Source organism: Amycolatopsis sp. NPDC051903 (assembly GCF_044452505.1).
Taxonomy (GTDB): Bacteria; Actinomycetota; Actinomycetes; order Mycobacteriales; family Pseudonocardiaceae; genus Amycolatopsis.
Genome location: NZ_JBITBT010000002.1, coordinates 419,580 through 508,793, shown reverse-complemented (window position 1 = coordinate 508,793; position 89,214 = coordinate 419,580). Strand labels below are relative to the sequence as shown.

Below are 89,214 nucleotides of genomic sequence, written 5' to 3'. Positions count from 1 at the left end.
CGGTCGCGGAGAAACCGTCGCTAAGGAACACCTCAGCGCCGGTCTGGAGCCCGTTGGCGTTGAGCGCAGGGCCTGAGTCGTTACACAGCGTCGCTCCAATGCACACGAGTTGACTGCCGATGTGGCCGGTGTGTAGGACTATTGCCCCGCGGTCGCCGGTGCCGGTCGCGGAGAAACCGTCGCTAAGGAACACCTCAGCGCCGGTCTGGAGCCCGTTGGCGTTGAGCGCAGGGCCTGAGTCGTTACACAGCGTCGCTTGACTGCAGGACAGCTCGCCGCCGATGTGGGCGCCGAGGAGGCGTATCGTCCCGAGTTCTCCGGCGCCGGTCGCGGAGAACCCGCCGCTAAGGAACACGCTGTCGCCTGTCTGGAGCCCGTCGGCGTTCAGGGCGGGGCCTGAGTCGTTGTGCAGCGTCGCCCCGCGGCAGAACAGCTGGCTGCCGATGTGGGCGCCGAGGAGGCGTACTAAGCCGCGGTTTCCGTTGCCGGTCGCGGAGAACCTGTCGCTAAGGAACACGCTGCCGCCTGTTTGGAGCCGGTCGGCGTCTATTGCGGGGCCTGAGTCGTTGTGCAGCGTCGCCCCGCGGCAGAACAGTTGGCCGCCGATGTGGGCGCCGAGGAGGCGTACTGAGCCGAGGTCTCCGTTGCCGGTCGCGGAGAAACCGTCGCTAAGAATCACGTCGGCGTTGGTCTGGAGCCCGGTGGCGTTGATCGCAGGGCCTGAGTTGTTGCGTAGCGTAGTCCCAACGCAGCTCACGTCACCAATTTGAGCCCTCCGCAAGTCGACGCAGCCTTGCATGCTGTCGGCATTCACAGTTGCTTGATCAAGGTCGAGGCTGGTGATAACCACTCGATCGGCCGAGAGTGGCGCGAGACTGGGATGTTCGAGCCGACAGCCAGACAAGTCGAGATCTGCCAGGTGGCTGCTATTGACGGAGCACCCTTCGTCCAGCAGACAGTCGATGAGGGCTAGAGCAACCGTGCTGGTGATGTTGTCGAGGTCCAGGCGGCCGGCGATGCGGGCACCGCGCAGACGTACTCCGTGCGGGTCTGCGGTCGGGGCGAGCTGGCCACGAACGATGCTGCGCAAGACCCACGCGCGAATCGTCTGCTCCTCTCCCCAGCTCCGCATGGCACCTTCGTCCACGCGCCCATCTCCGGCCAGGTCAAGAAGGTCTCCGCGCTCAACATGCTCCACTAGCTCGCGCTCGACCGCAGTCAGCTCGTCCTGCGCACTTTCCCCCACAGTCACGCACCGAAACGTTACCGGCACCGACCGGGGAGGGGGCACCCTCTACACGGTTACACCATCCCGCAAGGTGGACTTGCGTGCCCCGGCGCGTGTCGGTGACGTCGAGGTGGGATCGCCGCCTCGGGTTGATCTTGGTCCACAATCTGGTCCACGAACTGCTGCCCACCGGTGCCGGACACGCCCAGTTTGATGTAACTGCTGCCTGCCGCGACCAGGCGTTCCGTGTATCCCCAGGTCAGCGTTAGAACTACGGATCAGAAGGTCTCGGCAACTGGTCAGCGTTTCACGCGGGCGCGCACAGCGAGTGCGGCAAGTGCGAGCAGGATCGGCCCCGCGAATCGGGCGAACATGACCGTCCACGTGCCCGCCGTCGTCAGCTTCTGGCTGGTGTCGCGAAAGACGACTGCGCCCAGCGCGATCCGAGCAGATGTGTCAACTCGATCCCAGGTCCAGCGAGTTCCGGCGGCCGGCAACCTTGGTGGGATGTCCTCAACGAAGGTGACTGTCGCCTGACCGCCGCCTGGGGTCGGTCGAGTTGCCGTTGTGGACTGCGACCCTGGCCCGGGAGCCGCGAGGCCACAACTGACGAGCAGAACGATGACGATGGCGACCAAGCCGACGAGCGCAGCGACGGCGCGTGATGCTCGCTGCCCGTAGCCGGAGACTAGCCAGTAGACGAGCAGCACGCCCCGTTCTACGGGGGATGTGCGTATGGCGCGTCGGCGTGCCTCTTGCTCGCCGAAGTAGAAATCGCCCGCTCCTGCCTCATTTTTGCCGTCTTCGAGCGCCTTTCGCAACGAGCGGTACAACGCCGCCAGACGGTCCGGCCCAACCTGTTCGATGCGGTCTTCGGGCCTGTCGTAGGGTGTGGAGCCCAGCCACCCGGACCTCGGCGTACGGCGGGCCCGCCAGATGTGCTCCTCGAACAGCCCCTGCCGCGCGGAACGCCACCAGGCCTGGGGCGGGCGCGGGAACGGACTATCACCTTCGATGCGTAGTTTGTCCAGGTGATGTGCTCCGGCGAATCGACACCAGCGCAAGTCAACATCGGTCAGCGCAAGTTCCGAGACGTCGGTGCCGCGCAGAGATACCAATACTGGACGATGATCAACGGCGCCGTTCTTTGCTTGCCAGCTTTTGACTTGTTCTCTGGTGGCATGTGCCGGGGCGGGTTCGAGGGTGGTTGCTCGGCGCCCGGTGTTCTGCGCCACTGACGGCGCGAGTGACGAGGCCGCACCCAGGTGGGCGTCAGCGAGATCGACACGGCCATGCCGAACGCGCAGTTCCACCCCACCGGAGAACCGCGTCCATCGGCACGACACCTCGCCGGTTTCGGCTTGAACAACGACGGCGGCTCCAAACTGTGCCCCTCGAAGATCCAGCCAATCAGCTGTCAGGGGTCCCAGAAGCTTGCTACTGGTGAAGACCGTCTCACGGAAGCAGGCATTTCGGACGAAGACCGTGTTGCGGAAGCTGGCGGCGCTGGTGAAGGTTGCGCCGCCGAAGTCAGCGTCCCCGGTAAAGGTCGTCGTGCGGGCGAGGATTTTGGAAGCGAAATCAGCGTCCCCCGTGAAGGTCGCGCCGCTGAAGCTGCCGGACCCCATGAAGGTCGTGCCGCTGTAGTCAGCGCGCCGACTGAAGGTCACCCTGGAGAAGTCGGCGCGCTGGCTGAAGGTCGCCTCCGTGAACACGGCGTCCCTCGTGAAGGATGTGCGGACGAACGTTGCGTACCCGGCGAACGTTGCGTCGGTGAAACCGGCGCCGCCGGTGAAGGTCGCGCGGCGGAAGCTGGCGGTGCCGGCGAAGGTTGTACGTTTGAAGTTAGCGGCCCCGGCCCAGGTGAAGGTTGTGAATCTGAAGTTGGCGAGCTGGCTGAAGGTCGCGCCGGAGAAGCTGCCGTACCCCATGAAGGTCGTACGGTCGAAGTCGGCGTCCCCGGCGAAGGTCGTGCCGGAGAAGTCGGCCTTCTCCCCGGTGAAGATCGCGCCGGTGAAGCGTGCACGACCTACCCGTGTAGGCGCTCCCACTACATCTGACGGCGTGAGCGCGTCCTTGAGTTGGCTAAGTAGCTCTGAACCAAGGGTCGTTCCACGAACATCGAGGTCCGCGCCTGGCGAAAGATGTAGAAGGAAGCTATTGAGCTCGGTTGAGTCGAGGTGAGCCAAGCAGCGGTCGAAGCCGCTGACCTGCACACCCGAGCACTGATCGTCAGGTTGTCCGAGGACGATCACGCAGCGGGGCCAAAGGTGGCTCCCTCCAGCAGCTGTGAGGCTCACGGGCTCATTTTCGGGGGATGAGGGCACACGCGAAAACCCGCCCCCGCCGCTGGCTCGATATCGTCCCGTACTACGGCAGTCACGCTGGGAGAGCTCGCGTCGCTTCGTTACAAGTTCCACCGCGATGACTTGCTACCGAAGTTGATCAATGACAGACATGATGACTGCGAACGCCCGTCGCGCAGGGGCATCACAGCCAACCCAGCCAACGTTCGGATCAGAGTGACCGGCGCTAGACACACCTGAAGGGACGAGCCCCCACTTTTGCAAGGCGAGGGTTGTGGGTTGACCCCCGCAGCAAGGTGCGGCCGAAACCGAACTTGAGCGCCGCTAAGCCGTTCACAGTCCGCCGAATGCGGGCGGATTGGCTGTCGTCCAAGCCTGACCCTGATGTGGTACACCGGGTTGAGTGCTGGAAGAACCGCACCGGCAAAGGATGTTCTTCCGAGGGGGCGCAGGTGGGCAAGAAGAAGGAGCGCAAGTCCTGGACTGCGGCGGGAGCGGCCCGCGCAGCAAGGGATGCGCAGGTGGCCACGGCGAAGTACCTGCGCAGCACCGATCTGGCGATGCGAGTCGAGGCGAGCAGCCTGTCGAGGCAGTTCCAGATCAACCTGCGTACTTACGCGGGCAATCGCGATGCGGCTCGGCTGGCGTACTTCGGCGCACTGGGCTACACCGACCGGCAGATACCGTCGAACCTGACGAGCGCAGCCCGGATGGTACTCGACGATGACGCCCGCAATCTCGCCGAAGCCCAGCTGTACGTGGTGAGCCCGCAGATGTGCGACGTCGTCCTCGCCGCGGCCCAGACGCTCACGCGCGACGACCTCGCTCTGGTCGGTCCGGAGGACCTGCCCAGCCCAACCGGGCTGATCATGCTCCCGCACGCCGTGATCAGCCGTGCTGTGGACGGAGACCTCACCGACACGCGCGCGATCACATGGACCACACCGGCTACCGCGTTCTTCCGGTCGCCGAAGCACCGCAAGGTCATGGAATACCCCGCCGCCCGCGTCGCGGCCTACTACGGCACCCACGGCCCGGTTCGCCCAGACAACTGGACCGAATTCCTGGACTATGCCCGCTCGGTGGACGTCGTCCTCCCGCCGCTCATACCGGACGCCAGGCGCCCCTTCGTGTTCCACCATGACCCGAGCGAGGACGATCCCGACGTGATGCGCCGCATGACGCACGCGGCCCGCGACATCGCCCGCCGCCAGACCGACGCCGCCGGTGACGGAGGTGAACAGACAGACCAAGTGGTCGGCGAGTACGTGCCCGGCAGCGAAATCGACGACAGCGACCACACCTTCGTCCTGCGCTTCCTCTACGCCTTCTGGCGGCTCTGCGACCAGCGTATCGGCGTGCAAGACCAGGCACCGCCCACGCACAGCGCCCGCGTCGCCGCCGAACGGCTCGGAGCACCTGCCGAGATACGCGTCGTGCAGGTCCGTCGACCGGAACAATCCGCCGAGCAGCCTGCCGAGGATGCTGCGGCGCCGGCCCGGGACTGGCAGCACCGGTGGGTAGTTCGGATGCACAAGGTCCGCCAGTGGTACCCGTCCGAGCAAACCCACAAGGTCATCTACCGGGGTCCCTACATCAAGGGGCCTGCCGACAAACCCCTCTTGGGCGGCGACGTAGTGCGCGCGGTCACTCGCTGACCCCGGCCCTGATCGCTCTACGCGGCCGCCAGCAGCCTCAAAACCGGTGATCTTGGTCCACCACCTGGCCCACGAACTGCTGCGCACGGATGCTGGACACGCCCAGTGTCGCGAAACTGCTACCTCCCGCGACCAGGCGTTCCGAGCATTCCCAGGTCGGCGTCAGAACTAACGGGCAGAAGGTTGCGGCCGGCGGGCGCACCGAGGCCGCGTTGCCACTCTCCGCAGTCCAGCGGGTGCCCGGACGCCAGCAGTTGACAGTCAAGCGAGTGGCTTCTTTGCAACACGAGCAAATGTAGAGAGATCTCAGAATTGAGCAGAATTGGCGACAATTGCAGGGAGCAGTTTCGCTTGTCGTCGGGCGTCAATTGAGTTACGGTCATTTGGTCGAGGTCAAGGTGTGTTAACGACGGAGGACCAGGGAAATCACGTCGTGGAACTTGACTCTTACAACTTCACTCCAGGCCTCATTGGAATGCCCCGGATTGGCTGTCGCCATTCCGAAATGAATCCCGCAACGAAAGGCGCGGCCGAGACAAAGGGGACACATGACTCAGGCGAAGAAGCGGTACACAGTGCCACCCATGGGCGTCTCGCTCGCCACTGACATCGAGTACCGAGGAGGACGGCCTAAGCCGTACCGCGCGCGGGTGCGATGGAGCGATCCCGCCACCGACGACTACCCGTCGATCTCGCGTTCGCACGTGACCGAGGACGAGGCGAAGGCGTGGATCGAAAGCATGGAACGGGCAGCTGCCAGTGGCGTCGACCCCGCCGCAGGCATGATGCCGCTCGGCGAGTACGGCGATCACAACCTGTCCATTGCCCTTCGCGGACTGGCGGCAAAAACCACTGACCCCTACCTGGCAGGGTGGAAAAAACGCGTCAAGCCGACGCTCGGGCACCTACCCGTCCAGATGGTCACGTACGGCGCGGTCGACCGCGCCGCGATGAGTTGGATTGCCGACGGTTGCAGCAAGTCGACTATCAAAAACAGTCTGGCGATGCTCGTTCGGGTGATGGAGCAGGCGTACCGCGACGAACTTATCGCGCGCAACCCGGCGCGGATCACGGGCTGGCAGCGCGAATTTCAGCTGGCTGAGGACGAACTTGACGACCCCCGTTCGCTGGCCCTTCCGGACTGGGAGACGCTTGAGCGCCTCGCCGACGCCCTGGTCGAAACGTCGGCCGGCCAGTTCCCTGGATGGGGGAACATCGTCAAGTTCAAGGCGTCTACCGCTGCGCGAATCGGAGAGGTGTCAGGTGTTCGAGTGTGCGACATCGACCGGAGCGCGTGGCTGTGGACCGTACGTCGGCAGACAACCACGGCGCCAGGTGGGCTGATTGACAAGGCCACGAAGGGTAAACGAGCCCGGGAAGTGCCGCTGATCGAGGAGATCCGTCCGCTTGTGGCGAGTCGCCTCGACGCGGTTGGGTCGAACCCAATGGCTCGGCTGTTCACAGGACCGCGTGGTGGACGAATCACGACGGCCATCCTCCGCGACGCGACCCACTGGGACGACGTCGTCACGTCGCTCGGCTTCGAACACCTCCGCCGTCACGATCTGCGCCACACCGGCCTTACATGGATGGCGGACGCCGGCGTGCCGGTTCACGTGCTGCGCAAGATCGCTGGCCACGGCTCCCTGTCGACGACTCAGCGGTACCTTCACCCTGATCGCCAGTCGATCACCGACGCGGGAGACATGCTGACCAGGCACCTGTCCGCGCCGAAGCGCCCGAGGCTGCGGGCCGTGTGAACCACCAGTGAGAGTTCGCGCCTGTCCCCAACCTGTCCCCAAGACGGAAGCCTCAAGATCAACTGAAGCCTCGAGGTGTGATCTACAAAAAGGGCCCCTGAGCAGCGAATTTACCGCTCAGGGGCCCTGCGTTTTGTCCGGTCGGGCTGACAGGATTTGAACCTGCGACCCCTTGACCCCCAGTCAAGTGCGCTACCAAACTGCGCCACAGCCCGGACCCGTGCTCCGCGGAGTGCTCCGTGAAGCGCGATGGGAATACTGTAGCGGGTCGCGATCAGGGGGTTGCAAGGAGGTCCGCATTGGGGGCCCCACCTGCGGAAACCGCGGCCACAGAGCGTGAGCCCGGGACCCGCGAGCAGGGCGGGTCCCGGGCGAGCCGCGGGGGTCAGTTCGGGTTGCCGGCGTGGGTGAGGGTTTGCCAGGCGACGAAAAGGTTGTTGGTGCCGGCCGGGCGTTGGCGTTCGGTGAGGGTCTGGGTGTTGGTCATGGCGATGCCGAGGCGGCCGTGGAGGGCGTTGAAGCCCACTTCGGTCACGGGGCCCAGGCCGAGGTTCAGGTGGCCGCCGCAGAGGTTGGTGGGGACGGCGGCGCCGAGTTGGTACTTGGATTGGAAGCCGAGGGCTTGGCGGAGGCGTTCGCCGACGTCGGTGGAATACAGGTCCTGGCCCTGGATGCGCGCGGTTTCGGCCACGTCGGCGATGGAGGCGATGCCGTAGCCCGTGTGGACGAAGTCGCGGCAGGTTTCCTGGGTGAGGCCGGTCATGAAGGTGGACTGTTTCTGCCAGTAGTTCACGATCTGGTCGCGGGTCGAGAGCCCGCTGCCGGGGACGGTCTTGGGGAGGGCGCCGTCGGTGGAGAGGTAGACGTAGGCGGCCACGCGGTTGCGGTAGCGCGTCATGGCCTGGTCGTAGCTGGACTTGTCGTCGAGGAAGACGGAGATGCCGACGGCCGCCTCCATCATCACGAGTTCCCAGTTGCCGTTGCTGTTGCTGCCGACGAGCAGCTTCGGCAGGTACACGGTGCGCAGCATCGTCGCGAAGCGGCCGGCGTTGGGCCAGCTCGAGTAGGTCGACTTGATGAGCTCGGCGGCGCGCGACCACGACGCACCCGCCCAGCCCGTCTGCAGCGGCGCGTTGCTGTTGGTGTGGTCCGTGATCGTGCCCGACCACGCGTCCATCAGGGCGATGGCCTTTTGCGCGTAGCGGGCGTCCTGGGTGAAGTACCAGGCGAGGGCGTCGGTGTACGCGGCGATGGCGTCTTCGCGTTCGTCGGTGCAGCCGTTGTTCGGGTTCGAGTACGAGCCGCACTCGACGACCGAACGCGGTTTCGGGGTGCGCGACAGCGACGCGTACGTGCTGCCCATCATCTGGTCGTAGGCGCTCTTCCACGGCTGCGCGCCCGCGTTCACCTTGTCCCGCACGAAATCCAGCTGCGATTTGCTCACGAGCACACCCGGATGCGTGAACGCGGCGGGCGCGGCCGACGCCGGCACCGGCGCGGTCAGGAGCCCCAGGCTGACGGGGATCAACGCGGCGAGGGACCAGAACTTCCTCGATCGGCGTGTGGACATGGCTCTCCTCGGTGGGGGGAAGGGAGGTCGTCGTCGATCTCGATCACCGGTGAGCGCTGCGTTCAGTGTGGTGGTCCAGACCACCTGCGTCAAGCACAAACGTGGACATTGTTCGCGTTGGAAAACCACGTTCAGCGGGCTGAATGCGCCGAGGTGGGGTCGTGTTCACGCCGAAAGTTTGCCAGTCCGGCAACAAGTTTTGCCGATCCGCCGGACGGGTCGGCAAGATCGAAGGGAGCCGAGGAGGACGACTGATGCCCGAGTTCGACAAGCAGTACTGGGAGCGGCACTGGAGCGGAAGCACCGGAGTAGCCCCGCCCAACCCGTACCTCGCGCGGGAAACGAGTGAGCTGAAGCCGGGCACGGCACTGGACGCAGGGTGCGGCGCCGGCGCCGAAGCGCGCTGGCTGGCCGGACGCGGGTGGCAGGTGACCGCCGCCGACATCTCGTCCGAAGCGCTCGCGCGCGCCGCCGGCGCCGAGCGCGTCCGCTGGGTGGAAGCCGACCTGACCACCTGGGACCCGGGCACGCGGTTCGACCTGGTCACCACCCACTACGCCCACCCGGCGATGCCACAGCCGGCCTTCTACGACCGCCTCGCCCGCTGGGTCGCGCCCGGCGGCACCTTGCTGATCGTCGGCCACGTGCACACCGGTCACGGCCACCACCCGCCCGCCGAGGCGTCGGCCACCGCCGCGGCCGTCACGGCCCGCCTCGACCAGACGGAGTGGGAGATCGTCACCGCCGAGGAACCGCAGCGGATGCTCCACGGCGTGCCCCTCCACGACGTCGTCGTCCGCGCCACCCGGCGCGGCTGACCGCGGGACACAGCGACGTTCAGCGCCCGGTAAAAGTGGCCTTGCCCGGGCCGTCCGTGAGGAACGACTTCACCGCGCCCCGGAGGTCCTCGGTGTCGAAGAGTTCCGCGGCGATGGCCGTGACGCGGGCGTTGGCCTCCGGCACCCCGCCGTGTTCGAAGTGGGCCAGCACGCGTTTGGTGGCGGCGTGGGCGCGCGTCGGGCCGGCGGCGAGTGCGGCGGTGAAGGCGCGGGCGGCGGAGTCGAAGTCCTCGTCCGGCAGCACGCGGTTGACGACGTTCCACTGCGCCAGGGCCGTGGCGGAGTATGTCTCGCCCGTGTAGACGAACTCCTTGGCCCGCACGACGCCGGCCCGCGCGGCCAGGCGCTGGGTGCCGCCCATGGCCGGGGTCAGGCCGACGACCTTCTCGACCAAGCCGAACTTCGCCCGCGGGGCCGCGAGGAGCAGGTCGCAGGCGAGAGCGACCTCGAAGGCCCACGTGAGGCACAAGCCGTGGGCGGCGAAGACCGTGGGGAACGGCAGGGCGGCGAGGCGGTCGGGCACCGTCATCAGCGAATCGAGGAAGACACGGGCCTCGGCCGCCGAGCGCTGGGCGTCGAACAGGGCGACGTCGACGCCGCCGCTCACGACGCGGCCTTCGGCGCGGATGAGCAGCGCCCGGGCCGGCGTGGTCTCGAGCGACGAAAGGGCGTCCAGGAGCGAAGACTGCAGGGAGGTCGTGTACAGGTTCAGCGGCGGTTCGTCGATCGTCAGGACCGCCAGGTCGCCCTCGCGGTCCAGGTGCGTCACGCCTTGTCCTCGGTGTCCACCAGCTTGTCCCAGTACTCCTGCGCTTCGGGGCGCCACTCGACGTGCTTGCAGTGGAACAGCTCGCTCGCCTTGCGGCCGCTCCACTCGGCGGGCAGCAGCTCGGCCGGCAGGCTCGGGTCGAGGAACGGGAAGCGGCGCCATTCGTGCACGAGTTCGGTCTGCGCGCGCAGCACGGCCGGGCCGCCGGCCGGGCGCAGACCGGTGAAGCGGTCGATGAAGTCCTCGTAGCGGTCGGTCAGCTCGGACAGGTCCCAGGACCGCTCGACCATGCTGTCCTGCTCGCCGACCTCGCCGTACTGCGCGGTGAACGACATCGCCTGGGCGTCGAGCTGGAGTTCGGCGACGATCTGCTGCGCTTCGTGCTGGCGGCTCGGGTCGGGGCTCACCCACACGCCCGCGACGGGCGAGCCGAAGCCGGCCCAGGTCAGGCGGGTGCGGAGGCGGTGGCGGAGGTCGCGTTTGGCCTCGGGCACCGACACGATGAGCATGAGCCAGCGGCCCTCCCACGCGATGGCCTCGCGGCCGAACGCGTAGATCCGCTCGGCGCCTTCGGTGAGCAGCCGCCGGCCGGGCGGCGTGAGGGACCAGCGGACGCGGCGCCCGACGCGTTCGGACACCAGCCAGCCCTCGGCGGCCGACCGCGCGAGCGCCTGGCGCGCCGACTTCTCCTCCACGTCCAGCATGCCCAGCGCCTCGACGAGCGTCGACGTCCACACAGGACGGTCGCGCGGCAGCACGTACTCGCCGAGCACCGTCATCAACAGCGATCGCGCGCTCGCGTGACTGACCTCGCGGCGCCTGCTGACCGTGGGCCGGGGCGGGGCCGAGCCGGGCTCCCGCTGCTTCGCCCTCTGGCCGAGTGCGACCGTGCCGGCGGGTTCCGCCATCGTCTTCACCGACCTCACTGCTCGCTGGATTCGCAACCCGCCCAGGGTACCGACGATGAGTGACCGGGACGACACTCGACACACTGGGAGCGCGTCGGCCGATCGGGGGCGCCCCCGTAGACTCGGCCGGGAAATGAGCGCAACACTCGTCGCGAAGGGCCTGGCCGCGGGCCACGGCGACCGCATCCTGTTCTCCGGCCTCGACCTGGTCGTGGCCCCCGGCGACGTCGTCGGGCTCGTCGGCGTCAACGGTGCCGGCAAGTCCACGCTGCTGCGGACGCTGGCCGGCCTGCAGCCCCCGGAGGCGGGGGAGATCCGCCTGAACCCGCCGACGGCCACCGTCGGTCACCTGCCGCAGGAGCCCGAACGGCGGGCGGGGGAGTCGGTGCGGCAGTTCCTCGCGCGCCGCACCGGGGTCGCCGACGCGCAGCGCGACCTCGACGCCGCCACCGAAGCGCTCACGGCCGGGGCCGCCGGAGCGGATGACGCGTACGGCGCCGCGCTGGACCGCTGGCTCGCGCTCGGCGGCGCCGACCTGGACGACCGCGCCGGTGAGGTCGCGGCGGAGCTCGGGCTGGCCGTGGACCTGGACCAGCCGATGGTGTCGCTGTCCGGCGGCCAGGCCGCGCGCGCCGGGCTCGCGTCGCTGCTGCTGAGCCGCTACGACGTGTTCCTGCTCGACGAGCCCACCAACGACCTCGACCTCGACGGACTCACGCGGCTGGAGCGGTTCGTCACCGGCCTGCGCGCCGGGACCGTGCTGGTCAGCCACGACCGCGAGTTCCTCGCGCGCACCGTCGACCGCGTCGTGGAGCTGGATCTGGCGCAGCAGCAGGTGAACTCCTACGGCGGCGGGTACGAGTCCTATTTGGAGGAACGCGCCGTCGCCCGGCGGCACGCGCGCGAGGAGTACGAGGAGTTCGCCACCACGAAGGCGTCGCTGGAGGCCCGCGGGCAGATGCAGCGCGCGTGGATGGAGAAGGGCGTGAAGAACGCGCGGCGCAAGTCGACCGACAACGACAAGGTGGGCCGCAAGTTCCGCAGTGAGTCCACGGAGAAGCAGGCGGCGAAGGCGCGCCAGACCGAGCGCATGATCGAACGGCTCGAGGTCGTGGAGGAACCGCGCAAGGAGTGGGAACTGCGGATGGAGATCGCCGCGGCCCCGCGCGCGGGTGCGGTGGCCGCGACGCTGCGCGGCGCCGTGGTGCGGCGGGGTTCGTTCACGCTCGGCCCGGTCGACCTGCAGGTGGACTGGGCGGACAAGGTGGCCATCACCGGCGCGAACGGCGCGGGCAAGTCGATGCTGCTGGCCGCGTTGCTCGGCCGGCTGCCGCTGGATGAAGGCAGCGCGGCGCTCGGTCCCGGTGTTGTCGTGGGTGAGGTCGACCAGGCGCGGCGGCTGTTCCTGGGCGACGTCCCGCTGGCCGAGGCGTTCGGGCTGGAGGTGCCGGCGCTGCCCGACGCCGACGTCCGCACGCTGCTCGCCAAGTTCGGCCTCAAGGCCGCGCACGTGCTGCGCCCCGCCGCGACGCTCTCGCCCGGCGAACGCACGCGGGCCGCACTGGCGCTGCTACAAGCGCGCGGGGTGAACCTGCTCGTGCTCGACGAGCCGACCAACCACCTGGACCTGCCCGCGATCGAGCAGCTCGAGTCCGCTTTGGACCGTTACCCCGGCACGCTGCTGCTGGTGACGCACGACCGCCGCATGCTGGAAGCCGTCGCGGTGACCCGCCGCTTCGAAGTCGTCGACGGCAAGGTCACCGAGAGCTGAGCGCTCAGCCGGCCACGGCGTCGATGCCGACGGTGTGCGCGGGGTGGAGCACCACGAGCACCTTGCCCGGCGCGGTCGCGTAACCGACGAACCCGTCCACGGCCTCGGCCGGCAGGTAGCGCCGCGCGATCAGCTCCGACCCGGCCCGCACCCGCGCCGGGTCGGTGACGATCTCCGCCGAGCCGTCCACGGTGACGAAGGTGTAGGGCGGCGCGTCCTCCTGCACCGTCAGCGCGGCCTGACCGGACGCCGCGATCGCGCGGCCCTTCACGCTGTCCTGGCTGACGTTGATCACCAGATCGGCGCCGTCCGGCGCGTACCACACGGGCACGGCGTGCGGCCGGCCGTCGGGGCGGACCGTGGCGAGCACCCCGCTGCGGTTGCCCTCGGTGAGGAATTCGCGGGCGCGTTCGGCGGACATCGGTGTGGGCATGACGGGTCCCTCCCCAGGGTCGTGGCACCCGGCGCCCCCGCCGGGAAACGGTTGCGGTCACCGTACCCCGTCCCACCGGCGATTCCGGCGATTCGACCGCTCAGGGCCGATCGGTGAGGTACCCGCCCATCGTCGTGAAGTAGTCGGCCGCCGCGAGGTCCGCGCCGTCGGCCGTGCGGACGCGCTCGACCAGCAGGCCGGGGGAGTGTCCGCGCCGGGCGTCCGGGCCGGCGACGATCACCACGCCGTCGCCTTCCCTGATGAAGATGCGCCCCGGTGTGCCGCCGTAGTGGCCCGCCGACACCGAGGCGCGGACGATCCGCAGTTCGGCGCCGCGGTGGTAGGTGAACGCGTTCGGGTACGGATCCGACTGCGCGCGAACCAGGCGCTCGATGTCCGCGGCCGGCCACGTCCAGTCGATGAGGCTGTCGCGCGGGGCGCGCTTGTGGAAAAAGCTCGCCTTCGAGCGGTCCTGGGGGAGCGGCACCACGGTGCCCGTCCCGATGAGCGAGAGCGCCTCGGTGACGATCGGCTCGATGAGGTCCACGGTCCGGTGGAACAGGTCCGTCGTGGTGTCCTCCGGGCCGACCGGGACGGCGCGCTGGACCACGATGTCACCCGCGTCGAGCTCGGCGTTCATCAGGTGTGCGGTCACCCCGACCTCGGGCTCACCGTTGATGAGGGCCCAGATCAGCGGCGAGAAGCCGGCGTACGCGGGCAGCAGCGAGTCGTGGACGTTGAGCGTGCCGAACTCGGGCAGGGTGAAGATCTCCGGCGGCAGCCACGTGCGCCAGTTGTTCGCCACGATCAGCTCCGGCTCCGCGGCCTTGAGCTCGGCCAGCAGCTCCGGATCGTCCGGCCGGTTCCGCAGCAGCGCGGGGATGCCGTTCGCCGCGGCCAGCTCCGCCACCGAATCGTCCCAGATCTTCTCGTAGGCGTGGTCGCTCTTGGGGTGCGTGACCACGAGGACGACCTCGTGACCTGCGTCGATCAGCGCTCGCAGGGTGCGGTGCCCCCAGGTCTGGTAGCCGAACATGGCCACGCGCATCGGCGATTCCCTTTCGAAGTCGAGCGGTCGGCGGGACGAACATCACCCACAAGGTACTAGCTGAGCCTCTCCTAAGTTAGGTTAGGGTTTCCTGAGCTTTTTCGCTGTGGAGAGCCGAGCCGAGAACCGAGATGCGGCAGTGCCGCGCTAGGGGACTTTCATGTCACGAGCAGTGGTCGAGGGCCAGGTGCCGGTGTACGACGTGGTGGGGGTGGGCTTCGGGCCTTCGAACCTCGCTCTCGCGATCGCCCTGACCGAGCACAACGCCGCGCCCGGGTCGAGCGGCACGGTCACCGCGCACTTCCTGGAGCGCCAGCCCCGGTTCGGCTGGCACCGCGGCATGCTGATCGACAACGCGACGATGCAGGTCTCGTTCCTCAAGGACCTCGCGACCATGCGCAACCCGACGAGCGAGTTCAGCTTCCTGAACTACCTGCACGCCAAGGGCAGGCTGGTCGACTTCATCAACCACAAGAACCTGTTCCCGCTGCGGATCGAGTTCCACGACTACTTCGAGTGGGCGGCGGCGAAGGTCGACGACCTCGTCTCCTACGGCACGGAAGTGCTCTCCGTCGAGCCGGTCCGCGACGGCGGCGAGGTGGTGTTCTTCGACGTGCGCGCACGGTGCGGCGGTGAGGCCGGTGAAGTTGTCGAGCTGCGCGCCCGCAACCTCGTGCTGAGCACCGGGTTGCGGCCCAACCTGCCCGACGGGATCACCGCGGGTGAGCGGATCTGGCACAACAGCGAGCTGCTGCCGCGCGTCGAGGGGCTGCGCGGCAGCGACGCGCGCCGGTTCGTGGTGGTCGGTGCCGGGCAGAGCGCGGCGGAGGTCGCGGCGCTGCTGCACGACGAGTTCCCGCGGGCCGAGGTGTGCGCGGTGTTCGCGCGCTACGGCTACAGCCCGGCCGACGACAGCTCGTTCGCCAACCGCATCTTCGACCCCGAGGCCGTGGACCACTTCTACGCCGCGAGCGAGCCCGTCAAGGACCGGCTCATGCGCTACCACGGCGCCACCAACTACTCCGCCGTGGACCTCGATCTCATCGACGAGCTCTACCGGCGCACGTACCAGGAGAAGGTGCGCGGCGTCGAACGGCTGCGGCTGTTCAACGTGTCCCGCCCCGTCGACGTCACCGACCACGGCACCCACGTGAGCGCCACTGTCGAAACCCTGACCACCGGCGAACGCACGGTGCTCGACGCCGACGCACTGGTCTACGCCACCGGCTACCTCCCCGCGGATCCCACGCCGCTGCTCGGTGACCTGGCCACGGCGTGCCGGCGCGATGCCGAGGGCCGGCTGCGCGTGGAGCGCGACTACCGCATCACCACGGAGCCGGCCGTGCGCGGCGGGCTCTACCTCCAGGGCGGGACCGAGCACACGCACGGCATCACGTCGTCGCTGCTGTCGAACACCGCGGTCCGCGTCGGCGAGATCCTGAAGTCCATTGTGGACCGGCGCGCGGTCGCGCCGGAGGTGTCGGAGTACGCGGTGAGCGCCACGCGCTGACCGGCGCACAGCTCGCAGGCAGATCAGCTTTCAGTCAACGGTGGAGGCTCCCAGATGACCGGCGTCGTGCCCGGTTCCCCCTTGACCGCGGCGCAGGCCGGGGTCTTCTTCGCTCAGTCGCTCGCCCCGGCGGACCCGGCGTACCGCATCGGCTGGTACGCCGACGTGCGCGGCCGCGTCGACCTCACCCGGCTCGCCGGCGCGGTGCGCCGCGCGGTGGGTGAGGCCGAGGGTCTGCACGTCACGGCGAAGGCCGACGACTCCGGCGTGCCGCGGCAGTACCCCGCCGCCGTCGCGGACGACGTGCCGGTGACGGACCTGTCGAGCGAGGCCGATCCGGCGACGGCGGCGCACGCGTGGGTGCGCGCGGCGCTCGCCGAGCCGGTGGACCTCGCCCGCGGGCCGTTGACCGCGCACGCCCTGCTCGTGCTGGGGCCGGACCGGGTGTGGTGGGTACAGACCTACCATCACCTGGTGCTCGACGCGCACGGCCAGGCGGCGCTCACCCGCCGCGCCGCCGCGCACTACGCCGGCGCCGAGTCCACTGTGGAGTGGACGGTCGCCCCCCTGCTCGAGGCCGCGGACACGTACCGGAACTCCGCCGCGTACGAGACGGATCGGGCGTTCTGGCGGGAAAAGCTCGCCGGGCGGCCCGATCCGGTGCGCCTGGCCGGCGGGGACGGTGCGGTCGTGCGCCGCTGCGTCACCCTGCCGCCCGCACGTGCCGACGCGCTGCGCAAGTTCGCGGGCGATCACGGCACCCGGCTGTCGCGCGTGACGCTCGCGGCGCTGGCCGCCTACGCCCACTGCGTGACCGGGGCCGAGGACCTGGTGCTCGGCCTGCCCGTCGCCGCCCGCGCCGACGCCGTGCTGCGCGAGCGGCCCGGCATGCTGTCGAACCTGCTGCCGCTGCGGGTGTCCGCTCGGCCGGCGACGACGCCGGCCGAACTGGTCGCCGATATCACCCGCGAAGTCGCGGACCTGCTCGACCACGGCCGCTACCGCGGCGAAGACCTCGCCCGCGACCTGAGCCTCACCGGCGGGATGCACGAGCTGACCGGGCTGAGCCTCAACTTCCTGCCGGAGGTCTCGGTCGCGTTCGGCGAGGCCGCCGCCACCGTCCACAGCGTCGCGCTCGGGCCCGTCACCGACCTGGCCGTGACCGCGCACGACGCCGGCGCGGCCGGTGGCCTGCGGATCGAATTCGCCGCCGCGGCGGACGCCGATGAGCTGGCCGGCCACGAACGCCGGTTCCTCGCCGTGCTCGACGCGATGACGAACCAGCCGGACCGCCCGATCGCCGCCATCGACCTGCTCACGGCGCGCGAACGGCAGCTCGTGCTGACCGACTTCGCCACCTCACCGTTCGACTCTCCCGAGGTGACCTGGCCCGAGGCCTTCGCGAGGGTCGTCGTTAGGCAGCCCGACGCCGTCGCCGTGGTGTGCGAGGGCGACGAGCTCACCTACGCGCAGCTCGACGACGCCGCCAACCGGCTCGCCCGGTTGCTCGCGGCCCGCGGGGTCGGTGCCGAGGACGTGGTCGGCGTGGCGCTGCCGCGCTCGATCGACCTGGTCGTGGGCCTGCTGGGTGTGCTCAAGTCCGGCGCCGCGTACCTGCCGCTGGACCTCGACCACCCCGAGGACCGCCTGGCCTACCTGCTCACCGACTCCGGCGCGTCAGCCGTGCTGACCGTCGCGGAGTCCGCGGGTCAGCTGCCGGACCTCGACGGCGTCGGCCGGATCGAGCTCGACGATCCCGCCGTGCGCCGTGATCTCGACGCGCACGAGGGCGGCCCGGTCGACCTCGGTGACCTGCGGCTCGACCGCGCTGCCTACGTCATCTACACCTCCGGCTCCACCGGCCGGCCGAAGGGCGTGACCCTGACGCACGACGGCATCGGCAGCCTGATCACCACGGCCACCGAGCGCATCGGGATCACGCCGGAGAGCCGGGTCGTGCAGTTCGCGTCGGCCGGGTTCGACGTGACGGTGTGGGACCTCGTGATGTCGCTGTGCGTGGGCGGGCGCGTGATCGTCGTGCCGGCGCACCGGCGGGTCGCGGGTGTCGAACTCACCGGCTACATCGCGGACCACGCGGCGACGCACATGATCCTGCCGCCTTCGCTGGTGGCGGCGCTGCCGCCGGAGTGCGAGCTGCCGAAGGGCGCCGTGCTCATCGTCGGCACCGAGACTGTGCCGCCGGAGCTGATCGCCCGCTGGGCGAAGGACCTGCGCGTCGTCGCCGCGTACGGGCTCACCGAAGCGACGGTGAACTCCACGCTCTGGCCCGCCGAAGCGGACTGGACCGGGCCGATCCCCATCGGCCGCCCCGACCCCAACACGCGGTGCTACGTGCTCGACACCGCGCTCAACCCCGTGCCGCCGGGAGTGGAGGGCGAGCTGTACGTCGGCGGCCGGGGTCTCGCGCGCGGTTACGTCGGGCGCGCCGGGCTCACGGCCGAGCGGTTCGTCGCCGACCCGTTCGCCGGGCCGGGCGAGCGCATGTACCGCACCGGCGACCGCGTCCGCTGGCGCGCCGACGGCCACCTCGACTTCCTCGGCCGCGCCGATCACCAGGTGAAGATCCGCGGGTTCCGTGTTGAGCCCGGCGAGATCGAGTCCGTGCTCGCGGCGCACGACGGCGTCGCGCGCGTGGCCGTCGTGCCACGTGAGGTGAAGCCGGGCGACCGGCGGCTGATCGCGTACGTCGTGCCGGAGAGCGCGCCGGGCGCCGGGCGGGACGCCGCTCGCGAGGCCGCGCAGGTCGGCCGGTGGAAGGACGTGCACGAGCTGCTGTACTCGGTGGCCGACCGAGATCCGTTCGACGAGGGCTTCACCGGCTGGAACTCCAGCTACGACGGCGAACCGCTGCCGCTGGCCGACATGCGGGCGTGGCGGGAATCCACTGTGGACTCGATCCGGCGCCTGCGGCCGCGACGGGTGCTGGAGATCGGCGTCGGCAGCGGGCTCCTGCTGTCGAAGCTGGCGCCAGGCACCGACGAGTACTGGGCGCTGGACCTGTCGGAGGAGGTCGTGCGGCTGCTGGAGACGCGGGTCGCCGCGCGGCCGGAGCTGGCGGGCAAGGTGCACCTGCGGGTGCGGCCCGCCCACGAGCTCGGTGACCTGCCGGCGGGGCACTTCGACACGATCGTGCTCAACTCCGTCGTCCAGTACTTCCCGAGCGCCGGGTACCTCGTGGACGTGCTGAGCCAGGCCACGGGCCTGCTCGCCCCGGGCGGTTCGGTGTTCGTGGGCGACGTGCGCAACCTGAGCCTGCAGCGCGTGCTGCGGGCCGGCATCGCGGCGGCGCAGGGCGACCCGGCCTTGGCGGATGTCGACTCGGCGGTCGCGCGCGAAGACGAGCTGGTGCTCGACCCCGGGTTCTTCGCCGGGCTGCCGCAGCGGAGCGGCGCGTTCGCGACGGCCGACATCCGCTTGAAGCGCACGACGTACGAGAACGAGCTCAGCCGGTACCGCTACGACGTCGTGCTGCGCACCGAATCGGTGCGCGCAGAAGAAATCCCGGTGGTGCCATGGGCCACCCTGGGGTCGTCCGGCGCGCTCTCCGCGCACCTCGCCGAGCACGGCCCGGCGGCGGTGCGCGTCGCGGCGATCCCGAACGAACGGCTCATCCCGGACCTCACGGCGCTGCGCGCGCTCGGTGGCGAACTGCCGGCCGTGGCCGGCGCGGCGATGGATCCGGACGTCCTGGCCGAGCTGGCCGGCGCGGCCGGCTACCGCGCCGTGGCGACGTGGTCGGCCGAGGCGCCGACCGCGTTCGACCTGGTGCTCTCGCGCGAAGAACCGGTCGCGGCCTACCTGGGCGCGACCGAAGGGACGCTCGCCAACGTGCCGGTGGTCTACCGCGACCCGGCCACGTTGATGAAGGATCTGCGCGCGAGCGTCGAAGAGGCGCTGCCGCATTACCTGGTGCCCGCGGCGTTCGTGCCGCTGGACCGGCTGCCGATCATGACCAACGGCAAGCTCGACCGGGCCGCGCTGCCGCTGCCCGATTTCGCCGCGCTCGTGCAGGGCCGGGCCCCGCGCACCCCGCGGGAAACCGCGTTGTGCCGGGTGATGGCCGACGTCCTCGGCCTTTCTTCGGCCGGTGCGGACGACGACTTCTTCGCGCTCGGCGGCGACAGCATCTCCTCGATCCGGCTCGTGCTCGGCGCGGCCGGCCACGGCCTGGCCATCACCCCGCGCCAGGTGTTCCAGCACCGCACCGCCGAGGCCCTCGCCCGGTGTGCGGGCGAGGTGACCACTGTGGACGATTCGGCGGAACCGCTGCTCGAACTGTCCGAACAGGACCTCGCGGCGCTCGGCCCGCACGCCGAGGTGCTGCCGGTGACGCCGTTGCAGCAGGGGTTCTTCTTCCACGCCGCGTTCGAGGACGACGACGTGTACACCGTCCAGGAGATCTTCGACCTGGCCGGCGCGGTGGACCCGGCGACGCTGCGGCGTGCCGTTCAGGACCTGCTCGACCGGCACTCGTCACTGCGCTCGGGGTTCCGCCAGCTCGACGACGGCCGGGTGGTCCAGGTCGTGGCCGCCCACGCCGAGCTGCCGTGGCGGGAAGTGCCGGCCGACGCCGCGGCCGGCGCGCTGGCCGCCGACCGCGAACGTCGCTTCGCGCTGGACCGGCCGCCGCTGCTGCGCGCGACGCTGGCCGGCGGGGACCGGCTCGCGCTGACGTTCCACCACATCGTGGCCGACGGCTGGTCCGTCGCCGTGCTGGTCCGCGACCTCCTGGCCCGCTACGGAGCGACCGGACCCCTCGCGCCTGAACCGGCGTCGCGCCCCGCGCACCTGCGCCGGCTCGCTGCCCGGGACCACGACGCGGCGCGAAAGGCCTGGCGGACGGCGCTCGCGGGCATCGAGGAACCGACCCGCCTCGTCGGCCGGCCGGCCGGCGCCGAGCCACGACAGCCCTCGCGGGTGCACTTCAGCGTCGACGCGGCGACGACCGCGCGCGTGACTGCGTTCGCCCGCGAGCACGGCCTCACGCTCGGCACCGTGCTGCACGGCGCGTGGGGCCTGCTGCTCGGCCGCCTCACCGGCCGCGGTGACCTGGTCTTCGGCAGTACCGTGTCCGGCCGTGACCCCGGCGTCGCGGGCATCGAAGACGCCGTCGGGCTCTACCTCAACACGCTGCCCGTGCGTGTCCGCTGGAACGGTGGCGACACCGTCGCGGGGCTGCTGCGGCGGCTGCAGGACGAGCAGGCGGCACTGCTGGACCACCAGCACCTCGGCCTCGCCGAGCTGCAGCGGATCGCCGGCGTCGGACAGGAGGAGCTGTTCGACACCCTCGTGGTGGTCGAGAACTACCCGCGGGAATACGACACCGCGGGGGTGCTGCGCGTGACCGGGGTCGAGGTCGTCGACGCGGTGCACTACCCGGTCGCGCTCATCGCGACCCCCGGCGACACGCTCGAGTTCGGCCTCAAGTTCGACGGGGCGCGCCTCGGCGCGCGGGCGGCCGAGCGGCTCGCGGAGCGGTTCGTGCGGGTGCTGGAATCCTTCGCCGCGGCGCCGGATGCGCCGGTCGCGCACGTGGACCTCGTGTCGGCCGCGGAGCTGGAACGGCTGGGTGAGCTCAACGCCACGGCCGTCGCCGTCCCGGACCAGACGCTGCTGGCCGCGTTCGAACGGCACGTGGCGGACACGCCGGACGCCATCGCCGTGGTGGCCGAAGCCGAACGACTGTCCTATGCGGACCTCGACGCACGCGCCGCCGTGCTGGCCCGCCGGCTTCGCGCGCGGGGCGCCGGGCCCGGTTCGGTCGTCGGCGTGGCCGTGCCGCGGTCGGCCGGGCTGATGGTGGCGCTGCTGGGCGTGCTCAAGGCCGGTGCGGCGTACCTGCCCCTCGATCTCGACTACCCGGCGGACCGCCTCGAGTACATGCTCACCGACTCCGGCGCGCGGCTCGTCGTCACCGAACCCGCCACCGCCGCCCGGGTGCCGGCCGGGCCGGAGCTGGTGCCGGTCGACGGCCCGGTCGTCGCCGAGACCCCCGGCCCGGTCGCCGGGCCGGACGACGCCGCCTACCTGATCTACACGTCCGGGTCGACGGGGCGGCCCAAGGGCGTGCTGGTCACGCACCGCGCGATCGTCAACCGGCTCGCGTGGATGCAGCACGAGTACCGGCTGACGGCCGACGACCGGGTGCTGCAGAAGACGCCGTCGAGCTTCGACGTGTCCGTGTGGGAGTTCTTCTGGGCGCTGCGCGAAGGCGCCGCTGTCGTGTTCGCCCGCCCCGACGGGCACCGCGACCCGGCTTACCTCGCCGACGTGATCCGCGAGCAGCAGGTGACGACGCTGCACTTCGTGCCGTCGATGCTGACTGCGTTCCTGTCCGTCGACGAGGTCACCGAAGACCCGCGCTGGGCCGCCCCGCTGCGCCGTGTCTTCACCAGCGGCGAAGCGCTGCCCGGTGAGGCCGCCGCGCGCTGGCGGCAGCTGACCGGCGTGCCGCTGCACAACCTCTACGGCCCGACCGAGGCGGCCGTGGACGTGTCGTACTTCCCGTTCCGCGGCGGCCCGGAAACCACCGTCCCGATCGGACGTCCGGTGTGGAACACGCGCCTGCTCGTGCTCGACACCTGCCTGCGGCCGGTGCCCGACGGCGTGCCCGGCGAGCTCTACCTCGGCGGCGTGCAGCTGGCGCGTGGCTACCACGGCCGGCCCGGGCTGACGGCCGAACGGTTCGTGGCCGACCCGTTCGGCGAACCGGGCTCCCAGCTCTACCGCACGGGTGACCTGGTGCAACGCCGCGCGGACGGCGAGCTGGAGTACCTGGGCCGCACCGACCGGCAGGTCAAGATCCGCGGCAACCGCGTGGAGCCGGGCGAGATCGAGGCCGTCCTGGCGGCCCAGCCCGGCGTTCGCGCGGCCGCCGTGGTCGTCCGTGACGGCGCGCTCGTCGGCTACGTCGCCGGCTCGGCGGAGGCGGACGAGCTGCGGGCGGCGCTGACCGCCGCGGTGCCCGCGACGATGGTGCCCCACGCGCTCGTCGTGCTCGACGAGTTCCCGCTCACCCCGAGCGGCAAGCTCGACACCCGGGCCCTGCCGGCCCCGCAGGTGCCGGCCGCGCCGGCGACGACCGACCGGGGCGACGCCCGCGAATCCGCGCTCGCGGCGATCTTCGCCGACGTGCTGGGGCTGGCCGGCGTCGGCCCCGACGGCGACTTCTTCCTCCTCGGCGGCGACAGCATCACGTCGATCAGCGTGTCGAGCCGGGCGCGGCGCGCGGGCTTCGCCCTGAGCCCCAAGGACGTCTTCACCCACCGCACGCCCGCGGCGCTGGCGGCGCTGTTCGGAGAACCCGTGGCGCCGGCCGGGGAGGCCGCGGATCCGGACGGTGTCGGTGACGTCCCGCTGCTGCCCGAGGTCCACCGGCTGCGCGAACTCGGCGACGCGGCTGCCGAGTCGGTCGAGCTGCGGATCCCGGCCGACGCGGATCCGGAGAGCTTGGCCGCGGCGCTGCAGGCCGTGCTCGACCACCACGAGGGGCTGCGGCTCAAGCGCAGCCGCGTCGCGTCGGTGCTGTGGTCGCTCGAAACCCGGCCGGCGGGCGCGGTCGACGCCGTGGACGTGCTGCAGGGCGACAGGTTCGACCCGGACGCCGGACACCTGCTGCGTGCCGTGCGCGACGGCGACCGGCTCCGGCTGTCGGCCCACCCGCTGCTGCTGGACGCGGTGTCGTGGCCGGTGCTCGCCGCCGACCTGGCGACCGCGTGGACCGCGGTGCAGGCCGGTCGCGCTCCGGTGTTCGCCGCCGTCGGAACGTCGTTGCGCACCCACGCCCGCGCGGTGACCGAGCGGGCGCAGGCACCGGAACTGCTGGCCGGCCTCGAGCACTGGGCGGCGACGCTCGCGCCCGGCGCGGCCACCATCCCGGCCGGTGCCGCGCGGATCGAACGGACTGTGCGGTTCCCGGTCGAGCAGAGCCGTGCCCTCGTCGAGGACCTGCCCGCTTCCGTTCGTGGCGACGTCACCGACGTGCTGCTCACCGCGCTCGCCCGAGCCGGCGGCGAGCTGGTCGTCGACGTCCAGGACCGTCCACAAGGGACCCCGGAGGTGGTCGGCGCGCTGCACGCGGTGCGCCCGGTGCGGCTCACGGCCACGGACCTCAAACAGGTCAAGGATCTCGTGCGCGCCGCACCCGACCCGCTCGGCTACGGCCTGCTGCGCTACCTCAACCCGCAGGCCGCGCCGCTGTTCGCGCAGCTGGCGCGCGCCGACGTGCTCCTGCGCTACGCGGGCCGCGTGCCCGCCGGCGACGCCGACTGGGCGTTCACGGCCGGCCCGGGGGTGCCCGTCGGCGCCCACGCGTTGCGGGTCGGCGCCACCTGCGAGGACACCGCCGACGGCCCGGTCCTGGCGCTGCACGTCGCGGGCCCGGCGGACGTGGTCGACGCCGTCCTCGAGGCGCTGGCCGAACTCGCCGCGGCCGACGTCGCCACAGCCGGCCTGACCACGTCGGACCTCGCGCTGGTCGAGCTGGCGCAGGACGAGATCGACCACGTCGAACGGCTGAGCCCGCTGCCGCTGGCCGACATCTGGCCACTTTCGCCGCTGCAGGAAGGCCTGTTCTTCCACTCCAGCTACGACACCTCGCGCGTGGACGTCTACACGATCCAGGAGGCCGTCGACTTCGCCCGGCACCTCGACGCCGACCGCCTGCGGGCCGCGTGCACCGCGCTGCTGGAGCGCACCCCGAGCCTGCGCGCGGGCTTCACCAGCGAAGGCCTGCGCGGCCCGGTGCAGTTCGTCACCGCCGGATTCGGCCCGCCGGTGACCGAAGTGGATCTGCGCGGACTGTCCGAAGCGGACCGCGAGGCGCGCCTGGCCGAGCTGATGGAACGCGACCGGACGACGCGCTTCGACCTCGGCCGCCCGCCGCTGTTCCGGATCACGCTCGTGCGGCTCGGCGCCGAGCGCGACCGCGTGGTCCTCAACCGGCACCTGCTGCTGTGGGACGGCTGGTCCGCGTGGCTGTTCCTGGAACAGCTCTTCGCGCACTACGAGGGCGGCGCGGTGCCGGCCGGGGGGTCCTATGTGGACTACCTGGAGTGGCTGTCGCGCCAGGACGTCGACGAGGCCGCGGCCGCGTGGCGCGCGGCGCTGTCCGGGCTGAGCGAGCCGACGCTGATCGGCCCCGACACCCAGGGCCTCGAACCCGTGACCCCGGTCAACCTCGACGCGCACCTCTCGCCCGAGCTGACCCGCCGCGTCCGCGACCGAGCCCGCCGCCACGGCCTCACGGTGAACTCCGTGCTCAACGCGGCGTGGGCGCTCGTGCTGTCCACCATGGTCGGGCGCACCGACGTGGTGTTCGGCGCCGCCGTCGCCGGCCGCCCGGCCGCGGTGCCGGACATCGAGACCACGATCGGCCTGTTCCTCAACACCGTGCCGGCGCGCGTCCGGCTGCGGCCGGACGAACCGGTGCTCGACCTCCTGCGGCGCTTGCAGGCCGAGCGGCTGGACCTCACTCCGTACGAGTTCATGAGCCTCGGTGTGCTCCAGCGCGAGGCCGGGCACCGGGTCCTGTTCGACACGCTGTTCGTGCTTCGCGGCGCCGACGGCGACGAGCGCTACGCCGGGCTGCGGCACCGGCACGGCATCACGAACCTCGTGAACGTCGACGCCACGCACTACCCGCTGACGCTCGTCGTCACGCCCGGCGAAGCGATGCGCGTGACGCTGTCCTACCGCGCCGACGTGATCCCAGCGGACCAGGCCGAGGTGCTGCTGGCCCGCTACACCAGCCTCGTCGAGCAGCTCGTCGGCGACCTCACCGCCCCCGTCGGCGCGCTCGAAACCGTGTCAGCGCAACGCCGCGCGGAGCTGGCGCAGCTCTGGTCGGCGACCGAGCACCCGGTGGTCGAGGACACCGTCGCGGACCTCCTCGCGGCCCAGGCCGCGCGCACGCCGGACGCGACCGCGCTCGTCTTCGGTGAGCAGCGGCTCACGTACGCGGAGCTCGACGCGGCCGTGAACCGCCTGGCACGGCTGCTGCTTTCGCGTGGTGCCGAACCGGAGCGGGTGGTCGCCCTCGGGCTGCCGCGTTCGATCGACATGGTCGTCGCGCTGTTCGCGGTGCTGCGCACGGGCGCGGCGTACCTGCCGCTGGAGCTCGACTACCCGGCCGACCGGCTCGCGCTGATGCTCGACGACGCCGGGCCGCTGTGCCTGGTCACCACCACCGCTGTCGCCCCGGACCTGCCCGCCGGCCTGCCCCGCGTGTTGCTCGACAGCGCGGAGATCCGGGCCGAGCTCACCGCGCTGTCGGCGGGCGAACTGAATGACGCCGAACGGCCGCTGTTCAGCCGGGACCGCGCGGATCGCATGGCCCACCCCGCCTACGTCATCTACACCTCCGGCTCCACCGGGAAGCCGAAGGGGGTCGTCACGCCGTACCGCGGCCTGACGAACATGCAGCTCAACCACCAGGAAGCCATCTTCGGGCCCGCCATCGCGTCGGCCGGCGGCCGACGCCTGCGCATCGCGCACACCGTGTCGTTCGCGTTCGACATGTCGTGGGAAGAGCTGCTGTGGCTCGTCGAGGGCCACGAGGTGCACGTGTGCGACGAGGAACTGCGCCGTGACGCCCGCGCGCTCGTGGCGTACTGCGACCGCCACGAGGTCGATGTCGTCAACGTGACCCCGACGTACGCGCACCTGCTCATCGAGGAGGGTTTGCTCGACGACGGCCCCGGCAGTCACCGGCCCGCCCTGGTGCTGCTCGGCGGCGAAGCGGTGTCCGAATCGGTGTGGCACCGGCTGCGCGACACCGACGGCGTGTACGGCTACAACCTCTACGGCCCCACCGAGTACACGATCAACGCCCTCGGCGGCGGCACGACCGACAGCGCCACTCCCACCGTCGGCGAGCCCATCTGGAACACGCGTGCGTACATTGTGGACAGCTGGCTGCGGCCGGTGCCCGACGGCGTGCCGGGTGAGCTCTACATCGCCGGCGCGGGCCTGGCCCGCGGTTACCTCGGGCGCCCCGCACTGACGGCGGAGCGGTTCGTCGCCGACCCGTTCGGCGAACCCGGGGCGCGCATGTACCGCACCGGTGACCTCGTCCGCCGCCGGCCCGACGGGAACCTCGACTTCCTCGGCCGCACCGACGACCAGGTCAAGATCCGCGGCTACCGGGTGGAATTGGGCGAGATCGAGACGGCGCTGGCGCGGCACCCGCAGGTGGGGCAGGCGGCGGTGCTGGCGCGACCGGATCCGTCGGCACCCGGGCTGCAGCGGCTCGTCGGTTACGTCGTGCCCGCCGAGCTGAGCGGCACCGCGCGCGACGCGGCCGAAGCCGACCAGGTCGGGGAGTGGCAGCAGATCTACTCCGACGAGTACACCGAGATCCCGGCCGCGCTGTTCACCGAGGACTTCGCCGGCTGGGATTCGAGTTACGACGGGGCGCCGATCCCGCTCGCGCACATGCGGGAGTGGCGCTCGGCGACCGTCGCGCGCATCCGGGAGCTGGCGCCGCGGCGGATCCTGGAGATCGGCGTCGGCACCGGCCTGCTCATGGGGCAGCTCGCGCCGCACACCGAGGAGTACTGGGGCACGGACCTCGCCGCGCCGGTGATCGGCAAGCTCACGCGCGAGCTCGAGCGGGATCCGGCGCTGGCCGCGAAAATCACGCTGCGGGCGCAGCCGGCGGACGAGTTCACCGGCCTGCCGCACGGGCACTTCGACACCGTGGTGCTCAACTCGGTGATCCAGTACTTCCCCAGCGTCGACTACCTGACGGGCGTGCTGAGCAGCGCGCTGGACCTGCTGGCGCCCGGCGGTTCACTGTTCGTCGGCGACGTCCGGAACCTGCGGCTCGCCCGCTCGTTACACACGGCCATCCAGCTGACCCGCGCCGACGCGACGTCCGACGTCGCTGCGCTGCGGCGCGCGATCGAACGCGGGGCCGCGCTGGAGAAGGAGCTGCTGCTCGACCCGGACTACTTCACCGCGCTCGCGCACACGCTGCCCGGCGTCGGCGCACGCATCCGCGTGAAACGCGCCGCGCTGCACAACGAGCTCAGCCGCTACCGCTACGACGTGGTGCTCAGCAAGGACCCGGCCGGCGAGGTGCCGGTCGCGCAGGCGCCGCGCCTGCTGTGGGACGAGGTGGGTTCGCTCGCCGCGCTGGAACCGCAGCTCACCGGTGACCGGCTGCGCGTGAGCCGGATCCCGGACGCCCGGCTCGCCGCGGAGTTCGCCGCGATGCGCGCGCTCGACGCGGGTGCACCGCTGCTCGACGTGCTCGACCGGTTCCACGGTCCCGGCGACGGGGTCGAACCGGAAGCGGTGCACCGACTCGGCGAACGGCGGGGCTACTCGGTGCACACCACGTGGTCGACCGGTGTGGACGGCGTGTTCGACGCGGTGTTCGTGCGTGGCGACGCACCGGTGTCGGGGCTGTACGCGCCCGCGGCGACCGGCACGAACCTCGCGCGGTTCGCGAACAGGCCCACCGCCGCGCGCGGCAGCGCCGACCTCGTCCAGGAACTGCGCGACGAGCTGAAGCGGCAGCTGCCGGACTACATGGTCCCGGCCGCGTTCGTGACCCTCGGCCGCCTGCCCCTGACCGACAACGGCAAGCTCAACGTCCGGGCTCTGCCGGACGCCGAGCCCGCGGTGGCCCTCGCGGAAAGCCGGCCGGCGGAGTCGCGCGAGGAAGAAGTGCTGTGCGCGCTGTTCGCCGAAGTCCTCGGCCTGGAGCGCGTCGGCGTGGAGGACTCGTTCTTCGACCTCGGCGGGCACTCCCTGCTGGCCACCCGGCTGATCAGCCGGGCGCGGACCGAACTGGGCGCGGAACTGGCGATCAAGGACCTGTTCGAGACACCGACCCCGGCGGAACTCGCCGCGCGGGCGGGCTCGACGGCGCCGGCGCGTCCGGCCGTCGTGCCGCGAGAGCGGCCGGAACGGATCCCGTTGTCGGCCGCGCAACGGCGGATGTGGGTGCTCGACCGCATCGGCACCACGGCGGCGGCGTACACGTACCCGCTGTTCGTGCGCCTGCGCGGACCGCTCGACGTGGAGGCGCTGCGGCTCGCGTTCGGTGACGTGCTGGCGCGGCACGAGGTGCTGCGCACGGTGCTCGCCGAGCACGAGGGCGAGCCGTACCAGTCCGTCGTGGACTCCCCGGAGATCCCGCTGGCCGCGGGCGACTGCGCTGAGTCCGAAGTGGACGAAAAGGTCGCGCAGCTCGCGCGGCGACGATTCGACCTCGCCTGCGAGCTGCCCGTGCGGATCGACGTGCTGCGCGTCGCGGACGACGACCACGTCGTGGCCGTGCTGCTGCACCACGCCGTGACCGACGAATGGTCCGACCGGCCGTTCCTGACGGATCTGGGCACGGCCTACGCGGCCCGCCTGCGGGGCGGCGCTCCCGAGTGGACTCCGCTGCCGGTGCAGTACGCGGACTTCGCGTTGTGGCAACAGGATTTCCTCGCCGACGCCGGAGCCGAGCAGCTCGGTTACTGGTCGGAGGCGCTGCGCGGACTGCCGGACGAGATCCCGCTGCCCGCCGACCGGCCGCGGCCCGCGCGGCCGAGCGGAGCCGGCGGCAAAGTGCGGTTGCCGCTCGACGGCGACCTCGCCGCGGCGGTGCGCGAGCTGGCGGCGAAGACCGGGGCGAGCCTGTTCATGGTGCTGCAGTCGGCTGTCGCCGCGCTGCTGCACCGGCTCGGCGCCGGCACCGACGTGCCGCTGGGCGCGCCGATCGCGGGCCGGACCGACGCGGCGGTCGACGACCTCGTCGGGTTCTTCGTGAACACCCTCGTGCTGCGCACGGACGTGAGCGGCGACCCGGCGTTCGGCGAGCTGCTGGCGCGGGTCAAGGCCGCCGACCTGGTCGCGTTCTCGCACCAGGACCTGCCGTTCGACCGCGTGGTGGAGGAGCTGAACCCGCCGCGCGTGCCCGGCCGCAACCCGTTGTTCCAGGTCATGGTCGGCTACCACTACCGGCCCGGCGGCGACCCGGACGCGCTCGGGCTGCCCACGACGTGGCTCGAACCCGGGCACGCGACGGCCAAGTTCGACTTGCATTTCACGCTCGTCGACGAAGCCGGCGACGGGCCGCTGACCCTCATGCTCGAATTTGCCGCGGATCGCTGGTCCGCCGATTCCGCGTGGCGGCTGCTCGCCCGGCTGGGCTCGGTGCTGCAGCAGGCATCGGAGGATCCGGCGGTGCCGGTCGCGGCGCTCGACGTCGTTTCCGAGGGTGAGCTCTCGGTCGTCGAGTCGTGGAACGCCACGGCCCACGAGGTCCCGGCGGTGACGCTGCCGGAGTTGTTCGAGGCTCAGGTGGTGCGGACGCCGGATGCGGCCGCGGTGGTGTTCGAGGGTCGCGAGCTCACGTATGCCGAGTTGAACGGGCGCGCGAATCGGCTGGCTCGGTGGTTGCGGGAGCGGGGTGTGGGGCCGGAGTCGGTGGTCGCGGTGTCGTTGCCGCGGTCGCTGGAGTTGATCGTGGCGTTGTATGCGATTCACAAGGCGGGTGCGGCGTATTTGCCGCTGGATCCGGATTACCCGGCTGAGCGTCGTGAGTTCATGGTGGCCGACGCGGCGCCGGCCGTGGTGCTGGGCGGTCCGGTGGACGTGAGCGCGTACGACTCGGCCGATCTCGGCGTGCGCGTCTCGCCCAGCGCTCCGGCCTACGTGATCTACACGTCGGGGTCCACCGGGAAACCCAAGGGTGTGGTGGTGCCGCACGCGGGCATCGTCAACCGGCTGCTGTGGATGCAGGCCGAGTACGGCCTGACCGGCGAAGACCGGGTGGTGCAGAAGACGCCGTCGAGTTTCGACGTGTCGGTGTGGGAGTTCTTCTGGCCCCTCATCACGGGCGCGACCCTCGTGGTGGCCAAACCCGAGGGCCACAAAGACCCGGGGTACCTGGCGCGGGTGATCCGCGACGAGCGCATCACGACCGTCCACTTCGTCCCGTCGATGCTCCGGCTGTTCCTCGACGAGGCCGCCGGCTGCACCGGTCTGCGCCGCGTGCTGTGCAGCGGCGAGGCCCTGCCGTCCGACGTGGCCACCCGGTTCGCGGAACTGCTGCCCGCCGAACTGCACAACCTCTACGGGCCGACGGAGGCCTCGGTCGACGTCACGGCGTACCCGGCCGTCGGGCCGTTCGCCGGACCCGGCGTGCCGCTGGGCCGTCCGGTGTGGAACACCGGCACTCACGTGCTCGACGCGCGGCTGCGGCCGGTGCCGCCGGGTGTGCCGGGGGAGTTGTACCTGTCCGGTGTCCAGCTCGCGCGCGGTTATCTCGCGCGGCCGGGGCTGACGGCCGAACGGTTCGTCGCGAACCCGTTCGGCGCGCCCGGAGAGCGGATGTACCGCACCGGGGACCTCGCGCGCTGGACGGCCGCCGGGGTGCTCGAGTTCCTGGGTCGCGTCGACCACCAGGTCAAGGTGCGCGGGTTCCGCGTCGAGCTCGGGGAGATCGAAGCCGCGCTCGCGGCGCTCGACGGCGTCACCGGCGCGGTGGTGCTCGCTCGTGACGAGCGCTTGGTCGCCTACGTCACCGGCGCTCCCGCCGACGTGCGGGCCGAGCTGGCGAAGACGCTGCCGGAGCACCTGGTGCCGGCCGCGGTCGTGGTGCTCGCCGAGTTCCCCGTGACCCCGAACGGCAAGCTCGACCGGGCCGCCCTGCCGGATCCGGAGTTCACCGCGGACGGCGGCCGCGAGCCGCGGACCGAGCGGGAACGCGAGCTGGCCACGGTGTTCGCGGCCGTGCTCGGGGTCGCGCAGCCGTCGATCGACGACGACTTCTTCGCCCTCGGCGGCCACTCGCTGCTGGTCATGCGGCTGGTGTCGCGCATCCGCGCGCTCGGCGCGGAGGTCAGCGTCCGCGACGTGTTCGAGGCTCCGACGGTCGCCCGGCTCGCCGAACGGCTCACCGCGCCCGCGGGCGACCGGCCCGAGCTCGCCGCGGGGGAACGGGCCGCGGTGCTGCCGCTCTCGGCGGCGCAGCAGCGGTTGTGGTTCCTGTCCCGGCTGGAAGGTCCGGCCACGACGTATTCGCTGCCCTACGCGTGGCGGCTGCGCGGCGAGCTGGACGCCGGCGCGCTGCGGAGCGCGTTCGGCGACGTCGTGCAGCGGCACGAGGTCCTGCGCACAGTGTTCGAAGAGCACGAGGGCGTCGCGGCGCAGCGCATCGTCGAAGCCCCGCTCGACTTCGCCACCGAGCGCGTCACTGACGCGGCCGCGCGGATGCAGTCCGAAGTGGACGTTCCGTTCCGCCTCGACGAGAAGCCGCCGGTGCGCGTGCGCCTGTACACCGAGGCGGACGACGAGCACGTGCTGTTCGTGCTGCTGCACCACGTGGTCACCGACGAGTGGTCCGAAGGCCCGTTGCTCGCGGACCTCGCCACGGCCTACCGCGCCCGCCTCGCGGGGAACGCACCCGAGTGGGCAGCGTTGCCGGTGCAGTACGCGGACTACGCGCTGTGGCACCGGACGCTGCTCGACGGTGAGCAGGATCGCCAGGCCGCCTTCTGGCGCGAGGCGCTCGCCGCGGTGCCGGAAGAACTCGACCTGCCCGCCGACCGGCCACGGCCGGCCGAGGCCAGCCACCGCGGCGGCACCGTCACGTTCGAGCTGCCGGCGGACCTGACGGCCCGGCTGCGGGAACTGGCGCTCGCGCACGACGTCAGCATGTTCATGCTCACGCAGGCCGCGGTCGCCACGCTGCTGCACCGCCTGGGCGCGGGCACGGACATCCCGCTCGGCGCCCCCGTTTCCGGCCGCTCCGACGAGGCGCTGACGGACCTGGTCGGGTTCTTCGTGAACTCGCTGGTCCTGCGCACGGACCTGGCCGGCGACCCGGGGTTCGGCGAGGTGCTGCGCCGCGTGCGGGAGACGGATCTGGCCGCGTTCGCCCACCAGGACCTGCCGTTCGACCGCGTCGTCGAAGCGGCCGGCCCGGACCGATCCCTCGCGCGGCACCCGCTGTTCCAGACCATGGTCGTGTACCTGCCGGCGGGCGCCGGTCCGCCGGAGCTGCCCGGGCTCACCGTCACGAGGGAAGACGTGGCGCAGGACGTCGCGAAGTTCGACCTGGAGTTCGGCTTCCTCGAGCAGCCCGGCGGCGTGCTCGCCGGCGCGGTCGAGTACAGCGCGGACCTGTTCGACCGCGCCACGGTGGAGTCCGTCGCGGCGCGCCTCGTGCGCGTGCTGGAGCAGGTCGCCGCCGACCCGGCCGCGCCGATCGGCTCGCTCGACGTCCTGTCCGCCACCGAATCGGCGACCTTGGACGCGGTGAACGGCACGGCCCACGAGGTCCCGGCGGTGACGCTGCCGGAGTTGTTCGAGGCTCAGGTCGCGCGGACGCCGGATGCGCGCGCGGTGGTGTTCGAAGGTGCGTCACTGTCTTATGCGGAGCTGAACGGGCGCGCGAATCAGCTGGCTCGGTGGTTGCGGGAGCGGGGCGCGGGGCCGGAGGCGGTCGTCGCGGTGTCGTTGCCACGGTCGCTGGAGCTGATCGTCGCGCTCTATGCCATCCACAAGGCGGGCGCGGCGTATTTGCCGCTGGATCCGGATTACCCGGCTGAGCGTCGTGAGTTCATGGTGGCCGACGCGGCCCCGGCCGTGGTACTGGACGGTCCGGTGGACACCGACGGCTACGACTCGGCGAACCTCGGCGTGCGCGTGGCTCGGGACGCGCCGGCGTACGTGATCTACACGTCGGGGTCGACCGGGCGGCCGAAGGGTGTGGTGGTGCCGCACGCGGGCATCGTCAACCGGTTGTTGTGGATGCAGGGCGAGTACGGTCTGACCTGCGAAGACCGGGTGGTGCAGAAGACGCCGTCGAGTTTCGACGTGTCGGTGTGGGAGTTCTTCTGGCCGTTGATCACGGGCGCGACCCTCGTGGTGGCCAAACCCGAGGGCCACAAGGATCCCGCGTACCTCGCCGGCCTGATCCGGCGGGAGGGCGTGACGACCGTCCACTTCGTCCCGTCGATGCTGGAAGTGTTCCTCGGCGAACCGGGTGCCCGCGAGTGCGCGAGTCTGCGCCGCGTCCTGTGCAGCGGCGAAGCGCTGCCGGCCGAACTGGTGCGGCGGTTCGACCTCGACGCCGAACTGCACAACTTGTACGGCCCCACGGAAGCCTCGGTGGACGTCACCGCCGCGCCCGCGCGGGTCGCGCCGTCGGGCCGGGTCGCGATCGGCCGTCCGGTGTGGAACACCGGCACCCACGTGCTCGACGCCCGTCTGCGGCCCGCGCCGCCGGGCGTGACCGGGGAGCTGTACCTGTCCGGTGTCCAGCTCGCGCGCGGCTATCTCGCGCGGCCCGGGCTGACGGCCGAACGATTCGTCGCGAACCCGTTCGGCGAACCCGGAGAGCGGATGTACCGCACCGGCGACCTCGCGCGCTGGACCGCGGACGGCGGGCTGGAGTTCCTCGGTCGCGCCGACGACCAGGTCAAGATCCGCGGCTTCCGCGTCGAGCTCGGTGAGATCGAAGCCGCGCTGGGTACCCACCCCGCCGTCGCGCAGGCCCGGGTGATCGTCCACGAAGGACGGCAGCTCGTCGCGTACGTCGTGCTGCACCGGCCGGCCGAGGAGCTGCTGGAGCACGTCGCCGGGACGCTGCCCGAGCACATTGTCCCCGCCGCCGTCGTGCCGCTCGCCGCCCTGCCGCTCACCCCGAGCGGCAAGCTCGACCGCCGCGCGCTGCCCGCGCCCGAGTTCGAGACCGGCGACGACGCACCGGCGACACCGCGGGAGGAGGTCCTCGCGCGGCTGGTGGCCGGTGTCCTCAGCCTGCCCCGGGTCGGCGTGCGTGACGACTTCTTCCGCCTCGGCGGCGACAGCATCGTCGCGATGCAGCTCGTCGCGCGCGCCCGCGCCGCCGGCCTGCTGCTCGGCGCGCGGGACGTGTTCCGCCACCGCACGGTGGCCGGGCTCGCCGAGGTCGCGGGGGAGCTGCTCGCCACGCCGGCGTCGGACGACGGCCGGCCGCTGCTGGAGCTGACCGAGGACGAACACGCGCAGCTGCGGGTGACGACGCCCGAGACGGCCGAGGTCTGGCCGCTCACGCCGCTGCAGTCCGGCCTGCTGTTCCTCTCGACCGCGGACACCGACGGCCCGGACGTCTACACCGTGCAGTTCGGGTTCGACCTCGACGGCCCGCTCGACGTCCCGCGCCTGCGGGCCGCGGTGCGCGCCGTGCTGGCCCGGCACCCCAACCTGCGCACGAGCTACCGGTACCTGGCGTCCGGCCGCCCGGTCGCGCTCGTCGCGCGCTCCGCCGAACCGGAGTGGCGGGAGTGGCGGGAGTGCGGGGACGACGGCCTCGAAGCGGAACTGGCCCACGAGCGCCGCCGGTTCGACGTCGCCGACGGGCCGTTGCTGCGGTTCCTGCTCGTGCGCTTCGCCGACGGGCACCACCGGCTCGTCGTCTCCCACCAGCACCTGCTGCTCGACGGCTGGTCCGTCCCGCAGCTGCTGGGCGAGCTGTCCGCGCTCTACGCCGGCCGCGAGCCGGCGCCGGCACCGTCGTACCGCGGGTACCTCGGCTGGCTGCGCGACCAGGACGCCACCACGGCCAAGGCGGCGTGGCGCGAGGCGCTCGCTGACCTGAGCGAGCCCACGCACCTCGCTCCGGTGGACCCGGACCGCGCACCGGCGCTGCCGCGGCGGCGGACCCTCGAGCTGACGGCGGAGTCGACGGCCGAGCTCACGGCGTTCGCCCGCGAACGCGGCTGGACGGTGAACACCCTGGTCCAGACGGCGTGGGGCCTGCTGCTCGGTGCCCTCACCGGGCGCACCGACGTGGTGTTCGGCGCGACCGTCGCCGGCCGCCCGCCGGAGCTGCCGGGCGTGGAGCGGATGCTCGGCCTGTTCATCACCACCGTGCCGGTGCGGGTGCGCCACGACCCGGCCGAACCGCTGGCGGTGCTGCTCGAGCGCGTGCAGGAGCAACAGTCCGCGCTGCTGCCGCACCAGCACATCGGCCTCGCCGACATCCAGCGCGAAGCGGGTCTGGGCGAGCTGTTCGACACGCTCGTGGTGTTCGAGAGCTACCCCGGCGCGGACGAAGAACCGGACGGCGACGGGCTGCACGCGGAGATCGTGGACCACCGCGACTCCACGCACTACCCGCTGACCTGGGCCGTCGAACCGGCCGAACGCCTGAAACTCACGGCCGAGTACCGCGCGGACCTGTTCACCGAGGAGACGGCCGAGCGGCTGCTCACCGGGATGCGGCTGCTGCTGGCCGCGCTGGTGTCCGATGTGGACCGTCCGACCGGGACGGTCGACGTGCTGCCGGCGCAGCTGCGGGAGCGGATCCTGCACGACTGGACCGACACGGCGCTCGACGTCGAACCGGACACGGTGGCCGGGCTGTTCGAGACCCAGGTGCGCCGTTCTCCGGACGCGGTCGCCGTCGCAGGGGGCGCGACCTGGACGTTCGCCGAGCTCAACGCCCGCGCCAACCGCCTCGCCCGGGCACTCGTCGAACGCGGCGCCGGTCCGGAGACCCTGGTGGCGCTCGCGCTGCCGCGGTCGGCCGAGATGCTCACGGCGATCCTGGCTGTGCACAAGGCCGGTGCCGCGTACCTGCCACTCGACCCGGACTACCCGGCCGAGCGGCTCGCGGCGATGCTCGCCGACGCCCAGCCGGGCCTGCTGCTCACGGTGCCCGAGCTGACGGGCTCGGTGCGGGAACTCGCCGCCACGGCGCTGCTGCCGGACCTGCTCGCCCTCGACCGGCCCGGCACCGATCTGACCGACGGTGATCGCCTGCGCCCGCTGCGACCCGAGCACGCGGCGTACGTGATCTACACGTCGGGCTCCACCGGGACGCCGAAGGGCGTGGTCGTGCCGCACTCGGGTCTGGTGAACCTGTTCCACAGCCACTGGGCGGCGCTGCACCGCCCGGCCGTGGCGCGGACGGGGCGCGAACACCTGCGGGTGGGCCACGCGTGGTCGTTCTCCTTCGACGCGTCGTGGCAGCCGCAGCTGTGGCTGCTCGACGGCCACGCCGTGCACGTGGTGCCCGACGAGGTGCGCCGTGACCCCGAGCAGCTGGCGGCGCTGATCCGGCGGGAAGCACTGGACTTCATCGAGGTCACGCCGTCGCTGTTCACGCAGCTGGCCGACGCCGGGCTGGTGGAGGGCGACCGCTGCCCGCTCCCCGTGGTCGGCGTCGGCGGCGAAGCCGTGCCCGACGCGCTGTGGCGCCGGCTGGCCGCGCTCGACGGGACCGAGGCGGTCAACCTGTACGGCCCGACGGAGTCCACAGTGGACGCCCTCCTCGCGCGGATCGCGGACAGCGAGCGGCCGCTCGTGGGCCGCCCGGTGGCCAACACCCGCGCCTACGTGCTCGACGGATCGTTGCGGCCCGTGCCGCCCGGCGTGACGGGGGAGCTGTACCTCGCCGGCGCCGGCCTGGCCCGCGGCTACCTCGGCCGGTCGGCGCTCACCGCCGAGCGGTTCGTGGCCGACCCGTACGGCGAGCCCGGCACCCGCATGTACCGCACCGGCGACCTCGCGCGCTGGACCGAGGACGGGCGGCTCGACTTCGGCGGCCGCGCCGACGACCAGGTCAAGATCCGCGGCTTCCGCGTGGAGCCGGCGGAGGTCGAGGCCGCGCTGGACCGGCACCCGGCCGTCGCGCAGACCGTGGTCGTCGTGCGGGCGGATCGGGTGAAGCAGCTGGTCGCGTACGTCGTGCCGGGCGCACCGGTCGACGCGGCCGAATTGCGGCGCCACGCCGTCGCCGTGCTGCCCGACCACCTGGTGCCGGCCGCGTTCGTGGTGCTCGACGCACTTCCGGTGCTGGCCAACGGGAAGCTCGACCGGGCCGCGCTGCCCGCGCCCGACTTTTCGGGTCAGGTCGGCGGCCGGGCGCCCTCGACCGACCGGGAGCGTGAGCTGTGCGCACTGGTCGGCGACGTGCTCGGCGTGCCGGGTCTCGGCGTCGACGACGACTTCTTCGCCCTCGGCGGGGACAGCATCGTCGCGATGCAGCTCGTGGCCAGGGCGCGCGCGGGCGGGCTGCGGATTTCGCCGCGGGACGTGTTCCGCCACCGGACCGTGGCGGGGCTGGCCGAGGTCGCGACCGAGGTGCGTGACGTGACCGTGGTGCGCGACGACGGCACCGGCACGGCCGGCCTGACCCCGATCATGCACGCGCTGCGTGAGCTCGGCGGGCCGATCGCCGGGTACCACCAGGCGGCGCTGCTCCGCACGCCCGCGCAGCTGACGAGCGAGACCCTCACCGCCGTGCTGCAGGCGGTCGCCGACCGGCACCCGATGCTGCGGGCGCGGCTCGACCGGTCGCCTGCCCGGTGGGCGCTGCAGGTGCCCGGCCCGGTCGGCGTGACGGACTGGGTGTCGCGAGTGGACGTTCGCGGCCTCTCCGGCGAGGCGCTGGAGAAGGTGATCGCCGAAGAGGCACTGGCCACGCGGGCGCGGCTCGACCCGGACGCCGGTGCGATGCTGCGTGCGACCTGGTTCGACGCCGGCGAGGCGCGGGGCCGGCTGTTGGTGCTGATCCACCACCTCGTGATCGACGGCGTGTCGTGGCGCGTGCTGCTGCCGGACTTCGCGCAGGCGTGGGAGGCGGTTTCGGCCGGCCGGAAGCCGGAACCGGCACCGGTGGACGTGTCGTTCCGCCGCTGGTCGGAGGAGCTCGCCGCCCGCGCGGCCGACCCCCGCCGCGAAGTGGAGCTGGACCACTGGCGGTCGGTGCTCAGCGGCGGCGATACATTGCCGCTGCAGCGGCCGCGGGATCCGGAACGCGACGTCGAATCCTCCGTGGAGAGCCTCGCGGTGACGCTGTCGCCGGACGTCACGGGCCCGCTGCTGGGCCGCGCGCCCGCCGCGCTGCGGGCGACGGTCAACGACGTGCTGCTCACCGGCCTCGCGCTCGCGGTCGCCGACTGGCGCCGCCGCCACGGCGCGGGGGAGGGCACCGCGACGCTCGTCGACCTCGAAGGCCACGGCCGCGAGGACGAACTGGCCGGCGGGGCAGACCTGTCCCGCACCGTCGGCTGGTTCACCAGCGTCGTGCCCGTCTGCCTCGACCTCGGCGAACTCGACCTCGCCGACGCGTTCGCCGGCGGCCCCGCCGCGCGGACCGCGCTGGCGCGGGTACAGGCCGGATTGGCCGCGGCACCCGTCGCCGGGATGGGCTTCGGGTTGCTGCGGCACCTGAACCCGGTGACCGGGCCCGAACTCGCCGCGCTGCCCGCGCCGGAGCTCGAGTTCAACTACATGGGCCGGTTCGGCCACGCCGGCGGCGGCGACTGGGAGTACGCCCCCGAAGGCGACGCCGCGGACCTCGGCGCCGACCCGGGCAAGCGGGTGTCGCACGCGCTCACGGTCAACGCACTGGCCGAGGAACAGCCGGCGGGGCCGGCACTGGCGGTGTACTGGTCGTGGCCCGCGGCCGTCGCGTCCGCCGGCACGGTCCGGGATCTGGCCGACACGTGGTTCCGCGCTCTCGGCGCGCTGGTCCGCCTCGCAGCAGAAGAACACTGAACCCAGGAAAGGAAAAAGCCATGACGAACCCGTTCGAGAACCCCGACGGCACCTACCTCGTGCTGGTCAACGACGAGGGCCAGCACAGCCTGTGGCCCGAGTTCGTGGCCGTGCCCGCGGGCTGGACCACCGCGTGCGGCCCGGACAGCCGCCAGGCGTGCCTGGACCACGTCGAGCGGAACTGGACGGACCTGCGCCCGAAGTCCCTCATCGAGGCCATGGACTCCTGACTCACGCGGGCAGGTCCAGCGCGGCGAGCCGGTCCGGATCGGTGACGACGGAGAGCTCGGTGATCCGCCCGCCCGCGACGGTGAACACCAGCACCGACAACGGTGTGCCGCCCGCGCGCCGGGCCACGATCCCGGGCCGGCCGCCGACCGTCACCAGCCGGCCGCTCGCGGCCGCCGTGGCCGCGACCTTCGCACCCGCGGCGACCTTGGTGGCGCCGAGGACGACGGCCGGCCCCTCGGGACCGTCCACCATCAGCTTCACGTCGGGGTCGAGCACGCGCAGCAGCGCCTCGAAGTCGCCGTCCCGAGCCGCGGTCAGGAAGGCCTGGACCACCTCGCTCTGAGCGGGGTGAACCGGCCGGTCGGTCGCCCGCACCTTCCGGCGCGCGCGGCTGGCGAGCATCTTCGCGGCCGCGGGCGACTTGCCCAGGATCCGGGCGATCTCCTCGAACGGCACCGCGAACAGGTCGTGCAGCACGAACGCCAGCCGCTCGTTCGGGCCCAGCGATTCGACCACCACGAGCAGCGCGAGCCCGACCGAGTCGGCGAGCGCCGCGTCCTCGTCCGGGGAGGCACCCTCTTCGGCGGCCTCGACCAGGTCTTCCGCGGTGGTCTCCGGGTGGGTTTGGCGCGCTCGCAGCACGTCGAGGCTGAGCCGGCCGACGACCGTCGTCAGCCAGCCGCCCAGGTTGCGGATCTCGGCCGGGTGTTGGCGGCAAAGCCGCAGCCAGGCTTCCTGGACGACGTCCTCGGCGTCGGCGGCCGAGCCGAGCAGCCGGTGGGCGACGGCGCGCAGCCGGTTGCGCTGCGCTTCGAACGCGGCGGCGACCGGATCCGCCGGGCGGGGCTGGGTCATGGCGTTACCTTCCTCGGAACTGCTTCGTCACGGAGATGACGGCCCCACGGGGGCACAGGTAACCGACGAAGGAGCAGGACCGATGGAACCACGCCTCAAGACCGCGGCGAATCCCGACGTCGTCTCGGCGATCCAGCTGCTGAGCAAAGCCGCGTACGCCAGCGGGGTCGACCCGCGCGTGCAGGAGCTGGTCCACCTGCGGGCCAGCCAGATCAACGGCTGCAGCCCGTGCGTGTTCTCCGGGGTCACGGCGGCGAAGAAGCGCGGCGAGACCGACGAGCGGCTGCACAACGTGGTGGCTTGGCGGGAAGCGCCGTTCTACACCGACGCGGAGCGGGCGGCGCTCGCGCTGGCCGAGGCCGCCACGCGGATCCAGGACGGCGCGCCCGGCGTGACCGACGAGATCTGGGCCGCGGCCGCGAAGCACTTCGAGGACGAGCAGCTGTCGGCGATCACCCTGAACATCGCGCTGACCAACTTCTTCAACCGCATCAACCACACGATCCGCGAACAGGCCGGCAAAACCTGGTGAACGCGGAAACACCCGGCCGGGGCCGAACCCCGGCCGGGCGTTTCGGGTGCGCCGTGATCAGGCCGCGGGCTTGACCTCCGTGGCCGGGTTGCCGTCGACGGCGGCGGTGAGCTGCGGGACGATCCGCTCGAGCGTGTAGGGCAGGCTGAGCACGCTGACGAACGACGTCGCGCTGCCGTAGGTGCTCGGGTCCTCGATGAAGACCTCGCGCTTCTGCTTGGCGACGTTCAGCCCGGAGTACAGCTTGTCCTTGGCGAGTGTCGCCTGGCCCTCCGGCAGCGAGTCGACGATCCACACGAGCGCGTCGACGTCGAGCAGGTCCGTGCGCTCCGCGCTGATGTTCGCGCCGAACTTGTCGCCGATGATCTGGTCCAGGTTGGGCGGGGTCTTGAAGCCCAGCGACGTCAGGATGCGCGTGCGCGGATCCTCGCTGCCGTAGACGAAGTAGCCCTCGTACTGCGTGGCCATCAGCGCCGTCTTGCCGGCGAACTCGGGGTGCGCCGCTTTGGCCTTGGTGAACTCATCCTCCACGCCCTGCACGAGCGCGTCGGCCTCCTTGGCCTTGCCGACCGCCTTGCCGACGGTCCTGGTCTCCTCCTGCCAGGGGATGCCGTAGTCGTTGTACTGCTTGGGTTGCGCGATCGTCGGGGCGATCTTCGACAGGGTGGCGTACTGCTCCTGCGTGAGCGCGGAGTACAGGCCGATGATCAGATCCGGCTTCAGCGCGGCGATCTTCTCGAACTGCGGACCGTCGGTGTCCTTCAGCACGGTCGGCAGCGGCGCGTTGCCGAGCTTCGGCTTCGCCCACGGCGCGATCGCGCCCGGGAAGTTGCCGAGCCAGTCGGTGGTGCCGACGGGGACGACGCCGAGCGCGAGCAGCGCGTCCTGTTCGGTCAGGCCGACGGTGACGATGCGCTGCGGGGCCTTCTCGATCGTGGTCGAGCCGTACTTGTGCTCGATGGTGACCGGGAACGCGCCCGGGTCCGTGCCGCCGGCGGCGGAGGGCGATCCCGTGCCGGACGGGGTGGCGGAGCCGCACGCCGTGAGCGCGCCGGCTAGCACGAGCGCCGAGACGAGCGCCCCGGCGATGCGGACGCGCCCGCGCACGGCGGACAGGAGGGGGTAGCGGGCCATCGTCGGTCCTTTGCGGTCGCTCGCGATTAGTCAGGTTTGCCTAACCTAAGGCCGACTGCCTGGCGGATGCAACCACGTCCGCTGCGGCGCGCCTCACTCCGGCACCCGCCGCGTGCCCGACCAGGCGGCCCACAGCGTCGCGTAGCGGCCGCCCGCGGCGACGAGTTCGTCGTGCGTGCCCGATTCCACGACAGCGCCCGCGTCGAGGACGACGATCCGGTCCGACGCCGCGGCTTGCGTGAGCCGGTGGGCCACGACGAGACCGGTCCGGCCGGCGAGAGCGGCCGCCGCGGCGGCTTCCAGCGTCTTCGCGCCCGCGCTGCCCGCCTCGGCCGTGGCTTCGTCGAGGATCGCAACGGGTGGGTCGGCCAGCACGAGCCGCACGAGCGCGAGCTGCTGCGCCTGCGTGACGGTGAGCTGGTGGCCGCCGTCGCCGACGACGGTCGCGAGCCCGTCCGGCAGGGCCTCGGCCCACTCCAGGGCACCCACGGTGGCCAGTGCCGTCTTCAGCTCGTCGTCGGTGGCTTCGGGCTGCGCGAGCCGCAGGTCGTCGGCCAGGGTGCCGCTGAACACGTGCACCTCCTGGCTGATGAGCGCGACCGTGCGCCGCGTCGCGGCGGGGCCGAGCTCGTCGAGCGGTACGCCCCCGAGCGACACCGAACCGGAGCCGGGGCGGTGGATGCCCGCGATGAGCTTCGCCAGCGTCGTCTTGCCCGCACCGCTCGCACCCACGAGCGCGACGCGCTCACCCGGCGCCAGATCGAGGTCGACCTCGCGCAGCACCGGGTGACCGTCCACATAGGAGTGCCCGACCGCGCCGGCTTTCACCGACGCGTCCACCGGCCGGGCCGGCCGCTGCGGCTCGAGCGGGGCCGGCAGATCGGCGACCCCGATCAGGCGCGCGAGGCTCGCCGTGGCCGCTTGCGCGTCGTCGACCAGCGCGAGCGCGGTGTTGATCGGGCCGAACAGGCTGTGGAAGTACAGCGCCGCCGCGGTGGCGACGCCGACCGTGGCGAGGTTCGCGCCCACGAGCAGGTAGCCGGCCGCGAGCACGGCCGACAGGCCCACGAACTCGGCGAGGTTGAGCCGGCCGAAGAACCGCGTGACGAGCCGGATCCCGCGCAGCGCCAGCTCGACCGCGCCGTCGGAGCGCTGCCGCACGCGCTCCACGTGTTCGTCCGCGAGCCGGAACGCGCGCACGGTCTTGGCGCCGCCGATGGTGTCGAGCAGTTGCTGTTGCTGGGCCCCGACGGCGGCGCGCTGCGCGGCGTAGAGCGGCTTCGCCTGCCGCACGTACCACCGCACGGTGTGCAGCTGGATCGGCACGGCGAGCAGGGCCGCGACGAGGAACCGCCAGTCGAGCACGGCCATGGCCACGAGGGTCAGCACGATCGTGAGCACCGAGCGGCCGAGCTCCGGCAAGGCCTCGCGCACGGCTTCCGCGACCACGGACACGTCGTTGGTCACGCGCGTGGTGAGATCGCCGGACCCGGCCTTTTCGACCTGCTCCAGCGGCAGGCCCAGCGCGCGGTCCACGAACCGCTCGCGAAGGTCGGCCAGCATGGTCTCGCCGAGGCGCGCGAGCATCGACACGCCGATGGCCGTCGCGATGGCCGAGGCGATCGCGACGAGCACGAGCTCGACCACCGGCGTGACGAGTTCCGTCCCGGGCCGGTGATCGGCGACGAGGTCGACGACGCGGCCCAGCAGGGGAGCGGTGAGCAGGCTGATCGCCGTCGCGCCGACGATGAACGCGAACGAGCCCGCCGCGCGGCCCTTCGAGCGGCGGATCAGCTCGCCCAGCACGGCGCGGATGCGGTGCCCGTCCGCGGTCGGGAGCAGTTCGCGGGCGCTCACGAGAGCACCGCCGCGCGGTAGTCGGCGCGGTCGCGGACCAGACCGGCGTGCTCGCCCTCGGCGACCACGCGCCCGTCGCCGAGCAGCACCACGCGGTCGGTCGCGGCGAGCAGGGCCGGGCTCGTCGTGACGACGATCGTCGTGCGCCCGCGGCGCAGCCGCGCGATGCCGTCGGCAATGCGGGCTTCGGTGACCGTGTCGACGGCCGTGGTCGGGTCGTGCAGCACCAGCACCGGAGTGTCCGCGGCGAGCGCGCGGGCCAGCGCGACGCGTTGGCGCTGCCCGCCGGACAACGACCGCCCGCGTTCGGTCACGGCCGTCGCCGCGCCCGCCGGCAGCGTGCTCGCCACCTCGTCGGCGGCCGCGGCCGCCAGCACCCCGGCCGGCACCGCCGGTGCACCCGCTCGCACGTTCTCCTCCAGCGTTCCCTCGAACAGATCGGCGTCGTGGGCGGCCACGAGCACCACCTCGCGGACCCGCTCCGGATCCACAGTGGACAGATCGACGGCGTCGACCCGCACGGTGCCCGCCGCCGGGTCGGTGAAGCGGCCGAAGCAGTCGAGCAGGTCGGTCGCGGTGGCCGGGTCCGCGGTCACCACACCCAGCAGCTGCCCGGCGGGCACGGCCAGGTCGAGCTCACGCAGTTTTCCTTGGCTGACCGAGGAAAACTCGATCCGGCCCGTCGCCGGGGCCGGCAGCGCCGCGCCGCCCTCGGGGACGGCGAGCGGGGCGTTGAGCACGTCGGCCACCCGGCCCGCCGACGCGCGGCCCTGCGCGAACTGGCCGTTGACCCACGCGAAGATCGAGAACGGCGTCTGCAGGAACTGCGCCAGCCCGACGGCCGCGACGAGATCCCCGACGCTGATGTCGCCGTTCGCCGCCAGGTTCCCGCCGACCAGCGCGACGACGGCGATGAAGATGCCGGTCAGCGCGAGCAGCGCGCCGTTGTGCCACGCCTGCGCCCGGGCCGCCCGCACGGTTGCCGCGAGCGAATCGCGGCTCGTGCGCCGGTAGCGGTTGACGGCCGCGGGTTCGGCGCCGATGCCCTTCAGCACGCGCAACCCCGCGACGAGGTCGGCCGCGACGCCCGACGCGTGCGCCGCGCGTTCCTGCTCCACCTCGCTGCGCTTCTCCAGCGGTTTGCCGATGAGGTGCGCGAGCAACAGCAGTGGCGGCGTGCCCAGCAGCACGAGCAGCCCGAGCGGCACCGACATCCGCAACAGTGCGATCGCGCTCACCACGAGCCCGGCGAGCGCGGAGAACCCGAACGGCAGCACCGCGTCGACCATGCCGACGCGGCGGGCGTCGGAGGTGCCGATGCTGGCCAGCTCACCCGCGAGCGCGCCGGTTTCGGTGCCGCCGCGCGAGTGCAGCACGCGCCGCGAGATCGCCAGCCGGAGGTCGTGAGCGGCGCGTTCGGACGCGCGTTCCGCGGCCCGGGCGCCGAAGCGGTAGCTGTAAGACAGCACGAGGAACACCAGCGCCAGCACGCCGAGCCACTCGAGGAGGGTGAGGACCGAGCTGTCGGCCACGGCGTGGTCGATGACCACACCGATCACCACCGGCACCAGGGCTTCCCCGCCTTGGTGCGCGGCCGCGAGGATCGAGGCCACCGTCACCGGCCCCCGCTGTCCGGCGATCGCGCGCCGCAGCACGTCCCGCCCGGTCGTCGCTGCAGCCGTCGTCACCGGCGCCCTCCCTTTCGTCCCGCCTGCACCACGCTCGGATAGGTAAGGCTAGTCTAAGTAGCGCCCGTGAAGCAGTGCCCGGTCCCCAGGAGGTGTCGGTGGTCGTCGGCGTCAGCCCACCCGTTCCCGCGGGTCCGCCCGCGCACCGGGGCCGGGCCCGCACCCTGCGCGGCGGCGGGCTCCTGTGCGCCGTCGCGCTGCTGGTGCTGATCTCGCTCGTGAGCCTCTGGGTGGGTTCGAAGAGCATCCCGTTCGGCTCGACCTGGTCGGTGCTCTGGCACAACGACGGCAGCGCCGACGCGGTCATCATCCACGACCAGCGCCTCCCGCGGACCGTGCTCGGCGCCCTCGTCGGCGCCGCCCTCGGCCTCGCCGGCGCGGTGATGCAGGCGCTCACGCGCAACCCGCTGGCCGACCCGGGCCTGCTCGGCGTGAACAACGGCGCGGCCGCCGCGGTGGTCTCGGCCATCGCGTTCACGGGGGTCACCACCGTGCTGGGCTACGTGTGGTTCGCGTTCCTCGGCGCCGCCGTCGCGTCGGTGGTGGTGTACCTGCTGGGCACGGCGGGCCGCGGCGGCGCGACGCCCGACCGCCTCGTGATGTCGGGCGCGGCGCTCACCGCGGTGCTCCAGGCCTACATCGGCGCGATCCTGCTGATCGACCCCGACACGTTCAACCAGTTCCGGTTCTGGAACGTCGGCTCGCTCAGCGGCCGGCGCGCGGACGTGCTGGTGCAGGTGTCGCCGTTCATCGCCGTCGGGATCGTCCTGGCGCTGCTGCTCGCGCGCCCGCTCAACGTGCTCGCGCTGGGGGAGCAGACGGGCAAGGCGCTCGGCGCGCACATCGGGCGCACGCGGGTGCTCGGCGCGATCGCGATCACGCTGCTGTGCGGCGCGTCGACCGCGGCGATCGGGCCGATCGCGTTCATCGGGCTCGCGGTGCCCCAGGCCGTGCGGATCCTCGTGGGTCCGGACCAGCGGTGGGTGCTGCCGTATTCGATGATCCTCTCGCCGGTGCTGCTGATCGCGTCGGACGTGCTCGGGCGCATCCTGAACCCGCCCGAGGAACTGCAGGTGGGCATCGTGACCGCGTTCCTCGGCGCGCCGGTCTTCATCGCGCTGTGCCGGCGCCGGAAGCTGGCGCGCCTGTGACGGCCATCGAGGAACGGCCGGTCCGCGTCCGGCGGGTTTCGCTGCGCGTGGCCCCGCGCGCGCTCGTGGTGGGGATCGCGCTGTTCGTGGTGCTGCTCGTGCTCAGCGCGGTGAGCATGACGACGGGCGACTACCCGCTTTCGGTGCTCGACGTCGTCAAGACGCTCTTCGGCTTCGGCGACGCGGGCACGGAGTTCATCGTGACCACGCTGCGGCTGCCGCGGCTGCTGCTCGCGATCCTGGTCGGCGCGTCGCTGGCGGTGAGCGGTGGCGTGCTGCAGAGCCTGTCCGGCAATCCGCTGGGCAGCCCGGACGTCATCGGCTTCACCGAGGGCTCGGCCACCGGCGCGCTGCTGGTGATCGTGCTGGCGCACGGCGGCTCCGGTTCGGTCGCGCTCGGCGCGCTCGCCGGCGGGGTGCTCACGGCGCTCGCGGTGGGGTTGCTCGCGTTCCGGCGCGGTGTGCAGGGCTTCCGGATGATCCTCGTGGGCATCGGCGTGGCCGCGATGCTGACCGCCGCCAACTCGTACCTGATCACGCGGGCGTCGATCCAGGACGCGTACTCCGCGCAGGCGTGGCTCGTCGGCGGGCTCAACGGCCGGGGCTGGGACGAGATCTGGCCCCTCGCGATCGCCGTGGTGATCCTGCTGCCGCCGGCCTTCGGCTTCGGCCGCCGACTCGCACTGCTGGAGATGGGTGACGACGCGGCGAAGGGGCTGGGCGTGCCGGTCGAACGCAGCCGCGGCGTGCTGCTCGCGGTGGCCGTGACGCTGTGCGCGATCGCGACGGCCGCGGCGGGACCCATCGCGTTCGTCGCGCTCGCCGCGCCGCAGCTGGCGAAACGGCTGGCGCGTTCGGCGAAACCGGCACTGGTGTCCTCGGCGCTGATGGGTGCGCTGCTGCTCGTGGCGAGCGACCTCGTGACGCGGCTGGTGTTCGGCGAGGAGGGGCTGCCCGTCGGCATCGCGACCGGCGCCATCGGCGGGCTCTACCTGATGTGGCTGCTCACCAACCAGTGGCGGCGCAACCGGGGCTGAGTCAGCGCGCGGCGGGCTGCTCGATCGGCGTCGGCTCGCCGAAGCGGGCCAGCGCGAGCGCGGCGGTCACCGCGAGCACGAAGCCGGCGACCGCCACGGCGGCGAACCCGGGCCGCGTGCTGTCGCCGAGCAGCGCGATGCCGACGAGCGAGGGCAGCACGGTTTCGCCGAGCACCATCATCGCCGTCGACGTCGTGACGCTGCCGCGCTGCAACGCCGTGGCGAAGAACAACATCGCCATGCCACCGGAGACGGCGACGAGGTAGAGCGCCGGGTCGGTGAGCAGGTCGAGCGGTGCGAAGCTCGGGATGATCCGCCCCGCCACGGCGACGAGCCCGAAGCTCAGGCCCGCGATCAGGCCCAGCGCCGGCGTGCGCACGCGACGGCCCGCTTTGCCCGCCGCGATCCCGGCCAGCCCCAGCACCACGACGGCTCCCGCGAGCGCGAGCCGGAAACCCAGCCCGACCGGGTCCGAACCCTCGCTCTGCGCCGACGCCCCGAGCAACCCGAGCCCGGCGCACACCACGGCCACCGCCGCCCACTCGCGCGGGCCGAGCCGCACCCCGAGCACCCGCACCGCCACGGCCGTGACCGCCAGGCTCGCGGCCTGCGTCGCCTGCACCACGAACAACGGGAGCACGTGCAGGGCAGCGAGCTGCGCGACGAAGCCGAGGACGTCCAGGCCCAGGCCCACCACGTACTTCCACTGGCGCAGCACGCGCAGCAGCAGGCGCGGGTCGACTCCGGCGCCCGCGTCGGGCGCCGCCTTCGCCGCGACGGCCTGCAGCACCGAAGCGATGCCGTACGCCACGGCCGACAGCAGCGCACACAGGAGTCCCCACACCATGACGTCACCCTATTCCGGGCTTGACGGGCCACGCTCCGTGCCGTGTCGAACACTTGCTCGAAGGCCGAGCGCTCGGGTGCGTCAACCTGTGTTGTGGGGTCCGATGTCGACCGGTCACGAAGGGTGTCCGGGGCTGATCTGGCAGAAGGGCTCGGAGTACACGGTGGCCGCGGCAGGCGCCCCAGCTGGGAGAGCCGGTAGCCACCCAGTCCGGTCGTCCGTGAGTTGGATCCCTTACATACACGGCCGGTGATCCGGACGGATCGCCTCGGAACACAGCGCCACGAGATCCTTGGGCGGCCCGAAGCCCGGCCGACCCGAGGTTGGGTACTCAGCGCCTGGTCTCGTACCTGGTCAGGACCACGCCGTCGGGAAACGTCCGGGTTTCCACCAGGGTCAGGTTCACCCAGGTGTCCAGGGCCGTGAAGAACGGCGTGCCGCCGCCCACCAAGACCGGTGCGGTGACCAGCACGTACTCGTCGATCAGCCCGGCCCGCATCGCCGCTGCGGCGAGTGTGGCGCCGCCGATGTCCATGGGGCCGCCGTCCTCGGCCTTGAGCCGGGTGATCTCGGTGACCGCGTCGCCGGTGACCAGGCGGGTGTTCCAGTCGACCGTGCTGATCGTGGAGGAGAACACCACCTTCGGCATGTCCCGCCAGCGGCGGGCGTACTCGATCTCCGCCGGTGTGGCGCCGGGCTGCTGGTCGGCGGTCGGCCAGTGGGAACTCATCGTCTCCCACAGTTTGCGCCCGTACAGCGCCAGGCCCGTCGCCCCCACCCGGTCGGACCACCACTGGAACAGCTCGTCGCTCGGCACGCTCCAGCCGAGGTCGTCGCCGGGTGCGGTGATATAGCCGTCCAGGCTCAGGTTCATCCCAAAGGTCAGTTTCCGCATGGCGTCAGCCTTCCGTGAGTCGGTACTCGGCGTACAGACCAGCACGGCACGGAAAAATCATCGGTCAGGCCACACCGGGTGCTGGTTCACCACTACGCCAAGCTGATGCTGCGTACGGAACGGAACCGCACACGTACCGGTGGGGACGACGCGAGCCCACGGCTGTAACCTGCGCTGCTGCCGATACCCCATACGGTGAAATTCTCGCCAGCCGGAGGCTGACCGTCCGGACGCGGTCCTCCTCGACACCCTGCGCGAACTCGCCGACGGCGAAGTGGGGGAGTGAGCGGCGGGTCGCTACGCTGCCCGCATGGCAGACCAGCTGTACTTCCGCCAACTGCTCGCCGGCCGGGACTTCGCGGTCGGGGATCCGGTCGCGACGCAGATGGTCAACTTCGCCTACCTCATCGGTGACCGCGAGTCGGGTGAAGCGGTGGTGGTCGATCCGGCCTACGCGGTGCGGGATCTGCTCGACGTGCTCGCCGGAGACGGCATGCGGCTCACGGGTGTGCTCGCGACGCACCACCACCCCGACCACGTCGGCGGCGAGATGATGGGCTTCTCGCTCGCGGGGATCGCCGACCTGCTCGCGCTCGAGCAGGTGCCGATCCACGTCAACACCGAAGAAACGGAATGGGTCCGCCGCGTCACGGGCGTCTCGGCGACCGACCTGCGCGCCCACGACCACGACGACGTGGTCAGCGTCGGCGCGATCGACATCCGCCTGCTGCACACGCCCGGCCACACGCCGGGCAGCCAGTGCTTCCTCGTCGGCGACCGGCTGGTCTCGGGCGACACGCTCTTCCTGGAGGGGTGCGGGCGCACCGACTTCCCCGGCGGCGACTCCGACGCGATCTACCGCAGCCTGCAATGGCTCGCGACCCTGCCCGGTGACCCCGTCGTCTACCCGGGTCACCAGTACTCGGCCGAACCGTCGGCCGCGCTGTCGCACGTGAAGGACACCAACTTCGTGTTCCGGCCCCGCTCGCTCGACGAGTGGCAGCGGATGTTCGGGGCCTGACGCGTCCCACTCCTCGGGTGTTCCCGGCGTTTTCGCCGTGCTGCGGTGGCACAAGCGCGCCGCCGGTTTCAGTGCGTGAGAGGCGGCGCGGGGCTCGTTGACGCCGCCGCCCAGTGCCGTGAAGCTCGGGGGGTGAACCTCGGCGCGCTGCTCGTGAGCCGCCTGCACGTCGACCTCCGGCGGCAGGCGAGCGCGGTCTGCCGCGCGCGCTGAGCGGTTCCCCTTCCCCCGCACCGAAAACCCGTACCCGGGAGAAATCCGTGTCGATTTCCACCACGGGTGTGCTGACGCGCGCCCGGACCGCGGCTCGACCGCGACCGAACCGGCGGCGGCCGTCGCTGCGCCGCTGGATCAGCCCGGTCGTGCTCGTGGCCGCCTGGCAGCTCGCGAGCGCCACCGCCGTGCTGCCACCCGAGAAGCTCAGTTCACCGTGGACGGTCCTGACCAGCGCGGCCGACCTCGTGCGCACCGGCGAACTCGGCGACGCGTTCGTCGTCTCGCTCGGCCGGGTGGGCGCCGGGTTCGCGTTCGGCACGCTCGCCGGCCTGCTGCTCGGCGTGCTCGCGGGGCTCTCGCGCTGGGGTGAGGCCCTGGTCGACCCGCCGGTGCAGATGCTGCGGACGCTGCCGTTCCTCGGCCTCATCCCGTTGTTCATCCTGTGGTTCGGGATCGGCGAGGAGACGAAGATCGTGCTCGTGGCCCTCGGGGTCGCGTTCCCGCTCTACCTCAACGTCCACTCGGGAATCCGCACCGCCGACGCGCGCCTCGTGGAAGCCGCGCGGGCGCTCGGGTTCACCCGAGGCGAACGGCTCTGGCACGTGATCCTGCCCGGCGCCGTGCCGCAGACCCTGGTCGGGCTGCGCCAGTCGCTCGGCCTCGCGTGGCTCGCGCTGATCGTCGGCGAAACCGTGAACGCCGACGCCGGGCTCGGCTACCTCATCACCAACGCGCGCGAGTTCCTGCGCACCGACGTCGTGGTCGTGGGCCTGGTCGTCTACGCGATCCTCGGCCTCGTCACCGACGCCCTCGTGCGCCTGCTGGAACGGAGGGCGCTGCGATGGCTGGCCCGGTGACCCCCGTGGTTTCGGTGCGCGGCCTGACCAAGCGCTTCGGCGAGCGCACCGTCCTCGACGGACTCGAGCTGGAGATCGGCCGGGGCGAGTTCGTCGCGCTGCTGGGCCGGAGCGGGTCCGGCAAGTCGACGCTGCTGCGCGTGCTCGCGGGGCTGGACCACGACATCGCGGGCACCGCGGACGTCGAGGGCACGGTGTCGGTCGCGTTCCAGCAGCCGCGGCTGCTGCCGTGGCGCAAGGTCTGGCGCAACGTCGTCCTCGGCCTGCGCCGCGACGGCGCCAACCGCTCGCGCGACCGCCGCGTCGCCGAACAGGCGCTGGACGAGGTGCGGCTCACCGGGCACGAGGACGACTGGCCGCTGACCCTGTCCGGCGGTGAGGCGCAACGGGTTTCCCTCGCGCGGGCCCTCGTGCGCGAGCCGGACCTGCTGCTGCTCGACGAGCCGTTCGGGGCGCTCGACGCGCTCACCCGCCTCGCGATGCACCGGCTCGTGGAACGCCTGTGGCGCAGCCACGAACCCGCTGTGCTGCTCGTGACCCACGACGTCGACGAGGCGCTGCTGCTCGCCGACCGCGTCCTGGTCCTCGACGAGGGCCGCATCGTCTCCGAGCACGTTCTCGGCCACCCGCGGCCGCGGACGGCCACCGACCACGCCGGCGTGCGCTCGCGCGTCCTGGCCGACCTGGGAGTGACCGAAGGTGCACCTGCGTGATCTGGCCGCCGCGCTGGCCGCGGCTCTTGTCCTCGGCGGGCTGGCCGCCTGCTCTTCGTCCGGTGCCGCAGCGGGGCCGGCGGCCGTGCCCGCGCCCGTGTCGCCCGCGGACCTGGCGAAGGTGACGTTGCGGGTCGGCGACCAGAAGGGCGGCGTGAAGTCGCTGCTCACGGCCGCGAACCTGCTGGCCGATGTGCCCTACCGGATCGAGTGGTCGACGTTCACCTCCGGCCCGCCGCTGCTGGAGGCGGCGTCGGCCGGTGCGATCGACGTCGGCCGCGTCGGCAACACGCCGCCGATCTTCGCGGCCGCGGCCGGAGCGAAGATCTCCGTGGTCAGCGTGGCGCGCAGCAACGTGGAGCGCGAGGCGATCCTGGTCCCGCCGGATTCGCCGCTGCCGGACGTGCAGGCGTTGCGGGGCAAGACGATCGCGGTGGCGAAGGGCAGCTCGGCGCACGGTCAGCTGCTCAACACCCTGAAGCGCGCGGGAATGTCCACAAAGGACGTCAAGTTGTCGTTCCTGCAGCCCTCGGAGGCCTACGCGGCGTTCACGCAGCACGAGGTGGACGCGTGGGCGATCTGGGACCCCTACACCGCGCAGGCGCAGCTCGACGCGCACGCCCGCGTGCTGTCCGACGGGCGCGGCAGCTCCAACGGGCTCGCGTTCGAGACCGCGAGCACCGCGGCGCTGGCCGACCCGGGCCGCAACAGCGCGATCCGGGACTTCGTGAAGCGCGTGGTGAAGGCCCAGGTGTGGGCCGACACGCACCGCGACGCGTGGGCGAAGGCGTGGGCCGCCGAAACCGGGCTGGAACCCGCGGTCGCCCAGAAGGCCGTGGCCGCGGGGCGCGACGTGCCGATTCCCCTGGACGACTCGGTCATCGCGTCGGAGCAGCAGCTGGCCGACGCGTTCACCGAAGACGGCACCCTGCCCGGGAAGGTCGACTTCGCGGCGTTCGCCGACCGCCGCTACGGACCCGACGTCGAAGCAGCGAGGAGCAGCCGATGAGCGTGACCCTGCACTGGTTCCTGCCCACCAGCGGCGATGGCCGCACGATGGTGGAACGGTTCCACGCCAACAAATCCCTGGGCCGCGCGGCGCAGCGGCCCGCGGACGTCGACTACCTCGCCCAGGTCGCGCGGGCGGCCGAGCAGCTCGGGTACGAAGGCGTGCTGACGCCCACGGGCACGTGGTGCGAGGACGCGTGGCTCACCACCGCCGCGCTCATCCGCGAGACGCGCCGGCTGAAGTTCCTCGTGGCGTTCCGGCCGGGAGTCATCTCACCGACGCTGGCGGCACAGATGGCCGGCACGTTCCAGCGGCTGTCGGCCGGGCGGGTGCTGCTCAACATCGTGACCGGCGGCGACGCGGTCGAACAGCGCCGCTTCGGCGACTGGCACGACCACGACGCCCGCTACGCCCGCACCGACGAGTTCCTCACCATCGTCCGGGGCGTGTGGTCGGGCCGGCCGTTCGACTTCGCGGGCGAGCACCTGTCGGTCGAGGGCGCGACCACCCTGGCCGCCCCGGACCCCGTGCCGCGGGTGTACTTCGGCGGCTCGTCCCCGGCCGCGCTGCCGGTCGCCGCGCGCCACGCCGACGTGTACCTGACGTGGGGTGAACCGCCGGCGCAGGTCGCGGAGAAGATCTCGAAGGTGCGCGCACTGGCGGCCGGGCGGGACGTGCGCTTCGGCGTCCGCCTGCACACCATCGCCCGCGACACGTCGGCCGCCGCGTGGGCCGAGGCGCAACGCCTGCTCGACGCCCTGGACCCCACGCAGGTCGCGCGGGCGCAAGCTCAGCTCGCCGCCAGCGAATCCGAGGGCCAGCGCCGCATGGTCGCCCTCCACGGCGGCCGCCTCGCCGCGGGCGCCCGCGCCCTCGAGATCCACCCCCACCTGTGGTCCGGCATCGGCCTCGTGCGCGGCGGCGCCGGCACGGCGCTGGTCGGGAGCCACGCGGAGATCGCGGACCTGATCGAGGAGTACCACGCGGCGGGGATTTCGGAGTTCGTGCTGTCCGGGTACCCGCACCTGGAGGAGGCGTACTGGTTCGCCGAGGGGGTCCGGCCGGAGCTGGCCCGGCGCGGCCTGCTGGCGGGCTCCCCGGCCGAAGCGGACCTGGCGGAGGAGTTCGACGCGGCGTTGTCACTGTGACCGGAAGCGGGCGCCGCTTCGCCGGACGGCGCCCGCTTCCCGTGCGGCGACTCAGGTTTCGGCGCACAACCGCGACAACGCCAGCGCGACCGTCCGCACCGCCGGTGCCACCCGTTCCGTCCGCATCCGCGTGGCCCAGCCCGTGGCGGAGATGGCGGCCACCGCGGCGCCCGAGGCGTCCAGCAGGGGGCTCGCGGCGCAGACCACGCCGACGCCGGACTCCTCGCGTTCGAAGGACACGCCCTCGGCGCGCACCCGGGCGAGCTGGCGGCGCAGCAGGCCCGGCGCGGTGATCGTGCGCGGGCTCAGCCGGGGGAGACCCGCGGCGATCACCTGTGCCACCAACGGTTCCGCGGAGAACGCGAGGATCGCCTTCCCCACGCCGGTCGCGTGGGCGGGGAAGCGACCCCCGATGCGGGACGGCACGTCGGGCGCGTCCGGCCCGCGCAGGACGTCCAGGTAGACGACCTCGGTGCCTTCCAGGACGGCGAGGTGCACCGTGTTGCGGGTGGCCTCGCGCAGGTCGGCCAGCGACGGGCGCGCGGCTTCGACCAGGCCGCGGCGGCGGACGGCGAGCTGGCCGATTTCGAACAGCCGCAACCCGAGGCGCAGGGCGGTGCCGTCGGGTTCGAGGAGCCCGGCGGCGCAGAGGTGGCGGGTGAGGCGGTGCACCGTGGTCTTGGCCAGGCCGGTGCGCCGGGCGAGCTCGGACACGCCGACGGTGTCGTCACCCGGGCGGAAGGCGCCCAGGATCGCCGCGACGCGGGCGGTGACGAGCCCGTCGGCGCCGTCGATGCCGTCGGTACCGTTCCGGCCAGTGGTACGCACGAGTTGAGTGTGCACCCTCGCGGCGAGGACCGTCGGGCGGCATGGCGCAAGGCAAGGTGACGGCCGCGATCGTCGGCCCCGGGAACATCGGCACGGATCTGCTCGCGAAGCTGCGGCGCAGCGACACCCTGGAAGTGCGGTACGTGGTCGGCGTCGACCCGGCGTCCGACGGGCTCGCCCGGGCGGAGAAGCTCGGCCTGGAGACGTCCGCGGGCGGCGTCGACTGGCTGCTCGCCCGCGCGGAGCTGCCGCAGATCGTCTTCGAAGCCACGTCGGCGAAAGCGCACCGCGCGAACGCGCCGCGCTACGCCGCGGCGGGCATCCGCGCGATCGACCTGACCCCGGCCGCCGTCGGCCCGTTCACGTGCCCCGCGGTGACGCCGCCCGAGCGGCTCGACGTGCCCGATCTCAACCTGATCACCTGCGGCGGCCAGGCGACGATCCCGATCGTGCACGCCGTCTCACGCGTGACACCCGTGCCCTACGCGGAGATCGTCGCGTCCGTCTCGTCGCGCTCGGCCGGGCCCGGCACGCGCGCCAACATCGATGAGTTCACCGAAACCACCGCGCGCGGTCTCGAGGAGGTCGGCGGCGCGGCGAAGGGCAAGGCGATCATCATCATCAACCCGATGGATCCGCCGATGATCATGCGCGACACCGTGTTCTGCGCAGTCGACCCGGACGCCGACTTCGCCGCGATCACCGGCTCGATCCACCGCATGGTCGAGGAGGTCCGCCGCTACGTACCGGGGTACACGCTCAAAGCCGATCCGCAGTTCGACCCGCCACGACCCGAGTGGAACGGCGTCGCGCGCGTCGGGGTGTTCCTGGAAGTCGCGGGCAACGGCGACTACCTGCCCACCTACGCGGGCAACCTCGACATCATGACCGCCGCCGCGGCGCGCGTCGGCGACCTGCTCGCGGCGGAACTGGTGGCGGCATGACCGCGCCCGTCCGGCTCGTCGACACGACCCTGCGCGACGGCAGCCACGCCATGGCCCACCGCTTCACCGAACAGCAGGTCCGCGACACCGTGCGCGCCCTCGACACCGCGGGCGTCTCGCTCATCGAGGTGACCCACGGCGACGGCCTCGGTGGCTCGACGTTCACCTACGGCTTCTCGGCCGTCGACGAACGCAAGCTGATCGCGGCCGCCGTCGACGAGGCGAAGCGGGCGAAGATCGCCGTGCTCCTGTTGCCCGGCCTCGGCACGGTGACGGACCTGCGGGCCGCGGCCGGCCTCGGCGCCGGCGCTGTCCGCGTCGCCACGCACTGCACCGAGGCCGACGTCTCGATCCAGCACTTCGGCGCCGCGCGCGACCTCGGCCTCGAAACGGTCGGCTTCCTGATGCTGGCCCACCTGTCGGCGCCCGAAGACCTCGCGAAGCAGGCGCGGATCATGGCCGACGCCGGCTGCCAGTGCGTGTACGTCGTGGACTCCGCGGGCGCGCTCATCCTCGAAGAGGCGGCGGACCGCGTCGCCGCGCTGGTGGCGGAGCTGGGCGACGACGCGCAGGTCGGTTACCACGGCCACCAGAACCTCAGCTTCGGCGTCGCCAATTCCGTGCTCGCCCACCGCGCGGGCGCCCGCCAGATCGACGGCTCGCTCACGGCGCTGGGCGCGGGTGCCGGCAACTCACCCACCGAGGTGCTCGCCGCGACCTTCGAACGGCTGGGTGTGCCGACCGGGGTGGACAAGGACCTGCTCATGGACGCGGCCGAGAACGTCGTGAAGAAGTACCTCACGCGCCTGCCGGTGATGGACCGCTCCTCGATCGTGCAAGGTTTCGCCGGGGTGTACTCGAGCTTCCTGCTGCACGCCGAGCGCGCCGCGGAACGCTACGGCGTACCGGCCCACGACATCCTCTACCGCGTCGGCGCCGAGCGGTACGTCGGCGGCCAGGAGGACATGATCATCGACATCGCCTTGCGGCTGCAGGAGGAAACGGCTCAGTGAGCGAAAGCGTCGGCGCCGAGCACCAGGCGGACGCAGTGCGCCACGAGCCGCTCGCGGCTCACGCGCAGCGTCCCGTCGAGGTAGGCGATGAACACGTTGCTCAGCGCGCCGACGAGCCCGATCGCGACCAGCTGCCGGTCGGTCTCGTCGCCGTGCGAGAGCTGCTCGCCCACGAGCGCGGCGAACGCCGGCAGCAGGTGCCGGCCGCGCCGGGTCAGCGCGGGGTCGGTGAGCGGGGCCAGCAGCAGCACGCGGCCCTGGCGCGGGTCGTCGACCATCAGCGCCACGAACGCCCGAACGGCGCGTTCGGCGCGCCGGCGCGGGTCCGGCGCGTCGCGGATCGCGTCGACCAAGGCTTGCCGCGCCCGTTCGCCGACGTGCTCGTAGACGGCGGCGACGAGCTCTTCCCGGTCGCTGAAGCTCTCGTAGAAGTACCGCTCGGTCAGGTGCGCGTGCCGGCACACGGCGCGCACGCTCACCGCCGCGGTGCCCTCGGTGCCGAGCAGGTCGAGCCCGGCGGCGACCAGCTGGTCCCGCCGCGCCGCCTTGCGATCGTCCAGCGTCGTGCCCGCCCACGTGCGGCCCGGCATATCCACTCCCGTAGTTGACCACGCCCGTTGTCACATCCTAACCTGACAACGGCCGTAGTCAGTTCGCGGACACACGGGACGGAAGGGGCGCCGATGACGCGGGAGGAACCCGAACCATTGGGCCCGGATTCGCTCACGTGGCGGTACTTCGGCGACTGGCGCGGGCTGCTGATCGCCCTATGGGCGGGCTCCATGCAGAACATGCACCCCGGGCTCGGCGCCGGCGTCGAACAGCACTCCCGCTTCTTCGAGGAACGCTGGCAGCGGCTCTTCCGTTCGCTCTACCCGATCGGCGGCGTCGTCTACGACGGGCCGCGCGCGCATCGGACCGCGCTGGAGGTGCGCGGCTACCACGACCGCATCAAGGGCGTCGACGCCCGGGGCCGCCGCTACCACGCGCTCGACCCCGACACCTTCTACTGGGCGCATTCGACGTTCTTCGTCAGCACGATCCTCATCGCCGACACCTTCATGGGCGGCATCGGCGAAGCCGAGAAGCGCACGCTGTTCGACGAACACGTGCGCTGGTGGCGGATGTACGACCTGACCATGCGCCCCGTGCCGCAGTCCTGGGAGGACTTCCAGCGGTACTGGAAGCACATGTGCACCGAGGTGCTGGAGGACAACAAGGCCACCCGCGACGTCCTCGACCTGCGTGGCATGGCCAAGCCGCCGTTCCTGCCGTGGCTGCCCGAGGCGCTGTGGCGGCCGGTTTCGGCGGTGATAGCGAAGCAGTTCGTCTGGCTCACGATCGGGCTGTACGACCCCGAGGTCCGGCAGCTGCTCGGGTTCTCGTGGTCGGCCACGGACGAACGCCGCCACCGCTTCTTCGGCCGCGCCGTCAACGCGGTCTTCTCGCTCGTGCCGCGCGACCGCCGCTACCACCCGCGCGCCCGTGCCGGCTGGCGGCGCACGCGGGGCGAGGTGGCCGCGGAGGCGCTAGTGGTCGAGACTCCACGGAGGAACCTGCCGCCGCTTTCGCGGCGCGGCGAGCCGGAGCACTACTCACCGAACGTCTGAGCCGACTCACGGAGGGCTGCATGAAGCTGGGCTACCACCTCGGGTACTGGGGGAGCGGGCCGACGCCGGGCGCGCTGGAAGCGGTGCTCGAGGCCGAACGCCTCGGGTTCGACTCGGTGTGGTCCGCGGAGGCCTACGGCTCCGACGCGTTCACCCCGCTCGCGTGGGCCGGCGCGTCGACGAGCCGCGTGAAGCTCGGCACCAACATCGTGCAGATGTCCGCGCGCACGCCCACCGCGACCGCGATGACCGCACTGACGCTCGACCACCTCTCCGGCGGCCGGTTCGTGCTCGGGCTCGGTGCGTCCGGCCCGCAGGTCGTGGAGGGCTGGTACGGCCAGCCGTACCCGAAGCCGCTCGCCCGCACGCGCGAGTACGTCGAGATCATCCGCAAGGTCCTGGCCCGCGAGGAGCCCGTGACGCTCGACGGGCAGTTCTACCAGCTGCCGTACCGGGGCGGCGCGGGGCTGGGGAAACCGCTCAAGCCCACCGTGCACCCGCTGCGCGCGGACCTCCCGATCTACCTCGCGGCCGAGGGACCGAAGAACGTCGCGCTGGCCGCCGAGATCTGCGACGGCTGGCTGCCGCTGTTCTTCTCGCCGAAGGCCGACGAGTTCTACCGCGCCGCGTTGCACGAAGGCTTCGCGCGGCCGGGGGCGCGGCGCACCGCGGCGGAGTTCGAGGTGCCCGCGTCGGTGCCGGTGATCGTGCACGACGACGTGGAGGAAGCGGCGAGCTGGATCAAGCCGGCGCTCGCGTTGTACATCGGCGGCATGGGCGCCAAGAGCGTGAACTTCCACCACGACGTGTTCGCGCGCCTGGGTTACGAGGAGGCGGCCGACCGGGTGCAGGAGCTCTACCTCGCCGGGCGCAAGGACGAGGCCGTGGCCGCGATCCCGACGTCGCTCGTGGAGGACACGTCGCTGATCGGGCCGCCCGCGAAGATCCGCGAGGAACTCGCCGAATGGGAGAAGACCGTGGTGACGACCCTGCTGCTGCGCGGCGACGCGGGTTCGCTGACGAAGGTGGCCGGCGCGCTGTCCTGAGCCGCGGTTCCGGGTGGCGCACGGGGCGAGGTCGGCCCGGTACGCGCGGTGCATTACGACGGTGGCACGATTCCCCCCGACCACTACCGGGGAACCGCGAAGATCCACTAGTCACTTCCACTAGCACCGCCTTCGCCGGTACCGCCTCGAGGAGGACCATTGGCGCCGCTGCCCCGCCGGACGAGATTCAACTACTCGCTCGGCTCGTTCGTCACCGGAGCTTTCGGCACGGTGCCCGGCCTGCTGCTCCTGCCCTACCTCACCGACACGATGGCGGTGCCCGCCGCGTGGGCCGGGGTGATCGTGTTCGTGCCGAAGGCGTGGGACGTGGTCTTCAACCCCGTCGCGGGACGGCTGTCCGACGCGGACCTCGTGAAGACCGGCAGCCGGCGGCGGTTCCTGCTACGCGGCGGGGTGGGCGTCGCGATCCTCTTCGCGGCGCTGTTCGCGCACCCCGGGTTCGGCACGCCCGCCGTGGACGCGCTCTACGTGGTGATCGTGTTCTTCTTGTGCGCCACCGCGTATGCGTTCTTCCAGGTGCCGTTCAACGCGCTGCCGGCCGAGCTGACGGACTCGGCCGAGGAGCGCACGAAGCTCACCAGCGTGCGCATCGGCGTGCTCGCCGTCGCGATCCTCGTCTCCGGCGGCGCCGCGCCGGCGATCACCGACATCCTCGAAGGCGTCGCGGGCTACCGGGTGATGGGCGTCGTGATGGCGGTGATCATCCTGGCGGCCACCTTGGGTGTCTACTTCGGCCTGAAGGGCGCGCCGGTCGGCCTGCTGCGGCCCAACGCCGTGAGCTTCAAGCAGCTGATCCGCACGATCGCGCAGTGGCGCCCGTTCTGCTGGCTCATGGGCTCGTACTTCATCCAGGCGCTGGGCATCGGCACGGTGCTCGCCGCGATCCCGTACTTCGCCCAGCACGTGCTCGGCGACCCGAGCTACCGCACCGTGCTGTTCGTCGGGTTCGTGGGGCCGGCGCTGCTGACGATGCCGCTGTGGCCGCGGCTGGGGCAGCGGTGGGGCAAGCTGGTGGGCTTCCGCATCGCGACGACCTCGTTCACCGTCGGGCTGCTGGGCATCCTGTTCGCCAAGGACATCCCGCTCGCGGTGACGATGGTGTTCGTGGCGCTGGCCGGCGTCGGCTACGCCGGCATCTCCGTGTTCCCGCTCGCCATCCTGCCCGACCTGATCAGCGCCGAAGAGGAGCGCACCGGCGAGACGCGCGCGGGCATCACGGCCGGCGTGTGGACGGCGTCGGAGACCCTGGGCCTCGCGCTCGGCCCGGGCCTGTTCGGCCTGGTGCTCTCGGCCGGGCACTACGTGTCGAGCACCGACGCCACCTCCGCGCAGCCGAGTTCGGCGATCACGGCGATCACGATCGGCTCCTCGGTGCTGCCCGCGGTGCTCATCGCGCTGGCGATCCCGTTGCTGCGCCGCAAGACGCTCGAACCGCGGCCGGTGGAGCCGCAGCTGTGACCGACGTGCTGGCGCAGCTGCGGGCCCTGCGCGCGGGTGATCTGCCGACCCACGGCGGGCGCACGCTGGCCTACGTCTACGACAGCGGGCTGTCCGAAGTGGACGAGATCGCGGCGGCCGCGCACGCGCTCGCGTCGTCGGCCAACGCGCTCGACCCCACGGCGTTCCCCAGCCTGCTGAAGCTCGAGAACGACCTCGTCGGCCGCGCGGCGGCGTTGCTGGGCGGCACGGACGCGACCGTCGGCACGGTGACCTCGGGCGGCACGGAGTCCTGCCTGCTCGCGGTCCTCGCCGCGCGCGACGCCCGGCCGGACGTCGTGGCGCCCAGCATCGTGTTGCCCGACACCGCGCACGCCGCGTTCCACAAGGCGGCGCACCTGTTCGGCGTCCGCGAGATCGTGGTGCCGGTCGATCCGGAGACGTTCCGCGCCGGGCCCGAAGCGATGGCCGCGGCGATCGACGAATCCACCGTGCTCGTCGTCGCGAGCGCGCCCTCGTACGCCCACGGCGTGGTCGACCCGATTCCGGAGATCGCGGCCGCTGCGGCCCGGCGCGGGGTGCGGATGCACGTGGACGCGTGCATCGGCGGCTGGGTGCTGCCGTACTTCGCGAAGCTGGGCGCGGACGTCCCGCCGTTCGACTTCCGCGTCCCCGGAGTCACCAGCCTGTCGGTGGATCTGCACAAGTACGCCTACTGCGCCAAGGGCGTCTCGGTGCTGCTGCACGCGAACGCGCAGCTGCGCCGCACGCACTACTTCGCCAGCGCCGCGTGGCCCGGCTACACGATGCTCAACCCGACGCTGCAGAGCACGCGCTCGGGCGGACCGCTCGCCGCCGCGTGGGCCGTGGTGAACCACCTCGGTGAGGACGGCTACCTGCGCCTGGCCGAGGTCACGCGCGAAGCGGTCACGCGGATCCGGGCGGGCGTCGAGGACATCGCCGGGCTGCGGGTGCTGGGCGACCCGGACTCGACGCTGGTCGCGTTCACCGCCGACGGCGCCGGCTTCGACCTCTTCACGGTGGCGGACGAGATGAAGCTGCGCGGCTGGTACGTGCAGCCGCAGTTCGCCCACGGCGGCTCGCCGCTGAACCTGCACCTCACGATCACCGCCGCCAACCACGGCAGCGAGAAGCACTTCCTCGCCGACCTCACCGCTTCGGTCGCCGCGGCGACCGAAGCCGGGCCGGTGCTGGTCGACGCGGACGTCGCCGCCTTCGTCGACGCCCTCGACCCGCAAACCCTGACAGCGGAACAGTTCGCGGGCCTCCTCACGGCCGCCGGCCTGATGGGCGATGGCGGCTTGCCCGACCGGATGGCCCCGATCAACGCCCTGCTGGCCACCGCGCCGGAAGCGCTGCGGGAGCGGCTGTTGCTGGAGTTCCTGGGCGCGCTCTACACACCCTGATCACCCGGGCCGCGCCCCGCTCACGCTACCGCCGGCCGACAACGCACCGAAACCCTGCACCCAGCCCCCGCCGAGCACCTCGACCGGCGCCGCACCACGCGCATACAACACCGCCGCCAACCTAGGCAGAACGTCCTGCGCTCAGCCCCTGCCCGGCACCGCGAGCGGCGGCCCACCACGCGCATACGAAATCGCCACCCGACAACGCCATGAAGGATGCACCCAGCCCCTGCCCGGCACCTCGATCCGAAGCTCCAACACGGCCGCCGACCCCGTGTCAAGGCACGCTTTCCCGCCTTGACACGGGATCAGCGGCCGTAGTCACACTCGAGCTTCGGGGTGCCTACGCACCGCAACACGCCCCCGCGCAGGACCGAAAACCCGAGCGGGCGAGGACCGGGTGCAGGGATCATTGCTTTGTCAGCCGGCGGTTGCGCAAGTAGGGCGGTCGGCCCCGCTCACTGGTTCCGCGAAGCCAGCCCCGCCGGCGCAGCCGCCAACGCAGTCCGAATCGCCTCCGCCAGCGCGAGCGCGTCCTCTTCCGTCAGCTCCAGCGCCACCCGCGCCGACGGGCCGAGTTTCGGGTTCATGAAGTCGATGTTCACGGTGTGGGCGTAGCGCGCGTGCGTCGGGTGGTCGACGTACACGGTGGCCTCGCTGACGCTGTGCCAGCCGGTCGCGCTCTTGCCGCTGCCTTCCACGGCGAACTTCTCGGTCAGGTAGGTGCACATGGGAAACGTCCCTCCGGTGGTTCAGGCGCTGAGGTGCCGGCCGTAGAAGTCGAGGATCTTGGCCCAGCCGTCGACGGCGGCCTCGGGCCGGTAGCTCGGGCGGTCGACGGCGAAGAACGCGTGGCCGGCGCCCTCGTAGGTGTGGAACTCGTGTTCCTTGCCGAGGCGGTCGAGCTCGGCGGCGAGCTTCGCGGTCTCGTCGGGCGCGGGGTACTGGTCGTCGGCGCCGAAGATGCCCAGCAGCGGGGCCGAGAGCTGCGGCGCGAGGCCCAGCAGCGGCTTCATCGTCGCGGGCATGCCGGCCGGCGGCTCGTTGACGACGAACGCGCCGTAGCAGTCCACCGCGGCGTCGACCCGCGTCGAGCACGCGACGAGGAACGTCTGGCGCCCGCCCGAGCAGTGGCCGATCACGCCGATCTTGCCGTTGGCGTTGTCCAGCGCCTTCAGGTACTTCGCGGCGCCTTCGACGTCACCGACGAGGCGCTCGTCGGGCACTCCGCCGGCGGCGCGGACGGTCGCGGCGGCGTCGTCGGGGCTCGCGCCCGGCGCCTCGCGCGAGTACAGGTTCGGGCACAGCGCCGCGAAACCCTCGGCGGCGAAGCGGCGGACCATCTCCTTGGTCGCCGGGTCGTAACCCGGCATGTGGTGGATCACCACGACGCCGCCGCGCGGCGCGGGGTCGAGCGGGCGCGCCAGGTACGCCTCGATCTCGTCACCGCCGTGGCCGGTGATCGTGACGGTGCCGGCGGTGAGCGTGTCGTTCATCCGTTCTCCCTGTCTGGGTTGGCGCTTTGATCGTGGAAGTAGCGCTTGCCGCGGGACACCGAGGCGATCCCCGCGACGAGCGCCATCACGGCGGCCGCCGTGAAGACGGTGACCAGCCCGTGGTGGAACGGGCCGGAGATGAGCTGCGGGAAGAACTCCTTGCCGGTCAGTGCCGCGGCGTCGTCGGGCGGGAGTCCGGAAAGGACACCCGGGCCGAGCAGGTGCGCCACCGGGTTGCTGCCGAGGAACGCCGCGAAGAGCGTGCTCACCGGCGGCAGCTGGGCGACGTTCGCGGCGATGCCGGCGGGCACGCTGTGGGCCTGCAGCCCGCTGGTCAGCGTCTCGGGCAGCGAACCGGCGAGCCCGGCGATCATCAGCGAGAAGAACACACCGATCGACAGCGCCGTGCCGGAGTTCTGGAACGTCGAGCGCATGCCGGAGGCGACGCCGCGCTGGTGGTCGGCGACGCTGCTCATGATCGCCGACGTGTTGGGCGCGGAGAACATGCCCTGTCCGAGCCCGCTGAGCACCAGCAGCAGCGCGAACACCGGGTACGAGAAGTCGACGGGCAGCGCGAGCAGCCCGAGGAACGACCCCGCCACCAGGATCAGGCCGAGCGTGGAGAACAGCCGCGCGCCGAAGCGATCCGACAGGTAGCCGGACACCGGGCCCGCGATGAGGAACCCGACCGTGAGCGGCAGCAGGTAGATCCCGGCCCACAGCGGCGTCTTCTCGTACTCGTACCCGTGCAGCGGGAGCCAGATGCCCTGGAGCCAGATGATCAGCATGAACTGCAGCCCGCCGCGCGCGACGGACGTGAGCAGCACCGCGAGGTTGCCCGCGGTGAACGCCCGGATCCGGAACAGCGAGAGCTGGAACATCGGCTCCTTCACGCGCGTCTCGATCACACCGAACGCGACCAGCAGCAGCACGCCGATCACGATGCCGCCGAGCACCCACGGGCTGCCCCAGCCCGTCGCGGCACCGCCGTACGGCTGGATGCCGTACGTGATCGCGGCGAGCAGCACGCCGGTGCCGACGGCGAAGGTGACGTTGCCGCCCCAGTCGATGCGCGCCCGGCGCGGTGTGCCGATCTCGCGCAGGCTGCGGATCGACCACACCGTGCCGAGGATGCCGAACGGCACGCTCACCCAGAACACCGCGCGCCAGTCGATCTCGGCGAGCAGGCCCCCGGCGACGAGGCCGAGGAACTGCCCGGCCAGCGCGGTGATCTGGTTGATGCCCAGCGCCATGCCGCGCTGTTCGCGGGGGAACGCGTCGGTGAGGATGGCCGCGGAGTTGGCCGTGAGCATGGAGCCGCCGACGGCCTGCACGATGCGCCAGCCGATGAGCCACAGCGCGCCCGCGCCGGCGTGGAACGGGTCGAACGACAGCGCCACCGAGGCGACGCTGAAGATCACGAACCCGACGTTGTACATCTTCACGCGGCCGAACATGTCGCCGAGCCGGCCGAGCGTCACCACCAGCACGGCGGACACCAGCAGGTAGCCCAGGATCATCCAGAGCAGGTAGCCGATGTTGGCCGGCGCGAGCGGATCGAGCCCGATGCCGCGGAAGATCGCGGGCAGCGAGATGATCACGATCGACCCGTCGAGGGCCGACATCAGCACGCCGAGGGTGGTGTTGGAGAGAGCGACCCACTTGTAGCGGCCGCCGCGGCTGGTGGCCGTGGTCGTCACAGTTCGTCCGCCAGGCGTTCGAGCAACGGGATCACCTCGAGCAGTCGGCGGCGCTCCTCGGCATCGAAGCCGTCGGCCAGTGCCCGGGCGACGCGCTGGGTGTTGAGTGAACGCCGGTCGGTCAGGAGTTTCCGGCCGGCTTCGGTCACGGACATCAGCACCCGCCGCCCGTCGGCGGTGTCGGGCCTGCGCGTCACGAGCCCGCGGTCGACCAGCCCCGCCAGGGTCACGCCGATGGCCTGCGGTTTCACCCGCTCCTGCTCGGCGAGGTACCCGGGCGTCGCGGGTCCGTCGCGGTCGAGGCGGGAGAGCACGGAGCTCTCCGACAGCGTCGCTTCGCCGACCACGTAGCCCTGGCGTAGCCGCCGCACGAGGCGCCCGAGCGCGACCCGCAGGTCGGCGGCGCCTTCCACGAGGTCCTTGGTGATCCGATCCGGCACGTTCATCAACCTAAACTGATAAACCTGGATTGATCAACCCTCGCGAAACGCCCCTAACGGCAACGAAACGTGCAGTTCAGGCACGGTCTGTCCGCCGTGGACCAGTGCTGTTGATCACGACGGCAGGGTCCGGTGAACGATCCGCGAACGCCGAAGGCCGCGCGCCCCGGATGCGGGTTCGCGCGGCCGTCGGCGGCGTCGTCCGTCCTCAGTGGACGTGCGCGGGCGCCCACTCGGGGAACGGGTCGGCGGACACCGGTTCGTCGGTGAGGCACGCCTCGAGCGCCGCCAGCAGCGGGTCGCCGGCGAGGTCCACGCCGATGAACACCAGCTCCTGCTGCGGCGCGCGGGTCACGCCCTGCGGTTCGAAGCGGGCCACGGAGCCGGCTTGCGACCACAGACCCAGCGTGCCCGGGCGCGACGCGAGCGTGAAGAACCCCTTGGAGCGCAACACCGTCCCGAACTCGCCCGAGTCGAGCCGCGTCGTGACGAACTCCCACAGCGGCGCCGGGTCGAACGCCCGCGTGGCGCGGAACACGATGCTCGAGATGCCGTACTCCTCGGTCTCCGGCACCTGGTCGCCGTTGAGCTCCGCGACCCACCCCGGGGCCTGCTGCGCGCGCAGCGGGTCGTGCCGGCCCGTACCGAACACCCGCGGCAGCGGCACCCGGCCCAACGCCGCGGTGAGCACGTCCGCCGCCGGGTTGAGCCGGCGCAGGGCCGCCACCAGGCGCTGTGCCTGGGCCGCCGACACGAGGTCGGTCTTGTTCAGCAGCAGCACGTCCGCGAACTCGACCTGGTCCACGAGCAGATCGGACACCGTGCGCTCGTCGCCCTCGTACTGGTCGAGCCGGCGCTGCGCGAGCGAGTCACCGCCGGCGAGTTCACGGCCGAAGTTCACGGCGTCGACCACCGTGACCATCGTGTCCAGCCGCGCGCCGGACAGCACCGGCGTGCCGTCGTCGCCGGGGAACGCGAACGTCGCGGCCACCGGCATCGGCTCGGAGATCCCGCTCGACTCGATGAGCACGTGGTCGAACCGGCCGTCCGCGGTCAGCCGCGCCACCTCGTCGAGCAGGTCTTCACGCAGGGTGCAGCAGATGCAGCCGTTGGTCAGCTCGACGAGCCGCTCCTCGGTGCGGGACACGCTGTCGCGCACGAGCGCGGCGTCGATGTTGACCTCGCTCATGTCGTTCACGAGCACCGCGACCCGGAGCCCGTCGCGGTTGGCGAGGATGTGGTTCAGCAGGGTGGTCTTCCCGGCGCCGAGGAATCCCGACAGGACGGTGACGGGGACGCTCACCGCCCGAGCCGCTGGAAGTGCTTGATCAGCCGGCGGGGGACCCGCTTGCGCTCCCCGTCGACGGTGATCGGCACGAGGTCGGGCGCCGTGGCCTTCCACTGCGCACGCCGGGACCGCGTGGTGCTGCGCGACTTCTTCCGCTTGGGCACGGCCATCAGCGCGCACCGCCCTGGTTCCGGCGCCCGTAGCGGCGGTGGAACTTCTCGAGCTGGCCCGCGGAGTCGACGATCCGCTGGTTGCCGGTCCAGAACGGGTGCGACCACGCGCTGATGTCGACCACCACGAGCGGGTAGGTGTTGCCGTCGGTCCACTCGATCGTCCGGTCCGAGGTCGCGGTGGAGCGGGTGAGGAACGCGTCGCCGGTCGACGAATCGCGGAACACCACGGGGTGGTAGTCGGGGTGGCTGCCGGGTTTCACTGCGGTTCGTCCTTCCGGTTCGCGGCGCTCACGTGCCGCTCTGCTTCGTCGTCTTCGCCTGCTTCGCACGGGTCTTCGTGCCATTCGCCGAACGGGTCGGGGTAGCTGCGCCAGGCAGCTTCCCCTTCGGCCAGTTCCTCGTCGGTCAGCAGCGCGGCCCGCAGCGCGTCGTCGATGTCGCGCGGGGCCGCGAGATCGGTGACGACCACGAGCTCCTGTGCCCGGTCGCCCCAGACCTCGTGCCAGCGCAGCGACGCGAGCGTGCGCCGTTCGGCGGAGACGTCGGCCCAGTCCGGCCCGTCCGGCGACGCGAGCCACGGCCCGGCGTGCCCGAGTGCGAGGCCGCCGCCGGCCGACTCGAGCCAGAACGCGACGTCGGGCTGGCTCGCCACCCACGCGCGGCCGCGGGTGCGGACCACACCGCCGAGCAGCGTGTCGATCGCCTCGTGCAGGCGCTCGGGGTGGAACGGGCGCTGGGCGGTGAACGTGAGCACCTCGATGCCGCAATCCGCGTGCAGCGGCGGCTGGCCGCGCAGCAGAGCGCCGTGCAGGTCGGTGACCTCGCCGCGGCGGGCGCCGTCCGGCACGGCGGCGAGCAGCCCGGCCGCTTCCGTGCGGCTGAGCTCAACCCGCGGGACCGACGGAGCGACGCGGTCGAGCACGGCCGCGGACTTGGCCGCGCACCAGGCGTCGGGCGCCGCGCCGGCGAGCACGAGGACGTCGGCGAACTCCACCTGCGCCAGCGCGACCTGCGCGACGGTCCGCTCGTCCTCGGGGCTGCCCTGCAGGCCGCGTTCGAGCAGCAGTTCGTCGCCCGACGCGTCGGCGAGCCACGTGGCGCAGTCGACGACGGTGAACACGGCCTCGATCTCGACGTCGTCGCTCACGGGCCGGTCGCCGACCAGCACGTTCGCGATCGCCCAGCTCACGGGCTCGGGCTCCATGGCCTCGTCGAGGCGCACGACGATGCGGTCCACGTCGGGACGGTGGGCGAGCCGGCGCAGCAGGGGGAGCAGGTCTTCGCGCAGGGTGCAGTTCACGCAGCCGTGGGCGAGCTCGAGCGCGGTGAACTCTTCGCGGGCACCGAGGCGGAGCCGGCGGCGGACGACGCCGCTGCCGAGGTGGCGCAGGTCGTGGTGGACCACGGCGACGCCGGGGCCGGCGCGGCGCAGCAGTTCGGCGAGCTCGTCGTCGGGATCGGCGGCGAGTCCGCTGACGAGCACGAGCGGGACACGCGGGTGTGGGGTCACTGAAGCTCCAGTCGACGGAACGGGGTACAGTGGCAGCGTAATTGAAAACGAATATCACTATCAACTCGGGAGGGTCCGTGTCAGCCGTGTGCCAGGTCACCGGCCGCAAGCCGGGCTACGGCAAGCAGGTCTCGCACTCGCACCGCCGCACGTCGCGGCGTTGGGAGCCGAACCTGCAGACCCGCCGCTACTTCGTGCCGAGCCTCGGCCGGACCGTGCGGCTCAAGGTGTCGGCGAAGGGGATGAAGACGATCGACAAGCGCGGCATCGACGCGGTCGTCGCCGGATTGGCCGCGAAGGGGGTGAAGCTCTAGATGGCGAAGAGCACCGACGTCCGGCCGATCGTGAAGCTGCGGTCCACGGCCGGTACCGGCTACACGTACGTGACCAAGAAGAACCGCCGCAACGACCCCGACCGGCTGGTCCTGCGCAAGTACGACCCCGTGGCGCGCAAGCACGTCGAGTTCAAGGAAGAACGCTGATGGCCAAGAAGTCGAAGATCGCGAAGAACGAGCAGCGGAAGGTCGTCGCGGCGCGCTACGTCGAGCGCCGCCGGGCGCTCAAGGCGGTCATCGCGTCGCCTTCGGCCTCGGCGCAGGAGAAGGCGGACGCGGTGGTGGCGCTGCAGCGCATGCCGCGCGACGCGAGCGCCACGCGCATCCGCAACCGCGACGCGGCCGACGGCCGCCCGCGCGGGTACCTGCGCAAGTTCGGCCTGTCCCGCGTGCGCGTGCGGCAGCTGGCGCACCGCGGCGAGCTGCCCGGCGTCTCGAAGTCGAGCTGGTGAGCCGCGTGCCGAAGCCCCGTCGTGACCGCGTCACCCGCAAGCGCGTGAACCCCTTGCACGCCCGCGGGATCACCGTTGTCGACTGGAAGGACGCGGACCTGCTGCGCACCTTCATCTCCGACCGCGGCAAGATCCGCGCCCGCCGCGTCACGGGATTGACGCCGCAGCAGCAGAAGCAGGTGGCCGCGGCGATCAAGAACGCTCGGGAGATGGCGTTGCTGCCGTACCCGGTCGCCGCGCGCGGCTGACGCGAGCCGTCCCGGAGGTCGCGGCCTCCGGGACGGCTGCGTGATGCTCGCCGCACGGCGGGGGAGGCCGAACCCCGCCCTTCGCGGGCTCGGCCGGGTCGGCCCTGGTCACCTGCGCTGGACGGGTGCTGCGGACGCACGCCGAGTCCCGGCCCTGCTGCAGCGCGCGCCGCGAAGGGCAGGCAGACTTCCGGGCATGGACGACCCGCACTACCTCTCCGGACTCCAGCTCGCCGGCCGTCGCGTCGTGATGGTCGGGGGCGGCTCGGTCGCCCAGCGCCGCCTGCCGCGGCTCCTGCGCGCGGGCGCGCGCGTCGAGCTGGTGTCGCCGCACACGACGCCTTCGGTGAGCGCGATGGCCGACGCGGGCGAGCTCGTGTGGCACGAGCGCCGCTACGCCGAGGGCGATCTCGCCGACGCCTGGTACGCGCTCGCGTGCACCGACGACCCCGAGGTCAACGCCGCCGTGTGCGCCGAGGCCGAGCGCGAGCGGGTCTTCTGCGTGCGCGCCGACGAGGGGGAGTCCGGCAGCGCCGTGACGCCCGCGTCGGGCCGCCACGGCGGGCTGCTGTTCGGCGTCCTGTCCGGCGGCGAGCCACTGCGCTCCGCGGCCGTGCGCGACAGCATCCTCGACGCCCTGCACGCCGGCACCGTGCTCGACGGCCGCGCGCCCCGCACCGACGACACCGAGCTGCCGGGCGTTGCGCTCGTCGGCGGTGGCCCCGGCGACCCGGACCTCATCACCGTGCGGGGGCGCCGGCTGCTCTCCCGCGCCGACGTCGTCGTCGTCGACCGGCTGGCGCCGCGCGAGCTGCTCGACGAGCTCGCGCCCGAGGTCGAGGTCGTCGACGCCGCGAAGATCCCGTACGGCCGCGCCGCGAGCCAGGACGTCATCAACCGCACGCTCGTCGAGAAAGCGCAGGAGGGCAAGTTCGTCGTCCGCCTGAAGGGCGGCGACCCGTACCTGTTCGGCCGCGGTTTCGAGGAAGTGCAGGCGTGCGTGGCCGCGGGTGTCCCGGTGACCATGGTGCCCGGCATCACGAGCGCCTTCGCGGTGCCGGCCGTGGCCGACGTCCCGGTCACCCACCGCGGCGTCGCCCACGAAGTCGTGGTCGTGTCGGGCCACGTCGCGCCGGGCGACCCGCGCTCGCTCGTCGACTGGTCCGTGCTGGCGGGCCTGCGCGGCACCATCGTCCTGATGATGGGCGTCGAACGGCTGCCCCAGTTCGCCGCGGCGCTGCTCGACGGCGGCCGCTCCGCCGACACCCCGGCCACCGTCATCGAAGACGGCACGATGCGCACGCAGCGCACGTTGCGCTCGACGCTGGCGAAGGTCGCCGACGAAGCCGCCGCCGCGGACGTGAAACCGCCGGCGGTGATCGTGTTCGGCCCGGTGGCCGGCCTGACCCGCTGAGGGGTCAGCTCTCGTAGCAGCGCTCGGCGAAGTCCTTGATCGCCGACGTGAGGCGCTGGGGGTCCATGCGGAGTTCGACCGGACTGCGGGCCTGGACGAACTCCGCGTTCGGCATGTCCGCGGCCAGTGTGTCGGCGTCGCCGAAGGGGTGGATGGGGTCGCCCTCGTGGCCGATGACCAGTGCCGGCGTGGCCAGGGAGCGGCGGATCGACTTCGGGGGCGCGATGCGGCCGAACAGCACGCCGTGCAGCAGCGCCGCCATGGGTTCGGGCTGCTGGGTCAGGGTGTCGGTGACGACGTCGACCCACTGGCTGCCGTGCGGCACGAGGTTGGCGGCCAGAGCCACGCCGCGCACGGTCACGGGCAGGAAGCGCGCCGCGAACAGCAGCGGGGCGAACGTCAGGAGGCCGGCCACGATCGCGTTGTCCAGCACCGGCATCTCGACCACCAGGCCGCGTGCCCGCGCCGGCTCGGCCACCGCGACCTCGAGCGCGACGTTGGCGCCGAGGGACGTCCCGCCGATCACCGCGGACGGCAGCCCGAGGTGGTCCAGCAACGCGACCGCCTGCTCGCCGAACGCCGGCATCGAATAGCGCCACGACTCGGCCGGCCGATCGGAGTCGCCGTGGCCCAGCAGGTCGAGGGTGACCACGCGGTACCCCGCGCGGGCGAGGCGGCGCGCCAGGGGCGCGTGCATGCGGCGGGTGAACATGATCCCGTGCATCAGCACCACGACGCGGTCGCCGGTGCCGTACTCGGTGTAGCAGAGCCGCTGCCCGCCGACGGTGAACGAACCCGACAGCTCGATCGGCCGCGTGCGGCGCGCGGGCACCGGGTCCGGCGGCGGGGCGTCGACGGCGGGGGCGGGGGCCGGGCTCATGAGCCACCTTCCTCTCGTGGTCGAGGGCCGCTTCGATCTCTCACTCACCACACAGGAAAGCATCCCGGGGCCGAATTGGCACAGCGTCAACCGGATGGGTCAAGATGACGGGATGACCGCATCTGCTGACGCCCTGCCCGATCTCGTGTCGCTGAAAGTCGACCTCGACGGCTCCGTCGCCGAGGTCACGCTGCTCGGCCCGGCGAAGGGCAACGCCATGGGCCCCGACTTCTGGCGGGAGCTGCCGCTGGTGTTCGGCGCCCTCGACGCCGACCCGCGCGTGCGCGCGATCGTGCTCACCGGCAGCGGCGCGCACTTCTCCTACGGCCTCGACCTGCCCGCCATGATGGGCGGCTGGGCGCCGCTGCTCGCCGGCGACACGCTCGCCGGCCCGCGCACCGGGTTCCACCAGGAAGTGCGCCGCCTGCAGGAGGCCGTCAGCTCGATCGCCGAGTGCCGCAAGCCCGTCATCGCCGCCGTGTCCGGCTGGTGCATCGGCGGCGGCGTCGACGTGATCAGCGCGGCCGACATCCGCGTCGCCAGCGCCGACGCCAAGTTCAGCGTCCGCGAGGTGAAGGTCGCGATCGTCGCCGACCTCGGCAGCCTGCAGCGGCTCGCGACGATCGTCGGTGAAGGCCACGTGCGCGAGCTCGCCCTGACCGGCAAGGACGTCGACGCCGCGCGCGCCGAGAAGATCGGCCTGGTCAACGACGTGTACCCCGACCAGGAAACGCTGCTCGCCGAAGCACGCAAGCTCGCGGCTGACATCGCCGCCAACCCGCCGCTGGTCGTGCAGGGCACCAAGCAGGTCCTCGCCGCCACCACCGAACGCCAGGTCGCCGACGGCCTGCGCTACGTCGCCGCGTGGAACTCCGCGTTCCTCCCGAGCAAGGACCTCGCGGAGGCGGTTCAGGCGTTCCTCGAGCGGCGAGCGCCGGAGTTCAAGGGCGAGTAGAACGGGCACGTACGCGAGCACGAGGGAGTACGACGTGAGCAATGGCGCTTCGGAGAGCCACCGAATTTTCCGCGAGGCGCGGGACTACCTGCAAGCCCACCGCGAGGACTACGACACCGCCCGCCGCGAGTTCGCGTGGCCGCAGCCGGCGGAGTTCAACTGGGCGCTCGACTGGTTCGACGTGGTGGCCCGCGACCCCGCGAACGCGCAGCGGTACGCGCTCTGGATCGTCGAGGAGGACGGCTCCGAGAACCGCTGGACGTTCCCGGAGATGGCGGCCCGCTCGAACCAGGTGGCCAACTGGCTGCGCCGCCTCGGCGTCGCGCGCGGCGACCGGCTGATCCTCATGCTGGGCAACCAGGGCGAGCTGTGGGAGACGATCCTCGCCGCGATCAAGCTCGGCGCCGTGATCATCCCGGCTTCGACGCTGCTCGGCCCGGCCGACCTCGCCGACCGCGTGGAGCGCGGGCAGGCCAAGCACGTCGTGGTCCGCGCCGAGGACGCGCCCAAGTTCGCCGACGTGGCCGGCGACTACACGCGCATCGCCGTCGGCGACCCGGTCGAGGGCTGGCACGCGTTCACCACGGCCTACGCCGAGCCGGCCGAGTTCACCCCCGAGGGCACGACCGCCGCGGCCGACCCGCTGCTGCTGTACTTCACCTCCGGCACCACGGCGAAGCCGAAGCTGGTGTAGCACACGCACGTGTCCTACCCGATCGGGCATCTGTCCACAATGTACTGGATCGGGCTCGAACCCGGCGACGTGCACCTCAACATCTCCTCGCCCGGCTGGGCCAAGCACGCGTGGAGCAACGTGTTCGCGCCGTGGAACGCCGAGGCCACGGTGTTCCTGTACAACTACGCGCGCTTCGACGCCGGCGCCCTGATGGCGCAGATGGACCGCTGCGGCGTCACGAGCTTCTGCGCGCCGCCGACCGTGTGGCGCATGCTCATCCAGGCCGACCTCACCGCGCTGCGCACACCGCCGAAGAAGGTCGTCGGCGCGGGGGAGCCGCTCAACCCCGAGGTGATCGAGCAGGTCGAGAAGGCCTGGGGCGTCACGATCCGCGACGGGTTCGGCCAGACCGAGAGCAGCGTGCAGATCGCGAACACGCCGGGGCAGGACGTCGTGCCCGGCTCGATGGGCCGTCCGCTGCCGGGGTTCGAGGTGGCGCTGGTCGACCCCCTGACGGGCGAGCGCGCGACCGAGGGCGAGATCTGCCTCGACCTCGCGCACCGGCCGGTCGGCCTGATGGTGGGCTACGCGGACGACGACGAACGCACGTCGGCCGCGTTCGCGGGCGGCTACTACCACACCGGCGACGTCGCCTCGATCGACGAACGCGGGTACCTCACCTACGTCGGGCGCACCGACGACGTGTTCAAGGCGTCGGACTACCGGATCTCGCCGTTCGAGCTGGAAAGCGTGCTGCTCGAGCACGACGCCGTCGCAGAAGCCGCCGTGGTGCCCGCGCCGGACCCGATCCGGCTGGCCGTGCCCAAGGCGTACGTGGTGCTCGCCACCGGTCACGAGCCGACGGCCGCCACCGCCCGCGAGATCCTCGCCTACGCGCGGGAGAACCTCGCGCCCTACAAGCGGATCCGGCGCCTGGAGTTCGGCGAGCTGCCGAAGACGATCTCCGGCAAGATCCGCCGCGTCGAACTGCGCGGGCGCGAGCACGAGAACACCCGGCCCGAGGGCGAGTACCGCGAGGACGACTTCCCGGACCTCAAGAGCTGACGCGCGCGGCCGTCGTTCCGCTCACTCCGACGGGACGACGGCCGCGAACACCGTCTGCTCGCCCTTGCTGCACGTCGTGCCGCCTTGCGACGCGGGCGGTCCCGACGTGCACAGCCACCCCGACACGGTGTCGTTCACCGCGTCGTTGGAGCCGGACCCCTGACGGCCGGCGATCTTCGCGTGGAAATCGCGCACGAGCGCCATGGCTTCGGCGCAGGGCACACCACCCGCCTGGCTGTCGAACACGTACAGCGTCAGGCCGCTCGCGGCCGTCACGGTGCCGCAGGAGCCCGGAACCGCGGTGGCGGACGTCGTGGGCTTCGCCTTGGTGCTCGGCGGCGCGTGCGTCGGCTGGGGCGGCGGGGGAGGGGTGAACGTCGTCGACGGCGGTGCCGGCGCCGGGGTGGTCGCGGACGGTGGCGGCGGTGCGGCCACTCGGGGCGCGGGGTCGCCCGAACAGGCGGCGAGCGCCGGCAACACGAGCCAGGCCGCGAGCAGCGGCCGCCACGCGGGCTTCGACGGGGGCACCGGAGTCCTTTCGCCGGGGGTCCTCCCGAGCATTCTGGCCCCCCGGACGCGCCGTGACCGGCACCGACACCCGGCGCGGCGGGCGGAGGTTACCGGAACCGGGGCGTCCGCCTCGCCGGGCTCCCCCGGAAGTCGGTCTACTGTGGACGGTTAAGCTGGTGTTAACGCGTTGATACAGCGGAAATCCATTTCTCACCGATCGGACGAATCTCCGGCGCGGTCGCTAACGCCCGGCGCTCTCGTGCCGAAATACCGGTGGGAACGCCCGGCGCGTTCCCGTCCCCGTTCACCCGCCGACCCCGAGAGACAAGAGCACCGCGAGCATGACCACCGAAACGGCCAGCGAGCCCGTCACCCCGTCAGCCACCTCAGAGACCACGCCGCCCACCGCGCCCTGCAGCGTCGTGTGGTGCTGCGGCCGGCCCTACGTCCTCGAAGGCCGTCCCGGCCGCGCCCGCTGGGCCGGCACCGACGACCGCGGCCGCCCCGAGTCGCTCAGCAGCGCCGAACTCCAGCGCCGGGGCTGGAGCCACCGCCGCGCCGGCTGAGCCGCTCCGGAGCCCGTTCCCGCGGCCGGGTCCGCGTACCCCGCGACCCGGCCGCGCCGCCACCTTTCCCCGATTCCGCCGGCCCCGCCGGGTGGTGAGCGCCGCGGCGCGGGAAATCCGCGACGCGACCCGACCGCGTGACCACCGGCGTCGGCGGCGGCCGCCCCCTCTAGGCTGAGCAGGTGACGACGGTCCCCGAGCCCAAGACGGAGCCTTCCCTGCTGCGGCAGGCGTTCAACGTCCCGAACCTGCTGTCGCTGCTGCGGCTCGCGGGTGTGCCCGTGTTCCTCTGGCTCCTGCTGGGCCCGAAGGAGGACGGCTGGGCGCTCGCGCTGCTCGTCTTCTCCGCGCTCACCGACTGGCTCGACGGCAAGCTCGCCCGCTGGCTCGACCAGATGTCGCGGCTGGGACAGCTGCTCGACCCCGCCGCCGACCGGCTGTACATCCTCGCGACGCTCGTCGCGTTCCTCATCCGCGGCATCATCCCGTGGTGGGTCGTCGTGCCGCTCCTGCTGCGCGAGGCCGTGCTCGGGGTGTGCGTGCTGGCCTTGCGCCGCGGCGGGTTCGCGCCGCCCGAGGTGACGTACATCGGCAAGGGTGCGACCTTCGTGCTGATGTACGCGTTCCCGTTCCTGCTGCTCACGCAGGGCGGGTCGACGGTGGCCGCGGTGGCGCGGCCGATCGCCTACGCGTTCATGATCTGGGGCGGGGTGCTCTACGTGTGGTCCGGTGCGCTGTACGTCGTGCAGGCAGTGCGCGCACTGCGCAGCCGGTGATGGAAGACTGCCCGCGACGAAATCGGTTCCAGGAAGGGGAGGGGCGTTGACCACTCCAGAAGAGCTGCGTTACACCGAGGAACACGAGTGGGTGGCCACGCGGGAAGGTGCGCTCGTCCGCGTGGGCATCACGGAGTACGCCCAGGACCAGCTCGGCGACGTCGTGTTCGTCGACCTCCCCGAGGTCGGCAAGCAGGTCGGCTCGGGCGACGTCTTCGGCGAAGTCGAGTCGACCAAGAGCGTCTCGGAGCTGTTCGCGCCGGTCGACGGCGAGATCGTGGCGGTGAACGACGCGGTGGGCGAATCGCCGGAACTGATCAACTCCGACCCCTACGGCGAGGGCTGGCTCGTCGAGATCCGCATGGACGACCCGTCGGGGCTCGACGCCCTGCTCGAAGCCGAGGCGTACCAGGCGCTGACCCACGGCTGAGCCCGTTCGGGCTGGCCCGGGGGTTCCGCAGGCCGAAGGGGGAGCCCCGGGGTCCGGAACCGATCAGGCACGGTACGTTGGCAGCTACACGTTCTTGGTCAATGGCAACATCTTGTGTAGAGGAGAGCTCAGGTGAGCACGAACGACGGGCCCGGCGTTCCCCCGGAGCAGTCTCCGGAGCGGACCTCTGTCTTCCGGGCCGACTTCCTGGCCGATGTCGAAGGCCAGGAGTCCGCGCCGGCTGCCGAGGCACCGGTTCAGGGCGTCGACGCCCTGCCACCGGGTTCCGCCCTCCTGGTCGTCAAGCGCGGCCCCAACGCGGGTTCGCGCTTCCTGCTGGACCGCGACACCACGAGCGCGGGCCGGCACCCGGACAGCGACATCTTCCTCGACGACGTCACGGTCTCCCGCCGCCACGCCGAGTTCCGGCGTGAGGGCGGCGAGTTCGTCGTCATCGACGTCGGTTCCCTGAACGGCACGTACGTCAACCGCGAGCCGGTCGACCAGGCCGTGCTCGCCGGCGGCGACGAGGTCCAGATCGGGAAGTTCCGCCTGGTCTTCCTGACGGGCCCGGGACACGGGGGCCAGGGGGCGCAGTGACGGCGGCCGGGCAGCCCGGTCGTTCGGAGGCCCGGCGCGACGGGTTGAGCATCGGGGCGGTTCTGGCGCAGCTGCGCGGCGACTTCCCCGATGTCACCATCTCCAAGATCCGGTTCCTCGAGGCGGAAGGCCTGGTCCGGCCGGGCCGCACGGCTTCGGGGTACCGGCAGTTCGCCCCGGCGGACGTGGAGCGTCTGCGCTTCGTGCTGTCCGCGCAGCGGGACCACTACCTCCCGCTCAAGGTCATCAAGGAACAGCTGGACGCGGCGGAGTCCGGTGCGGAGCCCGCCGCGGCCGCACCCCGCCTGCCTCGCAAGCTGGTGTCGCTCGACCCGGCCGACACCGGCGGCCTGCCGTCGGCGGAGGACTTCGAGACCGGACCCGAGGTCCGGCTGACGCAGGAAGAGCTGCTGGCGCAAGCCGGCATCGACGTCGCGACGCTCGCCGAACTGCAGCAGTACGGGCTGGTGCGGCCGGGCGCGGCCGGGTTCTTCGGGCCCGACGCGGTGCTGATCGCGCGCACGGTGAAGGCCATGACCGAATTCGGTATCGAGCCGAGACACCTGCGTGCCTTCCGCGCGGCGGCCGACCGCGAGGTCGGGCTCCTCGAGCAGATCGTGACCCCGGTGTATCGCCACCGTGACGAGGACGCGAAAGCCCGGGCCGACGAGGTGGTGCGGGAGCTCGCGGCCCTGTCGGTGACGCTGCACACGCTCCTCGTGAAGGCGGGCATCCGGGGCGTCACCGGTGGCTGAACCGGACACATCGGGCCGAGAACCCGTTCACATCACTTGTCAATGCCTGAATGTTGGGCTCCGCATGCCGTACCGTGAGAGACGGTTTGCGGCGCAGCGAACCGAGAAAGTCCGCCACTAGCGAGCACAGTGCCCTGAGGACGGGTAGCGTCGAACCCAACGGCGCGAGTACGTCTCACCGCGCTGCAGCCCGTGTGCACGAGAGGGAGGCGAAACCCGATGAGCGAGATGCGCGTCGTCGGTGTGCGGGTGGAGCTGCCCCACAATCAGCCGATCTTGTTGCTGCGGGAGACCGAGGGCGAGCGGTACCTGCCGATCTGGATCGGGTCGGTCGAGGCGACCGCGATCGCCTTGGAGCAGCAGGGAGTCCGGCCCGCCCGGCCACTGACCCACGACCTCCTCAAAGAGGTCATCGGGGCGCTCGGCCGCGAGCTCGAGCAGGTCGTGATCACCGACCTGAAGGAAGGCACGTTCTTCGCCGAGCTCGTCTTCGACGGTGACATCCGGGTGTCCGCCCGCCCGAGCGACTCGGTCGCGCTGGCGCTGCGGATCGGCGTCCCCATCCACGCGGTCGACGCGGTGCTGGAGGAAGCCGGCCTGATCATCCCGGACGAGCAGGAGGACGAGGTCGAGAAGTTCCGCGAGTTCCTCGACTCCGTCTCCCCCGAAGACTTCCGCGGCGCGGACACCTGAGCCGCGCCGCCGGTGTGAACGCGGACGTCCCCGCGTTCGCGCCGACGTCACCGCTGCGGAGCCGTCGCCCGTTCGAACAGGTCCGCGACCTCCCGCCCGTACCGGTCGAGGTCGATCGACGGGTCCGCCGCGTACGCCGCCGCCACCCCGTCGATGGCCTGGGCGATCGACATCGCCATCACCTCCGGCGCGAAGTCGCCGAACGCCCCTTCGTCCTGCCCCTGCTTGAGCTGGCGTTGCACGGCGCCCACGCGCAGCTCGCCGACCAGGACTGACGTCATGGCCCAGCCGTCCGCGTCGCCGGCGATCGCCGACAGCTCGCCGAGCACCTTGACGCACTCGGGGTACTCGCGCAGGAACGCCACCGACGTCTCGATGTGCGCGCGCAGGTTCCCCGGCCGATCGCCGGGGTCGATGCCCCGGCTGCGTTCCTGCAGGAACATCGCCTTCGTCTCGGACACCGTGCTCAGCACGTTCTGCATCAGCCCGGCCTTGTTCGTGAAGTGGTAGCTGATCATGCGGGTGCTCGAGAGCCCCGCGCGCTCCTTGATCTTGGCGAACGTGGTGCGCGCGTAGCCGTGGTCGGCGATCGTCGCGATGGTCGCGCCGATGATCTGCGCCCGCGTGGTCGCCTCGGTGACGCTCAGCCCCAGCTCGGCTTGCGTATCGAAGTTTACTCGCATGAGTAAATGGTTACTCAGCTGAGTAAGTCGTGTCAAGTCGTACGGCGAACGGACCAAAGCCTCGAGACGAGCTGGAGGTACGCCGCGCGTCGCGTTGACCGGTCCGCAACGCGGCCTTACCGTCGAAGGCGGTAAATCGCCACGATGTGATTCTCCGAGCGGAGCGCGGTCGTGGCGGTTCTCCCCGGCCGATCCCGCTCCTGGGCTCGACCGGCTGTCGTTCGCCGGCCACCTGGTCGGGCGAAGGGAGGCTTGCGTGGTCGAGGCTGGTAGTCCGGAGAGGCCGCCCGTTCGTGCCGCCGATGGCGAGCAGGGCGAGCTGTTCCCCGACTCCTCCCTTCCGGACGAGCTGGTCGGCTACCGCGGCCCGGCCGCGTGCCAGATCGCGGGAATCACGTACCGGCAGCTCGACTACTGGGCCCGGACGAAGCTGGTCGCGCCGAGCATCCGCACCGCGCACGGCTCGGGTTCGCAGCGGCTGTACTCGTTCAAGGACATCCTGGTCCTGAAAGTCGTGAAGCGCCTGCTGGACACCGGCGTCTCGCTGCAGAACATCCGCGTCGCGGTCGACCACCTGCGCGTGCGCGGGGTCCGCGACCTGGCCCGCGTCACCCTCTTCTCCGACGGCACCACCGTGTACGAGTGCACCTCGCCGGAGGAGATCGTGGATCTGCTCCAGGGCGGGCAGGGCGTGTTCGGCATCGCGGTCAGCGGCGCGATGCAGGAGATCAGCGGCACCATCCACGAGTTCCCGGCCGAACGCGCCGACGGCGGCGTGATCGAATCGGTCGTTCCGGACGAGCTCACCCAGCGCCGCAACTCCCGCCGCACCGGGTGATCACCGCGCGCGGCGGCGCGCTAAACTGAAGGTGCGGTCGACGAACCCGCGCGGGAGAGACCGAGCCGGCATCCACGAGCTCGGCGCCGAAGGAGCAAGTCCTCCCCGGAACCTCTCAGGCACCCCGGACCGCGCGGACGAGACGCCTCTGGAAAGTGGGCCGGCTGGAGACCACCAGCCGGTTCCGCCGACGGTGCAAGCCCGGCAATCCACGCGGGTGAAACTCTCAGGCGCCCCAAGGGGTACGGACAGAGTGGGGAGGACCTCGGACCTGGCTGTCGTGCCGGGTCCGGGAAGGGCCGGCGCGGGTGGTTCAGACCTCGTGCGGCCGAACGAGTGATCGTTGCGCGCCAGGGGTCACCGACTGTGGTCCGGACCTCGTGGCACACTGGTCTGAACCGCTTACCCGGTCCACAGTGGAACGCGGCGGCGGACCCGCGGATTGCGCGAGCCCGCCGCGTCGCGCGGCACCTCAGCCCGGGATCTTGTCCAGGAACCCGTGCACCTTGGAAATGCGGCCGTCGGCGAGTTCGACGACGTCGAAGCCGATGGCGAGGGGCTCGGCGGCGCCCGGAGCCGTGAGGTGCCAGTGGAAACGCGCCAGGTCGTGGTGCCCGTCCGGGGCCTCCGGCAAGCTGAAGGTCAGCCCGGCGAACTGGGCCTGCGCACCGCCGATGAAGCCGTCGATGCCGTCGTGGCCGGTGACGGCGCCCAGCGGGTCGGTGTAGGACGCGTCGGGCGTGAAGACCTCGGCGACGAGAGCGCGCCGGCGCTCGGCGTCGGTCTCGTTCCAGATGGCGAGGTACTGCTCGACGGTGGTGGTCACATCGGACACGGGTGTGCTCCCTCTGCTTGGCGGACAACGGGTTCGTCGTCCGGTGTGCCGCCAAGACTGCTGCGCCCGGCGGTGTTCGTCGATTACGCCGGAGGTAACGGTCGCCCGGCCGGAAACCCGCACCCGGCGATTACCCGCGGGGTAATGGCCCCCGACGGCCGCGGGCCGTAGCGTCGGACCCGTGACGACTTCGGTGAAGGCCCCCACGCGGCGCGCGGTCGGCGAACTCCTGCGGGAGTGGCGCGACCGGCGCCGCATCAGCCAGCTCGACCTCGCGCTCGCGGCGGACGTCTCCACGCGCCACCTGAGCTTCGTCGAGACCGGTCGCTCCCAGCCGAGCCGCGAGATGGTGCTGCGCCTCGGCGAGCACCTCGACGTCCCGCTGCGCGAGCGCAACCGGCTCCTGCTCGCCGCCGGCTACGCGCCCGCCTACGGCGAGAGCGAGCTGACCGCGCCGGAGCTGACGGCGGTGCGCGACGCGGTCCGGCTGCTGCTCACCGGGCACGACCCGTACCCGGCGGCGGTCGTCGACCGCGGCTGGAACCTGGTCGACGCCAACACCAGCCTCGGCCTGCTCATCGAGGGCGTGGCCCCGGACCTGCTGGCGGCCCCGGTCAACGTCCTGCGGGTCACGCTGCACCCCGACGGCATGGCGCCGCGCATCCTGAACCTGGGGGAGTGGCGCGCTCACCTGCTCGGCCGGCTGCGCCGCCAGGTCGAGAGCACCGCCGACGCCGAGCTCGCCGAACTGCTCGCGGAGCTGCGCGGGTACCCGTGCGACCAGCCGGTGCCGGAGGTCGAGGTGCCGGGCCCCGGCGACCTCTTCGTCCCGCTGCGCTACGTGCACCGCGGCACCGAGCTGACGTTTTTCAGCACCGTCGCCACCTTCGGCACACCGCTCGACGTCACCGTGGCCGAGCTGGTCATCGAATCCTTCTACCCGGCGAACCCGGAGACGGCGCGGTACCTGCGCGCGCAGGCGGGCTGAACACGCCGAGCGGCGAGGTGCCGGGCCGGGGCGCGCGGGGAGTGGAAGGATCGCCGGTGCACCCAGGAACACCGCAGTGAGGAACCCGCCTTCATGGCCAACCCGCCCCTGCTCACCCTGAACAACTCCGTGCCGATCCCGCAGCTCGGGTTCGGCGTCTACCAGGTCCGCGCCGCGCAGGCGGAGAACGTCGTCACGGCGGCGATCGAAGCGGGTTACCGCAGCATCGACACCGCCACGCTCTACCGCAACGAAGCCGAGGTCGGCGCCGCCGTCCGCGCGTCCGGCGTGGCGCGGGAAGAGCTGTTCGTGACCACCAAGGTGTGGAACGACTCCCACGGCTACGACAACACGCTGCGCGCGTTCGACCGGAGCGTGGCCGAACTCGGGCTCGAGCAGGTCGACCTCTACCTGATCCACTGGCCGCAGCCGCGGCTGGACCGCTACGTCGAGACCTGGCGCGCGCTGGAGCAGCTCTACCGCGACGGCCGCGTGCGCGCGATCGGGGTGTCGAACTTCGGCGTCCCGCAGCTGCGGCGGCTGCTCGACGAGACCGACGTGGTCCCGGCCGTGAACCAGGTCGAGCTGCACCCGTGGTTGCAGCAGCTGCCGCTGCGCACTTTCCACGCCGAGTACGGGATCGCCACCGAGGCGTGGAGCCCGCTCGCGCGCGGGCGGCTGCTGGGCGACCGCGTGATCACCTCGCTCGCGGCGAAGTACGGCAAGTCGCCGGCCCAGCTGGTGCTGCGCTGGCACCTGCAGCAGGGGATCATCGCGATCCCGAAGTCGGCGACGCCGGCGCGGATCCGGGAGAACTTCGCGGTCTTCGACTTCGAGCTCGCCGACGACGACCTCGTCGCGCTGGCCGAGCTCGACGAAGGCCGCCGCACGGGCGCCGATCCCGAAGCGTTCGGCTGACGTTCCGCGAAAAGCGGCCGGTCCCGGAGTCCGGGACCGGCCGCTTTTCGCGTCCGGAGGTCAGGCGGCGCGGATGCCGGCCGCGGCGAAGGCGGCCAGCTGCGCGGGTTCCTTGAGGTACGCGCGGAAGGTCTGCGTGGCGCGCTGCTGGTTCTCGTCGGCCGTCGGCCCGCCGAGCGACGAGCCTGCCAGGCCCACGAACGGGTAGTCGGCGGGCTTGCCGGTGCCGATCGGCATCGCCGGCGCGCCGATGAGCGCGGGCTTGGTGTTCGTCAGCTGCGTGACCCAGTACGACGACTCGGGGATCCAGCCGTCGGGCAGCCCGCCGATGGTGGCCAGGTCGGCTTTGCCGGTCAGGGCGTTGAGCACGTCCGCGGAGGGCTTGCTCTCGATGTCGACGTGCACGCACGCACCGTGGATCTGCGTGAGGTCGGAGTTCCAGCGGCTCGCGGCGGTGTCGACCGGCTTGGCGATCTGCGGGGTGACGACGACGCGCACGACCGTGCGCGTCCCGGTGCACGTGGCGGCCTGGGCCTCGGCGCGGTTGTTGAGAACGCTGTCGGCGTAGTTCCAGCCGAAGACACCGAGCGCGACCAGGACGACGAGTCCGAGGCAGGCGAAGGGCCACTTGGCGATCCGGCGGCGCGGGGCCTTCGCGGCGACGATCCGGTGGGAGCCGGTCGTCTCGCTGCGGCCCTGGGGGCGCTTCGGCGGATCGAGGGGGTGCGGCACCGGCTCTTCGGCCAGGCTGTGTCGCCCCATCGTTGTCCTTTCGAGATGTGCGCACACGCGCTGCTATGCAATCAAACCGTTATCACTCTAACAGGTTAGCGACCCTGGGTGAATAACATGACTCACAGTTGCACGGTCTGTACTTAATTCACCCTTTGCCGCCGAGCAGGTGACGGCAGTGCGCGATCAGCCGAGCGCGCAACGGGGCCGCCCGGCGGGCGAACGCGCCCTGCGCCCGGGCGTACTCCGCCCGCCCCTCCGGGGTCTCGATGCGGACGGGGGAGTAGCCGTACCCGGCAAGATCATACGGGCTCGCCCGCATGTCGAGTTCGCGGATGTCGGCTGCGAGCTCGAAGCAGTCGGCGACCAGCTCGGCCGGGACGAACGGGTCGAGTTTGTACGCCCACTTGAACAGGTCCATGTTGGCGTGCAGGCAGCCTGGCTGCTCGAACGCGACCTGGTTCTCGCGCGCCGGCTCGAGGGTGTTGCGCGGCCGCGCGGGCGGCGTGAAGAACCGGAACGCGTCGAAGTGGCCGCAGCGGATCTCCAGCGACTCCACCACGCGGTCCGTCCCGGCCGAGCCGAGGCGCAGCGGTACCTGAGAGTGGCGCACCGAATCCGCGGGCTCGCCGTAGACCATGGCCCACTCGTGCAGCCCGAAACAGCTCAGCCGCGGCGAGCGCGACGCGGTGGCGTCGAGCAACCGCAGCACGAACTGCGCGGTGTTCGCGCGGCGGCCGGTGAACGCGGCCGGGTTTAGCGTCACGCCGTGGCCGGTCTCGACGTAGGCGGGCCGGTCGAGGAACCGGCGCGCGGCGGGGCCGGCGAGCACCACGTCCGGGCCCGGCTGCCAGCGCTCGAGGTGACCGGGCCGGTACGAGTAGTACGTGAACAGGAAGTCGAGCACGGGGTGCTTCTCGCCCCGCGCCCGGCGTTCCTGGTGCGGCGCGGTCCACGCCCGCATCCGCTGGACGTGGGCCCGCTCCCGGGCCTGCCACTGCGGCTCGGCGAGCACGACCGGCCCGGTCATGCCGTCACGTGGGTGCCGTCGCGCACGGTGCCCACGTACTCCTCGACGAGGTCCTCGAGCGCGACGACACCGACGGCCTGGCCCGCGGCGTCGAGCGCCCGCGCGAGGTGGCTGCCTTCCTTGCGCATGGCCGAAAGCGCCACGTCCAGCCGGGCGTCGGCGCGCAGTTCGGTGAGCGGGCGCGTCTTCGAGTCCGGCACGCTCGTGTCCGGGCTCTGGCCGACGAGGTCGAGCACGTCCTTCACGTGGATGTAGCCGGTGAGGGTGCCGTCGTCGGTGCAGACCGGGAAGCGCGAGAACCCCGTGGAGGACACCGCGCGCTCGACGTCGCCGAGCGTCGGTCCACAAGGGAGGGTGGTGAGCTGCGCGGTCGGCACCAGCACGTCGGACACGGTCTTGGCGACCGACGACAGCGTCTGCGAGAGCCGCTCGTGCTCCGACTGGTCCAGCAGGCCTTCGCGGCGCGACTCGCTCAGCAGCTCGGCCAGCTCGTCGGACGTGTAGGCCGTCTCCAGCTCGTCCTTCGGTTCCACCTTGACCAGGTGCAGGATCGAGTTCGCCACGAAGTTGAGGAACCAGATCACCGGGTTCGCGAGCTTCACCCACGCGACGTGCACCGGCACCAGCCACAGCGCGAGCCGCTCGGGCTCGGCGATCGCGAGGTTCTTCGGGACCATCTCGCCGACGAGCACGTGCAGCATCGTGATGAACGCGAGCGCGATCGCGAACGACACCGGGTGCAGCACCTGCTGGGGCAGGCCGAGCAGGTCGAAGAACCCGGAGAGCCGGTGAGCCACCGCGGGTTCGCCCAGCCGGCCGAGCAGCAGTGAGCAGATGGTGATGCCCAGCTGGGCGCCGGCGAGCATGCGCGACACGTGCATGCTCGCGCCGATCACGATCTTCGCGCGCGTCTTCCCCTGCTCCAGCAACGCTTCCAGCCGGTCGCGGCGCGAGGAGATCAGGGTGAACTCGGCGCCGACGAAGAACGCGTTGGCCAGCAGCAGCACCACGACGAGGGCGATGTTCAGCCAGTCGCTCACGCGATCACCTCGCGCCCGGTGCTCTGCGGTTCGGCCGCCGGTTCGACGGGCCGCACCTCGACCTCCGCGATCCGGTGCCGGTCCATGCTCGTGACGGTGAGCTGCCAGCCGTCGACCACGGCAGCGTCACCCTCGGCGGGGATGCGGCCGAGCCGTTCCAGGATCAGGCCGGCGATGGTTTCGTAGTCGCCGTCGGGCATGCGGAACCCGGTGACCTCGCTGACTTCGTCCGAGCGCAGCTGGCCGGACACGAGCCAGCTGTCGGAGCCGACCTGTTGCGAGGCCGGGGCTTCGCCCTCGTCGTGCTCGTCGCGGACGTCGCCGATGATCTCCTCGACCACGTCCTCGAGCGTCACGAGTCCCGCGGTGCCGCCGTACTCGTCGACGACGAGGGCGAGCTGGTAGCGCGAATCGCGCAGGCGGTTGAGCAGGTCGTCGCCCGAGAGCGATTCGGGCACGGTCGGGACCGGGCGCATCACCGACGCGATGGGGACCGTCGCGCGGTCGTCGGCCGCGACGGCGAACGCCTGCTTGACGTGCACGGCGCCCTGCACGTCGTCGAGGTCTTCGCGGTACACGGGGAACCGCGAGAACCCGGTGCGGCGCGAGATCTCGATGAGGTCGTTGATCGTGTCGTCCACGGTCAGCGACTCGACCTGCACGCGGGGTGTCATCAGTTCTTCCGCGGTGCGTTCGCCGAAGCGCAGCGAGCGGTCCAGCAGCTCCGCCGTGGACGTGTCGAGCTTCCCGCTCTCGGCGCTGGAGCGCACGATCGAGCCCAGCTCCTGCGGGGACCGCGCGGACCGCAGTTCTTCCTGCGGCTCCACACCGAACTTGCGCACCACGAAGTTGGCGCTGTTGTTCATCAGCGTGATGAGCCAGCGGAACAGCGCCGAGAAGCGCGAGTGGTAACCGGTCACGGCGCGCGCCGTGGTCAGCGGGCGCGCGATCGCGATGTTCTTCGGCACCATCTCGCCGAGGATCATCGACAGGAACGTGGCCAGGACCAGTGCGACGACCACCGAGATGCCGGCGGCGACCGCCGTGGAGAACCCGACGGAGTCGAAGATCGGGCGCACCAGCTCGCCGATGAGCGGTTCGGCCAGGTAACCGGTGATCAGCGTGGTCAGCGTGATCGCCACCTGCGCGCCGGAGAGCTGGAAGCTCAGCGTGCGGTGGGCCTTCTGCACCGCCAGCGAGCGGCGGTCGCCGTTCTGGCGGACGTCGGCGTCGACCGTGCTGCGCTCAAGCGCGGTGAGCGAGAACTCCGCGGCGACCGCGAGGCCGGTGCCGATCGTGAGCAGGACGAACAGGAGTACACCGAGGACGGAGAGCAGGACGTGGGTCATGCCGCACCGCCCACGGAGGGCGAGGGGGCGGCTGGCGGGAAGCCGGGTCGTCGACCCGGCCCGGTACTGTCACCGGGCGACTGCGCGGCGCGCACGTGTGGAGTCACTCCTAGCGAAGAGAAATCGGCTTGTACTGCGACGATGCCGACAATCCTAACGTGTTCCCCACGAGCGCCGGGGGAGTGCGCCGGGTGTCGGACGGCTCAGCGCGGCCGGCGGCCCAGCAGCGCGACCAGCCGCGTCGCCGCGCTCGCCCCGCGCCCCACCGCCACCGGCGGGTCGAACAGGCCGATGCCCTGCCAGTCGTCGACCATCGGCCGCAACACCTCGAGCAGGTGCGCGGCCAGGCCGGACGGCACCGGGTTGGGCTTGCCGAGCGCGATCGCGAGGTCCCAGCCGTGCACGGCGAGGTCCAGCACCATCTGCCAGCCGTACTCCTCGGCGGGGATCAGTCCGAACGAGACGTGCACGGTGCGCTGCAGCACGCCCGGCGCGACCCACGCTTCACGCGCGGCTGCCGCCGCCGTCTCCCACGCCACGACCGGGTCGTCGCCGAGCACGTCGCCGTCGAAGCGGTCACCGACGTCGTCCAAAGTGGCGCCCTCGAGCAGCAGCGGCGCCCACAGCTGTTCGGCCACGAGGTGGTTGACGAGGTCGCGGACGGACCACTCGGCGCACGGGGTGGCGCGCGGCCAGTCGGCGGGGCCGGTCTCGTGCACGGCCCGGTCGAACACTTCGAGTGCCTGCGCGTGGGCGTCGAGGAGGTGCACGGGCACATTCAACACGAATTCCCGGTCCGCGCAGTGCGGGAACCTATCGGGTGGCGCCGGGCCGGTGTCGTCGGACGGTCTCCTCGACCAGGTCCAGCACCGGGCCGAGGTCGTCGCCGGGCAGGCCCATCGCCAGGTGCGAGACCAGGCCTTCGAGGACGAGCTCGAGGAACGCGGTGAGCACGTCGACGTCCACGTCGTCGCGCAGGTTGCCCGCCTCGCGCTGGCGCATGAGGCG

At 71.9% G+C, this 89,214-nt stretch carries 69 protein-coding genes, 1 tRNA gene, 2 pseudogenes and 1 riboswitch (1 of these 73 cut by a window edge); of the genes and pseudogenes, 38 read left to right on the top strand and 34 right to left on the bottom strand.

The genetic code is table 11. The annotated features are described in order from the left end of the window. Together ACIA77_RS06580 and ACIA77_RS06575 are read right to left on the bottom strand one after the other, a co-directional pair. Positions 1 to 1,252, bottom strand: a pseudogene (locus tag ACIA77_RS06580) (hypothetical protein); the annotation flags it as partial. A gap of 275 nt (positions 1,253 to 1,527) precedes the next feature. Next, positions 1,528 to 3,483, bottom strand: a complete 1,956-nt coding sequence (locus ACIA77_RS06575) for a pentapeptide repeat-containing protein (protein WP_395884771.1) — start codon at positions 3,481 to 3,483, stop codon at positions 1,528 to 1,530. A gap of 503 nt (positions 3,484 to 3,986) precedes the next feature. Here ACIA77_RS06575 and ACIA77_RS06570 point away from each other — a divergent pair. Both ACIA77_RS06570 and ACIA77_RS06565 read left to right on the top strand, forming a co-directional pair. Beyond that, entirely contained in the window at positions 3,987 to 5,192 is a 1,206-nt protein-coding gene (locus tag ACIA77_RS06570) for a hypothetical protein (RefSeq protein ID WP_395884770.1), read from the top strand. A 584-nt stretch (positions 5,193 to 5,776) separates the two neighbouring features. After that, complete coding sequence (locus ACIA77_RS06565; protein WP_395884769.1) at positions 5,777 to 6,952, top strand: tyrosine-type recombinase/integrase; 1,176 nt, start codon at positions 5,777 to 5,779, stop codon at positions 6,950 to 6,952. Between the two features lie 141 nt (positions 6,953 to 7,093). On the opposite strand, the gene ACIA77_RS06560 is transcribed toward ACIA77_RS06565, so the two are convergent. Together ACIA77_RS06560 and ACIA77_RS06555 are read right to left on the bottom strand one after the other, a co-directional pair. Then, positions 7,094 to 7,167: transfer RNA gene (locus ACIA77_RS06560), tRNA-Pro, on the bottom strand. 170 nt (positions 7,168 to 7,337) lie between these two features. Then, positions 7,338 to 8,522, bottom strand: coding sequence for an alginate lyase family protein (locus ACIA77_RS06555; RefSeq protein WP_395884768.1), 1,185 nt, complete (start codon positions 8,520 to 8,522; stop codon positions 7,338 to 7,340). Positions 8,523 to 8,776: 254 nt separating this feature from the next. Here ACIA77_RS06555 and ACIA77_RS06550 point away from each other — a divergent pair, with 254 nt between their 5' ends. Further along, complete coding sequence (locus tag ACIA77_RS06550) at positions 8,777 to 9,340, top strand: class I SAM-dependent methyltransferase (RefSeq protein WP_395884767.1); 564 nt, start codon at positions 8,777 to 8,779, stop codon at positions 9,338 to 9,340. A gap of 19 nt (positions 9,341 to 9,359) precedes the next feature. Here the strand turns inward: ACIA77_RS06550 and ACIA77_RS06545 are convergent, their stop codons facing one another. Then, positions 9,360 to 10,130, bottom strand: coding sequence for an enoyl-CoA hydratase/isomerase family protein (locus ACIA77_RS06545; protein ID WP_395884766.1), 771 nt, complete (start codon positions 10,128 to 10,130; stop codon positions 9,360 to 9,362). Continuing rightward, complete coding sequence (locus ACIA77_RS06540; protein ID WP_395884765.1) at positions 10,127 to 11,038, bottom strand: PaaX family transcriptional regulator C-terminal domain-containing protein; 912 nt, start codon at positions 11,036 to 11,038, stop codon at positions 10,127 to 10,129. Before ACIA77_RS06540 ends, ACIA77_RS06545 begins: the two co-directional genes overlap by 4 nt. Before the next feature lie 133 nt (positions 11,039 to 11,171). Between ACIA77_RS06540 and ACIA77_RS06535 the strand changes: the two genes are divergently transcribed. Beyond that, on the top strand, positions 11,172 to 12,809 hold the full coding sequence (locus ACIA77_RS06535) for an ABC-F family ATP-binding cassette domain-containing protein (RefSeq protein ID WP_395884764.1): 1,638 nt from the start codon (positions 11,172 to 11,174) through the stop codon (positions 12,807 to 12,809). Between the two features lie 4 nt (positions 12,810 to 12,813). Here ACIA77_RS06535 and ACIA77_RS06530 read toward each other — a convergent pair whose 3' ends face one another. Continuing rightward, the gene (locus tag ACIA77_RS06530; RefSeq protein ID WP_395884763.1) at positions 12,814 to 13,242 is read right to left on the bottom strand and encodes a PPOX class F420-dependent oxidoreductase; all 429 of its coding nucleotides are present in this window, start codon (positions 13,240 to 13,242) and stop codon (positions 12,814 to 12,816) included. Positions 13,243 to 13,342: 100 nt separating this feature from the next. Beyond that, positions 13,343 to 14,290 carry a methionyl-tRNA formyltransferase gene (locus ACIA77_RS06525; protein WP_395884762.1) on the bottom strand — a complete coding sequence of 316 codons (948 nt, stop codon included), beginning with the start codon at positions 14,288 to 14,290 and terminating at the stop codon, positions 13,343 to 13,345. A 160-nt stretch (positions 14,291 to 14,450) separates the two neighbouring features. Here ACIA77_RS06525 and ACIA77_RS06520 point away from each other — a divergent pair, with 160 nt between their 5' ends. From ACIA77_RS06520 to ACIA77_RS06510, 3 genes are read left to right on the top strand one after another with little or no spacing between them, the layout of a single operon-like run. Beyond that, positions 14,451 to 15,800: a lysine N(6)-hydroxylase/L-ornithine N(5)-oxygenase family protein gene (locus ACIA77_RS06520; RefSeq protein WP_395884761.1), complete on the top strand. Its 1,350-nt coding sequence runs from the start codon at positions 14,451 to 14,453 to the stop codon at positions 15,798 to 15,800. Between the two features lie 54 nt (positions 15,801 to 15,854). Continuing rightward, on the top strand, positions 15,855 to 39,314 hold the full coding sequence (locus ACIA77_RS06515) for a non-ribosomal peptide synthase/polyketide synthase (RefSeq protein ID WP_395884760.1): 23,460 nt from the start codon (positions 15,855 to 15,857) through the stop codon (positions 39,312 to 39,314). 20 nt (positions 39,315 to 39,334) lie between these two features. After that, on the top strand, positions 39,335 to 39,544 hold the full coding sequence (locus ACIA77_RS06510) for an MbtH family protein (RefSeq protein ID WP_395884759.1): 210 nt from the start codon (positions 39,335 to 39,337) through the stop codon (positions 39,542 to 39,544). A 1-nt stretch (position 39,545) separates the two neighbouring features. Here ACIA77_RS06510 and ACIA77_RS06505 read toward each other — a convergent pair whose 3' ends face one another. Then, positions 39,546 to 40,400, bottom strand: a complete 855-nt coding sequence (locus ACIA77_RS06505; protein WP_395884758.1) for a sigma-70 family RNA polymerase sigma factor — start codon at positions 40,398 to 40,400, stop codon at positions 39,546 to 39,548. A gap of 82 nt (positions 40,401 to 40,482) precedes the next feature. Here ACIA77_RS06505 and ACIA77_RS06500 point away from each other — a divergent pair, with 82 nt between their 5' ends. After that, entirely contained in the window at positions 40,483 to 40,932 is a 450-nt protein-coding gene (locus ACIA77_RS06500; RefSeq protein WP_395884757.1) for a carboxymuconolactone decarboxylase family protein, read from the top strand. A 57-nt stretch (positions 40,933 to 40,989) separates the two neighbouring features. On the opposite strand, the gene ACIA77_RS06495 is transcribed toward ACIA77_RS06500, so the two are convergent. The 3 genes from ACIA77_RS06495 to ACIA77_RS06485 all read right to left on the bottom strand — a co-directional run bounded on the left by ACIA77_RS06495 (position 40,990) and on the right by ACIA77_RS06485 (position 45,611). After that, positions 40,990 to 42,066 carry an ABC transporter substrate-binding protein gene (locus tag ACIA77_RS06495; protein WP_395884756.1) on the bottom strand — a complete coding sequence of 359 codons (1,077 nt, stop codon included), beginning with the start codon at positions 42,064 to 42,066 and terminating at the stop codon, positions 40,990 to 40,992. A 93-nt stretch (positions 42,067 to 42,159) separates the two neighbouring features. After that, positions 42,160 to 43,923 (bottom strand): ABC transporter ATP-binding protein, encoded by a 1,764-nt coding sequence (locus tag ACIA77_RS06490; RefSeq protein WP_395884755.1) that lies wholly within the window; start codon positions 43,921 to 43,923, stop codon positions 42,160 to 42,162. Next, complete coding sequence (locus ACIA77_RS06485; RefSeq protein WP_395884754.1) at positions 43,920 to 45,611, bottom strand: ABC transporter ATP-binding protein; 1,692 nt, start codon at positions 45,609 to 45,611, stop codon at positions 43,920 to 43,922. Before ACIA77_RS06485 ends, ACIA77_RS06490 begins: the two co-directional genes overlap by 4 nt. A 98-nt stretch (positions 45,612 to 45,709) precedes the next feature. Here ACIA77_RS06485 and ACIA77_RS06480 point away from each other — a divergent pair, with 98 nt between their 5' ends. Both ACIA77_RS06480 and ACIA77_RS06475 read left to right on the top strand, forming a co-directional pair. After that, on the top strand, positions 45,710 to 46,762 hold the full coding sequence (locus tag ACIA77_RS06480) for a FecCD family ABC transporter permease (protein ID WP_395884995.1): 1,053 nt from the start codon (positions 45,710 to 45,712) through the stop codon (positions 46,760 to 46,762). Next, the gene (locus tag ACIA77_RS06475) at positions 46,759 to 47,799 is read left to right on the top strand and encodes a FecCD family ABC transporter permease (RefSeq protein WP_395884753.1); all 1,041 of its coding nucleotides are present in this window, start codon (positions 46,759 to 46,761) and stop codon (positions 47,797 to 47,799) included. The genes ACIA77_RS06480 and ACIA77_RS06475 overlap by 4 nt, the downstream gene beginning before the upstream one ends. A 1-nt stretch (position 47,800) precedes the next feature. Here the strand turns inward: ACIA77_RS06475 and ACIA77_RS06470 are convergent, their stop codons facing one another. Together ACIA77_RS06470 and ACIA77_RS06465 are read right to left on the bottom strand one after the other, a co-directional pair. After that, a complete protein-coding gene (locus ACIA77_RS06470; protein WP_395884752.1) occupies positions 47,801 to 48,646 on the bottom strand; it encodes a hypothetical protein in 846 nt (281 codons plus the stop codon). Between the two features lie 331 nt (positions 48,647 to 48,977). Next, positions 48,978 to 49,541, bottom strand: a complete 564-nt coding sequence (locus ACIA77_RS06465) for a dihydrofolate reductase family protein (RefSeq protein ID WP_395884751.1) — start codon at positions 49,539 to 49,541, stop codon at positions 48,978 to 48,980. A 310-nt stretch (positions 49,542 to 49,851) separates the two neighbouring features. Between ACIA77_RS06465 and ACIA77_RS06460 the strand changes: the two genes are divergently transcribed. The 6 genes from ACIA77_RS06460 to ACIA77_RS06435 are packed head-to-tail and all read left to right on the top strand — an operon-like array spanning position 49,852 to position 54,505. Continuing rightward, complete coding sequence (locus ACIA77_RS06460) at positions 49,852 to 50,562, top strand: MBL fold metallo-hydrolase (protein WP_395884750.1); 711 nt, start codon at positions 49,852 to 49,854, stop codon at positions 50,560 to 50,562. 45 nt (positions 50,563 to 50,607) lie between these two features. Beyond that, positions 50,608 to 50,775, top strand: coding sequence for a putative leader peptide (locus tag ACIA77_RS06455; protein WP_395884749.1), 168 nt, complete (start codon positions 50,608 to 50,610; stop codon positions 50,773 to 50,775). Positions 50,776 to 50,822: 47 nt separating this feature from the next. Then, entirely contained in the window at positions 50,823 to 51,635 is an 813-nt protein-coding gene (locus tag ACIA77_RS06450; RefSeq protein WP_395884748.1) for an ABC transporter permease, read from the top strand. Further along, complete coding sequence (locus tag ACIA77_RS06445; protein ID WP_395884747.1) at positions 51,620 to 52,348, top strand: ABC transporter ATP-binding protein; 729 nt, start codon at positions 51,620 to 51,622, stop codon at positions 52,346 to 52,348. The genes ACIA77_RS06450 and ACIA77_RS06445 overlap by 16 nt, the downstream gene beginning before the upstream one ends. Next, the gene (locus ACIA77_RS06440; protein WP_395884746.1) at positions 52,335 to 53,357 is read left to right on the top strand and encodes an ABC transporter substrate-binding protein; all 1,023 of its coding nucleotides are present in this window, start codon (positions 52,335 to 52,337) and stop codon (positions 53,355 to 53,357) included. The genes ACIA77_RS06445 and ACIA77_RS06440 overlap by 14 nt, the downstream gene beginning before the upstream one ends. Beyond that, entirely contained in the window at positions 53,354 to 54,505 is a 1,152-nt protein-coding gene (locus ACIA77_RS06435; protein WP_395884745.1) for an LLM class flavin-dependent oxidoreductase, read from the top strand. The genes ACIA77_RS06440 and ACIA77_RS06435 overlap by 4 nt, the downstream gene beginning before the upstream one ends. A gap of 51 nt (positions 54,506 to 54,556) precedes the next feature. On the opposite strand, the gene ACIA77_RS06430 is transcribed toward ACIA77_RS06435, so the two are convergent. Further along, complete coding sequence (locus ACIA77_RS06430) at positions 54,557 to 55,333, bottom strand: IclR family transcriptional regulator (RefSeq protein WP_395884744.1); 777 nt, start codon at positions 55,331 to 55,333, stop codon at positions 54,557 to 54,559. A 41-nt stretch (positions 55,334 to 55,374) separates the two neighbouring features. Between ACIA77_RS06430 and ACIA77_RS06425 the strand changes: the two genes are divergently transcribed. Both ACIA77_RS06425 and dmpG read left to right on the top strand, forming a co-directional pair. Beyond that, positions 55,375 to 56,277 (top strand): acetaldehyde dehydrogenase (acetylating), encoded by a 903-nt coding sequence (locus ACIA77_RS06425; RefSeq protein ID WP_395884743.1) that lies wholly within the window; start codon positions 55,375 to 55,377, stop codon positions 56,275 to 56,277. Beyond that, entirely contained in the window at positions 56,274 to 57,290 is a 1,017-nt protein-coding gene (gene dmpG, locus ACIA77_RS06420) for a 4-hydroxy-2-oxovalerate aldolase (RefSeq protein ID WP_395884742.1), read from the top strand. Before ACIA77_RS06425 ends, dmpG begins: the two co-directional genes overlap by 4 nt. Here dmpG and ACIA77_RS06415 read toward each other — a convergent pair. Further along, positions 57,284 to 57,880: a TetR/AcrR family transcriptional regulator gene (locus ACIA77_RS06415; RefSeq protein WP_395884741.1), complete on the bottom strand. Its 597-nt coding sequence runs from the start codon at positions 57,878 to 57,880 to the stop codon at positions 57,284 to 57,286. The genes dmpG and ACIA77_RS06415 overlap by 7 nt on opposite strands. Before the next feature lie 93 nt (positions 57,881 to 57,973). Here ACIA77_RS06415 and ACIA77_RS06410 point away from each other — a divergent pair, with 93 nt between their 5' ends. The 4 genes from ACIA77_RS06410 to ACIA77_RS06395 all read left to right on the top strand — a co-directional run bounded on the left by ACIA77_RS06410 (position 57,974) and on the right by ACIA77_RS06395 (position 62,831). Next, the gene (locus ACIA77_RS06410; protein ID WP_395884740.1) at positions 57,974 to 58,900 is read left to right on the top strand and encodes an oxygenase MpaB family protein; all 927 of its coding nucleotides are present in this window, start codon (positions 57,974 to 57,976) and stop codon (positions 58,898 to 58,900) included. Positions 58,901 to 58,920: 20 nt separating this feature from the next. Continuing rightward, on the top strand, positions 58,921 to 59,946 hold the full coding sequence (locus tag ACIA77_RS06405) for an LLM class F420-dependent oxidoreductase (protein ID WP_395884739.1): 1,026 nt from the start codon (positions 58,921 to 58,923) through the stop codon (positions 59,944 to 59,946). Positions 59,947 to 60,105: 159 nt separating this feature from the next. Further along, positions 60,106 to 61,425 carry an MFS transporter gene (locus ACIA77_RS06400; protein WP_395884738.1) on the top strand — a complete coding sequence of 440 codons (1,320 nt, stop codon included), beginning with the start codon at positions 60,106 to 60,108 and terminating at the stop codon, positions 61,423 to 61,425. Continuing rightward, on the top strand, positions 61,422 to 62,831 hold the full coding sequence (locus tag ACIA77_RS06395; protein WP_395884737.1) for a pyridoxal phosphate-dependent decarboxylase family protein: 1,410 nt from the start codon (positions 61,422 to 61,424) through the stop codon (positions 62,829 to 62,831). The genes ACIA77_RS06400 and ACIA77_RS06395 overlap by 4 nt, the downstream gene beginning before the upstream one ends. A 458-nt stretch (positions 62,832 to 63,289) precedes the next feature. On the opposite strand, the gene ACIA77_RS06390 is transcribed toward ACIA77_RS06395, so the two are convergent. The 8 genes from ACIA77_RS06390 to mrf all read right to left on the bottom strand — a co-directional run bounded on the left by ACIA77_RS06390 (position 63,290) and on the right by mrf (position 69,438). Next, the gene (locus ACIA77_RS06390) at positions 63,290 to 63,562 is read right to left on the bottom strand and encodes a DUF6295 family protein (protein WP_395884736.1); all 273 of its coding nucleotides are present in this window, start codon (positions 63,560 to 63,562) and stop codon (positions 63,290 to 63,292) included. Between the two features lie 21 nt (positions 63,563 to 63,583). Further along, a complete protein-coding gene (locus tag ACIA77_RS06385) occupies positions 63,584 to 64,327 on the bottom strand; it encodes a dienelactone hydrolase family protein (RefSeq protein ID WP_395884735.1) in 744 nt (247 codons plus the stop codon). Further along, on the bottom strand, positions 64,324 to 66,027 hold the full coding sequence (locus ACIA77_RS06380; RefSeq protein WP_395884734.1) for an MFS transporter: 1,704 nt from the start codon (positions 66,025 to 66,027) through the stop codon (positions 64,324 to 64,326). The genes ACIA77_RS06385 and ACIA77_RS06380 overlap by 4 nt, the downstream gene beginning before the upstream one ends. Next, the gene (locus ACIA77_RS06375; protein ID WP_395884733.1) at positions 66,024 to 66,473 is read right to left on the bottom strand and encodes a MarR family winged helix-turn-helix transcriptional regulator; all 450 of its coding nucleotides are present in this window, start codon (positions 66,471 to 66,473) and stop codon (positions 66,024 to 66,026) included. The genes ACIA77_RS06380 and ACIA77_RS06375 overlap by 4 nt, the downstream gene beginning before the upstream one ends. A 202-nt stretch (positions 66,474 to 66,675) precedes the next feature. Next, entirely contained in the window at positions 66,676 to 67,770 is a 1,095-nt protein-coding gene (locus tag ACIA77_RS06370) for a GTP-binding protein (RefSeq protein WP_395884732.1), read from the bottom strand. Continuing rightward, on the bottom strand, positions 67,767 to 67,925 hold the full coding sequence (rpmF, locus tag ACIA77_RS06365; protein WP_395884731.1) for a 50S ribosomal protein L32: 159 nt from the start codon (positions 67,923 to 67,925) through the stop codon (positions 67,767 to 67,769). Before rpmF ends, ACIA77_RS06370 begins: the two co-directional genes overlap by 4 nt. Continuing rightward, on the bottom strand, positions 67,925 to 68,188 hold the full coding sequence (locus ACIA77_RS06360) for a type B 50S ribosomal protein L31 (protein WP_395884730.1): 264 nt from the start codon (positions 68,186 to 68,188) through the stop codon (positions 67,925 to 67,927). Before ACIA77_RS06360 ends, rpmF begins: the two co-directional genes overlap by 1 nt. Beyond that, a complete protein-coding gene (gene mrf, locus ACIA77_RS06355) occupies positions 68,185 to 69,438 on the bottom strand; it encodes a ribosome hibernation factor-recruiting GTPase MRF (RefSeq protein ID WP_395884729.1) in 1,254 nt (417 codons plus the stop codon). Before mrf ends, ACIA77_RS06360 begins: the two co-directional genes overlap by 4 nt. Before the next feature lie 77 nt (positions 69,439 to 69,515). Between mrf and rpmB the strand changes: the two genes are divergently transcribed. The 5 genes from rpmB to cobA all read left to right on the top strand — a co-directional run bounded on the left by rpmB (position 69,516) and on the right by cobA (position 71,887). Beyond that, a complete protein-coding gene (rpmB, locus tag ACIA77_RS06350; RefSeq protein WP_395884728.1) occupies positions 69,516 to 69,752 on the top strand; it encodes a 50S ribosomal protein L28 in 237 nt (78 codons plus the stop codon). Beyond that, entirely contained in the window at positions 69,753 to 69,920 is a 168-nt protein-coding gene (rpmG, locus tag ACIA77_RS06345) for a 50S ribosomal protein L33 (protein ID WP_395884727.1), read from the top strand. Then, positions 69,920 to 70,225 (top strand): 30S ribosomal protein S14, encoded by a 306-nt coding sequence (rpsN, locus tag ACIA77_RS06340; protein WP_395884726.1) that lies wholly within the window; start codon positions 69,920 to 69,922, stop codon positions 70,223 to 70,225. The genes rpmG and rpsN overlap by 1 nt, the downstream gene beginning before the upstream one ends. Then, entirely contained in the window at positions 70,222 to 70,473 is a 252-nt protein-coding gene (gene rpsR / locus ACIA77_RS06335) for a 30S ribosomal protein S18 (RefSeq protein ID WP_395884725.1), read from the top strand. The genes rpsN and rpsR overlap by 4 nt, the downstream gene beginning before the upstream one ends. A 196-nt stretch (positions 70,474 to 70,669) precedes the next feature. Continuing rightward, positions 70,670 to 71,887 carry a uroporphyrinogen-III C-methyltransferase gene (cobA, locus tag ACIA77_RS06330; RefSeq protein ID WP_395884724.1) on the top strand — a complete coding sequence of 406 codons (1,218 nt, stop codon included), beginning with the start codon at positions 70,670 to 70,672 and terminating at the stop codon, positions 71,885 to 71,887. 4 nt (positions 71,888 to 71,891) lie between these two features. Here the strand turns inward: cobA and ACIA77_RS06325 are convergent, their stop codons facing one another. After that, on the bottom strand, positions 71,892 to 72,767 hold the full coding sequence (locus ACIA77_RS06325) for an alpha/beta fold hydrolase (RefSeq protein WP_395884723.1): 876 nt from the start codon (positions 72,765 to 72,767) through the stop codon (positions 71,892 to 71,894). Between the two features lie 112 nt (positions 72,768 to 72,879). On the opposite strand from ACIA77_RS06325, the gene ACIA77_RS06320 reads away from it, so the two are divergent. After that, entirely contained in the window at positions 72,880 to 73,722 is an 843-nt protein-coding gene (locus tag ACIA77_RS06320; protein ID WP_395884722.1) for a crotonase/enoyl-CoA hydratase family protein, read from the top strand. Between the two features lie 34 nt (positions 73,723 to 73,756). Then, positions 73,757 to 75,463 (top strand): annotated as a pseudogene (locus ACIA77_RS06315) (AMP-binding protein). Positions 75,464 to 75,484: 21 nt separating this feature from the next. Here ACIA77_RS06315 and ACIA77_RS06310 read toward each other — a convergent pair. Continuing rightward, positions 75,485 to 75,991: a hypothetical protein gene (locus ACIA77_RS06310; RefSeq protein ID WP_395884721.1), complete on the bottom strand. Its 507-nt coding sequence runs from the start codon at positions 75,989 to 75,991 to the stop codon at positions 75,485 to 75,487. Between the two features lie 323 nt (positions 75,992 to 76,314). Between ACIA77_RS06310 and ACIA77_RS06305 the strand changes: the two genes are divergently transcribed. The 6 genes from ACIA77_RS06305 to ACIA77_RS06280 all read left to right on the top strand — a co-directional run bounded on the left by ACIA77_RS06305 (position 76,315) and on the right by ACIA77_RS06280 (position 79,793). Beyond that, the gene (locus ACIA77_RS06305) at positions 76,315 to 76,539 is read left to right on the top strand and encodes a hypothetical protein (RefSeq protein WP_395884720.1); all 225 of its coding nucleotides are present in this window, start codon (positions 76,315 to 76,317) and stop codon (positions 76,537 to 76,539) included. 182 nt (positions 76,540 to 76,721) lie between these two features. Next, positions 76,722 to 77,315 carry a CDP-alcohol phosphatidyltransferase family protein gene (locus ACIA77_RS06300; RefSeq protein WP_395884719.1) on the top strand — a complete coding sequence of 198 codons (594 nt, stop codon included), beginning with the start codon at positions 76,722 to 76,724 and terminating at the stop codon, positions 77,313 to 77,315. 46 nt (positions 77,316 to 77,361) lie between these two features. Then, positions 77,362 to 77,745, top strand: a complete 384-nt coding sequence (gene gcvH / locus ACIA77_RS06295) for a glycine cleavage system protein GcvH (protein ID WP_395884718.1) — start codon at positions 77,362 to 77,364, stop codon at positions 77,743 to 77,745. Between the two features lie 132 nt (positions 77,746 to 77,877). Beyond that, on the top strand, positions 77,878 to 78,345 hold the full coding sequence (gene garA / locus ACIA77_RS06290; protein WP_033287853.1) for a glycogen accumulation regulator GarA: 468 nt from the start codon (positions 77,878 to 77,880) through the stop codon (positions 78,343 to 78,345). Then, positions 78,342 to 79,100, top strand: coding sequence for a MerR family transcriptional regulator (locus ACIA77_RS06285; RefSeq protein ID WP_395884717.1), 759 nt, complete (start codon positions 78,342 to 78,344; stop codon positions 79,098 to 79,100). Before garA ends, ACIA77_RS06285 begins: the two co-directional genes overlap by 4 nt. Positions 79,101 to 79,319: 219 nt before the next feature. Next, positions 79,320 to 79,793, top strand: a complete 474-nt coding sequence (locus ACIA77_RS06280) for a bifunctional nuclease family protein (protein WP_395884716.1) — start codon at positions 79,320 to 79,322, stop codon at positions 79,791 to 79,793. Positions 79,794 to 79,840: 47 nt separating this feature from the next. Here ACIA77_RS06280 and ACIA77_RS06275 read toward each other — a convergent pair whose 3' ends face one another. Further along, entirely contained in the window at positions 79,841 to 80,476 is a 636-nt protein-coding gene (locus ACIA77_RS06275; protein WP_395884715.1) for a TetR/AcrR family transcriptional regulator, read from the bottom strand. A gap of 256 nt (positions 80,477 to 80,732) precedes the next feature. Between ACIA77_RS06275 and ACIA77_RS06270 the strand changes: the two genes are divergently transcribed. Further along, entirely contained in the window at positions 80,733 to 81,314 is a 582-nt protein-coding gene (locus tag ACIA77_RS06270) for a MerR family transcriptional regulator (RefSeq protein WP_204095912.1), read from the top strand. A 41-nt stretch (positions 81,315 to 81,355) separates the two neighbouring features. Next, positions 81,356 to 81,456, top strand: a riboswitch (glycine riboswitch). A 330-nt stretch (positions 81,457 to 81,786) separates the two neighbouring features. Here ACIA77_RS06270 and ACIA77_RS06265 read toward each other — a convergent pair. Beyond that, positions 81,787 to 82,149 (bottom strand): nuclear transport factor 2 family protein, encoded by a 363-nt coding sequence (locus ACIA77_RS06265; RefSeq protein WP_395884714.1) that lies wholly within the window; start codon positions 82,147 to 82,149, stop codon positions 81,787 to 81,789. A gap of 181 nt (positions 82,150 to 82,330) precedes the next feature. On the opposite strand from ACIA77_RS06265, the gene ACIA77_RS06260 reads away from it, so the two are divergent. Beyond that, positions 82,331 to 83,137 (top strand): helix-turn-helix domain-containing protein, encoded by an 807-nt coding sequence (locus ACIA77_RS06260; RefSeq protein WP_395884713.1) that lies wholly within the window; start codon positions 82,331 to 82,333, stop codon positions 83,135 to 83,137. A gap of 93 nt (positions 83,138 to 83,230) precedes the next feature. Further along, positions 83,231 to 84,055, top strand: coding sequence for an aldo/keto reductase (locus ACIA77_RS06255; protein ID WP_395884712.1), 825 nt, complete (start codon positions 83,231 to 83,233; stop codon positions 84,053 to 84,055). A 60-nt stretch (positions 84,056 to 84,115) separates the two neighbouring features. On the opposite strand, the gene ACIA77_RS06250 is transcribed toward ACIA77_RS06255, so the two are convergent. The 6 genes from ACIA77_RS06250 to ACIA77_RS06225 form a co-directional block, all read right to left on the bottom strand. Continuing rightward, complete coding sequence (locus ACIA77_RS06250; RefSeq protein WP_395884711.1) at positions 84,116 to 84,817, bottom strand: hypothetical protein; 702 nt, start codon at positions 84,815 to 84,817, stop codon at positions 84,116 to 84,118. A gap of 118 nt (positions 84,818 to 84,935) precedes the next feature. Beyond that, the gene (locus tag ACIA77_RS06245; protein ID WP_395884710.1) at positions 84,936 to 85,817 is read right to left on the bottom strand and encodes a 3-methyladenine DNA glycosylase; all 882 of its coding nucleotides are present in this window, start codon (positions 85,815 to 85,817) and stop codon (positions 84,936 to 84,938) included. Beyond that, positions 85,814 to 86,857, bottom strand: coding sequence for a hemolysin family protein (locus tag ACIA77_RS06240; protein ID WP_395884709.1), 1,044 nt, complete (start codon positions 86,855 to 86,857; stop codon positions 85,814 to 85,816). The genes ACIA77_RS06245 and ACIA77_RS06240 overlap by 4 nt, the downstream gene beginning before the upstream one ends. Next, complete coding sequence (locus tag ACIA77_RS06235) at positions 86,854 to 88,206, bottom strand: hemolysin family protein (protein ID WP_395884708.1); 1,353 nt, start codon at positions 88,204 to 88,206, stop codon at positions 86,854 to 86,856. The genes ACIA77_RS06240 and ACIA77_RS06235 overlap by 4 nt, the downstream gene beginning before the upstream one ends. A gap of 203 nt (positions 88,207 to 88,409) precedes the next feature. After that, the gene (locus tag ACIA77_RS06230; RefSeq protein WP_395884707.1) at positions 88,410 to 88,976 is read right to left on the bottom strand and encodes a TIGR03086 family metal-binding protein; all 567 of its coding nucleotides are present in this window, start codon (positions 88,974 to 88,976) and stop codon (positions 88,410 to 88,412) included. Positions 88,977 to 89,019: 43 nt separating this feature from the next. Continuing rightward, positions 89,020 to 89,214, bottom strand: partial view of a TetR/AcrR family transcriptional regulator gene (locus ACIA77_RS06225; protein WP_395884706.1) — the 3' portion only. 393 nt of this gene lie beyond the right edge of the window; only the last 195 of its 588 coding nucleotides appear in the window; its start codon lies off the right edge, out of view — the gene reads right to left on this strand; it ends in the stop codon at positions 89,020 to 89,022.

Excerpts from the sequence above, each read along its gene's own strand:
- ACIA77_RS06505 (WP_395884758.1), bottom strand. The coding sequence starts at position 40,400 with ATGACCCAGCCCCGCCCGGCGGATCCGGTCGCCGCCGCGTTCGAAGCG.
- ACIA77_RS06275 (WP_395884715.1), bottom strand. The coding sequence starts at position 80,476 with ATGCGAGTAAACTTCGATACGCAAGCCGAGCTGGGGCTGAGCGTCACC.
- ACIA77_RS06385 (WP_395884735.1), bottom strand. The coding sequence starts at position 64,327 with ATGAACGACACGCTCACCGCCGGCACCGTCACGATCACCGGCCACGGC.
- ACIA77_RS06280 (WP_395884716.1), top strand. The coding sequence starts at position 79,320 with ATGAGCGAGATGCGCGTCGTCGGTGTGCGGGTGGAGCTGCCCCACAAT.
- ACIA77_RS06405 (WP_395884739.1), top strand. The coding sequence starts at position 58,921 with ATGAAGCTGGGCTACCACCTCGGGTACTGGGGGAGCGGGCCGACGCCG.
- ACIA77_RS06375 (WP_395884733.1), bottom strand. The coding sequence starts at position 66,473 with ATGAACGTGCCGGATCGGATCACCAAGGACCTCGTGGAAGGCGCCGCC.
- ACIA77_RS06510 (WP_395884759.1), top strand. The coding sequence starts at position 39,335 with ATGACGAACCCGTTCGAGAACCCCGACGGCACCTACCTCGTGCTGGTC.
- ACIA77_RS06540 (WP_395884765.1), bottom strand. The coding sequence starts at position 11,038 with ATGGCGGAACCCGCCGGCACGGTCGCACTCGGCCAGAGGGCGAAGCAG.
- ACIA77_RS06465 (WP_395884751.1), bottom strand. The coding sequence starts at position 49,541 with ATGCGGAAACTGACCTTTGGGATGAACCTGAGCCTGGACGGCTATATC.
- rpsN (WP_395884726.1), top strand. The coding sequence starts at position 69,920 with ATGGCCAAGAAGTCGAAGATCGCGAAGAACGAGCAGCGGAAGGTCGTC.
- ACIA77_RS06255 (WP_395884712.1), top strand. The coding sequence starts at position 83,231 with ATGGCCAACCCGCCCCTGCTCACCCTGAACAACTCCGTGCCGATCCCG.
- ACIA77_RS06390 (WP_395884736.1), bottom strand. The coding sequence starts at position 63,562 with ATGTGCACCTACCTGACCGAGAAGTTCGCCGTGGAAGGCAGCGGCAAG.
- ACIA77_RS06435 (WP_395884745.1), top strand. The coding sequence starts at position 53,354 with ATGAGCGTGACCCTGCACTGGTTCCTGCCCACCAGCGGCGATGGCCGC.
- ACIA77_RS06320 (WP_395884722.1), top strand. The coding sequence starts at position 72,880 with ATGACCGCATCTGCTGACGCCCTGCCCGATCTCGTGTCGCTGAAAGTC.
- ACIA77_RS06530 (WP_395884763.1), bottom strand. The coding sequence starts at position 13,242 with ATGCCCACACCGATGTCCGCCGAACGCGCCCGCGAATTCCTCACCGAG.
- ACIA77_RS06235 (WP_395884708.1), bottom strand. The coding sequence starts at position 88,206 with ATGACCCACGTCCTGCTCTCCGTCCTCGGTGTACTCCTGTTCGTCCTG.
- cobA (WP_395884724.1), top strand. The coding sequence starts at position 70,670 with ATGGACGACCCGCACTACCTCTCCGGACTCCAGCTCGCCGGCCGTCGC.
- ACIA77_RS06565 (WP_395884769.1), top strand. The coding sequence starts at position 5,777 with ATGGGCGTCTCGCTCGCCACTGACATCGAGTACCGAGGAGGACGGCCT.
- ACIA77_RS06245 (WP_395884710.1), bottom strand. The coding sequence starts at position 85,817 with ATGACCGGGCCGGTCGTGCTCGCCGAGCCGCAGTGGCAGGCCCGGGAG.
- ACIA77_RS06470 (WP_395884752.1), bottom strand. The coding sequence starts at position 48,646 with ATGGTGTGGGGACTCCTGTGTGCGCTGCTGTCGGCCGTGGCGTACGGC.
- ACIA77_RS06445 (WP_395884747.1), top strand. The coding sequence starts at position 51,620 with ATGGCTGGCCCGGTGACCCCCGTGGTTTCGGTGCGCGGCCTGACCAAG.
- ACIA77_RS06515 (WP_395884760.1), top strand. The coding sequence starts at position 15,855 with ATGACCGGCGTCGTGCCCGGTTCCCCCTTGACCGCGGCGCAGGCCGGG.
- ACIA77_RS06520 (WP_395884761.1), top strand. The coding sequence starts at position 14,451 with ATGTCACGAGCAGTGGTCGAGGGCCAGGTGCCGGTGTACGACGTGGTG.
- ACIA77_RS06325 (WP_395884723.1), bottom strand. The coding sequence starts at position 72,767 with ATGAGCCCGGCCCCCGCCCCCGCCGTCGACGCCCCGCCGCCGGACCCG.
- rpmG (WP_395884727.1), top strand. The coding sequence starts at position 69,753 with ATGGCGAAGAGCACCGACGTCCGGCCGATCGTGAAGCTGCGGTCCACG.
- ACIA77_RS06535 (WP_395884764.1), top strand. The coding sequence starts at position 11,172 with ATGAGCGCAACACTCGTCGCGAAGGGCCTGGCCGCGGGCCACGGCGAC.
- ACIA77_RS06525 (WP_395884762.1), bottom strand. The coding sequence starts at position 14,290 with ATGCGCGTGGCCATGTTCGGCTACCAGACCTGGGGGCACCGCACCCTG.
- dmpG (WP_395884742.1), top strand. The coding sequence starts at position 56,274 with ATGACCGCGCCCGTCCGGCTCGTCGACACGACCCTGCGCGACGGCAGC.
- ACIA77_RS06410 (WP_395884740.1), top strand. The coding sequence starts at position 57,974 with ATGACGCGGGAGGAACCCGAACCATTGGGCCCGGATTCGCTCACGTGG.
- ACIA77_RS06250 (WP_395884711.1), bottom strand. The coding sequence starts at position 84,817 with ATGGGGCGACACAGCCTGGCCGAAGAGCCGGTGCCGCACCCCCTCGAT.
- ACIA77_RS06415 (WP_395884741.1), bottom strand. The coding sequence starts at position 57,880 with ATGCCGGGCCGCACGTGGGCGGGCACGACGCTGGACGATCGCAAGGCG.
- ACIA77_RS06425 (WP_395884743.1), top strand. The coding sequence starts at position 55,375 with ATGGCGCAAGGCAAGGTGACGGCCGCGATCGTCGGCCCCGGGAACATC.
- ACIA77_RS06550 (WP_395884767.1), top strand. The coding sequence starts at position 8,777 with ATGCCCGAGTTCGACAAGCAGTACTGGGAGCGGCACTGGAGCGGAAGC.
- ACIA77_RS06495 (WP_395884756.1), bottom strand. The coding sequence starts at position 42,066 with ATGGCCCGCTACCCCCTCCTGTCCGCCGTGCGCGGGCGCGTCCGCATC.
- ACIA77_RS06500 (WP_395884757.1), top strand. The coding sequence starts at position 40,483 with ATGGAACCACGCCTCAAGACCGCGGCGAATCCCGACGTCGTCTCGGCG.
- ACIA77_RS06555 (WP_395884768.1), bottom strand. The coding sequence starts at position 8,522 with ATGTCCACACGCCGATCGAGGAAGTTCTGGTCCCTCGCCGCGTTGATC.
- rpmF (WP_395884731.1), bottom strand. The coding sequence starts at position 67,925 with ATGGCCGTGCCCAAGCGGAAGAAGTCGCGCAGCACCACGCGGTCCCGG.
- ACIA77_RS06460 (WP_395884750.1), top strand. The coding sequence starts at position 49,852 with ATGGCAGACCAGCTGTACTTCCGCCAACTGCTCGCCGGCCGGGACTTC.
- ACIA77_RS06305 (WP_395884720.1), top strand. The coding sequence starts at position 76,315 with ATGACCACCGAAACGGCCAGCGAGCCCGTCACCCCGTCAGCCACCTCA.